The sequence below is a fragment of the Streptomyces sp. NPDC046876 genome, from assembly GCF_040645035.1.
In the GTDB taxonomy this organism is placed as follows: Bacteria; Actinomycetota; Actinomycetes; order Streptomycetales; family Streptomycetaceae; genus Streptomyces.
Window position 1 is genome coordinate 1 of record NZ_JBEYXK010000006.1, and the last position, 115343, is coordinate 115343.

Genomic DNA, 115343 nt, shown 5'->3' on the forward strand with positions numbered 1-115343 from the left:
GTCGCAAGACCCTGGAACACACGCGCCACGATCAGCATCTCAGGACTGCTCGCCAGACCACCCGCCAACGACGACAGACCCAGCACCGCCAGACCGACCAGGAACAGCCGCCGCCGACCGAACAGATCCGCAACCCGCCCGAACAGCAACGTGAAACCCGCCGCGCACAACGCGAACGACGTCGCGATCCACTGCAGGTTCGACAACGAGAACCCCAGCCCGTCACCGATCACCGGCAACGCCACGTTCAGGATCGAGAAGTCCACCGCCAGCATGAACTGCGCCACCAGCAGCACCACCAGCACCAACTTCAAACGCCCGTCCAAACGAACCGGGCCCTCCCCCACACCCTCCGCAACCCGAGCACCCTCGACAACCGACATCGCCAGACTTCCTTTCACACACACTTGAACGGAGGCCCTCCCGCAGGGAAGGCCGGTACTTGGGGGTGGAGGCGCGCTCAGGCGCGGGCCTCCTCCGAGGCGCGGCGGCCCAGTTCCTCGGACAGTTCCTGCCAGTCCCGGGCGCACTGGGCGGCCGCGGCGGCCGCGGTCTCGGCCCGGTACGGGGGGACCGAGGCGACGATCCGCTCCCAGTGGCGGAGCCCGCTCACGTGGAGGTCGAGCATCCGCAACAGGAGCCGGCCCGCTTCGCTCAGCCTGAGCAGGGGGTCCTTGCACAGGCCGGCGACCAGGGCGGGCAGCGGTGTGCCGCGTCCGGGGGCCGGGCCCCGGCTCGGGGCCCGGCCCGGTCCCGGGGTCGCGGGCCCGACGGGGGGCGGGCCCGCGGTGGTCCCGGGACGGCGCTGGGCGGCGGGCACGGGGTCCGCCCCTTCGCCGATCCGGCGTCGGACGTCCCGTACGGTCGACGGCGCTATGCCCGCCTCCCGGGCGATCTCCCGCAGCGAGGCGGTGGGCCGCCCCGCGAGCAGCCGGGCGGCTGCCTCTCGGCCGCGCGCCGGGTCGGACGGCCGTATCCGGCCGTCCTGGCCGACGCGTCCCGGCGGCTCGGCCTCCGGAGCCTCTCGGCGGCGGAGGGCCGCGACGGTCTTGGCCGCCAGTCCGGTCCGGCGCGCGATGCCGCGGTCGGACCAGTCGGGGTGGGAGCGCAGGATCCGTATCGCCGCGGCGGTCCGCTCGGCGTGGCTGAGCGGCAGCCCGTGGCTGATGTTGGCCTCCACCGAGAGGACGAACGCGTCTTCGGCGCTGCCGTCGAAGTACGTCACGGCCACCGTGGGCTGCCCGCGCAGTACGGCGGCCCGCAGCCGGTGCGTCCCGTCGATGACCCTCATGGACGGACGGTGCACGAGCAGTGGCGGAAGGGCCCGGCCGGACTGGGCGAGGGCTTGTGCGTGGCTCTCGTCCATCTGGACGGTGCGCGGGGAGTCGGCGCTGTGCAGTGCGCCGACGGGGACTTCGGTCACGGCGGCGGGGGTGTCCGCCGTGGACACCGCGTGGACCGTGTGGGGGGCGGTCCGCTTGCTCGGGCGGTGTGTGGGGTGCATGTGGTTCACCTCCTTCCGTGCGCTCGGTGGCCGGGACGTCGCGGCGTTCGTTCGACGACTCCGGGGAAGAAATTACGTAACTACTGTTCGGTAACCAGCGATGGCGGCGAAGCCCGGCGCAATTTCGGCAACTCGCCGCAGTGGCCCGGGGCCGGGGTGGGCGACCGGGGAAGTTCAGCGGTCGCCCACCGCGGGGCGGCTCAGACCCCCACGAGCTGCTGCGTTCCGACGAACTCACGCAGCCAGGAGAGGAATTCAGGCCCGAGGTCGTCGCGTTCGCAGGCGAGCCGGACGGTCGCACGCAGGTACTCGGCCCGGTCCCCGGTGTCGTAGCGCCGGCCCTCGAAGACGACGCCGTGTACGGGCCGGCCCGCCTCGACGAGGGCGCGCAGGGCGTCCGTCAGCTGGATCTCGCCGCCGCGCCCGGGCTCGGTGGCCCGCAGGACGTCGAAGACCTCGGGGTCGAGGAGGTAGCGGCCGATGATGGCGAGGCTGCTCGGCGCGGTGCCGGGCGCCGGCTTCTCCACGAGGTCGGTGATGCGCAGGCCGGCTCCGGCGCCGGCCCCCGAGCGGTCCACCGCAGCGCATCCGTACTGGTGGATCACCTCCGGCTCCACCTCCATGAGGGCGACGACGCTGCCGCCGTGCCGCTCCCGGACCTCGGCCATACGGGACAGCAGCGGGTCGCGGGGGTCGATTAGGTCATCGGCCAGGAGTACGGCGAACGGCTCCTGGCCGACGTGCGGCGCGGCGCACAGGACCGCGTGCCCGAGCCCCTTGGGGTCGCGCTGGCGCACGTAGTGGATGTCGGCGAGCTCGGTGGAGGCGCAGACGCTGTCGAGCTTGTCCTGGTCGCCGCGGCGCTGGAGGGCCTCCTCCAGCTCGTAGTTGCGGTCGAAGTGGTCCTCCAGGGCCCGCTTGTTGCGGCCGGTGACCATGAGGATGTCGGACAGGCCGGCCGCGACCGCCTCCTCCACCACGTACTGGATGGCCGGCTTGTCGACGACCGGCAGCATTTCCTTCGGGGTCGCTTTGGTCAGCGGCAGAAAACGCGTACCGAGACCGGCGGCGGGGACGACTGCCTTCGTGATCCGGTGAGATGAGGAATTCATGCCACCGAGGCTATGCGTGACGTTCCTCCTTCGACCTGAATCGCCCTCACCTCAGGCCGAATTAGGCATTTTCATTTCCGGCCGGGGCGTCCCCGCACGGGCCGCAGCCTGCCGCCGGGGACGCAATGCCGCGGCAGATCACCCGCCACAGTTCCCGCAGTTCGCCCACGGCCGCACCAGGCCGGCGGATCCGGCCGTGGCGCACGCGCGCGACCGTGCCGCCCACCAGGTGCGACAGCAGCAGCACGACCGGGCGCGGGTCGGCGTCGGTCCGCAGCCGGCCCTCGCCCCTCGCCCGGTCGAGCAGGGCCGCCGCCTCCGGCAGCCAGCAGCCGTACCACTCGGGGCCGGCCCCGGACCCGGCCCGCTCCTGGGTCAGCCGTGCCGTGGCCCGTACGACCGCGTCCGTCTCGATGAGGGAACCCAGGGCGGCGACGAGCGCGGCGAGGGTGTCCAGCGCCGGGCCGCCGCGCGCCATGACGCGCTCGACCACTGCGCGGGTGGCGGCCCGGCCCGACTCCTCGACGACCGAGGCCAGTTCCGCCTTGGACGAGAAATGAAAAGTGAGTGCACCCACCGATGCTCCGGCGGAGCGGCTCAGCCGCGTGAACGACGTTCCTTCGTATCCATTGCGGTCGAATTCGACCCCGGCCACCGCGATCAGGTGTTTCCGGGTGAGCATTCCGCGCTCTTGCTTTACCAATGCACTCTCACTGACGTCCAGGTCGTTCCCGACTCGCCGGGCATAAGGGCCCGCGAGGCGGCCCCAGCCTTATCCGGGCACCGCGGCCGCACAACGCGGACTTGGCGAAGAAGGGGCCCCCGCCCCTGCGCCGCCCGGGGCGCCGGCCGCCCCGGCTTCCAACGTGCCCAAGTCGCGGGACGGGCGCCACCCCTGCGCTAGAAAAAAAACGAACGTTCTGTATTCTGGCTGGAGTTCGCCGCCGTACACCGGCGCCCGCGTTGAAGGGGGAGAGATGACGGCAGACACACGGCCCAGAGCCCTGGTCTCCATGAACACCGCGCTGGACGGGTACACGGAACGCCTCTTCGGCCACTTACCGCGGGCCGACCAGCGACGCTGGGCGCAGGCCTACCTCCAAGGGCTGCTGACCACGCCGGGCAAGAAGTCCGTGCGCCGGCTCGCCGCCTCCGTCACCGCTTCGCCCACGGCCTCCCAGTCCCTGCAGCAGTTCATCAACGCCAGCCCCTGGGAATGGGACCCGGCCCGCCTGGAACTGCTGCACTGGGTCGAGGAACGCCACCCGGTCCACGCCTGGACCATCGGCCAGGCGGTCCTGCCGAAGCGCGGTGAGCACTCGGTCGGCGTGCACCGCCGCTTCGACCCCGCCGCCGGACGGACCGTCAACGGCCAGCTCGGCCTCGGCCTGTTCCTGTCCCTGGGCGGGACGAGCGTTCCCGTCGACTGGCGGCTCATGCTGCCCGAAGCGTGGACGGACGACCCCGACCAGCGCCGTCGGGCACGGATCGCCCCCGGGATCGCACACCGGCCGCCGGAGGCCCTCATCCTCGAACTCGTCGAGTCGGTCGCCGCGCACACCACGACGGCCCACGCCCCCGTGGTCGCCGACCTGAGCCGGCTGACCGGCGCCGCCGCGCTGCTGGGCGCGCTCGCCCGACGCGGCCACGACTTCCTGGTCTCCGTCCCGCCCACCCTCACCGTCAGGGCGGCGGGGCTCGCCCCCGGGCGCGGTGACGCGGGCCGGGCGGCGGGGCACGAGAGCACCGCGGGCGACCTCGCCCGCCTCGGCAACACCCGCCACCCGTACACGGCGGTACTCACCGGCCCCGCCGCACGGGCGCAGCCGATGCGGATCCAATCGGGCCTGGTCCGGGTACCGGGCGCCGAGACGGGCACCCCGGCGACGGGGTGCGGGGCCTACCGCCTGTTCGGCGAGCGCCGCCCGGGGCCCGGCCGCCGGGGCGGCCCGGTGTGGATCACCAACATGACGGAGCACCGGATGGACGACCTGCTGTACCTGGCCAGGCAGTCCACCGAGGCCGGGCGGGTACTGGGGACCCTGGCGGAGGACTTCGGCCTCCTCGACTTCGCGGGCCGCTCCTTCCCCGGCTGGCACCACCACATGACCCTGGTGTCCGCCGCGTACGCCTACAAGAGCGTCCCCTCCCTGCGGGACCGCCAGACCCGCCCGGGCCTGCCCGCGGCCTATCCGGCGGCGCTCGGATCCCGCCGGTCGGCCTGAGAGCCGCTGCCGGTCGTCCGCTGTCCGCTGCCGGCTGTCCGCCGCCCGCGCCCGGGGGTGCTGACTCGAAGCCCCTCCGGGCGCGGGCCCGGTCGAAGCCGGTCCGGCCGGGCCGGGCCGGACGGGCGTCAGGCGCGGATGAGGGAGAGGACCTCGTCGCGGACCCCGGCCAGCGTCGCCTCGTCACGGGCCTCCACGTTCAGGCGCAGCAGCGGCTCCGTGTTCGAGGCGCGGACGTTGAACCACCAGTCCTTGCCCGTCGCGGTCAGGCCGTCCAGCTCGTCCAGGGTGACGTCCTCTCGGGCCGCGAACTCCTCCTTCACCGCCGCCAGACGGGCCGCCTGGTCTGCCACCGTCGAGTTGATCTCACCCGAACCCGCGTAGCGGTCGTACGAGGCGACCAGGGCGGACAGCGGGCCGTCCTGGCCGCCGAGGGCCGCCAGGACGTGGAGCGCGGCGAGCATGCCGGTGTCCGCGTTCCAGAAGTCCTTGAAGTAGTAGTGCGCCGAGTGCTCACCGCCGAAGATCGCGCCCGTCCTCGCCATCTCCTCCTTGATGAAGGAGTGGCCCACGCGGGTGCGGACCGGGGTGCCGCCGTTCTCCCGGACGACCTCCGGCACCGACCACGAGGTGATCAGGTTGTGGATCACCGTCCCCGACCCGCCGTTGCGGGCCAGCTCCCGGGCCGCGACCAGCGCCGTGATCGCCGACGGCGATATGCCCACCCCGCGCTCGTCCACGATGAAACAGCGGTCCGCGTCGCCGTCGAACGCGATCCCCAGGTCCGCGCCCTCCGCCGGCACGCGCGCCTGCAGGTCCACGATGTTCTTCGGGTCCAGCGGGTTCGCCTCGTGGTTCGGGAACGTGCCGTCCAGCTCGAAGTACATCGGCACCAGATCCAGCGGCAGGCCCTCGAAGACCGTGGGCACGGTGTGACCGCCCATCCCGTTGCCCGCGTCGACGACCACCTTCAGCGGGCGGATCGGCGCCAGGTCCACCAGGCCCCGCAGGTGGGCCGCGTAACCGGCCAGCGTGTCCTGCTCCGAGACCGTCCCCGCCACCGTGCCCGCAGGAGCCGCCGGGGCGCCCTCCTCCAGCCACCTCTCCACCAGCTCGCGGATCTGCGACAGACCCGTGTCCTGCCCCACCGGTGCCGCACCCGCCCGGCACAGCTTGATCCCGTTGTAGCGCGCCGGGTTGTGCGACGCCGTGAACATCGCACCCGGCAGGCCCAGGGAACCGGAGGCGTAGTACAGCTGGTCCGTCGAGCACAGCCCGATCAGGGTCACGTCCACGCCCCGAGCCGCCGCGCCCCGCGCGAACGCCGCCGACAGACCCGGCGAAGACGGCCGCATGTCATGGCCCACCACGATCGCCGGACCGCCCACGACCTCGACGAAAGCCGCACCGAACAGCTCGGCCAGGGACTCGTCCCACTCGTCCGGCACGACACCGCGTATGTCGTACGCCTTGACGATGTTCGAAAGGTCGGGCATTTTCAGCTCCTTCAGGGATGACGGGACGGATCGGGACGCTACCCGGCCCGCCTCCCCGCGGCGCCCGCCCGGCCCGATCGCGCCGCGGCTTTGGCACATCCCCGCGGCTTCGGCATGTCGCCGCGGCCCGCCGGTACGCCGGCCTGCCGGTCCGCCGACCCGCCTGTCCGCCGGTCGGCGCCGCTCGCGGCCGGCCCCGTCAGCCGGGAGCCTGGGCACCCCTCCCCCGGTACCACCGTGCGGCCGCGCCGAGCCGGGCCAGCGGTCCGGGCCCCGGGTCGGTGCCGGTGAGCCGCCACGCCGTGTCGGCGCGGTACCAGTGGTCCCGCGCCAGCAGGGTGAACTGCCGCTCGCTGACCCAGCCCGCGCTCGCCGCCAGGGCCTCCAGGCACCGCTCCCACGGCCAGTGCTCGGCGGGTCGCCCCGGCAGTACGCGGTGCTCGGCGAGTGCGGCCATCAGCTCCGCGTTGCGCACCGGTACGGGGTGGTGCGCGTGCAGGATGCCCGCCGCTGCGGCCGAGTCGCCCGCGCCGAGGGCGCAGGCCGTGATGAGCCGGGCCAGGTCGCCGACGTCGACGAAGGAGGCCGTGCCCGCTCCGCCGTCCCAGTGCGCCGGTACGCGGCGGAAGGCGTCGGCGAGCGCCGGCACGACCCATCGGTCGCCCGGCCCGAGCACCAGCCCCGCGCGCAGGACGAGCCCGCCCGCGGCGAGCACCGGTTCCTCGCCCGCCAGTCGGCTGCGGCTGGCCGGGGACACCGGTGCGGGGACCAACTCCCCGGCGTCCTGGCCGCGGTGGGGGCCGGGTCCGTAGACCGCACAGGTCGACAAGTGGACGATCCGCGCCACTCCCGCACGCTGTGCCTCGGCCACCACGGCCGCGGTACCGGCGGTGTTGACCGCCGTGCACAGCTCGGGCTCCGGGCCGATGTGGGAGGCCAGGGAGAGCACGACGTCCGCGCCGTCGCACACGCCGCGCAGGGTTTGCGGGGCGGTCAGGTCGGCGTCCACCCAGCGCACGCCGGGTAAGCCGGATACGCCGGCTTCGGCTGCTTCGGCTGCTTCGGCTGCTTCGGCGGCCGGCGCGGGCCTGCGGGAGACCGCCCGCACCGCGATGTGCGGGTCCGCCGCCAGGCGGCGCAGCACGGCCGAGCCCACGAAGCCGGTGGCTCCGGTGACGACGACGCGGTGCGCGCTCACGCCGACTTGTCCTGCACCGGGTCCGCGCCCGCCGCGGCGGCCGGCTCCGCCGGGGGCAGCGTCAGGCGGAGGGTGCCGCGGACGTCGTCGGCGGCGACGGCGGGCAGCAGGTAGCGCCACAGGGTGGCGATCCGCTGCGGCAGGTCCGCGCGCCCGGTCGACGCCTGGGAGAAGAGCTGGGCACCGGTGAAGGAGCTGACCAGCACCCACGCCAGCTCGTGGTCGTCGACATCCGGCTGGAGCTCTCCCTTGGCGCGGGCGAAGCGCAGCTGCTGGCGGAACTCGAGCAGCCAGGCCTGGTAGGCGACGTCGTCGCGCAGGCCGAACTCGCCCTGCTCCACGGCCAGTCGGACGCCCGCCCGCAGGACCGGATTGTGCTGGAGCTGCTCGGCCAGGTAGAGCGTGATGTCGACCAGGTGCTGCAGGCCGTCCTCGCCGGGCGGGAACACCAGTCCCTCGCCCTGGCCGACCATCACGGCGTACGCGAGCTCCTCCTTGGAGCCGAAGTGGAAGTACATGCCGCCCTGGGTGACTTCGGCCCGATGCATGATCTTGCTGATGCTGGCGCCGCTGAAGCCGAACTCGTCGAACACCTCCGCGGCCGCGCGCAGGATCGCCGCCCTCGTCTGGACCGCCCGCTGCTGGGGTGCGCGTTGCCGCTTGCGCTCTGACACGGTGTCTCAACTCCCTCGACAAAAAAAACGAACATCCTCTATTTTAAGTCCGACGCCACTCAAGCACCAGTTCGCAACGCCGTTTCTAGGGGGCCTTGATCGTGACCGTGTTAGCCAGACATGGAGCTTCGTCGATTTCCGCGCTCACGAGCGCCTTGCCTCGGGAGTACGTGCACAAGAGCGCGCACTCGGAAGTGCTGCTCACCGGGTGTCGCGCCGTCGGGGCCGACGAGTACGCCATCACCGCCCAGTGGCCGCGCACGCACAGCTTCTACACCCCGACGGCGGGCCTCCACGACCCGCTGCTCCTGGCCGAATCCGTGCGCCAGGCGATCCCGCTTTTGAGCCACGTCGCGTACGAGGTCCCCTTCGGGCACCGGCAGATTTGGGACACGTTCAGCTACACCGTCCATCCCGAGGCACTGGTGGTGGGGCCGACTCCGGCCGACATCACGCTGCACGTCCGGTGCTCGGACATCACGCGCCGGGGCCGCAGGCTGGCCGGGCTCAGGATGCACGTCACGGCGACGCGCGACGGCGAGTTCCTCGGCACGGCCGAGGCCGCCTTCACCAACCAGCCGCCCGCCATCTACCAGCGCCTGCGCGGGGGTTATGCAGATCTCGAGCACGTTGCCGCCCACGTCCTGCCGCTCGCCCCGCCGCTCGCGCCGCGCCGCGTGGGCCGCGACCGCTTCCACGACGTGGTGCTCGCGCCGAGCGGTTCCACCCACCGCACGCTGCTGCGGACCGACTTGAACCACCCGATCCTCTTCGACCACCCCGTGGACCACGCCCCCGGGATGCTCCTCCTGGAGGCCGTCCGTCAGGGCGCGTACGGCTTCGCCTTCCCGCGGCAGGGCGTCCTGACCGACATGGAGATTCGTTTCTTCCGCTACGCCGAGCTGAACTCCCCCTGCTGGATCGAAACGGGCCCGGTCGCCGACGACACCGCGGCAACGGACCGCCTCCCGATCCGCGTGGCGGCCCACCAGGACGGCGCGGTCGTCTTCACCGCCACGGCGACCGTCACGACGACCCCGGCCGACGCCCCGGCCCACACCTGCGTCGCAGCCTGACCCCCGACACCGGGGGCTTCCCAGGGCTGACACGGCGCCGCCGGCCACACGCGGAAACGGGTGTGGCCGGCGGCGTATATGAAACGTAGATGGACGGCTGCGAGTCTCCTCGGCAGAACAGCCCGCAAGCCAGCCAGGGGCCGCGCACGGCGCCTGGACCGAGAGACAGGATCCACCGTGCCGCACACCCGCACGTCCGTCACGCGCCGTCTGGCCCTCCTCGTCCCCGCCGCGCTCGTCGCGCTGCTCGCCGTCGGCGCCACCGCCGGCGCCCCCGTCCTCACCGCGGACCACGGCACGAGCGTCTCGGCCGACGGCAACACCAACAGCAACACCAACACCGTGCCCCGCCCTCGCCTGGACCACAACGAGTTCAACAGCCGGGCCTGACCGCCACGCCCGCCTCCAGCAGGGCGCGGGCCTCCCCGGCCTCCGGGAGGCCCGCCCGCTCGAACACCTCCAGCGCCTCGGCCGCGTGGCCGATCCCCTCCTCGCGCCGCCCCGCCGCCAGGCAGACCCCGGCGTGGATCAGCAGGGCGTAGCCGCGGTCCCGGCCCCGGCCCGGCACCGTGCGCAGATGGGCCACGGCCCGGGCGGAGGCCTCCAGCGCCTCCCGGGTCCGGCCGAGGTCGCTCAGGGTCCGGGCGTAGCGGTAGTCGGCCTGCGCGCGCTGGCCCGGTATCCGGACCGCGTCGCACAGGTCGAGGCACTCCTCGTACGCGGCCAGCGCCTCCTGCAGCCGGCCGAGCTCGTGCAGGGCCTGCCCGCGCACGCACAGCGCGTGGGCGACCCCGTGGTGGTCGCCCATCTCCCGCAGCGCCTGCAGGGCCTCCTCGCACGCGGGCAGCGCCTCGGCCGCCCGGCCGCCACGGACGCGGGCCAAGGCGGCGTTGAGGGTGACCGTCAGGGCGCCCGAGCGGTGGCCCTGCTCCCGCGCCAGGACGAGCGCCTCGTCGAAGCACTCGGCCGCCTCGTCGAAGCGGTGCTCGAACTGGGCGATCACCCCGAGGTCGTTGTACGCCTGCTGCAGGATCGCCGGGTCGCCCGCCCGGCGGCAGGCCCGCACGGCCAGCTCGGAGGCGGCGCGGGCCCGGCCCAGATCGGTGGCCTGGAGCGCCGCGTTCCCGGTGAGGAAGTGGGCGCGCCCGGCCGCGCGGTCGTTGCCGCGCAGCGTCGCGGCCCGGGCCAGTTCGGCGGCGGTCGCGGTGATCCGCGCGTACGGGATGTCCTGCCCGAACGAGCTGAGCGCGACCAGCAGGTCGGCGGCCATCGTCAGCTGCTCCGTGTCGGCGGCGTCCGGCCGCCGCACCACGAGCTGGACGGCGTGCAGCGCGCAGTCGAACTCCGCGACGACCCAGGCGCGGGCCTCGGCCAGGTCCGCCAGCCGCCCCTCCCCCGGTTCGGCGGCCGCCGCGACGATCGAGCGGTGCACCGGGTCCCCGGGGATCATCCACTGGAAGGCCTCGGCCGCCATGCCCAGCAGGTGGTGCAGGAGCCGGTGCTGCACCGGCGGGCCGGACCCACCGGCCGGGGCGGGCAGGTTGAGTGCGAAGTCCCGGCCCAGTTCGTGGTGGCGGTAGCGGCCCGGCTCCGGTGATTCGAGCAGGGCGGCGTCCACCAGGGCTTCGAGCAGCTCCTCGGCCTCCGGCTCGGCCAGGTCCAGGGCGGCGGCCGCCGCGGCGAGCCCGATGCCGGGCCGGGAGACGGGAGCGAGCCGGCGGAACACGCTCGCCTGGGGCCCGGTCAGCTGGCGGTGGCCCAGCTCGAAGACGGCGGCGACGGCCAGGTCGTCGGCCCGCAGCTCGGTCAGCCGGCGCCGCTCGTCGGCGAGGCGGGCCACCAGGTGCGCGACGGTCCATCCGGGCCGGGCGGCGAGGCGGGCGGCGACGATGCGGACCGCCAGCGGCAGCCGGGCACAGGCCGCGACCAGCGCGGCCGCGGCCTCCTCCTCCCGGTCCACCCGGTCGGCGCCGACGATCTGGCGCAGCAGCCCGAGCGCCTCCGCCTCGGTGAACTCCGCGAGCTGGACGTGGCGTCCCGACAGCAGGCCGCCCAGTCGGGCCCGGCTGGTGACGACCACGGCGCAGCCCGCGGCGCCCGGGAGCAGCGGTTTGACCTGGGCGGTGTCCCGGGCGTCGTCGAGCAGCAGGAGCAGCCGGCGGCCGTCCAGGACGGTACGGAAGAGCCGGGCGCGGTCCTCCGTCGAGGGGGGCACCTCGCGGCGGGGCACGCCGAGGGCGCCGAGCAGGCTGGCCAGGACGGTGCCGGGGTCGGCGGGGTCGCTGCCGGTGCCGCGGAGGTCGGCGTAGAGCTGGCCGTCGGGATAGGCGTCCTTGACGTGGTGCGCGACCCGCAGGGCCAGGGCGCTCTTGCCGATGCCGCCCATCCCGCTCACGGCGGCGACGGCCAGGGCGGTGCGGGCCGGGTCGCTCAGGGCGCCGGCGAGGGCGGCGAGTTCGGCGGCGCGGCCGCTGAAGTCGGCGATGTCGGCGGGGAGCTGGGCGGGCCGGACGTACGCGGCCGCGGCCGCGCCCTGGCCCTGCTCGAGGTCGGTCGCCGGAGCAGCCCCGGCCCGGTCCCCGTCCTGCACCGGGTCCTCTGCGGCCCCGGCGACCACGCCGACGGGCCCGCGCCCGTGCGCCTCCGGGACCCCGGCCGGTGCCCCGGCGGGGGACACCGTTGCCGGACCGGCAACCGCCCCCGGGAACCCGGCGGGTCCCGCAGGCGCGCCCCCGGAGCCCTGCACGCCGCCCGCGGCGACAGCGTGCGCCCCCGCCGCAGCACTCGCCGCCGCCCCGGCCGCGCCCGCGGCGTACCCACCCGCCGCACCGGCGGCGGGTACCCCCGCGAACCCGGCCGGTGCCCCGGCAGCCCCGGCGGACGCCGCCGGGAACCCCCCGGGTCCCGCAGGCGAGCCGCCGGAAGCCGGTTCGCCGCCCGGGGCGACACCGTGCGCTCCCGCGGCCGCCGCCGGCGCGGCGCCGGAGGGCGCGGCCGGGAGCCGTGCGGGCGGCTGGCCTCCGGGCCCGGGGGCCGGGGAGGCGGGGGCGGGGAGGAGGGCGGGGTCGCCCGACAGGATGCGGGCGTGCAGGGAGCGGAGGTCCGGACCGGGGTCCAGGCCGAGTTCGTCGGCCAGCACCTCGCGGGCCCGGCCGAAGACGGCGAGGGCGTCGCCCTGCCGCCCCGCGGCGTACAGGGCGCGCATCAGGAGCCCGTACGGGCGCTCCCGCAGCGGCTCCTCGCGGATGAGGGCGGTGAGTTCGGGGACGGCCCGCTCGTGCCGCCCGAGCAGCAGGTCCACCCCGAGGCGCTCCTCCAGCAGGTGCAGCCGCAGCTCCGCCAGGCGCGAGCGCTGGCTCTCGGCGAACGGCCCCGGCACCCCGGCCAGCGGCTCGCCCCGCCACAGGGACCCGGCCTCGGCCAGCGCTTCGGCGCAGACCTCCAGCTCCCCGGCCGCGTGGGCGCGCGCGGCCTTCGCGGCCAGCTCCTCGGCCCGTACGGCGTCGACCGAGCCCGGCGGCACCGCGAGCCGGTAGCCGTCGTTCGCGGACTCGAGGACCTGGGCCCCGGTCCTCCCGTGCTCCCCGCCCTCCAGCAGCTTCCGCAGCCGCCAGACGTAGGTCCGCAGGATCATCACGGCGGAGCCCGGGGCGGACTCCCCCCAGACCGCGGCGGTCAGTTCGTGCAGCGGCACGACATGGCCCGCGCGGAGCACCAGGACGGCGAGGGTCGCCTGCTGCTGCGGCGGTCCACCGGTCAGCACCGGTCCCCCGTGGGCCACGCCCACGGATCCGAGCACGAAGAATTCCACGAGTTTCCCCCTGTGCGTGCGCACAGCTCCACACGGCGGTTGGTCCCCAGTTTTCCTGGCCCGCCGATGTACGGAGCGTCATCCTAAGCGGTTCGTATGACCATGCGATCGGAATCGGTCGCGGCGGCGCGGCGGCGGCCCGGCCGGGCCCGCGCGGCGGAGCGGAGGGACCGCGTCCGGGTCACACCCATCCGAGGCGGGCCGCGCGCAGCCCGGCCTCGAAGCGGCTGCGGGCGCCCAGCCGTTCGATCAGCGAGGCCATGATCCGCCGGGCGGTGCGGGCCGAGATGTGCAGCTGTCCGGCGGCGGATTCGTCGGTGTGGCCCTCGGCCAGCAGGCCCAGCAGGGACCGTTCCTGCTCAGTGGGTACGTACACCGCCTCCGACGGATCCGCGCCCAGCGGTACGGCCGCGCCCCACTCCCGCTCGAAGAGCGCGACCAGCGGGGCGATCATGCCGGGCGCGGAGAGGAACAGCGCGCCCTGCCGGCTGTCCGCCGGGTCGATGGGCACGAGGGCGTGGGTCCGGTCGACCAGCACCATCCGGGTCGGCAGCGCGGCGACCGTACGGAAGGCTCCGCCGCCCGCGAGCAGCGCCCGGCTGTAACGCAGGGTGCCCGGATCCTCCCGGACCAGGTCCAGCCCGATGGTGCGGATGGCGACGCCGCGGCCGAGCACGAGGGCGTCGTTGCGTTCGGCGGCCTCCAGCGCGGCCGCGGACTGGGGACCGCCCGGCATGAAGGTCAGCACCTCGGTCCTGGCCTCCAGCGCCAGGCGCTCCAGCCGCCGCTGCACGGCGTCGAGTCCGGCCAGCCGCTCGACGCCCTCGGCCGGGCGGCCGCCGGAGCCGGCGCCCGCGAGGATCCGGACCAGGGCCTGCTGGTGCACCGCGGCCTGGCGGTGCCGGCGCACCAACTCCTCGTGCTGCTGGTCCAGGAGCCGCTGCATTCCGAGGACCGGGTCGACGACGGTGAAGCGGCCGGGCGTCTCGAAGGACGCCTGGACCAGGCGCAGCGAGAACAGCCGGTCGAGGCAGTCGCGGACCCGGTCGGGCTCCGCCCCGAGCCGGGCGGCGAGTTCGGCCAGGCCCAGTTCGGGCCGGGCCAGCATCTCCTCGTACACCGTCTGGTCGAACTCCTCCAGGCCGGGCGTCACGGACATCGGTCCCCCTCTTCGCATGCGGTCGCCCCCGTCGATCTGCGAGCAGCCTGCATGCCGGAGATCTACGTGCCATAAACGCGGCCTCTACGCGCGTCAACGCGGCTGCGAGCGGGCGTCGACGCGGCCTCGGCCGGCGGTGCCTGTCACAAAGCGTCCTGGCCGTTTCCGCCACCCCCGAACCCGTTCCCCCAGGTCAACACCGTGGCCAGGATGGAGGTGTGCCGCTCGGCACCCCTTCCCCACTCCCGATGAGGGCACCTCCATGACTTCTCGCGTCCACACCGCCGTCCGTCCGGTCCGCACCGCTGCCACGGCCGTCGCCGCGGCCGTCGCCTGCGCCGCGCTCGCGCTCACCGCCGGCGGGCCGTCCGGTGCGGACACGGCCGGGGCACACGCCGTCCGGGCGGCCTCGGCGCCCCTCCCCGCCGCCCCGGGCGCGGTCACGTACGGCCTCATCTGGGACTGACCCGGCGCGTGGAGCTGACCCTCGTCTCCCTCGTCCCGCCCGGGCCCGGCCCCGGTCCCGCGGACGACGGCCACCTGCTCCGCCTGCTCCGGGGCGCGGCCCGCCCGGGGGAGCGACTGGAGCACATCAGCGTGCGGAGCGGCCCGCACGGCGTGGACCTCGGACTCTTCACCGTGGCCACGCCCGGGACGACCGCCGCGGAGGCCGCCCTGGCCATCTGCCGCCGCGCACTCGCACTTCCCTCCCCCTTCCACGGCTGGCACCTGGTGCTGTGACCGGACCCACCAGCCTCGCGCGACCCGGCGCGATACCCACCACCACGACGTGACAGGAGCACCCGTGACCAACCCCTTCGAGGACGACGAAGCCACCTACCTCGTCCTCGTCAACCAGGAGAACCAGCACTCCCTGTGGCCCGCCTCGATCGAGGTGCCCGCCGGCTGGACGGCCGCCCACGGCCCGGCCGGTCGCCAGGACTGCCTGGACCACATCGAGAAGACCTGGACCGATCTGCGTCCGGCCTCCCTGGTCGCCGCGCTCGGGGAGGTCTGAGCCGATGACCGTCCAGCGCACCGCACGTCCCCGGCACTACCTGATGTGCCGCCCGTCCCACTTCACCGTCGACTACCGCATCAACCCCTGGATGGACCCGGCCAAGCCGACCGACACCGACTTGGCCGTCCTGCAGTGGGAGCGGCTGTACGCCCTCTACCGGGAGCTCGGTCACACGGTCGACCTGATCGACCCGGTTCCGGGGCTGCCCGACATGGTCTACTCGGCCAACGGCGCCACCGTGCTCGGCGACCGCGTCCTGATGGCCCGTTTCCGCCACCCCGAGCGCGCCGCCGAAGCCCCTGCCTACCAGGCCTGGTTCGAGGCCAACGGCTACACCGAGGTGGTCGCCCCGGAGCACGTCAACGAGGGCGAGGGCGACTACCTGGTCGCCGGGTCCCGGATCCTGGCGGGCACCGGCTTCCGCACCGACCCGGCCTCGCACGCCGAGGCCGAACGGGTGCTCGGCGCCCCGGTGGTGGGCCTGACCCTGGTCGACCCGCGCTTCTACCACCTGGACACCGCCCTCGCCGTGCTCGACGACGACGAGATCATGTACTTCCCCGGCGCCTTCTCGGCCGAGTCGCAGGCGGTGCTGCGCGAGCTGTACCCGGACGCGCTGCTGGCCACGGAGGAGGACGCCGAGGTCTTCGGGCTGAACGCGCTCTCCGACGGGCGCAACGTCCTGCTCGCCGAGGCCGCCCGCGGGCTCGCGGACCGGCTGGCCGAGCGCGGTTTCACGCCGATCGGCGTCGACCTGTCCGAACTGTTCAAGGGCGGCGGCAGCGTCAAGTGCTGCACCCTGGAGCTCCGTCACGCCGCGCAGGCGCCGGCCGCGGGCGGTGCCGCATGAGCCCGCACCCGACCACCCCCGCCGAGGCCACCGCCCCCGAGGCCGCCGCCGAGGCCGTCCCCTTCGCGGGCGTCCTCGACTGGCTCACCGAGCCCGGCGCCCCGGCCACCGTCCGCGCCCCCGAGCTGGCCGACGCGGCCGCCGCGCGGGACTGGCTCGCCGAGCACCGCGCCGAACTGCGCGCCGGGCTGGACCGGTTCGGCGCCGTGTACGTGAGCGGGCTGCCGGTCCGCAGCGTCGACGACTTCGCCGTCGTCCGCGACGAGCTGGTCCGCCGGGCCACCCCGTACCGCGAGAAGGCCACCCCCCGCAGCGACTTCGGCTCCGGCGTCTTCTCCTCCACCGACCTGCCCGCCGCGCAGGCGATCCGCCCGCACAACGAGAACAGCTACACGCTGACCTTCCCCGGCCTGCTGCTCTTCGGCTGCCTGACCGCCCCCGAGGAGGGCGGCGCGACCCCCGTCACCGACTGCCGCGAGGTGCTGCGCTCGCTCCCCGCCGCTCTGGTCGAGCGGATGCGCGCCTCCGGCTGGGTCCTGACCCGCACCTACTCGGAGACCCTCTCGGTCGCCTGGCAGTCCGCCTTCGGGGCCACCACCCGCGAGGAGGTCGAGGCGTACTGCGCCGAGAACGCCATCGCCTGCGCCTGGGACGAAGAGGGCACGCTGCGCACCAGCCAGGTGCGGCCCGGCATCGTCCGCCACCCGCAGACCGGCGACGAGGTCTGGTTCAACCACATGGCGTTCTGGAACCGCTTCTCGCTGGACGAGGAGCTGCGCGAGGTCCTGCTGGACGAACTCGGCCCCGAGGGACTGCCCTTCGACACGGGTCTCGGTGACGGCGTCCCGCTGACGGAAGGCGACCTGGCGGCCGTGAACGCCGCCTACGAGCGGGCCACCGTGCGCCGCACCTGGCAGCCGGGAGACCTGCTGATCGTCGACAACGTCCTGACCGCACACGGCCGCGACCCCTTCCGCGGCGACCGGCGGATCGTCGTCGCCATGGGCGACCCGGTCGCGGTCGCGGACTGCTCCCCGACCGTCGCCCCGCGCGCCGGAACCGTCGCGGCGGTGTCCCGTGGCTGAGCCGACGAACCTGGTGGAGCGGTTCCTTCAGACCGCCCGGACCTTCCCCGGCCGGGCCGCGGTGCACGCCGCGGACGGTTCCCTGACCTTCGAGGAGCTGGACGGGCGCACGGCCCGGCTGGCGGCGGCGCTGCGCGCGCTCGGCGTCCGCCCGGGCGACCGGGTCGGCGTGAGCCTGCCCCGCGGCACGGGCTGGGCCGTGGCCCCGCTGGCGGTGTGGCGGGCCGGTGCGGCCTACGTCCCGCTGGACCCGGCGTACCCCGGGGAGCGGCTCGCGCACATCGCGTCGGACGCCGGGCTGCGCGCGGTGGTCGCGCGGGCGGGGGCCGCGGCCGAGTGGGCCGAGGGCCTGCCGGTCCTGGACCCGGACACGGCCGCCCCCGACACGGCCGCCCCGGACACGGCGGCGCCCGCCGCGCAGGCCGACGCGGAGCCGTCGGGCCGCGCCGGGCACCCGGCCGGCGCGGCCTACGTCATCCACACCTCGGGCTCCAGCGGCACGCCCAAGGGCGTGGAGGTCACGCACGGCAGCGTCACCGCCCTCGTCGCGGGCCTGGAGGAGCGGGGCGTCTACCCGTCCGGCCACCGCGTGGTCGCCTGGAACGCCAGCCTGTCCTTCGACGCGTCCGTGCAGCAGTGGGTCCGCGTGTGCCGCGGCGACACCCTGGTCGTCCTGGACGACGAGGACCGCACGGACCCGGCCCGGCTGGACGCGCTGCTCGACGCGCACGGCGTGACCGACCTCGACTGCACCCCCTCGCACTGGCAGCTGACCGGTCCGCGGCTGCGGCCCGGGCGTCCGCTGCGGCTGCTGCTCGGCGGCGAGCCGGTGCCGGCGGCGATGTGGCGGGCGCTCGCCGAGGACCCGGCCGTGGAGGCCTGGAACCTGTACGGCCCGACCGAGTGCACCGTCGACGCCACCGCGACCCGGATCACCGGGGCCGCCCCGCGCCTGGGCGAGCCGCTGGCCGGGGTCCGCGCCCTCGTCCTCGACGAGGGGCTGCGGCCGGCCGCCACGGGCGAGCTCTACCTGGCCGGTCCGGGCGTGGCCGTCGGCTACGTCGGCCGGCCCGGGCTGACCGCCTCGCGGTTCGTCGCGGACCCCTTCGCCGCCGACGGCAGCCGGATGTACCGCACGGGCGACCTGGTGCGCTGGCGGGCCGACTCCGGTCTGGAGTTCCTGCGCCGCACCGACCGGCAGCTCAAGGTCCGCGGCTTCCGGGTGGAGCCGGGCGAGCTGGAGGACCGGCTGCGCGGCCACGCGGCGGTGGAGGCGGCCGTCGCCGTGGCCCGGACCGGGCCGGACGGCGACACCCTCCTCGCGGCGTACTGCGTCCTGGCTCCCGGGGCACGGGTGACCGACGCGGAGCTGCGCCGGCACTGCGGTGCCGCGCTGCCCGCGTACTTCGTCCCGTCCGTCTTCGTCACGCTCGACGCGCTCCCGCTGACGCCGAACGGCAAGGTGGACACCGAGGCACTGCCGCCGCTGCCGACGGCCCCCGCAGCCGGTCCGGAGTCCTCCGGGCGCGCCCCCGAGGGCCCGCTGGAAGAGCTGATCGCGACCGTGTGGGCCGAGGTCCTCGGCCGGGACGGCGTCGACGCGGAGGCGAACTTCTTCGCGCTCGGCGGCCATTCGCTGCTGGCGCTGCGCGTGGTGTCCCGGCTGAAGAAGAACGCCGGGATCGCGCTGCGGACCAGGGACGTCTACCGCTTCCCCGTCCTCGCGGACCTGGCCCGGCACGCGCAGTCGGTGCACGCCCCGGCCGCCGGGGAGGCCTCGTGAGCGTCCTCGACACCACCGCGGTGCGCCTGAAGGAGAGCGCGGAGGGCGCGCCCACCCTGGTCTGCCTGGGCTTCTGCGGCGGAGGCACCGCCACCTTCCACGACTGGATCCCGGCCCTGCCGGACGGCGCCGGCCTGGTGGCCGTCTGCTACCCGGGGCGCGAGGGGCGGTTCGCCGAGGAGTTCGCCCGGACCTGGGACGAGCTCGCGGCGGACGCCGCCGCCGGGGTCGCGGCGGTGGCCGGGCAGGGCCCGTACGTCCTGTTCGGGCACAGCATGGGCGGCTGGATGGCCTTCGACGTCACCGTACGGCTCGCAGCGGCGGGCGCGCCCGCACCGCGCGCCCTGGTCGTCTCCGCCTGCAACGCCCCGGACCGGGGGGTCACCGACCGGGACCGGTTCCTGGCGCAGGGACAGCGCGACGAGGAGCTGCTCGACTGGATGAGCACCCACGGCCTGCTGCCCGAGCACGTCCTCGAAGAGCCCGAACTGACCGAGATGGCCGTGGAACTGATGCGGGCCGACCTCGCCGCCCGGGACACCTTCACCCACACCCCCGGTGCCCGCACCGGCGTCCCGCTCCAGGTGTTCTCCGGGGACGCGGACCCGGTCATCGGCGAGGACGCGGGCCCGCGCTGGGCGGCGCTGACCGACGGCCCGTTCCGCCACGACGTCCTGCCCGGCGGCCACTTCTACACCCCCGATGTGTGGCGGGGCCTGCCCGCCCGGATCACCTCCCTGACGACCGGGGCCGCCGCGGCCCCCGCCCCCGTCCTCTCCGTGTCCGCCGCCCCGCGAGGGACGGCGGCCCCATGACGAACGGCAGCTCCATGACCTTCTCCCCCGCCTTCGGCATCAGCCACGTCGAGTCCTACGTCGCCGACCTCGCGTCGGCGGCGGCCGAGATGACCGGCCGCTTCGGTTTCCGTGCGGTCGCCCGCGCCGCGTCCGCCGACGCGGAGTCCCTGCTCCTGCGCCAGGGCCGGATATCCCTCGTCCTCACCCAGGCCGTCTCCCCACACCACCCGGGCGCCGCCTACGTCCTGGCCCACGGCGACGGCGTCGCCGACATCGCGCTGAGCGTGCCCGACGTGACCGCCGTCTTCGACGAGGCGGTCTCCCGCGGCGCGGTCCCCCTGGCCGTGCCGCACCGGCACGCCGACGGCCGCACCCGGGCCGTGGTCGCCGGGTTCGGCGACGTCGTGCACACCCTCGTCGAGCCGGACCCGGCCGGGCTGCCCCCGGGCTTCACCCCGCTGCCGGACGCCGCCGCACCGGACGCGGACGGCGAACTGCTGGAGGAGCTGGACCACTTCGCTGTCTGCCTGCCCGCCGGGGAACTCGCCCGGACCGTGGAGTTCTACACCCGCGTCCTCGGCTTCCGCATGATCTTCCAGGAGCTCATCCGGGTCGGCGCGCAGGCCATGGACTCCAAGGTGGTGCAGAGCGCCTCCGGCGAGGTCACCCTGACCCTGATCGAGCCCGACACCTCCCGCGAGCCGGGGCAGATCGACCGGTTCCTCGCCGAGCACGGCGGCGCGGGCGTCCAGCACATCGCCTTCGCCTCCCGGGACGTCGTCCGGGCGGTCGGGGCGCTGCGCGAGCGCGGCGTGGAGTTCCTGAGCGTCCCCGACGCCTACTACACGATGCTCGCGGACCGGCTCGACCTGGCCCGGCACTCCACGCAGGAGCTCCAGCGCATCAGCGTCCTGGTCGACGAGGACCACGACGGGCAGCTCTTCCAGATCTTCACCCGCTCCACCCACCCCCGCCGCACCCTCTTCCACGAGGTGATCGAGCGGTTCGGTGCCCGCACCTTCGGCAACGGCAACATCAAGGCCCTGTACGAGGCCGTCGAGGCCGAGCGGCTGGGCGCCGGCGAGGTCCTGCGGTGAGCGCCGGGCACGACACCGCGCCGGTCCCGGTCCGGCTGGAGGACTTCGCCGAGCCCGCCCGCCGGGCGCTGCCCCCGGAGGTCTGGGACTTCATCGCGGGCGGCAGCGGCGAGGAGCTGACCCTGGCCGCCAACCGGACCGCCCTGGACCGGATCCGCCTCGTCCCCCGTGTCCTGGCGGGCTCCGGGTCCTGCGACACCTCGGCCGAACTCCCGGGCGGCCGGGCGGCCCTGCCCGTGGCGGTCGCGCCGATGGCCTACCAGCGGCTGCTCCACCCCGAGGGCGAGCTGGCCACGGCCCGCGCGGCGGCGGCCGCCGGGGTGCCGTTCACCCTGTCCACGCTGAGCAGCGTGCCGGTGGAGGAGGTCACGGCGCTGGGCGGGGTCACCTGGTTCCAGCTGTACTGCCAGCGGGACCCGGGGCTCACCGCCGAGCTGGTGCGGCGCGCCGAGGAGGCGGGCTGCGCCGCGGTGATGGTCACGGTCGACGTCCCCTCGATGGGCCGGCGCCTGCGCGACCTGCGCAACGGCTTCGCCCTGCCGGCGGGCGTGGCGGCCGCGCACCTCGACCCGGCCACGACCCGTCGGGCCGCCGAGCGCCGGGCCGGAAGTTGCGCGGTGGCCGAGCACACCGCCGAGTCCTTCGCCCGCGCCCTGGGCTGGGACGACCTGGCCCGGCTGCGGGAGCAGACGGGGCTGCCCCTGATCGTCAAGGGGATCCTCGATCCGGGTGACGCCGCGACCGCGGCCGCGGCCGGTGCGGACGCCGTCGTCGTCTCCAACCACGGCGGCCGCCAGCTCGACGGCGCGGTTGCCAGCGCGGACATGCTGCCCGCGGCCCGGGAGGCGGTCCCGCCGTCCTGCCGGCTGCTGCTGGACAGCGGGATCCGCGGCGGGACCGACGTCCTGAAGGCCCTGGCGCTGGGCGCGGACGGGGTGCTGCTGGGCCGCCCCGTCCTGTGGGGCCTTGCCGCGGACGGCGCGGAGGGCGTGTCCAGGGTGCTGGATCTGCTGGCGGCCGAACTGCGCTCCGCCCTGGAGCTGTCGGGCTGCGGCACCCCGGCCGGCGCACCGTGGCTGACGACGCTGGGGGCGGGCCGGTGACCCGCACGGCCGTGGCCCTGGACCGGGCCGATCTGCACGCGTCCCTCGCGGACCCCGCGCTGCTGTCCATGACCTTCCTCAACGAGATCGCGGGGCGGTTCCCCGAGGCGGTCTCCTTCGCCCCCGGGCGGCCGACGGAGGACTTCTTCGACCCCTCCGACCTGCACCGCCACCTCGACACGTACATCCGCCACCTCACCGCGGACAAGGGCTACGACGGGGCCGGGGTGCGGCGGGAGCTGTTCCAGTACGGCCGCACCAAGGGCGTCGTGCACGAGCTGATCGCCCGTCACCTCGAACGGGACGAGGGCATCGTCTGCGACCCGGAGGCCGTCCTGGTCACGGTGGGCGCGCAGGAGGCGCTGTGGCTGGTGCTGCGCGCCCTGAAGGCCGGCCCGCAGGACGTGGTGCTGGCCCTGGACCCGACGTACGTCGGGCTGACGGGCGCGGCCCGGCTGCTGGACCTCCCGGTGCGGTCGGTGCCCGAGGGCCCCCACGGGGTGCGTCCGCAGCAGGTGCGCGAGCGGATCCGCGAGGTCCGCGCGGCCGGGGAGCGGCCCCGGGCGCTGTACCTGGTGCCGGACTTCTCCAACCCGAGCGGCCACTCCCTGGAGGTGGAGACGCGCCGGGAGCTGCTGGAGGTCGCGGAGCAGGAGGACGTGCTGCTGCTGGAGGACAACCCGTACGGGTACTTCCGGATGGCGGACGGCTCCCGGCCGCCGACGCTGAAGGCCCTCGACAGCAGGCAGCGGGTCGTCTACCTGGGCTCGCTGTCCAAGACCTGCTTCCCCGGCGCCCGGGTGGGATTCGCCGTCGCGGACCAGCGGGTCACGGGGGCGGGCGGCCCGGCGCTGCTGGCCGACGAACTGGCCAGGGCCAAGAGCATGCTGACCGTCAACACCCCGCCGGTGACGCAGGCGCTGGTCGGCGGCATGCTGCTGGAGCACGGCGGCAGCCTGCTGGAGGCCAACCGCCGCCAGATCGAGGTCTACCGGCGCAACCTGCGCTGTCTGCTGCAGGGGCTGCACCGGCGGTTCGCCCGGACGCCCGGGGTCCGGTGGATCACCCCCGCGGGCGGCTTCTTCGTCGTCGTCGACGTGCCGTTCCCGGTGACCGACGCCCTGGTCGAGGAGGCCGCCGTCCGACACGGGGTGCTCTTCACGCCGATGCGCCACTTCAGCGGCCACGAGCGGGCCGGGAGCCAACTGCGGCTCTCGTGCAGCTCCCTGGACCCCGACCGGATCGAGGACGGGCTCGACCGGCTGGCGGCGCTGATCGACGAGCAGGGCGGCGGCACCGCGTGACCGAGCCCGTCGCCCCACCCGCACCCCTCACCCCTCTGCCCCCTCTCCCCGCACCATCCCCAGAAGGGACGCCCATGCACACCGACGACGCGCGCGGACCGCGGCTTTCGCTCGTCCGGCCCCTGATCCGTGCCGTCCGGCGCGACCCCGCGGCGGTGGCCGTCGTCGACGGCGGCGTCGCCCGCACGTACGGCGAACTCGACCGGCTGTCCGCCGAGATCGCGGGCGGGCTCGCCGCCCGCGGCCTGGGACCGGACGACGTGGTCGCCGTCCACGGCGAACGGTCCTGGGAGCGCTGCGCCGCGGTGCTCGGCGCCTGGCGGGCCGGCCTGGGCGTGGTCTGCACCGACCCGGGCATGCCCGCGCCGCGGGCCGCGCGGATCGCCCGGCTCTGCGCCCTGCTGGTCCGCCCCGACCACACCGCGCCGACCGGGCTCGGCCCCGCCGAGGTCGCCTTCGGCGAGCTGCGCGGCGCCCCGCTGGAGGAGCTGCGCGAGGGGACCGTCGGGTACGTCATCCCCACGTCCGGGTCGACCGGTGAGCCCAAGTCGGTGGCCGTTCCCCCGTCGGTGCTGGCCGCGCTCGGCGACTGGCACGTGCGGCACTGGGCCCACGACCGCCCGCCGCACACCCTCCAGGCGGCCTCGATCGGCTTCGACGTGGGCTACGAGGAGATCGTCGCCACCTGGCTGGCCGGGGCCGCGCTGGTCGTGGTCTGCGACGAGGAACGCCAGGACCCCTTCGCGCTGATGGAGCTGATCCGCGAACAGCGCGTCGCCCGGCTGTTCCTGCCGGTGGTGGGGCTGCACGCGCTGGCCACGGCCGCCGTGTTCGAACCGGACGCGATGCCCGACCTGCGGGAGATCGCGGTCGCGGGCGAACGCCTCGTCGTCAACTCCGAGGTGCGGGAGTTCTGCGGGGCCGCCGGGGTCGCCCTGGTCAACGAGTACGGGCCCAGCGAGACCCACGTGGTCACGCAGCACCGGCTGGACCCGCGGGCGGCAGCGTCCTGGCCCGAGCACCCGCCGATCGGCGGTGCCGTCGCCGCGGCGGAGCTGCTGCGCGAGGCGGACGGCGTGCTGCGGCCGTTCGCGGCGGGCGAGGAGGCGGAGCTGGTCGTCGGCGGGGGCAGTGTCGGCCTCGGCTACCTGGGCGACCCGGAGCTGACCGCGACCCGCTTCCGGACCCTGCCCCACCGCGACGGGACCCCGCGCCGCACGTACGCCACGGGGGACGTCGTCCGGTTCGACGGGGCGGACTTCCACTTCGTGGCCCGGGCCGACGACCAGCTCAAGGTGAGCGGGTACCGGGTCGAACCCGGCGAGGTCGAGGCGGTCCTGGGCGCCGTCCCGGGGGTGCGCCGGGCCGTGGTGGTGGCGGTGGAGGTCGCGGGCTCGCGCCGGCTCGCAGCCGTGTGGACCCGGACGGGGACGGACGGCCCGGGGTCCGAGGAGCTGGCCGCGGCGTGCGCCGCCCACCTGCCGGCGTACATGGTGCCCCGGCACTTCCGGCCCGTGGAGGACCTCCCGGTGACCGCCAACGGAAAGGTCGACCGGGCCGCGCTGCGGGCGCTGTTCGCCCCGGCCGGCACCGCCGTCTGAACACCGCCGTCCGACAAGCACGCGAAAGCCCGCGCAGGCCCGCGAAAGGCCCGCGAAAGGCCCGCGGAGAACGAGAACGAGGAAGACCATGAGGGGAATCGACGTGACCGAGGCGGAGCGGATCCTGTGCGGTGTCCTGGCGGACCTGTTCGGGATCCCGGAGGTCGGCCCGCAGGACGGCTTCGTCCCGCTCGGCGGTGACAGCATCATCGCCGTTCAGGTGGTCGGCGCGGCCCGCCGGGCTGGCCTGCGCATCACCGTCCGTGACGTGCTGACCCTGCCGGACGTGGCGGCCCTGGCCGCCGCCGCCCGGCCGCTGGCCCCGTCCGCCCGGGCGGCTGCCGACGACGGGGTGGGGCCGGTCCGGCCGACGCCGGTGATGCACTGGCTCGACGAGCGCGGCGGGCCCGCCGACCGCTACTACCAGTACCTGGTGGTGCGGACCCCGGCCGGGCTGACCGGGCAGGGCGCGGCCGAGGTGCTCCAGGCGGTCCTGGACCGGCACGACATGCTGCGCGTGGTCCGGGACGGCTCCGGCTGGCGGACCCGCCCGGCCGGGTCGGTGCGCGCCGCGCAGTGCCTGCGCCGGGTGGCGACGGAGGGCCGAGAGGCCACCGTCGAGGAGGTCGGGCGGGAGGTGCACGCGGCCCGCGACCGGCTCTCGGCGGTCGGTGGGGTGATCGTGCAGGCCGTCTGGTTCGACGCCGGGGCCGACCTGCCCGGGGCGCTGGCCCTGGTCGTCAACCACGTGGTCGTGGACGGGATCTCCTGGCGTGTGCTGACCGGCGACCTCGCCCGGGCCTGGGAGGCGGTCGCCGCCGGACGGGCCCCCGCCGGCGCCCTCGACCCGGTGGCCACCTCGTTCCGCCGCTGGTCCGAGCTGCTCGCCGCGGAGGCGGCCGGGGAGCGGACCGCGGCCGAGGCCCCGTACTGGAGCGGTGTGGTGCGGCCGGGCGGGGGCATCGCGGGCCGCCGCCCGCTGGACCCGGCCCGCGACCACGAGGACCGCGCCGGGCACCTCGCCCTGAGCCTGCCCGCGGCGACGGCCGGGCCGCTGCTGACGTCGGTGGCCGACCGGCTGGGCGCCGACGCCAACGAGGTGCTGCTGACCGGGCTCTCCCTGGCCCTGGCCCGGTGGCGGCCCTGCGGCCCGGAGGTCCTGGTGGAGCTGGAGGGCCACGGCCGGGAGGACATCGGCGCCGAGGCCGACCTCTCCCGTACGGTCGGCTGGTTCACCACCCTCTTCCCCACCCGCTTCGTCCTGGAGGGCCTGGAAGCGGCGGACGCCGAGGACGGCGGCCCCACCGCCGGTGAGGCACTGCGGCGGGTCCGGGAGCAGCTGCGGGCGATCCCGCGCAAGGGCATCGGGTACGGCCTGCTCCGCCATCTCGACCCGGTCGTCGGCAAGGAGCTCGCCGCGGCGGAGCCCGCGGGCCTCGGTTTCAACTACCTGGGCCGGCTGGGCGGTCCGGTCGGCGCCGACTGGCAGCTGCTGCCCGCCCACGGGGCCCGGCTCGACGCCCCCGGCCCGGGCATGCCGATGGCGCACGCCGTCGAGGTGAACGCCTTCGTCCTGGAGTCGGCGGACGGGCCCGTCCTGCACGCCGACTGGGCCTGGGCCGACGGCGTCCACGACGAGGCGGAGGTCCGGGCGCTGGCCGAGGGCTGGTTCCGGATGCTCGGCGCCCTCGTCGTCCACGCCGACCGCACCGGCCCCGCCGCCCCTTCCCCTGTCCCGCCCGCCTCCGGCCTGCTGCTCGACGCGATCGACCAGGACGAGCTGGACGACCTCGCGGCCTCCCTCGACCTCCTCTGACCCCGACCGGACCGCACCCCCGACCGGACCGCACCCCCGCCCCGCCGCCGCCCTCCCGCGGTCTCCCAGAAAGCGATCACCACATGAACACCAGCCGGCCGGCCATCGAGGACGTCCTGCCCCTCTCCCCGCTGCAGGAGGGCATGCTCTTCCACTCCGGGTACGACGAGGACTCCAAACACCTCTACATCGCCCAGTTCACCGTCGACCTGGACGGGACGCTCGACGCGGGGCGGCTGCACCGGGCCGCCGGGGAGCTGCTGCGCCGCCACGCCAACCTGCGGGTGGTCCTCACCCACCGCAAGAACGGCGACCCCGTCCAGGTGGTGCGCCGGGACATGGAGCCGGCCTGGCAGGAGCACGACCTCGGCGCCCTGCCCGCCGGGGCGGCCGACGAGCGGGCCGCGGAGCTGACGAAGGAGGACTGGGCCCAGGGCGTCGACAGCCGCCGCCCGCCGCTGCTGCGGTTCACGCTGCTGCGGCTGGCGGACGACCGGCACCGACTGCTGGTGACGGCCCACCACATCCTGCTGGACGGCTGGTCGTTCGGGCTGCTCTTCCGCGAGCTGTTCACCCTGTACGCGGGCGGCGAGCCGGAGCCGGTGCGGCCCTACCGGGAGTACCTGGCGCACCTCGCGCGCTGCGACCGGCCCGCCGCCGAGGCGGCCTGGCGCACCGCCCTGGCCGGTCTCGGTGCGCCCGGCCGGATCGCGGACGGCGCCGGCCGGGTCCTGCCCGGCGCCACCCCCGAGGACGTGGCGGTGCGGCTGGACGAGGAGCGGACGGCGGCGCTGACCGCGCGGGCCCGGGAGTGCGGGCTGCTGCTGACCAGCGTGGTCCAGGGCGCCTGGGCGGCGCTCATGGCCCGCGCCACCGGTCAGGACGACGTGGTCTTCGGTCTCACGGTCAGCGGCCGCCCCGCCGAACTGCCGGGTTCGGAGCGGATGATCGGCATGCTGATCAACACCGTGCCCGTGCGGGCCCGGATCGACGCGGCCGCCCCGCTGCGCCGGGTCTGCGCGGAGCTCCAGCGCGAGCGGGCGGGGCTGGTGGACCACGACCACCTGGGGCTGACGGAGATCCAGAAGCTGGCCGGCTCCCCGTCCGCCCTCTTCGACACGAACCTGGTCTTCGAGAACTTCCCGATGAGCGACTACGCGCTCGACCTGCCCGGCTTCGACCTGGAGGCGCGGATCCGGTTCCGGGACACCACGCACTTCCCGCTGACCCTGGTGGTCGAGCCGGGCGCGGCGCTCGGGCTGCGGCTGAGCCACCACCCCGGGCTCGTCGCCACCGAGCGGGTGCGGGAGCTGGGCGAGCGGCTGGTGCGGCTGCTGGAGCGGTGGACGGCCGACCCGGACGCGCCGGTGGAGGTCCTGGACGCGCTGACCGCGGACGAGCGCCACCGGGTCCTGGCCGAGTGGAACGACACCGCCGCCGCCCTCCCGGACACGACGCTGACCGCGCTGCTCGCGGAGCAGGCGGCCCGGACCCCGGACGCCACCGCCGTCGTCTTCGAGGGGGAGTCCCTGACCTACCGGGCGCTGGACGAGCGGGCGGGCCGCCTCGCGGACGTGCTCGCGGCCCGCGGCATCGGCCCGGAGAGCCTGGTCGCCGTCGCCGTACCGCGCTCCCTGGAGCTGATGGTCGCCCTGTGCGGGGTGCTGAAGGCGGGCGCCGCCTACCTGCCCGTCGACCCCGGCCAGCCCGCGGAGCGCAACCTCGGGATCATGGCCGACGCCGCGCCGGCGCTGGTGCTGAGCACCGGCTGGGAGGCGCCGGGGACGCCGGTGCTGCGCCTCGACGCCCCGCTCCCCGCGGCGGATCCCGCACCGCGGCCGGTGGTCCTGCCCGACCACCCGGCGTACGCGATCTTCACCTCCGGTTCCACCGGCCGCCCCAAGGGCGCGCTGGTCCCGCACCGGGCCATTGTCAACCGGTTGGAGTGGATGCAGCGGGAGTACGGGCTGGGGGCCGGGGACCGGGTGCTGCAGAAGACGCCGAGCGGCTTCGACGTCTCGGTGTGGGAGTTCTTCTGGCCGCTGCTGACCGGGGCGACCCTGGTGGTCGCAAAGCCCGGCGGCCACCAGGACCCCGCCTACCTGGCCGACCTGATCGCCCGGGAGTCCGTCACCACCGCGCACTTCGTGCCGTCCATGCTCGACGTGTTCCTGCGCGAGCCCGCCGCGGCGGGCGCCCGCTCGCTGCGCCGGGTGATCGCCAGTGGGGAGGCGCTGCCCCCGCACACCCAGGACGCCTTCTTCCGGGTCCTGCCCGGCGCGGAACTGCACAACCTGTACGGGCCGACCGAGGCCGCGGTCGACGTCACGCTCTGGCCCTGCCGGGCCGGGGACGCCGCCGTCCCGATCGGCCGGCCCGCCGCCAACACCCGTACGTACGTCCTGGACGGCCGGCTCGCCCCGGTGGCGCCCGGTACCGCGGGCGAGCTGTACCTGGCCGGCGTGCAGCTGGCCCGCGGCTACCTCGGCCGGCCCGCTCTGACCGCGGACCGGTTCGTGGCCTGCCCCTTCGAGCCGGGAGCCCGCATGTACCGCACGGGCGACCTGGTGCGCTGGCGGGCCGACGGCGTCCTCGAGTACCTCGGCCGCACCGACGACCAGGTCAAGATCCGCGGCTTCCGCATCGAACTCGGCGAGGTGCAGGGTGCCGCCGCGGGCTGCGCGGGCGTCTCCCACGCGGCAGTCGTCGTCCGCGAGGACCGCCCGGGCGACCCCCGGCTCGTGGCGTACGTGGTGCCCGGCCCGGGCGCCGCGCCGACCCCCGACGGGGTGCGCGGCGAGCTGGCCGCCGTACTGCCCGAGCACATGGTCCCGGCCGTGGTCGTGCTGGACGAGCTGCCGGTGACCCCGAACGGCAAGCTCGACCGGCGGGCCCTGCCCGCCCCCGCCCTGCGCACCGGCGGCCGCGGCGGCCGCACCGAGCGGGAGCGGATCCTGACGGGCCTGTTCGCGTCGGTGCTGGGCCTGCCCGAGGTGGGCGCCGACGACGACTTCTTCGAGCTGGGCGGCCATTCCCTGCTCGCGATGCGGCTGGTGGCGCAGGTACGCGGGGCGTTCGGCGCGGAGCTGGGCATCCGCGAGGTGTTCACCGCCCGCACCCCGGCCGCGCTCGCCGCGCTGATCGACGGCGCGGGCCGGGCCCGTCCCGCGCTGCGGCCGCAGGCGCGCCCGGAGCAGCTGCCGCTCTCCCCGGCGCAGCGCCGGCTGTGGTTCCTGGACCGGCTCGAGGGGCCGAACCCGGCCTACCACAGCGCGGTCGCGGTCCGGCTCGGCGGCCCGCTCGACGTGGAGGCGCTGCGCGGGGCGCTGGCCGACCTGGCCGAGCGGCACGAGATCCTGCGCACCGTCCACCCGGAGACCGACGGAGAGCCCCGTCAGGTCGTCCTGCCCCCGGCCCCGCCGGCCCTGGAGCTCCTCGACGCGGCCGGCGCCGACGCGGTGCCCGGGCTCGTCGCCGAGGTCGCGGGCCGCCCCTTCGACCTGGCGGCGCAGGTGCCGCTGCGGGCCGCGCTGCTCGCCTCCGGGCCGCAGGAGCACACGCTGGTGCTGGCCCTGCACCACATCGCCACCGACGGCGAGTCCTGGGGGCCGCTGCTGGAGGACCTGGCGCACGCCTACGCGGCCCGTACGGGCGGGGCCCCGGGCCCGCGCGCCCCGCTCGCCGTGCAGTACGCGGACTACACCCTGTGGCAGCGCGCCCTGCTGGCCGACGTCGCCGGGGAACAGCTGGCCCAATGGCGCACCGCGCTGGCGGGGCTGCCGGAGGAGCCCGCGCTGCCCACCGACCGGCCCCGGCCGGCCGTGGCCGACCCGGCGGGCGCCGCCCTCGCGTTCGGCCTGGACGCGGCGCTGACCGCGGAGCTGGAGGCACTGGCCCGGGCGCACGGGTGCACCGTCTTCATGGTGCTCCAGGCGGCTCTGGCGGTGGTGCTGTCCCGGCTCGGCGCGGGCACCGACGTGCCGGTCGGGACGGTCGTCGCGGGCCGCAGCGACGAAGCCCTGGACGAGCTGGTCGGCTTCTTCGTCAACACCCTGGTGCTGCGCACCGACCTCTCCGGCGATCCGACCTTCGCCGAACTCCTGGAGCGGGTCCGGGACACCGACCTGGCCGCCTTCGCCCACCAGGACGTCCCCTTCGAGCAGGTCGTCGAGGCGGTCAACCCGCGCCGCTCCCTCTCCCACCACCCGCTGTTCCAGGTGGCGCTGACGATGCGCCGGGCCACCGCCGCGGCCGCGCTGGAACTGCCCGGGCTGACCGCGGTGACCGAGGAGGTCGACGTACCGCAGGCCGAGTTCGAGCTGGCGCTGCAGTTCACCGAGGGGGCTTCCGCCGGCGAGGGACTGCGTGCGGTCGCCAAGTACCGTACGGGCCTGTTCGACGAGGCCACCGTGCGCGCCCTCGTGGAGCGGCTGCGGGGAGTCCTGCGGGCCGCGGTGCGCACGCCGCGCGGCCGGGTCTCGGCGCTGGAGGTGCTGCTGGAGCAGGAGCGCGAGCAGCTGCTCGGCGCCTGGCTGCCGCAGGGGCCGCGGGAGACCGCGGCGGGCGCCGTGCACCTGGAGTTCGCCCGCCGGGCCGCCCTGCACCCGGACGCCGTGGCCCTCGTCTCGGGCCCGGACGAGATCACGTACGGGGAGCTGGACCGGCGCGCGGACCGGCTGGCCGGGCGCCTGGCCGGGTACGGGGTCGGCGCCGAGACCCCGGTCGGCGTGCTGATGGCCCGCTCCCCCGAGGTCGTCGTCGCGATGCTGGCGGTGCTGAAGGCGGGCGGGGCGTACGTGCCGCTGCACACCGGGCACCCGGCCGCGCGCATGCAGAAGATCCTGGCCGACGCGGGCTGCCCCGTCCTGCTGGTCGACGAGGCCTTCGCCCCGCTCGGCCTGGAGTGCGCCCGTACGGTCCTGGTCACCCCCGCCGACACCGTCGGGCCGGACGAAGGGGGGTTCGCGGCCGCGCCGTGCCCGCCCGGGCAGCTCGCGTACCTGATGCACACCTCGGGCTCGACCGGCGAGCCCAAGGGCGTCTCCGTCACCCACCGGGACGTCCTGGACCTCGTGGCCGACCGGGGCTGGCACACCCGGGGCGCCGAGCGCGTCCTGTTCCACGCGCCGCACGCCTTCGACATCGCCGACTACGAGCTGTGGGTGGCGCTGCTGTCGGGCTGGCAGGTCGTCGTCGCCCCCGAGGGCGAGCCGACGGTCGCCGGGCTGGGCGCCCTGATCCGCGGGGCGGGCATCACCGCCGTGCACCTGACGGCCGGCCTGTTCCGCGTGGTCGCCGAGGAGGACCCCGGCCTGCTGGCCGGCGTCCGCGAGGTGCTGACCGGTGGCGACGTCGTCAGCCCCGCCGCGGTCCGCGCCGTGCTGGCCGCCTGCCCGGACACCGTGGTCCGCCACCTGTACGGGCCCACCGAGGCGACCCTGTGCGCGACCTCCCACCTGATCACCGGCGCCGCGGACGCCCACGGCCCGGTGCCGATCGGCCGCCCCCTGGACGGCACCCGTGCGTACGTGCTGGACGAGCGGATGCGGCTGGTGCCGCCGGGCACCCCGGGCGAGCTGTACCTCGCCGGTGCCGGAGTGGCGCGCGGCTACCACCGGCGGCCCGCGGCCACCGCGGAGCGGTTCGTCGCCGACCCGTTCGGCGCGCCCGGGACGCGCATGTACCGCACCGGCGACCTCGCCCGGTGGCGGGCCGACGGGCTGCTGGAGTTCGTCGGCCGGGCCGACGAGCAGGTGAAGGTCCGCGGCTTCCGCGTGGAGCCCGGCGAGGTCGAGGCCGCGCTGGCCGCCTGCCCGGGCGTCCGCCAGGCCGTGGTCGCCGTACGGGCCGCCGCGGACGGCGAGAGGCGGCTGGCCGGGTACGTGGTCGGGGAGGTCTCCGGGCCCTCGGTGCGGCGACGGCTGGAGCGGCTGCTGCCGGACTACATGCTGCCCTCGTACGTCCTGGTCCTGGACGCGCTGCCGCTGACCCCCAACGGCAAGGTGGACTACCGGGCCCTGCCCGAGCCCGCGCTGCCCGCCTCCGGCGGACGCGCCCCCCGGACGCCCCGGGAGGAGATCCTGGCGGGGCTCTTCGCCGAGGTGCTCGGCCTCGACGCGGTCGCCGCCGACGCGGGCTTCTTCGACCTGGGCGGCCACTCGCTGCTGGCCACCCGGCTGGTCAGCCGGATCCGCACCGCCCTCGGGGTCGAGCTGTCGCTGCGCGACGTCTTCCGCGCGCAGACCGTGGCCGCCCTCGCGGAGCTGGCCGGGAGCGCCGACCGGGCGCGGCCGCCGCTGCGCCGTGCGGAGCCCGGGCAGGGCGCGCCGCTGTCCTCGGCGCAGCACCGACTGTGGTTCGCGCACCAGGCGGAGGGCCCGTCCGGCCACCACAACGTGCCCTTCGCCTACCGGCTGAGGGGTCCGCTGGACGCTGCGGCGCTGCGTGCGGGGCTCGGTGACGTGGTGGCCCGGCACGAGGTGCTGCGGACCGTCTTCGACGAGTGCGGGGGCGAGCCGGTGATCCGGCTGCTGGAGGGTGCGGCGGCCGAGGTGCCGCTTGAGGTCCTCGCCGTCCCCGGGGCCGACGCCGCCGCCGTCGCGGACGCGGTGCGGGAGGTGACCGGCCACTGCTTCGACATCTCGGCCGAACTGCCGCTGCGGGCACGGCTGCTGGAGCTGGGGCACCAGGAGTGGGTGCTGGTGCTGGTGATCCACCACATCGCCACCGACGGCTGGTCCTGGGGGCCGCTCCTGGCCGACCTGGCCACCGCGTACGCCGCCCGCCTCGCGGGCGGGGAGCCCGTCTTCGAGCCGCTGCCCGTGCAGTACCGGGACCACACCGTCTGGCAGCGGTCCGTGCTCGGCGCGGAGGGCGACCCGGAATCGTTGATCAGCCGTCAGCTCGCGTTCTGGGCCAAGGAGCTGGCCGGCGCCCCGGCCGAGCTGGCCCTGCCCTACGACAGGCCCCGCCCGGAGGTGGCGGACTTCGCGGGCGGCTCCGTCCCCCTGGAGCTGGACGCGGAGCTGCACGCACGGCTGCTGGAGCTGGCCCGGCAGCACGACTGCACCCTCTTCATGGTCCTCCAGGCCGGCCTGTCCGTGCTCCTGTCCCGCCTCGGAGCCGGCACCGACATCCCGATCGGCACCGTCGTCGCCGGCCGCACGGACGAGGCACTGGACGACCTCGTCGGCTTCTTCGTCAACACCCTCGTCCTGCGCACCGACCTCTCCGGCGACCCGGCCTTCACGGACCTGCTCGCCCGGGTACGGGAGGGCGACCTCGCCGCCTACGCCCACCAGGACGTGCCCTTCGAGCGGGTCGTGCTGGGGGTGAACCCGGAGCGGTCCCTCGCCCGGCACCCGCTCTTCCAGGTGCTGCTCCAGGTGCAGAACGAGCCGCCCGCCCTGCCCCGCCTGACGGGCCTCACGGCGCAGCCGCACCCCGTCGAATGGGCGGTGTCCAAGTTCGACCTCGGCGTGGACCTCGGGGAGCAGCGCGCCGCCGACGGCACCCCGCTGGGCCTGGCCGGGGAACTCACCTACGCCACCGACCTGTTCGACCGTACGAGCGTCGAGCAGCTGGCGGCGGACTTGGCCCTGGTGCTGCGCTCTCTCGCGGCCGCCCCGGAGCGGCCGGTCGGCTCGGTCGACGGCCCGGCCCCGCGCACGGCCGCGGCCGCCCCCACGGCGCCGGAGCCGGCCGCGGACCCGGGCGGCAGCACCGAGGACCGCGTCCGCGCCCTGTACGCCGAAGTCCTGGACCGGGACGAGGTGGGCCCGGACGACAACTTCTTCGCCCTGGGCGGCCACTCCCTGCTGGTCACCCGACTGATCAGCCGGATCCGGGCCGAACTCGGCCGGGAGCTGAAGATCCGCCAGCTCTTCCAGCACCCCACCCCGGCCCGCACCGCCGCCCTGCTCACCGACGCGCCGAAGGCCCGTCCCACGCTCCGCCGCGCCGCCGATGCCTGAGCCGACCCCCGCCCCCGCCCCCGCCACCCGCACCACCCCGCACGCCCCTGGAGGTCCTGTGTTCCCCGTTTCGTTCGCCCAGCGGCGGCTGTGGTTCCTCAACCAGCTCGGCGAGACCGGCGCCGCGTACAACTGCCCCCTCACCACCCGGCTGCGCGGTCCGCTGGACCCGCGGGCGCTGGCCGCGGCCCTCGGCGATCTGACCGGGCGGCACGAGGTGCTGCGGACGGTCTTCCCCGAGGTGGACGGCGAGCCCGTGCAGCAGATCACCGACCGGGCGCCGGAGCTGCCCGTCGTCCGCCTCGGCGAGGCGGAGCTCGCCGGCGCGCTGGCCGCCGAGGCCGGGCACGTCTTCGACCTCACCGCCGAACTCCCGGTGCGGGCCCGCCTCTTCGCCCTGGGCGACGAGGAGTGGGTGCTGGCGCTGGTGATCCACCACATCGCCACCGACGGCTGGTCCTGGGGGCCGCTCCTGGGCGACCTGGCCGCCGCCTACGCCGCCCGGTGCGCGGGCGGGGAGCCCGCCTTCGAGCCGCTGCCGGTGCAGTACCGGGACTACACGCTGTGGCAGCGCGAGCTGCTCGGCTCGGAGGACGACCCGGAGAGCGTGCTCGGCGAACAGCTCGCCTTCTGGACGCGGGAGCTGGCCGGGATCCCGGCCGAGCTGGCCCTGCCCGCCGACCGGCCGCGCCCCGCGGTGGCGAGCTTCGCGGGCGGCTCCGTCCCCGTCGAGCTGGACGCGGAGCTGCACGGACGGCTGCTGGAGCTGGCCCGGCAGCACGGCTGCACCCTCTTCATGGTCCTCCAGGCCGGCCTGTCCGTGCTCCTGTCCCGCCTCGGAGCCGGCGCCGACATCCCGATCGGGACCGTCGTCGCCGGCCGCACGGACGAGGCACTGGACGACCTCGTCGGCTTCTTCGTCAACACCCTCGTCCTGCGTACCGACCTCTCCGGCGACCCGGCCTTCACCGAGCTCCTGGAGCGGGTCCGGGAGAGCGACCTCGCCGCCTTCGAGCACCAGGACGTGCCCTTCGAGCAGGTCGTCGAGGCCGTCAACCCCGAGCGGTCCCTCGCCCGCCACCCCCTCTTCCAGGTGATGATGACCCTCGACAGCGGCGAGGGCCCCGCCTTCGCCCTGCCCGGCCTGGAGTGCGCGGAGCAGTCCGCCGCCTGGGACGTCGCCAAGTTCGACCTCACCGTCGACTTCCAGGAACGGTGGGACCCGTCCGGCGTCCCCGCCGGGATCGGCGGAGCCCTGGAGTACGCCACGGACCTGTTCGACCGGGCCACCGCCGAGGACCTCGCGGCCGCCCTCGCCCGGGTGCTGGAGCGCCTCGCCGCCGACCCCGCCGCCCCGGTCGGGCAGACCGACCCGCTCTCCGCCGAGCAGCGCGCGCTGGTCCTGTCCGGCTGGAACGACACGGCCGCGCCGGTGCCCGCGGGGACCCTGCCCGAGCTGTTCGAGGAGCGGGCCGCCCGCACCCCCGGCGCGACCGCCCTGGTCTTCCGGGACACCGCGCTGACCTTCGCCGAACTCGACGCCCGCGCCGACGCGCTGGCCCACCGCCTCGCCGGGCACGGGGTCGGCCCGGAGCACCTGGTGGCCCTGGCCCTGCCCCGGTCCGCCGACTCCGTCGTGGCGCTGCTCGCGGTGCTCAAGGCGGGCGCCGCCTTCGTCCCCGTCGACACGGACTACCCGGCCGAGCGGATCGCCCGCCTGCTGTCCACCACGACCACCGTCGTCACCGACGCCGCGACCGCCCCGGGGCTCCCGGACACCGGCGCCGTCCGCGTCCTCGTCGACGCGCCGGGCCCGGTGCCGGCGGGCTCCGGTCCCGTCCCGGGCCGCCGGATCCTGCCCGGCAGCGCCGCGTACGTGATCCACACCTCGGGGTCGACCGGCGAGCCCAAGGGTGTCGTCATCGACCACGCGGGGCTGCGCAACCTGTACGCCTTCCACCGGGCCGGGGTCATCGCCCGCGCGGAGGAGCTGCACGGCGGGCGCCGGATGCGCATGGCGCTGACGGCCGCGCTGTCCTTCGACACCTCGTGGGAGGGGCTGCTGTGGATGGTGGCCGGCCACGAGCTCCACCTCGTCGACGACGACACCCGCCGCGACGCGGCCGCGCTGGTCCGGCACATCGCCCGCGCCGGCACCGACGCCCTCGACGTCACCCCGACCTACGCCGAACAGCTCGTCGAGGAGGGCCTGCTCGACGATCCCGCGCACCGGCCCAAGGTGCTGCTGCTCGGCGGTGAGGCGGCGGGCGCCGCCCTGTGGACGCGGGTCCGGGCCGCCGAGGGGATGCTCTGCCACAACCTGTACGGACCCACCGAGTGCAGCGTCGACACCCTGTGGTGGGACGCCGCCCTCAGCGAGGCCCCGCTCGTGGGCCGCCCGCTCGCCAACACCCGGGCGTACGTGCTGGACTCCGGGCTGCGGCCCGTCGCCCCCGGCGTCCCGGGCGAGCTGTACCTGGCCGGACCGAGCCTGGCCCGCGGCTACCTGAACCGGCCCTCGCTCACCGCGGGCCGCTTCGTGGCCTGCCCGTTCGAGGACGGCGCCCGCATGTACCGCACGGGCGACCTCGTCCGCTGGGACCGCGAGGGCCGCATCGAGTACCTCGGCCGCGCCGACGACCAGGTCAAGATCCGCGGCTTCCGCATCGAACCCGGCGAGATCGAGGCGGCCTTGCGGGCCTGCCCGGAGGTGGCGCAGGCCGCCGTGCTCGCCCGGGACGGCGGGCCCGCCGGGAAGCGCCTCATGGCGTACGTGGTGGCGGCCGCCGGCCGCAGCGCCGAGCCGGGCGCGCTGCGCGGGCGGCTCGCCGCACAGCTGCCGGACCACATGGTGCCCTCGGCCTTCGTGGTCCTGGAGGCCTTCCCGATGAACCGGAACGGCAAACTGGACCGGGCGGCGCTGCCCGCGCCGGACTTCGGCGCGCTGCTGAACTCCCGCGCACCGCGCGGGCCGCGCGAGGAGCTCCTGGCGGAGCTGTTCGCGCAGGTGCTGGAGCTGCCGTCGGTGGGCGCCGAGGACAGCTTCTTCGAGCTGGGCGGCCATTCGCTGCTCGCGACCCGGCTGCTCTCGCGGATCCGGACCGTCCTGGGCGGTGACCTGGGCATCCGGCAGCTGTTCCAGCACCCGACGGTGGCCGGGCTGGCCGCCTGCCTGGCCCAGGGCTCCGCCCCCGGGGCGGCCCCCCGTCCCGCCCTGACCGCGGCGGCGGAGCGGCCCGAGACCCCGCCGCTGTCGGCCGCCCAGCGCCGGCTGTGGTTCCTGAGCCGGGCGGGCCAGTCCGCGGGCTACCACTGCCCGTTCGCGCTGCGGCTGCGCGGCCCGCTGGACACCGCGGCGCTGGCCGCGGCCCTGGGGGACGTCACCGACCGGCACGAGGCCCTGCGCACGGTGTTCCCCGAGGCGGCGGGCGAGCCGTACCAGCGGGTGCTGCCCGCAGGGGGCGGCGTACCGCTGGAGCGGGTGGACTGCGGTCCGGAGGGGACCGCCGGGGCCCTCGACGCCCTGCTGGCCCGCCCGTTCGACCTGGCCGCGCGGCCCCCCGTACGGGCGGCGCTGCTCGCGGCCGGGCCGCAGGAGTGGGTGCTGGGTCTGGTGGTGCACCACATCGCGCTCGACGGATGGTCCTGGGGGCCGCTGTTCCGGGACCTGTCCGAGGCGTACGCCGCCCGGTGCGCGGGCGCCGCGCCCCGTTTCGAACCGCTGCCGGTGCAGTACGCCGACTACACGCTCTGGCAGCGGGAGCTGCTCGGCGCGGAGGACGACCCCGCGAGCCCGCTCTCCCGCCAACTCGCCTTCTGGAAGGGCGCGCTGGCCGGTGCGCCCGCCGAGCTGGCCCTGCCCTACGACCGGCCGCGCCCTGCGGCACCGGACTTCGCGGGCGGCTCCGTCCCCGTCGACCTGGACGCCGAACTGCACGGCCGACTCTTGGAACTGGCCCGCGCGCACGGCTGCACCCTCTTCATGGTGGTGCAGGCGGCGCTGGCCGTGACCCTGTCCCGGCTCGGCGCGGGGACCGACGTACCGATCGGGACGCCCGTCGCGGGCCGCAGCGACGAGGCCCTGGACGACCTCGTCGGCTTCTTCGTCAACACCCTCGTCCTGCGCACCGACGTCTCGGGCGATCCGACCTTCGTCGAACTCCTGGGCCGGGTCCGGGAGACCGACCTCGCCGCGTACGAGCACCAGGACGTGCCCTTCGAGCGGGTCGTGGAGGCGGTCAACCCCGAGCGGTCCCTCGCCCGCCACCCCCTCTTCCAGGTGCTGCTCCAGGTGCAGGACGGCGACGACGGCACGCTCGCGCTGCCCGGCCTCGACGTCCGCCCCGAGCCGTTCCGCTTCGACGTCGCCCAGTTCGACCTGACGCTGGACGTCCAGGAGCACCGGGACGCCGAGGGCCGCCCCGCCGGGATCTCCGGCTTCCTGGAGTACGCGGCCGAGCTGTTCGACCACGCCACCGCCAAGGACCTCGCCGCGGCCCTGGAACGGATGGTCCGGCTGCTCGCGGCGGCGCCGGAGCTGCCGGTCGGCGCCGCCGACCCGCTGACCCCCGAAGCCCGCCGGCGGGTGCTGACCGACTGGAACGACACCGCGCTGCCGGTGCCGGACGCCACCGTGCCCGAGCTGTTCGCGGCGCGGGCCGCCCGTACCCCCGACGCGACCGCGCTGGTGCACGGGGCCGAGCGGATCGGCTTCGCCGCCCTCGATGCCTGGTCCGACCGGCTCGCCCGGCGCCTCGTCCGGGACGGGGCGGGGCCGGAGCGGGTGGTGGCCATCGCCCTGCCGCGCTCCCCGGCGGCGGTGGCCGCGATCCTGGCCGTCCTCAAGGCCGGTGCGGCGTTCGTCCTGGTGGACACCGGATACCCGGCCGAGCGGATCGCGCACATGCTGGCCGACTCCGCCCCTGCGCTGCTGGTCACGGACTCCGCGACCCCCCCGCTGCTGCCGCTCGCCGAGTCGGCGCGGGTCCCGCTCGTCCTCACCGACGAGGCGGACGAGGAGGACGCCGTCGACGCCGCGGCGCCGGCTCGGCCCCGGCCGGGCGACGCCGCGTACGTCGTGTACACCTCGGGGTCCACGGGCCGGCCCAAGGGCGTCGTCGTCGACCACGCGGCGCTGCGCAACCTCTACGCCCACCACCGCGCCCACACCATGGCCGAGGGGGAACGGACCGCCGCCGGACGGCAGTTGCGGGTGGCGTTGGTGGCCTCGCTGTCCTTCGACGCCTCCTGGGACGCCCTGATGTGGATGGTGGCCGGGCACGAACTCCACCTGATCGACGACGCCGTGCGCCGCGACTCCGCCGCCTTCGCCCGGTACGTCGCCGACGCCGCCCTCGACGTCGTCGACACCACCCCGACGCACGCCGAGCACCTGATCGAGGCGGGCCTGCTCGACGCCCCGCCGCGGCTGCTGCTGATCGGCGGGGAGGCCGCGGGCGAGGGGCTGTGGAGCCGGCTGCGCGCCACCGAGGGGATGCTCGCCTACAACCTGTACGGCCCCACCGAGTGCACGGTCGACGCCTTGTGGTGGGACACCGCGCGCAGCGAGCGCCCGCTCATCGGCACTCCCGTCGCCAACACCCGCGCCTACGTGCTCGACGCGGCGCTGCGCCCGGTGGCGCCGGGGGTGCCCGGCGAGCTGTACCTGGCGGGTGCCGGGCTGGCGCGGGGCTATCTGCGGCGCCCGGGGACGACGGCGGAGCGGTTCGTGGCCTGCCCGTTCGAGGACGGGGCCCGCATGTACCGCACCGGCGACCTCGTCCGCCGGGACCGCGAGGGCCGCATCGACTACCTCGGCCGCGCCGACGACCAGGTCAAGATCCGCGGCTTCCGCATCGAACCCGGCGAGATCGAGGCCGCGCTCGCGGCGGCGCCCGGGGTGGACCGGGCCGCGGTGACCGTACGGGAGGACGGACCCGGCGGCGCGAAGCGGCTGGTCGGGTACGTGGTCCCGGCCCCCGGCGGGGCGGGCTCCGCGGTGGACGCGGCGGCTTTGCGCGCCCACCTCGCGGCGACGCTCCCCGCGCACATGGTGCCGTCGGCGTTCGTCGTGCTCGACGCCTTCCCGCGCACCCCGAACGACAAGCTCGACCGGGCCGCGCTGCCCGCACCGGAGCCCGCCGCGGCCGGGGACGGCCGGGCAAGCCGCGCGCCGCGCGGCCGGCGGGAGGAGGTCCTGGCGGGCCTGTTCGCCGAGGTGCTGGGGCTGCCGTCGGTGGGCGCCGAGGACAGCTTCTTCGACCTCGGCGGCCACTCCCTGCTCGCGGCCCGGCTGATGGCCCGGGTGCGCGAGGCGCTGGGCGAGGAGCTCGGCGTCCAGGACCTGTTCGCCGCGCCCACGGTCGCCGGGCTCGCCGCCCGCTCCGGCGGCACGGTCCCCGGCGGGGACGCGGACCCGCTGGCGCCGCTGGTCACCCTGCGCACGGGGGCGCCCGGCGCGACGCCCGCCCTGTTCTGCATCCACCCGGGCGCGGGCACCGGCTGGGTGTACCGGGGCCTGCTGGAGCACCTGGAGGCCCAACGCTCCGTACACGCCCTGCAGTCGCGGGCGCTGAGCGAGCCGGGGGCGCGGCCCGGGAGCGTCGTGGAGATGGCCGCGGAGTACGCGGCGCGGATCCGCGCGGTGCAGCCGCACGGCCCGTACCACCTGCTGGGCTGGTCCTTCGGGGCGGTGGTCGCGCACGCGGTGGCCGTGGCGCTCCAGCAGGACGGCGAGGAAGTGGCCGGCCTGACCCTGCTCGACGGCTATCCGGCGGCCCCCGGCGAGGCGGCGGCCCCGGCCGCGGACCCACTGAGCGACCTGCTGGAATCGCTCGGCTACCCGCCGCGCGAGGAGCACGACGCGGCCGCGAGGGGCCCTCTGACCCTGGCCGACCTGCTGGCGGCGGCCGCCGCCGAAGACGGCCCGCTGTCGGTCTTCGACGCGGCGACCGTCGCCGCCCTGGGCGAGGCCTACGTCCACCACGACCGGCTGGCCGCCGCCCACCGTCCGGGGGTGTTCCGGGGCGGAGTGACGCTGGCCGTCGCCGCCCACGAGCCGGACGCGCCCGGCCCGCAGGCATGGGCACCGTACGTAACGGGCCCGGTCACCCACCACCACATCCCCTGCACGCACGGCGAGATGATGGCACCCAAGCCCGCCGCCGAGATCGCCGCGCTGCTGGGCGAGGGCACGGTGGGCCGGTGAGCGCCGAGCGCGGCGCGCTGCGCCGCCGGGACTTCCGGCTGCTGTGGGCGGGAGAGTCCGTGAGCCAGTTCGGGAGCGCGGCCACCCGGGTGCTGCTGCCGCTGATCGCGGTGGACACCCTGGACGCGGGGCCCCTCACCATGGGGGTGCTGGGCGCCGCGGCCTGGGTGCCGTGGCTGCTGTTCGGGCTGCCCGTGGGCGCCTGGACCGACCGCATGCGCCGCCGACCGGTGATGATCGTGTGCAACGCGGTATCAGCGCTGCTGATGCTGTCACTGACCGCAACGGTGGCGTTGGACCTCCTGACAACAACGCAACTCATACTGGTAGCAGTCCTCTCAGGCACAGCCGACGTGTTCTTCCGGGCCGCCTACAGCGCGTACCTGCCGACCGTTCTGCCGCACGAGGAGCTCGCCGACGGCAACGCCCGGCTGCAGACCAGCGAATCGGTCGCGGAGGTCGTCGCACCGGGGGTGGGCGGGGCACTGGCCCAGGCCGGAAGCGCGGCGGCCGGCTTCCTCACCGACGGCCTGAGCTTCCTGATCTCGGCGGCCCTGCTCCTGCGCATCCGAACCCCGGAGGCCCCACCGGGCGGCGAAGAACGGAGCGCGACGAAACGTTCGCTGACGGCAGAAATCCGCGAGGGCGTGGCCTTCCTCACCCAGGACCCGTTCCTGCGCACGATCCTCCTCTGCGACGCGGCGATGAACCTCTTCCTCGCCGGCGCCCAGTCCCTGTCGATCCTGTTCCTGAGCCGGACGGTGGGCGCCCCGGGCGGGCTGATCGGCATCCTGATCGCGCTGGCCGCGCTGGGCGGCGTCCTGGGCGCGGTCCTCTCCCCTCACCTGGCCCGCCGCTTCGGCACGGCCCGGGCGGTCCTGCTGTGCGCGTTCTGCAGCGGCCCGTTCGGCCTCCTGATCCCCCTCACCACGGACGGCATAGGCCTGCTGGCCTTCCTGGCCGGCGAGTTCACCCTGATGACCGGAGTGGTAGCCGGCAACGTCATCATCGTGAGCTTCCGCCAGGCCTACTGCCCCCCGGACATGCTGGGCCGGGTCAGCTCCACGATCCGCTTCGTGATGTACGGCACGATCCCGGTGGGCAGCCTCCTGGGCGGCGCCCTGGGCACCCTCCTCACCGAACGCAACGCCCTATGGCTCCTCTACACCGCCAACGCCCTGTCTGCCCTACTCCTCCTAACGGGCCCCCTCCACACCACCCAAAACCTCCCCACACCCCCAAACCCGACCAGGGAGGCCGACGGCGTCACCCGATGAGCGCCCGGCCCCCGGGCGAGGCTGACACGGGGCCGCCTCCGGAGGCGGCCTTCGTCAGAACCGAGGATCAGCGGCCCTTGTCGACGGGCTCCAGGATCGCGACGTACCCCACGTGGTGGGTCATCGGAAAGGTGTCGCAGATCAGAGGTCCCACGTACCGGATCCCAGAGGCAGTTCTTGGCTCGGTGAAGGGCTTTCGGGCGCTCGGAGCGTCAAACGGGCGTCAACCGCCCACGTCGGCCGCACCTTCGCGGCACCGTTGCAGCAAGGTCTGTCAACAGCAGGTCAGCCACGCGTACCTCGACCACTGCGGTTCCGTATTCGGTCATGGTGCGCGTCAGTGCAAGGTCCTAGGGCCCCCGGTTTTTCTTGGCGCGGACGACGGGCACTGGAGCGACGGCTGGAGTGAATTCGCCTGCTAGCTACCCAAAGAGTAGACATCCGGCCAAGTCGGTAGATAGGCGAGCCATACACACATTCGTTCGATAGATTCACGCGGCCACGTCATTGATCAACGAGATCGGAGACATGTGTTCCGCGTGAAGAGAAGGCTCGCCACATCCTTATCCGCAGCGGCATCGGCCGCAGTGCTGTCCCTGGCAGCAGCCACGCCGGCGAGCGCGAGTCCGCCAACCGCCAGTTGCAGTGAAACTCATCAGGCCAGGATCATCTTCTGGGCGGTGGCCTGCTCCCAACCCGGCCAGCCGGTGATCGGCGCCTTCGCCACCTGGCGAAACATACCCATCACGTTCGACAGCGCGGCGCCCCAGGGGACGACAGTGCAGGCGTCGAACTACCTGACCATGGTGCCCAACACCGAGGGCGGCATGTTCGCCAACCACATCGAGGTCGGGCTGTACGCGGAGCAGACCGGCCCTTCGAGCAGTACGTACGGTCCACGGTGGACCGAAGTCGGCAACAGCGGTGGCAAGACCCACGCCATCACCCAGGGCATAGACCCGGACAAACCGAACAACGTCAACCACACCTACATGACGATCCGGCAGGCGAGCGGTGACCAGTGGGACGTGCTGTACGACTTCAACTGGGTCGGCAGCACCACCGACCAGCTGAAAGTCCCGCGGGGCAACCCCAACCGCATTGACATCGGCCTGGAGGTCATGGGCAGCAGTACGTAACGGTCCCCGAGATCGCCAACCGGGTGCAGTACATGGCCGAGAACAAGGTCTGGTCCCGCTCCGCCTCCGCTGACACTGCGCAGGCCGTCACTTTGGGCGTGTGCGGTCAAAGGAGTCCATGGGACCCGAACTTCATCTACACTCCGCCGAACTGCTTCAAGGCGAAGCTGACCGACGGCGCCAAGTTCACGCAGTGGGCCGTGAGCAAGCCTGGCGCAGCCGGCTCCTCCCCCGTCGCGCCGCGAACCGCTCCGATCGTGCCGCAATCGGCACCCGGCCGTGCCCCAGTCGGCACGTTCAACGGGACCGACCAGGACGCGCTCGCCCGGTGTATGGCCGAGGACCCCGGCGCATGCCTTGTGACGGTGCCGGGGCTGGCGGAGTGCGTACGCACCGCGAAGCAGTGCAACGCCGCCGCCCTGACACCCACCGCATCACACCCCACGCGTGCGCCGTCGGCGCGGTCCTCAACGCCTCCCGTTCCGTCGCCGCTGGATATCGGTGGGCGCGCTGCGGCGGCGTTCGGCGTCCCGGTGCAGGACGTTCACGTCAGCATCGGCAGCAGCAACAACACCTCCGGCAAGACGGTGCCTTCGGCTGGGCCGCAACCGGAAGATGGTGCCGTCTGGACGGTGAAGTCCGAGGCGATGACCAAGGGCCTTTCCGTCCCCGGCACCGTCGTCCGGGGGTTCCGTGCCACCTACTCGGCTGCAAGCGGCCGGCTTCTTGACGCCTGCTGGGGGCAGATGTGCGCCCGATGACCCGCACTGTCCCCGCTTCAGGAGCCTCCCTGCGTCTGCCCCGTGACCCCATGGCCGGCCAGCGTCGCTCTCGTCTGACCCGCCGGACGGGCGCGGTGTTCGCGGCCCTGTTCGCCTTCCTCCTCACCACCGTGACGGCTGCGACCGCCGCGCCGGAGGAAACGATTCGCCACGCCGTCTCGGTCGACGGCCCAGCCGCCGACGAGGGGAACCTGCGCACCGAGTGCGCTGCGCACCCGGAGGCCAAGACCAAGAAGGGCTGGATCAAGAACCGCTTCGAGACATGCGTGCACCAGCCCGTCTACCTCAAGCTCCTCGACGACAGGCGGCGGCTGCGCGGCGAGCTGTGGTTCGACCTGTGGATGCTCGGCTTTTCCTACGACGGATCCCGCCGCGTGGACTACGTCACCAGTATCGAGAACATCCGCGCCAAGGCCGTTGCCGGCGAGAACCCGGCCACATGGAAGCTCGGACAGTCCTTTTCCCACTCGATCAACGCCTCCGCCAGTGACCCCAACCCGGACATGACGAAGCCGGCGGTGACCAGCCGCGAGGACAGCATCGAGCAGTGGAAGACCAAGCCTCAATGGGTCCTGACCTACACCTCCCCCGACACGGGCCGCGTGGACCCCGCCAACGCCCAGCGCGTCGCCGGGCAGGTCACCCTCGCCATGAACATCACCTCACCTACAGCCGTGCCCTGGGTCGACTCGAACATGGCGTACTCCAACGTTCGCTTCGACTACACCGGCCGGGCTGCCGGAAAGCACAAGGGCACCGTGTTCGTCGAGGCCCGCGTGGAGTTGACCATGAGCCTGAAGGACCCGGAGGTCGACCAGAGCGCCCGGCACATCCTCGACGCCCAGCAGCTGCCCGAACGCACCTTCCCCTCGTGGCCCGGCAAGTCGGTCCCAGGATCGAGCGAGCCGCTGCACCGCCTTATCGACCGCGGCAAGCAGGACGCGAACCGGGACGTGGCGATCGCCACCTGCAACGATGTGTGGGGCAACTATGAAGGCAGCGGCCTGGAGTGCGACGAGTACCCGTTCTCCAGCACCTACGAAGGCGCCGCGAAGAACGACAACCGCTACAGTGCCCGGCTCATAGACGGCCGCGACAACCGCAAGGGAGGCGAACGCATCCAGAAGGTATACGAGGAGAACCGCATCCTCGACAACGACCCCTTCTACGTCAAGATCGTTCCCTGAGACCAGCCGAGGCCTTTCGTGACCATCCTTGCCGAACACCGGCTGCTGGCCGTCCCCGACCGCCGGGTCATCGAACTGTACGACGCCGATGCTTACGTCGGGACGGCAGCCGTCCTGGACCAGCTCGACGAACACGTGGTGGCCGGCGACGGATACCACCTCTACATCGGCAGCCTGCAAAGCGGCGTGGGCGTCGAAGTCGCCATCCGGGTCCACGACGCTCCACCGGCCATGTGGCCGCCCGCCGACGGCAGCACAGAACTGACCTTGGAGTGCGCAACCGGCACCCTGATCGTCGGCGAGTTCACCGCGGGAGTCGCAGGCGAAGTCGAACTCCCCCGCCCCGGCGTCTACCGGGTCCGCGCCTCATGGCAGGGACGCGAGTCCACAGCCCACCAGGCCTCCGCCATCCGCCTGCGCGCCGTCGAGGAACAGTGGAACCGGACAGCCACACGACAGGCACTCGACACCCTCGCGGGCTCCGAAACGTACGGCTTCGACATGTGGTACCTCCACGAACCCGAAGACGAGGACCCGGAATGACAGCAGCCTGAGCAAGACCGGTGAGGCCGGCGCACCCCGCGCGCCGGCCTCACCGCCGCTCACAGTGACGGCCAAGCCCGCTCTGCCCGACTGCAATTGAAGACGGCACAAGGCGAGTTGGCACACCACCACAGGGGCGGCGCGAAAGTTGAGGCGGCCCGGCGGTACTGCTCCCAGAGCGCCTGGGCGCCGGGCGTGGCCGCGCACGCCATATCGGCCCGACCTGAAGCTGACCCTATCGGCGACTGATCCCCACCGGCTCCCGCGAGCCCGTCACCCGCCCGCGACGCCGGCCTTTCCGTGGTCACCTCGGCTGCGGTCCTCGTCGAGGCATCCACCCCAGGATCAACGACGCCGCCCTCACGTGGACGCTGTCCCGGTCGCGGGTCGAGCCGGTCACTCAGGCACTCGCCCAGTCCGCCGCCACCCTGCTGCGCGCGGCCGGACTGCACAGCCACACGTACGCCATCGACGCCGTGCTCTGCGCCGCAGCCCTCGCCCAGCCGGGTCGCGTCACCGTCCTGACGTCTGACGTCGAGGGCATCACCATGCTCACCACGGACCACCCCCCGTGACCGCTGAGAAGGTCTGACTCCCGCCGCGCGGCATCAGGGACCGGACCGTGATCGACTCAGCGGCGTTGCCACTCTTCTGCCAGGAGTCGGTAGGAGCGCACCCGGTCGGCGTGGTCGTGGGTGATGGTGGTGATGATCAGTTCATCGGCGCCGGTGGCCTCCTGGAGTTGTTCGAGCTGGTCCGCGACCCGCCCGGGTGAGCCGACGAACTGGGTGTCGACGCGGTCGGCGACCAGGGCCCGGTCCTCTTCGGTCCAGGTGTGGGCGCGGGCCTCGTCCGGGGTCGGGAAGGGGATGGCGCCCTCAGCAGTGCGGATGCTGCGGACCCACAGGCCGTAGCCGGTGGCGAGTTCGCGGGCGGTGTCGTCGTCCTCGGCGACGACGACGTCGGCGGAGACGCTGAGGTAGGGCTTGTCGAGGTGGTCGGACGGCAGGAACGCGGCGCGGTAGCCGTCGGCCGCCTCCAGTACGGTGGCCGGGCTGACGTGGTAGTTGGCGGTGAAGCGCAGGCCGTTGCGGCCGGCGACGTCGGCGCTCTGTCCGCCGCTGCTGCCGAGGATCCAGACCTGCAGGTCCGCGCCCTCGCCGGGCGAGGCGTGCGCCTCGGTCCCGTCCGTCGAGCGGTAGTCGCCGCGCAGGAGCGCGAGGATGTCGTCGACCTGTTCGGCGTAGTCCTGGGGGCGGGCGCCGGGCTGGTGGAGCAGTTGCTGCTGGAGCCGGAAGCGGGGGGAGCCGATCAGGTGCTCGAAGGAGAACCGGGGCGGGATCTTCAGGCCGTTGGGGGCGTGCCCGTCGACGACGGGGGTCGTGGTCGGCCGGGGGTCCGCCGGCTGCCCGGCGGGTCGGCCGCCGGAGCGGCCGAGCCCCAGATCGAGCCGCCCGGGATGCAGGGCGTCGATCAGTCCGAACTCCTCGACGGTGGACAGGGCGGTGCGGTGACCGAGCTGTACGGCGCCGGAGCCGATCCTGATGGTGGAGGTGGCGGAGGCGGTCAGGGCCAGTACGACGGCGGGTGACGCTCCGGCCACGCCCGGGTTGAGGTGGTGCTCGGCGAACCAGTAGCGGGCGTAGCCGAACCGCTCGGCCTGCCGGGCCAGATCGATGGTGTTGCGCAGCGCCTGGGCGGCGGTGGCGCCGGACGGGATCGGGACGAGGTCGAGGACTCCGAGAGGGATGCCGGACATGGTCGGGTGGTGCTCCTCAGCGGTCGGTGGGCGCGGGCGCCGGTAAGGCGGGGAGATCGGGCTCGGGTGCCGCGGTGACCGGAGTCCAGGGGAACGGCGGATCGGGGATCTCGCGGCGCAGCACCGGTGCGATCTCGGACTGGAAGAGTTCGAGCGAGGCCCGGTGCTGGGCGGGGGTGAGACCGCCGGCGTCGGCCTGGAGGTGGAGCACGCTGTGTCCGAACCGCTCGTGGTAGCGGTGCACCTTGTCGACGATCTGCTCCGGGCTTCCGATCAGCGCCGAGCTGCGTGCGACGAAGTCCTCCAGGGTGGCGAACACCGGCTCCAGGCCCAGGCTCTTCTGGAAGGCGAGTTGGCCCTCGAAGACCGGCCGGTACGCGGCGACGGCTTCCTGTGAGGTGCGGGCCGCGTAGTAGCCGGCGGTTCCCGCGCCGACGACGGCCCGAGCCGGGTCGTGGCCGTAGTGCTCCCAGCGCTCCCGGTAGTGGCGGATGAGTTCGGCGTACGGCTCGATGGGGTGGGTGACGTTGGCCGAGAAGAGCGGATCTCCGTAGCGGGCGGCGAGGTCGACCGACTCCCGGCTGGTCGCGCTGCCGTGCCAGACCCGTAGGGGCTGCTGAAGGGGTCTGGGCCACACTTCGGCGTCGGTCAGCTCGGGGCGGTAGCGCGGGGAGGCGCTCACCTTGTCCTGCCTCCAGATGCGGCTGAACAGCTCATAGCTCTCGGCGTTGCGGTCCCACTGGTCCTCGGGCGTGACGTGGAACAGCTCGCGCTGGGCGGTGCCGTTGCCCTTGCCGATGATCAGCTCGAGGCGGCCCGCGGACAGGTGGTCCAGCGTCGCGTAGTCCTCGTACGCACGCACCGGGTCGAGCAGGCTGAGGGTGGTGACGGCGGTGAAGAGGCGGATCCGGGAGGTGAGCGCGGCGATATGGCTGAGCACGACCGGTGGTGAGGAGGAGATGAACGGCCGTTCGTGGCGTTCGCCGACGCCGAAGCCGTCGAAGCCGAGTTCCTCGGCCAGCAGCGCGTTGTCGATCACCTCGCGGAAGCGCTCGTTGGTGGACTTCTGGATTCCGGTCACCGGGTCCGGGGCGTGCACGATGAGGGTGATGGCCAGGAACTTCACGAGGCCACCCGGCGGGTCTGCGCGTCCGCCTCCTGGCGGAACACACCACTGCGTTCGGCCTCGGCCACGAGGCCGGCCGAGTATCCGGCGGTGAACAGGTCCTGGGGCCGGGCGTCCGGCTCGCGCCAGGCGGCCGGGTGCCAGCCGCTGCCGGCCGGCGCCACGGCGAGATGGAACGGGGGACGTGCGGACATGAGAAGGGGGCCTTCCTGGTCGACCGTATGGGGTCATCGGCCCTCGTGCGGAGGGCCCGATGGCGGGGAACGGGTCAGGAACGACAGAGGGCGCCGGCCACCCGTTGCAGATCGATGTGGGGGCGGGAGTACAGGCGGACGCCGCCGCGCGCGACGAGAACAGCGGCAGCCGGGACGAGCGCGCGGGAAGCGGGGAAGACGGGGGACAACACCGTCACCTCCGCTCTTCCGGTTGCTCGTCCTGCTCGGGCCGGGGCCTGCCGCACCGGGCACGGCGGCCCCCCGTGTCCTCGGTCCTCGCAGCCTAGGCGGAGCCGGCCGGACGAAGATGGAGAGCGTGTTCCGGCTCCATGAATCCATCCGGGCGCCCTGGGCAGGGCGGGGCGGCCGCCCCACCCGTACGCGGCGTACGCGGCCCCGTTTGCCTGACGGCTACTTGTCGGTCTTCGGCAGACCGGGCGGGTTGATCGCGGACGTGGTCACGGCCTCGTCGGACAGGCCCCAGCGCTGAAGCACCTTGGCATACGTGCCGTTCTCGATGACGTGGTTGAGCGCGTCGGCGAGGGGCTTGGCCAGGCCGCTGTCCTTCTTGGTGGTGGCCGCGATGAGGCCCTGGAGGCCGGCCCCGGCACCGGAGTAGGTGCCGACGACCTCGGTCTTGCCGGTGGTGGCGGCGTGGTAGGCGGCGGTCGGGTTGGGGCCGAGGTAGAGGTCGATGCGGCCGGACTGGAGGGCGAGGTAGGTGTCGCTGTCGTTCTGGTAGTACTTGATGTCCACCGGCTTGCGTCCGGCCTTCTCGTTCTCCTTGCTCCACTCGACGAGCAGCTTCTCCTGGTTGGTGCCGCTGTTCACGGCGACCGTCCTGCCCGCCACGTCCGCGGGCCCGGTGATCTTCAGACCGCTGCCCTTCTTCGCCTCGAAGCCGAGGTTGTCCTCGCGGTAGGTGGCGAAGTCGTACTTCTCCTTGCGCTCCTCGGTGACGGTGATGTTGCTGAAGCCGACGTCGTACTTGGCACTGTCGAGGCCGACGAAGATGTTCTCCCAGGAGACCGTGTTGATGTGCGGCTTGAGGCCGAGCACGTCGGCGACCAGATGGGCGATGTCGGGCTCGACGCCGATGACGGTCTTGTTGTCCGTGGCGAAGAAGGTCAGCGGCGCGGCCGAGCCGGAGGAGTCGACGATCTCCAGGGTGCCTCGCTTGCGGATCTCCTCCGGGACCTCGGCGGCTATCGCGTCGACCTTGCCGGTGGTGACGCGGTTCTGGTCGGGGCTCAGGTTGATCTTCACCGTGTCGCCCGACGCGGCCGCGACCTCGGTCGTACCGCCGTCGGAAGGGTTGCCGCACGCGGCGAGGACGAGGGCGGCGGTCAGCCCCAGCGCGGCGGCGGTGGTACGGCGGGTGATCGAGGTGGACATGGTCGTGCTCCTTGCCTGGAGGGGGTGGGGATGGTCAGAGGACCTTGGAGAGGAAGGCGCGGGTGCGCTCGTGCCGCGGGTCGTCGAGCACGGCCGCCGGCGGGCCCTGCTCCACGACGACACCGCCGTCCATGAACACCACGGTGTCGGCGACCTCGCGGGCGAAGCCGATCTCGTGGGTGACGACGATCATGGTGGTGCCGGTGCCGGCCAGGTCCTTGATGACGTCGAGGACCTCGCCGACGAGTTCCGGGTCGAGCGCCGAGGTGGGCTCGTCGAAGAGCAGCACCTTGGGCTGGAGGGCGAGTGCGCGGGCGATGGCCACGCGCTGCTGCTGGCCGCCGGAGAGCTGCCGCGGATAGGCGGCGGCCTTGTCGGCGAGGCCGACGCGGTCGAGGAGCCGGCGAGCGGTCTCCTCCGCCTGCTTGCGCGGGCGGCGCAGCGCGGAGACGGGGGCCTCGATCAGGTTGTCCAGCACGGTCAGGTGCGGGAAGAGGTTGAAGTTCTGGAAGACGAACCCGATGTTGGTTCGCTGCTTCAGAACGTCCTTCTCCTTCAGCTCGTGCAGCTTGCCGCCGGAGCGGCGGTAGCCGATGAGCTCGCCGTCGACGCCGATCCAGCCACGGTCGACCTTCTCCAGGTGGTTGATGGTGCGCAGCAGGGTGGACTTGCCCGACCCCGAGGGGCCGAGGATCACGGTGACCTCGCCGGCGCGGACCTTCAGGTCGACGCCGCGCAGCACTTCCAGCGGGCCGAAGCTCTTGTGGACGCCGTGGACGTCCACCATCACGCCGTCGGCGGCTGTCGGCTTCGCGTCCTTGACGGGCTTCGCGTCCTTGACGGCCGCGGTCACGTCGCTCATCGGCTCTCTCCCAGGGGCTTCAGGGGTACGACGGGCTGGTCGCGCCGTACGGCGGCCGCGCGCAGGTCGCGTACGCATCGCCGGGCGCGCTGGAGCGGGGTGGGCGGCGGGGTACGGTCGGCGCCTCGGGCGAAGTGGCGCTCCACGTAGTACTGCGCGACCGACAGCAGGGTGGTGAGGAGCACGTACCAGGCGGTGGCGACAAGGAGCAGGGGGATCACCCGGCCGTTGCGGCCGTAGATCACCTGCACCTGGTAGAAGAGCTCGCCGATGGACATCACGTACACCACCGAGGTGCCCTTGAGCAGGCCGATGATCTCGTTGCCGGCCGTGGGCAGGATGGCGCGCATGGCCTGCGGCAGTACGATCCGGCGGATCTGTCGCAGCCGGGGGATGCCGAGCGCCGCCGCTGCCTCCAGTTGCCCGTGGTCGACGGCGATGACGCCGCCGCGTACGATCTCGGCGGCGTAGGCGGCCTGATGCAGTGTGAGCCCGATGACGGCGGCGCCGATGGTGCCGATGAGGCTGTTGCTGTCCACGGACCAGAGCACCGGTCCGAAGGGGATGCCGATGCCCAACTCCTCGTACAGGGCGCTCAGGTTGAACCAGAACACCAGCTGGACGATCATGGGGATGGACCGGAAGATCCAGATGTAGGACCAGGCGACGGTCTGCAGCACGGGGCTGTGCGACAGCCTCATGAAGGCCAGGACGGTGCCGAGGAGAAAGCCGAGCACGGTGGCGTACGCGGTGAGCTGGAGGGTCACCCACACCGCCTGGACGATCGTCTCGGACAGGAAGTAGGCGCGGAAGACGCCCCACTCCCAGACCGGGTTGGTGGCCAGCCCGTGCACGAACTGGGCGACCAGCACGATCACGGCGACGGCCGCCGTCCAGCGGGCGTAGTGGCGGGCGGGGACGACCTCGAGCGAGGCCGGGTCGTCGGGCGCGGGCCTTGTTTCGGGGTCGGTGCCCGGGCCGGCCGCGCCGGGTGGCGGGGCGGCGGGATCGGCGGTGAGAGCCATCGTGGTGTTCCTGCTCAACTCTTATGCGTGCTCGGGCGGATTGATCTGGGACGTGTCGATCGCGGAGGCGGTGGTGCCCCACTTCGTGAGGATCCGGGCGTACGCGCCGTTCTTGATCAGCTCGTTGACGGCGGCCTGGAACGCCTTGGTGAGCGGGGAGTCCTTCTTGAAGGCGAAGCCGACGTCGAGGCGGTGGTACTCGCCGAGGAAGGCGGTCTGCGCGGCGGGCTGCGCGGCCTGGTAGCGCAGGCCGTTGATGGTCGACATGACGACGTCGATCCGGCCCTGCTGGAGCGCGGTGAGGGTCGCACCGTTCTCCGAGTAGACCTTGACGTCGTACGGCTTCTTGCCGGCCTTCGCGCACACGTCCTTCTTCGCGGTGAGGGTCGCCTCGAAAGTGGTGCCGGCTCCGGTGCCGATGGTCAGCCCGCACAGCTGGGTGAGGTCGGTGACCTCGGTCGTGAGTGCGGTGGTGCCCTTCTTCACCGCGAAGCCCTGGCCGTCGTTGATGTAGGTGACGAAGTCGACGGTCTTCAGACGTTCGGTGGTGACGCCGAAGTTGCCGGTGCCGACGTCGTACTTGCCACTGCCGAGGGCGGGCAGGATCGTCTCGAAGGAGGCGTCCTGCCGCTCCAGCTTCACGCCGAGGACCTTGGCCACCGCGTCGGCGATGTCGATGTCCTGGCCGGCGGGCGGTTTGTCCTGCCCGTTCGGGTAGTACGCGCCGGGCGGGAACCCGATCGAGCTGCCGATCCGCAGCGTGCCGGCCTGGCGTACGTCGGCGGGCAGCAGGGCGGCGACGGAGTCCACCTTCCTGACGGCGGCGATCGGGTCGTCGGTCGGCGCCGGGGATGCCTGAGCACCCGCCGGGGTGGTGCTGGAGGGGTCGCCGGAGCCGCAGGCGGTCAGCGTGAGGAGGGGCAGCAGCGCGGCGGTGGTGGTGGCGGCGATGCGCAGACGGCGCGGGCGTCTTCCGATGTCACGGGCGCTCACAGATGTGCTGCCTTTCCTTGGTGTGTCGCGGTTGCCGGCAGGTGTTTCTCGAAGGGCAGCGGGCCGATGGTCTCCGGGTCGGCCTCCGTGTCGAACAGCGGGGCGTAGCCGGTGGCCAGGTACAGGGAACGGGCCTCGGGCTGTCGCGGACCGGTGGTGAGATAGATCCGCCGGTAACCACGGACGCTCGCCTCGCGCTCCAGTTCGGCGACGACACGTCGGGCGAGGCCCCTGCGCCGGTGGGCGGAGTGCGTCCAGATCCTCTTCAGCTCTGCCGTGGTCGCGTCGTACCGGCGGAAGGCGCCGCCCGCGACCGGCTCGCCGTGTTCGAGGAGCAGGAGCAGGATGCCGCCGTGCGGGGCGGTGAACTCCTCGTCGGGGTAGCGGGAGATCTCGCCGTGCGCGTCCTTGCCGTAGCGCCGGGTGTACTCGTCGCCGAGTTCCCGCAGCAGGGGCCGCACTCGGGGGTCGGAGACGGGGACATGGATCACCGCCGGTTCCTGGGTGTGCGTCATCACCTCACCCCCGCGAGGGTGCCGCGCGTCGCCCGCTCCGGGCTCGCTCGGCGTCCCGCTTGGCGACCTCCTCGCGGACGATCGGGATCACGTGCCGGCCGAAGTCGACGGCGTCGCCCAGGAGGTCGTAGCCGCGGGCGGAGAGGATGTCGACGCCGAGGTCGTAGTAGTCGAGGAGCGCCTGGGCGATCGTCTCGGGGGTGCCGACCAGGGCGTTGGAGTTGCCGGCCCCTCCGGTCGCGGCGGCGGTCGGGGTCCACAGGGCGCGGTCGTAGCGCTCCCCCGCCTCGGCGATGGCGATCAGCCGCTGCGAGCCGGTGTTTTCCGGTGCGCCACTGCGGTGGTGCCGTACGAGACCGGCCTCGCGCCTCTTGCGAATGGCACCGAGGGTGCGGTGGGCCTTCTCCCAGGCCAGTTCCTCGGTCGGGGCGATGATCGGGCGGAACGCCACCTGGATACGGGGAACGTCCGTGCGGCCCGCGGCCTTCGCGGCGGCCTTCACGGCCTCGATCTGCTCGGCGGTCTCGGCAAGGGGCTCGCCCCACAGGCAGAAGATGTCGGCCTCGGCGCCCCCGGCCTCGTACGCGGCGGGCGACGAGCCGCCGAACGACACGTTGGGGCGGGGCTGTTGGGCGGGGAAGACGTCGCTGACGAAGTCGTGGAAGCGGTAGTGCTCGCCCTCGTGGTCGAAGGGCTCGTGGGTGGTCCAGATCTTCTTGACGATCCGGATGTACTCGCGGGTGCGGGCGTAGCGCTCGTCCTTGGTGAGGGTGTCGCCCTCGCGCCCCTGTTCGTGATCGTTGCCGCCGGTGATGAAGTGCACGGTCAGCCTGCCCTCGCTGATCTGGTCGAGCGTGGCGAAGGTCTTGGCGGCGAAGGTGGGGTACGAGACGTTGGGCCGGTGGGCGAGGAGGATCTGAAGACGGTCCAGCCGGCTCGCGACGTACGCGGCGGCCGGCGCGGGATCGGCCGAGCCGGAACCGTAGGCGAACAGGACCCGGTCCCAGCCGTGGTCCTCGTGCGCCCGGGCGAGCCGGAGCGTGTACTCCTTGTCGAAGGCGGCGCCGGAGCGCGGGGTGGTTTCGGAGCCGTCGTGGGTGGCGGCGATGCCAAGGAACTCCACAGGCATGGGAGATGGCCTTTCTCAGGTCCTTCGGTCCGTGCCGCGGACAGGGCGCGGACCGGGCACGGCGAAGCAGGGCAGCCTGCGGCGCGGCCGGTGTGACAGCGCTTCAGGGTGCCGGGAAACAGGTCGTGAGCAGATGTGACGACGCCGGGGGCGGGGCCCTTGGACAAGGGGGCGGCGGCAGCGCGTGTCAGGTTCCCGCAGGGCCGCCCGTACGCGGACCTCGGCGCGTGCCGAGCACCTGCGTACGACGGTGCCACGAGGGAGGGAACTCGGCCCGCGACGGGGTTACCGAGGGAGGGAAGGGCCGGTCAGACGGCCCGCTGCCGCGTCAGGCGCAACACGCCGCGGACCACACCCGACCGAAGTCGATGTGGTCACGGGTGACCAGGCGCTGCTCGGCATTCATGCGACCCATTGAGCAGTACATCGTGCTTCTCGTCAACCACGGCCCGGATGCCGGACCTGCGTGGGGCGGTTCCCGGGGGGGGTGGTGTGGTTGACACCTGCGAGCGGTGCGCCCGTACGATCGAGACCGGACCGGCTCCGCCGCGCGCGGTGGCCGTACCGGCCGCGTTGAGGGACGCGGCGAATGTGACGACGCCGGAAGCCGGCCACCACCCAGTGCCCCGCGCTGTGTCTGCCCGGAGTCCACGCATGTGCGCCGCCGGGTGGTCACCTCCGCCCGCACCTCCCTCACCTGGAGAGCCTCTGATGGCTTCGCCGTCCGACGTCTACCGCAGCACCTCCCCCGTCTCCGTATCCGTCCCGCCCGCACCGCACCCGAGCGCCTCCGGCAACCACGACGCCGAGGCCGATCTCCCGCGGATCGTGCCGCGCCGCCACGTCGGCCGCCGGCTGACGGCCGCCGCCGCTCTGCTGCTCTTCGCGATGGTGGTCAACTCCGTCGTCCGCAACCGCGCCTTCCAGTGGGATGTGGTCGGCCGCTACTTCACCACCGCCGCCGTGCTGGACGGGCTGCTCCTCACCCTGTGGCTGACCGGTGTGGTGATGGTGCTCGGCTTCCTGCTCGGCACCCCGCTGGCCGTGATGCGGCTGTCCGCCAACCCCGTACTGCGCACGCTGAGCTGGGGCTATGTGTGGATCTTCCGATCCACCCCGCTGCTGGTGCAGCTGCTGTTCTGGTTCAACATCGGCGCGCTCTACCCCACGCTCGGCCTCGGCATCCCCTTCGGGCCCGAGTTCGTCACCGTCAAGACGGTCAACCTGCTCGGCCCCACCTTCACCGCCGTCATCGGCCTGACCCTGCACGAAGCCGCCTACGCCGCAGAGGTGGTGCGCGGCGGCATCCTCTCGGTCGACGCCGGCCAGACGGAGGCCGCCCAGGCCCTCGGCATCGGCAGGCCGCGCACCCTGCTCCGGATCGTCATCCCGCAGGCGATGCGCTCCATCGTCCCGACCGCGGGGAACATGCTGATCGGCACCCTGAAGGGCACCAGCATCGTCAGCGTCCTCGCCGTGCACGACCTGCTGTACTCGGTACAGCTGGTCTACAACCAGACGTACCAGGTCATCCCGCTGCTGATGGTGGCCACCCTCTGGTACATCGCCGTCACCACCGTGCTCAGCGCCGGGCAGTTCTACGTCGAGCGCCACTACGCACGCGGCTCCGCCCGCGCGCTGCCGCCCAGCCCCCAGCAGCGGATCAGGGTCCGTCTGGCCGATCTGCGCGCCCGGCTGGAGAGGGCGACCGTGCGACGCGGATGATGAACAGCACGCTTCAGGCGCGTGTCGAGAAATTCCGAATATGAGACGGCGCCGTTTCCCGCATTGCAGTGGCTGATTCCCGCTGCCAGCCTTGTCGGCGTGAGCCAGTTGGGCGCCCCTCCGACGGTCTCGTTCCGCCCCGTGGTCCATGCCTCCTGCCTTCCGCGGCCCCACCTCGGCGCTTTCGGCTTCGCGGCCACGGCCGCAGGAACGTGCGCACCACGCCATCCATCCACTGCACCAGGAGGAGACGCATGAGCGTCCATGACATCCCCGACGCCCGCGAAGCCGTCGACCACGACCGCGACGGCCTCGACGGCCGCACCAGCACCGCCGACGTACCGGATCCGGAGGTCTTCGCCGCGGAATGGCAGGAATGGCACCGGGACAAGGACACCCGACTCGCCTCGGAGCACGGCTTCCTCGCGGTGACCGGTCTGCACTGGCTCTCCCCCGAGCCCCAGAGCTTCCCCGGCGTGCCGGGGACCTGGTCCACGGGACCCGAAGGCGTCGCCGTGGAGCTCGACGAGGGAACAGAACTCGTCGTCGAGGGCAAGGCGGTGCGCAAGCGGCGCCTTTTCGGCGTCATTCCGGAGCGCGGCGGTGTCGAGGCCGTCTGGGGCGACACCGTGATCGAGGTCGCCAAGCGCGGCGGCCACGACGTGGTCCGGCCGCGGCACCCCGACCACCCGCTCAGGGTCGCCTTCACCGGCACACCCGCGTACGCGCCCGATCCGCGCTGGGTGATCACAGGCCGCTACGAAGCCTTCGCCGAGCCGCGATCGACCACGGTGGGCGCCTCCGTCGAGGGCCTTCGGCACGTGTACGACGCTCCCGGCCGGGTCGTCTTCCGGCTGGGCGGGCAGGAGTTGGCCCTGACCGCGTTCAACGGGCACGCGCCCGGGAGCCTCACGGTGCTGTTCACCGACGAGACCTCGGGCGTCACCACGTACGCGGCCAACCGCCAGCTCGGCGTGGCCGCGCCCGGGCCCGACGGCACGGTGGTGCTCGACTTCAACCGCGCCACCAACCTGCCCTGTGCCTACACCGACTTCGCGACCTGCCCGCTGCCGCCGGCCGAGAACCGGCTCCCCGTCGCGGTCGAGGCTGGCGAGAAGATCCCCCGCGAGCGCGGCCCGGTCTCCTAGCCGGGGTCTGTGGAAGGCGCCGGATCGGATGGTTGCCGCGGCATAACAACGTCATGGCCGCCTCGTGGCGATGCCGTCCGCCTGCGGGTGGAGCCGCCCGGCAGCGCCTGACATCCCGGGGCGGCCCTGCCGCTGGTTGTACAGGGCCGCCCCCCGTCTCTGCCAAGGGCAGGTTCGTCATGGGTATTTCCAGCATCCTCAGCGTCGACGAGGCCGAGCCTCGGCTGCCCGAGCTGAACGTGGTCGACGTCCGCACTCCCGGCGAGTTCGCCTCCGGCCACGTGCCGAGCGCCGTCAATGTTCCCCTGGAGCGCGTCGAGGGCAGCCTGGCCGAGCTGCGGAGCGCCGCCGAGAGCGGACCGCTTCTCCTGGTGTGCGCCTCCGGCGCCCGCTCCGAGAAGGGCGCGGCGCTCCTCGCCTCCCACGGGATCGCGGCGGCGAGCCTCACCGGCGGTACCCGGGCCTGGGCCGCCGCCGGTCACCGGCTCGAGCACCCGCCCGGTCCCGGTCCCGTACGCGCCGTCTGGGGGATGGAGCGTCAAGTCCGCTTCACCGCCGGCGCCCTCGTGCTGCTCGGCCTGGCTCTCGGACTGCTCGTGCATCCGGCGTTCCAGCTGTTGTCGGCGGGGATCGCCGGAGGGCTGGTGTTCTCGGCGCTCACCGACACCTGTGGCATGGCGGTGGCCCTCGGCCGACTTCCCTTCAACCGGCGCGGCGCGGCCCCTCACGGGTGACCCGCGCCACCGCTTCCGCACCGTCGGGGAAACAGCAGGTCAGCGTCCCTTTTCGGTGGGCTCCAGGATCGCGACGCACTCCACGTGGTGCGTCATCGGAACCACGTCAACAGAAAACACGTCGAAGAAAACCGCAGGTCAGATACTTGCATGACCGAAATCGGTCGAAATCAACGTGCATTGCGTGCGTTACGGGCGCTATGGGCGGCTCTTGACGCACGTCGCAGCATCCCCAGGGGCCTCCCAGACTGGCACCCGTTGGATACCGCACCGCATGAGATCACAACGTGACCGCGGCCGTGACCTGCCAGATCGAGCGCGACAACCTCAACGCACTCATCACCGTCACTGAGGCTGAGCACGGACCTGTCACGGACGATGAGATCCAGGCCCTGCGCGGCCAGGCACGACGCAATCAGACAGGGCACGGACGGGCCCGCGCCGACGACCTTCGCGTGGTCACTTCAGCGGCCACCTCATCGAAGTGGTCCGCTTCCGCATCAACCGCCCCGCCCTGGAGTCGACACTTCTCCCGCCTCGTCGCAAGGCCGATCACCGGACCGATCGCCCGCCACGCCGCCACCCTGCTTGCCAACGCCGGCCCGCACGGCCACAAATGCGCCATCGCCGCCACTGCATGGGCCACCCCCTCGGCCGGTCACGATCCTCACCTCCGGCCCCGAGGACATCCCGGCGCGGTGCGGTACTCGCGTCGTCGTCATCAAGCTCTGAACATCGCCTCCCTCGGTGCGACTTAGCCTTCCTCTCAGCGCCCCACCACAGAGCTGCCAACCACCGAGAACCATTCCGACCTGAACTATGATCGAGGCAATCGGGATAGAGTCCGCACGTGGCCTTCATCGTGACTCTGAGTTCGGAAGAACTCGACTCCAATCAGGACAAGTTCAGAATTGAGCAACGCCTGACCAAGTCCCGTCCAAAGAGCTTGAATATCGACGCGGCTCTCGACGGACCACCCATCGTCCTCTTGATCAGCGAGACCCCACCCCAATCCGACCGCGAACGATCACGGCGGCTCGCATGGTTAGGCATCGTGGCTCGGCACGGCACTGTGGGAGCTGTCGAGAAGAGCATCACTGTAGATCCGCTTCGAGAATGCTTGGATACCATTCCGCTCGACGGTCCTGAAGGAATACTCCGTGATCTGCCGGCTCATCTGCGCCAGGAGTTCGACCGAGCTTCGCTGCTGGGCGCCGTCGGCGCATGCAGCAACGCCGTATGGCAGTCACTGGAAAGCGCACTACGTGCGAGGTGGCCCAGACTCGTCTCCCTACTCGACTGGCTGATTGCCCAAGCCGACCCTCCTGTCTTTGGAGACAGCCCTGCCGACCTGTCATGGCAGGAGCAACGCGACGCGACAGGCAGCCTGCTGCGCATCGCCGACTTCCCGCTCTCCGCACTCGCCGCATGGCGACGTCCGCGATCAGTGGATGCTCCCTACACCGCCGGACTGATTCCGCAACCCGTAGAGCACAGCCTCATCGACTACGATGTCCGCGTCGCAGGCCAGGCGTTCGGGATGTTCAGCGAGTGGCAGCAAGGTGACACTGTCCGCTGCGACATTCACGTGCTCCACGACGCATCAGGACGGCGGCTCGAAGTCGTCAACGTCAATGCCACGCCGGTGGAATCGCGCCTCGGCACTGACATGCTCTACTACCACGAGCCGACCAAGAGCTTTGTCTTCGTGCAGTACAAGCGGCTCGGCAAGGACGCTCGCTCGATCTACGTGGACGCACGCCTAAGAAGCCAACTCGACCGGCTAGAAGACGTGGCCAGACTGAGTAGACCTCCGGCACAGCCAAGCGAATGGCGTCTCGGTAACGACCCCTGCTTCGTGAAACTCGCTCATTGGCCCCAGAGCACCAGTAGGCAGCCGGTTCAAGGGCTCGCTCCGGGCATGTACCTGCCCGTCTCGTACATCCGGCTACTACTCGATGACGACTGCACACGCGGCAAGCGGGCGGGCAGCACCACGCGGATCCTCGGATACGATCAAGTCGAACGGCACCTCACGGGAACCCAGTTCGTCGATCTGGTCAAGCACGGGCTCGCCGGTACTGTCGGCACCACCCGGGAGCAGCTGTACGCCTTGGTCAAGCAGCGTGTTGATGACGGCCACAGCGTTGTCGTGGCTACGGAATCAAGCGACGAGTCAGTGCGTGCCCGCCAGACACGTACTCGTGACCGGGGCGCCAAACGTCGAACCTATCTCCACCGCACCTACAAGCAGGGCCCGCCGGCCAGCTGAGAGCCCGTCGTAGCACTCTCCGCCGGACGCCGAAGGCAGCAACCCCGTCGTCAGTTTGGATATGCCGAGGACGGGGTCTTGCCGTTTGCTGCAAGTATCAGTTCCGGGTCACACTCCGGTCGTCGAGAGGAAAGGACTGGGCTCCCCCGCCCAGGACACGTACAGGCCGTCGCGGGCCCGAGTGCAGGCGACGAACAAAAGGCAGCGTTCCGCCAGCAGATCAGCCTCGTGCTGGAGGCGGTCGACGTCCACGGGCGTCACCGCCTTGGGAAACGGCACAGCGCCGTCATGAACACCGACCACTGCGACGCACCGGTACTCCAGGCCCTTGAAGGAGTGCATGGTGCCGACGTTCACCGCGTCGGCCGCCGTCGGCCGGTCCGCCCGCAGTCGCTGAGCGGGGATGCCGGCCGCCGACAGGTGCTCCGTCACCTGGTCGCAGGTCCGGTTGAAGCGGGCACTCACGCCGATGTCACCGGGGGCAACGCCGTCCTCCAGCCAACCGCGGACACGTGCGACGAGCGCCGCCAGCTCCTCCTCCGGGGAACCGGCTGCGTGGGTTTCGGGGCCGCTCCCGTGCAGGGCCGAACGGTAGCCGAGCAGGGTTTCGTGGCCGGTGTCGTCCTCAAGCTCCGCGAAGGGGCGTCCGACGAGGAGCGCGGTGGACCAGCTCAGGATCTCGTGGGTGGAGCGGTAGTTCTTGCGCATCTTCGCCGACCGCCCCGCGACTTTGATCCCGACCGCCTTGAGGGAGACCTTGCTGTCGTAGATCCGCTGGTGCGGGTCACCCGCGATGAACAGGTCGTCCGGGCGCACCGGGGCGGCGGCGCGCAGGAGGCGCCATTGGACGGGGTGGAGGTCCTGGGCCTCGTCGACGACGACGTGCCGGTAGCGCGGTCCGCTCCGCTCCAGCAGGTCCGCGGCCTCCGTGCAGGTGCCGAGGTAGGTCCGCAGCCCGTCGGAGGCCAGCCGGGCGGTGAACTCCTCGATGGCGCCCCATACCGGCGGCCGGGCCGCCACGGGCAGCGCGCTGCCGCGCCCTTTTCGCTCGGCGGCTACGTACTGCTCGTACGTGCGCAGGTCCTGGGCAAGGACGACGTGCTTGTACTCCTGGGCGAGGAACTGCGGGCTCCCGGTGAAGCCCGCGGCCCGGGCGGCCTGCTGCCAGCGGGCCGGTTCCTCGTCGGCGCGCAGGGGCCGACGCGGCGTGGACAGCACCCGCCCGGCGAACGCGTCGACGGTCATGACGTCCACCCGGTCCCGGAGCGTGACGTCTTCGACGAGTTCGGCGAGGCCCGCGCGTAGGGCGGCCACCAGTGCGTTGGTGTAGGTGGTGAGCAGGATGCGGTCTCCGTCGCGCAGGTGGCCGAGCAGGTGGCGTACGCGGTGCAGGGCGACGACCGTCTTGCCCGTGCCGGGGCCACCGGTGACCTGTGCCGGGCCGGAGTAGGAGGGCCGGTAGGCCACCTTGTGCTGGGACGGGTGCAAGAAGACCCGCCAGGCGGCGAAGGGCTTGTCGAGGATCTCCCGGAGCTCGTCCGATCCGGTGACCAGGGCGATACGGGTGCGGGTGTGCCGGATCGCGGTCTCGTAGTCGCCGGGGTTCACCGGCTCTGAGCTGTCGGCGGCGGCCAGGTTGACGGCGACCACCTCGCGCCACACGTCCTCCACGGTGAAGCCGGCGGCGAGGTACTCCAGTACCTCCCGCTGGTCCTGGGGGAAGAACGGCGCGAAGGCCTCCAGCTGCTCCGGGCTGGTCAGGACCCGGGCCTGGCGCAGGGTCGTCCCGTCGATGCCGAGGGCCGAGAGGTCCCCGTCCGAGATCCCGGCGAAGAGCCGCTGCTTGGGGGCGGGCGCGATCCGCTCGTACGCGGGTGTGAGCTCTTCCAGGACGGCGATGTCGCGGATCTCGACGGCCCGGGTGACCGGGTTGATGCTCGCCTTCTGCTTGACGGCCCAGGCGTTGGCCTCGTCGTGCGGCAGCACCCGCAGCAGGACGTACGTGTCCCCGCTGTCGGGCGCCAGCACGACCCCTCGGGTGCCGCGGTCGATCCGGATCGTCCGGATGTGCGGGTCCCGGGCACCCTTCAGCGATTCCAGCTTCAGACCGGGGTCCTTGAACAGTTGTTCCAGGGTGAGCCGTTCGAACTTCTCCCAGGCGTCGAAGACCCCCTTGCGGACCATGCCCTGAAGCTTGGGGAGCTGGGAGCAGAAGGCGATGTCGAAGGCGAGGCGGGGCATGGCGGGCTTCTCTCCCGTGGTTCTACCGGTTGGTCTCGTCCGCGTCCTGGCGGCTCGGTTCGTCGGCCTCGTCCGGCTCCTCAAGGTCTCCCAGGGTGCGCCACGCGAGGTCGGCGAGGGTGTCCCCCGATGAGGTGACCCAGCGGGCGGTGCCCTGGTTGGCCGTGGGCCGTTCCGCCCACTCGGCGCGTTCCCACATGTGGGTGATCAGTCCGGAGGGCGAGTACTGCAGGCCGTCTGCCGCCCAGACGACCGGCTTCGTCCGGTGGTTCGTCCAGGTGGCCCGGGAGCGCCGCGGATCCTCCGCCAGCCACTCCTTGAGCGCCTCGGCCTCCATCGGGTAGGCCGTGCTGAGCGTGAGCGGCTCGCCCTCGGGCAGGACCCGCTTGTCGACGAGGACCTGGACGGCGTTGGGGCGGCGGCGCTTGCGTGCCGGCCGGACGCGGCGGTACGTGTCCGGGGCGGAGCCGTCCTGGCCCTTCCCCATGGCCTCCACGACGCGTTCGGTGACCTCCCGGCACCGGTCGACGTCCGCGCAGACAGCTCGAATCTGCGGGCGTCGCTCGGAGAGCCCGTCGATGACCTGGATGGTGAGGGGCAGCAGCCGCTCGACGATCTCCCTCGTCTTTCCCCTGGCTTCTTCGGCCCAGGTCAGCTTGGTGTCGGGCTCGTCGATCCCCTCGGTGTCGAGGAGCCGGAACACCAGATGGGCGAGCAGGTACGTGCCGTGCTCGGTCAGCGCGGCGGCCCTGCCCTCATAGCGCTTGCGGAGCTTCAGCAGACAGCGCCGCACCTCCCGGACCACCTGAACGGCGTTCCACAGCAGGTAGACGCCCGGCCTCGGGCGGAACAGCACGTCGTAGACCCCCTGCGGGCCCCGCTCCCACAGCGGATCGAGGGCGAGCGCGAGCCGGGCCGCGTACTGGCTGTCGGCATGAGCGCAGGCCAGGGCGACGGCCGCCTCGACCACGGTGCAGCCGGACTCCTCGGGAATGTCGACCTCACTGCGCTGAACCCCGTACTCCAGGCCGAGCTCCGCCCGCATCTCGTCCAGGATGTCCCCCTGGACGGGATCGAGGGCGACGAAGTCACGGTCGCCCACGCTGTTCTGGCGGTTGGTGGCGCGCGTGGTGTCCCTGGCGAACTCATGGGCCGCGTGCGTGACGATGATCCGCACGCCGATCTTGGCCTCGGCCGCCGCGTCCTCCTTCTCCAGCGCCTCGGCCACGGCGCGCACGGTCTGGGCGCCGTTCACGACGCTGGCGTTGTGCAGGGTGAGCATCAGGGGCTTCTGGTGGGGTGCCCGTGCCGACCGTTCGACCTTCTCCACGCGGTCGCAGAGCACGGTGATGCCGTTGTTGTAGTACCAGAAGTTGGCCGGCTCCTCGCTGAGGGTGGCGATCAGCGAGTTGTTGATGGGCGTCCGGCCCAGAGGCTTGCGGATGTTCAGGTTGAACAGGTTCGTCCCGTGCTGCTCCGCCCAGTCGGCCACCTGTTCGGCGTCGACGACTCCCTGGTAGGACTCGTACAGAGCGTCGGAGCCCATGCCGAACCAGGGGAACAGCTCGGCGGTCAGGACCACCGGCTCGGGTGCCTGGTCGGCCCGTACGGAAGCCCAGATCTCCGGCGCCAGGATGATCCGGTGGCCCAGGACGTCGCCGTACCGGTTGAACTCGTCCTCCCCGTTCCTGATCGCCTGCATGAAGCCGTCACCCGGCATGTCGGGGCGCATCAGCACCACGACCTGAGTGACCGGGACGGTCCCCTGATCCATGACGGACTTGGCGTACTCGGCCAGCCTGCGGCCCCGCGGGTTGAACGGGGCGAAGTTCTCCTCGTCGATGAGCCTGAACCCGGCCAGGAGTTCGAGTACGGCCTCGCGCTCGCCCTTGGCGTATCCCTTCACGCTCCACTTGCTCTGGACGAGGTACACATGCGGCTTGGCGCCCTCGACCACCGCGATCGCGTCGATGCCCTGGTCGAGGTCCCCGTCAATGACGGTGGCGGCGGCTTCCTCCGGGCTGAACCCGGTGACGATGCGCACGGCATGTGCGGCCAGCGCCCTGGAAATGCGGCGCGTCTCAAACGCGTCCCCCGTGTATTTGGCCGCCAGGTCGCTGGTGTCCAGAAAATCGCCGTACACCTTCTGGAGGGCGTTGCCCACCTGCCTCACTTGGGTGTTCAGGTCAGGGCTTCCGCTCTTGGGCTCCTGCGCGTTCATCATCTTGCTCCCCCCTTGGCGGCACCCACCGGCTCCGCCACCTTGCCGACCATGGATCGTTTGCCCGACGGACGTCAGGTCGCCCGGCCGTCGAGGTCCAGCCGTATGAGCGCCAGCGCCTCGGCGATCTCCGCTGTCAGCTCGTCCGCGGGCCCGTAGACGACGTTCAGGTCGCCGTGCAGCGGTTCGAGGACGATCAGGGCGTCGCCTGCGCGGCCCTGGGCGAGCAGCAGCATGCCGATGTCACGGCGCAGTTCGAGGGCTTCCTCACTGGCATCGCTGTCCACGGACCGGACGACGGCCAGCACTGATTCCAGTGCGGTGAGCGCCTCCGTCACCTGACCGAGTTCGGCGCGGCAGCGGGCCGCCTGGGCACGGCAGGCGCGGGCCCGTTCGCTCGTGGGTCCCGCGATGCGCCCATAGGCGTCGGCGAGCGCATTGAACTCGGGCAGGGCGGCCCGGTAGTCCCCGCCAAGCAGCCGGATCGCCGCCCGCTGGGTACGCAGATCGAGCACCTGCCGGTTGTCGGTGCCGAGGGCGCGGGCGGCCGGTCCGATGACCTCGCTCAGCACCTCCGCGGCCTGCGCGAACCGTTCCTCTTCCAGGAGGGCGTCGGAGTGCGCGTACGCCTCCTTGATATCCGCCCTGAGTCCGTCCGGTACCGGGACGGGCGCGGGTGCCGGCCCCCCGGAAGGCGCCTGGGCAGCAACCGGCCGGGGGCGGGAGCGGGGCGCGTACGGGTGGCGGAACAGCCCGGTCGGGTCCGGCGCTCCAGCCGGGCCGCTCTCGTCGGGCGCCGGTTCCTGGCCCGCCTGTGGGAGGAAGGGCCGCAGCCGCTCGTACACCTCCTGCACGTCGGCGGGCCTCGCCTCCGGGGCCTTGCGGAGCAGGTGCAGGACGAGGTCTTCCAGGGCGGACGGGACCTCGGGGCGCAGCTGCCGGAGCGGGGTGGGGGCAGCGCTGACGTGCTGGTACATAAGGGCGAACTCACTGTCCGCCTGGAACAGTGCACGTCCGCAGAGCAGTTCGTGCAGGACGCATCCGAGCGCGTAGAGGTCCGTGCGCGGGGTGACGCGTCCGCCGCGGACCTGCTCGGGTGCCATGTACTGGGACGTCCCGATCGGGCTTCCGGTCGCGGTCAGTTTGGTCGCGTCGGTGCGCAGGATGGCCGCGATGCCGAAGTCCAGGACCTTCACGGTCCCGTCTCGGGCGACGAGGACGTTGCCCGGCTTGAGGTCCCGGTGGATCACCGGGACCTCGTGGGCGTGCGAGAGCACAGTGGCCACCTGCGCGGACACGGCCACGGCCCAGCTCACCGGCAGCGGCCGGGCCGGGTCCACGTAGGCGGACAGCGGAACGCCCTCGACCAGCTCCATGACAAGGAACAGGTGCTCGTGGGTGTCGTCGAGGACGGCGTCGTAGACCTGCGGGACGCCGGGGTGCTGGATGCGGGCCGTGATCCGGGCCTCGCGCCGGAACCGCTTGGCCAGCTCGTCCGCCATCTGCGGCGAGGTGACGGCCTGGGGCCGGATGAGCTTCACGGCGACCGGACGGTCCAGCACGGCGTCGTAGCCGCGCCAGACATCACCCATGCCGCCGTGGCTGAGCTCCTCCAGGAGTTCGTAACGTCCGGCGATCACCTGCTGCGGCACCGTGCCCCCGCCCCGTCGTGTTCCTGTCGCCGACGTGCGTACCGAGGTGGTGTCGGCCGGCCCGACATGTCAGGACCAGTGTGGTGGGGGGCGGCGATCTTCGTCCAGGGAGACGGGAAGGCTGTGTCAGATCTGGCCGAGAACCGACTGTGCGCCGGGATTTCGCCTGTCGTACTCGGCCCACACGACCTTGCCGGGCGACCCGCACGGGCGCGGGCCCCAGCCCCAGCGGTCGGCGAGGGCGGCGACGAGGAGCAGGCCGCGCCCCTCGGTGCGGTCCGCCCCGGGGAGGCGCTGCGCGGGCTCGGGCTTCCTCTCGCCACGGGTGTCGGTCACCTCGATCCGTACGGCGCCGATGGGTTGTGCGGGAACGACCAGCCTCATGTGGAAGTCCCGGCCCGGCACCCGGCCGTGGCGGACGGCGTTCGCGCTGAGCTCGGCCACGAGAAGGACGATCGCGTCGTGCGCCTCGGTGCCGTACGGGATTCCCCAGGCATGCAGCCGCTCCGCGGACAGTGCGCGGGCGAGGCGGGCGCCGCGGGGCGTGGAGGTGTGCCGCATCTCGAGGTGGTGTGCGGGCACGGCGGGTTGGGTGGGGGTGGCGGTGCTGGCGGGGTTGCTCGTCATGGCTCCACGGTGGGCCGCGGTGGCGTAGCGTGACCATGGGTGACGCGCCGTCGCGTTCCGTTTGTACGCGGGCGTCCGGTGCGGTGTACGTGCGCGGAAGGGTGGCAGCGGTGCGGGACGATGACGCGGGGGCCGGACCGGGGTCGGCGGAGCCGCTCGGGGTGGCGGAGCCGGTGGGGCAGCGGCCGGAGGACGAGACGGGGCAGGGCCTGGTCACGGCGTTCGGGCATCAGCTGAAGCTGTTCCGCACCCGGGCCGGGCTCGAACGGGCGGAGTTCGGGAAGCTGGTGGGGTACGCGGCGCAGTCCATCGCCTCGTTCGAGCAGGGGCGACGCATCCCGCCGCCGAGGCTCATCGACCAGGCGGACGACGTACTGGACGCGGGTGGCGTGCTGAAGGCACTGAAGGAGGAGATGGCGCGGGCGCAGTACCCGGCGTTCTTCCGGGTCGCGGCGCGGTTGGAGGCGTCGGCTCTGGCCTTGTGCGTGTACGCCGCGCACGCGGTCCCTGGCCTGCTTCAAACGGAGGACTACGCGCGGGCGGTCTTCCAGATGCAACGGCCCCTGCTCGACGACGCCATCATTGAGCAACGCCTTGAATCGCGCCTCGCACGCCAGCAGATCTTCGGTCGGCGCCCTGCTCCGCTGCTGAGCTTCATCATCGAAGAAGTCGTGCTTCGTAAGCCGATCGGCGGCCGGGAGGTGCTGCGCGGCCAGCTGGAGCAGATCCTTCTCGCGGGCCAGGAGCGGAACGTCGAAATCCAGGTCATGCCCACCGATCGCGAGGACCACGCCGGGCTGGGTGGGCCGTTCAATCTGATCGATGCCGCGAACGGCCAGCGCATCGCCTACACCGAGGTCCAGGACGACAGTCGCCTTTACACCGGAACGAGCAAGGTCCGTGAGTTGGAAGCCCGCTATGGCATCCTGCGCTCACAGGCCCTGACGCCGAGCGAGTCGATGGCCTTCGTCGAGAAACTGCTGGGAGAGAGATGAGCGTGCATCGCACCGCACCCACGGTGCCGGAATCGGCATGGTTCAAGAGCAGCCACAGCGGCGGCGGCGGCGGGGAGTGCGTCGAAGTGGCCACCACCCCAGGCAACATCTACATCCGGGACTCCAAGCGACTCACCGGCCCCGTGCTGGTCCTCGGCCCCGCCGCATGGACCGGGTTCGTGGAACTCGCGGCTGGCCCACAGGCGTAGCCGATCGCGGCACGAGGCCCGCGTACACCGCCACGGTGTACGCGGGCCCGGGCGGGTGCGTCACGCGGCGTCGTCCACGCCCTCTTCGCGGCGGATCATCCGCCACGCGGCGCGGCGGGCGCTGCGGTCGAGGCTGGACTTGAAGTTCCGGTCTGCGCCGAAGTACTGGCGTCCAAGACCGGCCATGGACTCGATGTGGTCGGCCATCTTGTCCGCGAAGACCTTGTCGAAAACCTTGCCGAAGTTGTCCTCGTCGTTGGCGACGGCTGCAGCCCGGACCTTGGCGTCGGCGCTCGCCTCCTCGAAGGGCCGGATGATGTCCTTGTCGGTGAAGTCCGTGCCGAACTTGGCGTTGAACTTCTCGATCAGCTCCGACAGAAGCGACTTCTCGGCCTCCTTGGCGCCGCCCGGCCCTTCACCGAAGCCCGGCATCGTCGCGGGCCCTTCCGGGGTGAGCGACACGTCGTGCTCGCCGGTCTTCTGCACGCGCAGGTGGCTGAGGTCCACATCGCCGATGTCCACGCCGCCGTCCGTGCGCCCGCGCAGCCGCGTGAGGAGGTAGCGCCCGTAGAGGTGGAGGCGCTCCAGGTCGGGGTCGTGGTAGGGCACGATCTGGGCGAGGAAGCCGTACTTGCGTACGTAGTCGATGAGGTCGGCGCGGAAGTCCTCGGCCGTCTTGACCTCGTCCTCGTCCTCGTCGTTGTCGCGCAGGGCCTCGTAGCGCGTGACGGCCGGGGAGAGGCGGCGGTAGAGCTCGGCGTGCAGCTTCTCCCACTTGGCCTGTGAGCCGGCGGCCTTCTCCTTCGCCTCGAAGTAGGCGGCGGCGAACTTGTCCATCTCCGCTTCGGAGATGATCGGCGCGGACATGACCCGGCTCTGGGCGGTGTAGAGCAGGTTGGGGTCCGAGGGGAGGGTGTTCGCCTCCTCGAAGTACGGGCGGAACGCGTCCTTGATGTCCTCGGCCTCGTTGGTGAAGTCCAGGACGGCGAGGTCGGCCTGCGCCTTGCGTTCGGCAGTGCGGTTCAGACGGGAGAGGGTCTGGACGGCCGCGATGCCGGTCAGTGTCTTGTTGACGTACATGGTCGTCAACAGGGGCTGGTCGAAGCCGGTCTGGTACTTCTCGGCGACGACCAGGATCCGGTACTCCTGCTGCCCCTTCGCTCCTGCCTTGACCGCCTTGTCGTCGGCGCGCGTGTAGGCGAAGGCCTTGGGCAGGGCGGTCTCGGAAAGGCCGCCGTTCTCCTTCGGCTCGGTGGTCTCCTCGCCGTCGATGGTGAGGGAGCCGGAGAAGGCGACCAGGACACCCAGGTCCGGGTACCTGGTGTGGTAGTCGCGGTCCTTGATGTAGCTCTTGATGGCGCGGGCCATCTGCACGGCGGAATGCCGGGAGGCGGTCACGACCATGGACTTGGCGCGCCCGCCGAGCCGGCTCCGGGTGTGGGCGACGAAGTGCTCGACGATCACCTGGGCGTGCTGGGAGACGGTCGAGTCGTGGGTGAGTACGTACCGGGCGAGGAGCGAGTTCGCCTTGGCGGGGTCGACCTCGCGCTCGTCGTGGTTCTGGTTCACCAGCTTCCAGTACGTGTTGTACGTGACGTAGTTGCGCAGCGGGTCGAGGATGAACCCTTCCTCGATGGCCTGGCGCATGGAGTAGGTGTGGAAGGGACGGTAGGCGGCTTTGCCGTTCACCTGGTCCGGGGTGCCGAAGAGTTCCAGGGTCTTGGACTTGGGGGTGGCGGTGAAGGCGAAGTAGGAGAGATTGGCGGCGCGGGACCGTTCGAGCGCCTTCTTCTTGAGCTTGTCGGTGACGGTGACGCTGGTCGCGCCGGCATCCCCGGAGTCGGAGTCGAGGCCGAGTTCGCGGAGGGCGGCCCGGACGGAGGTCGCCGCGTCGCCGGACTGGGAGGAGTGGGCCTCGTCGATGACGATCGCGAAGGTGGTGCCCTTGATCTCGGTCGGGTTGCGCTGGAGGTAGTCCAGGAGCGCGGGGAACGAGTGCAGGGTGACGGTGACGATCTTGCCGGTGTCGCGGGAGAGGGCGCGGGCGAGCTGCTCGCTCTTGGCGCCGTGCTTCTCGTCGATCTTGACGACCAGGCCGTCGGTCTGGGAGAAGCTGCCGACCGTCTCGCGGAGCTGGGCGTCCAGGTTCCGGCGATCGGTGATGACGATGACCTTGTCGAAGACGGGCGCCCCGGGCTTGATGAAGCCTGCGGACAGGGCCTCGGTATTCAGCGTGCGGGGGTCGTTGTCCGCGTGCAGGTCGGAGAGGCGGTGGACGAGCCAACCGATGGTGTTGGACTTGCCGGAGCCGGCCGAGGCCATGATCAGGTAGTTCTGGCCGGCACCGTGCGTGGCGGCGTGGGCGGTCAGCTTCTTGACCACGTCCCATTGGTGGTAGCGCGGGAAGATCGTGGTGCGGGTGGTGGTGCCGCCGGGAGTCTTAGACTTCTGCTGGTGGACGAACCGCTGGAGGAGGTCCAGCCAGTTGTCCCGCTCCCAGACCTGCTCCCAGAGGTAGGAGGTCGCGTACTGGCCGAAGGCCGTGGGGGCGGGGTTGCCGGCGCCGCCCGGGCGGCCCGGGCCCTCGGAGCCGGTGTTGAAGGGCAGGAAGCGGGTGTTCTTGCCCTTGAGTGCGGTCGCGACGAAGACCAGGTCAGGGTCCACGGCAAAGTTCGCGATGACCCGGCGGGTGAAAACCAGCTCGGTGGGGTCGCGGTCGGTCCGGTACTGCTCCTTGGCGTGCTCGACGCCCTGGCCGGTGAGCGGGTTCTTGAGCTCGGCGGTGGCGACGGGGATGCCGTTGAGGAACAGGGTCAGGTCGAGCTTGTGGCCCCAGTCGAGCTGCTTGGTGGCGTACACCAGCTCGCGCACGACGGTGAGACGGTTGGCGCGGTAGCCGTCCAGGACGGAGTCGTCGGCGACCAGGTTTGGCTTGAAGTAGGCGACGCGGAGCCGGACGCCACGGTCCTTCACGCCGTTGCGCAGGACGTGGAGCAGACCGTCATTGGCGATAGCCTGATCAAGGCGGCGCGCGAAGCCACGCTCGGCTTCGGCGGCGTCGCCATAGACGGTGCGCAGCTCGTGCCACTCCTCGGCCTGGGTCCTGCGGAGGAACTCGAAGAGTTCCTCCGTGTCCAGCCCGAGGTCCGCCTGATAGCCGGCGGGGCTGACCTCGCGCCAACCGCGCTTGGTCATGGCGGCAACTATGGCTTCGCCGAACGCGGACTCGTGGTGAACGTGGCCGGGGCTCATACGGTGATTCCCTTCGTGACGTTGCGTCCGCTGGCGGTGGAGACGTCGAACTGGCCGGTTACGGCAGCGATGATGAGGGCTTGGCGGCGTTCGGCGAGGAGAACAGTCTGACGGCGCAGCAGTTGAGTAAGCGCATTCCTTTGCTGCTCGATCCGACTCACCGCCTGCCCTAGGGCCTCCAGCCCTCGTTTATCGGTCGGCCAGCTCAGCTGAAAGTTACCCAAGTCTTCCATTCCCAAGGTGGGCTGCGCCGTATCTGAACCGGTTACGTCGTTGGCCTGACGCAGGAAAGCCGGCGTAGTCAGCCAGGTCGCGATAAGCCATGAAGGCACGTCACTCCTAGGGCGCAACGATGCGACGGCCCTGGCGACATTGGCTCCCGCAAGTTCCTCCGGCACCACGGCAGAGCGCCCCATGGTCCCAACCACGCTGAGCAAGACGTCACCGGCCTTCGTCACGGTGCGGGCATATTGCGCGGAGAGTTCTGCGGGGATCTTCACCAGCGAGGCCGCACGGCCGGGCAGGTCTAGCAAATCATTGACCCGAACGAACCGCACCCCTTCATCGACAAATTGCGGTACCAGCACTCCGTATCGGGACTTTACAGCGAGCAAATACTTGAGCCGAGTGGGCACATGTGAACTGCCGTTGAAGGCTGCATCAAGTGCCGACCCGCTACGCTCCTCAGTCAGTACAATCTGACGCTTCCGAAGTCGTAGCAGCTGGTCGATGCGGGCGGTCTCGGCGTCGAGCAAGTCGGCGATGCGACGCTGTTCCTCCAGGGGAGGCAGTGGCACAGGCGCGTCACCCAAGCGATCCCGGTTGAGCTCGATTTGGTTGGTTGCCCCAACCACGAGCGCCGCATACACAAACTCCTGGAAGGGACGCGAGCCCAGCCAGTAGTACATAAAGCGGGAATCCAATTCGCCCGACTTCGCTCGCGCAACAGTGACGTGCCCGTCAGCCATGCAAGGGAGTCCGTCGGGCGCCTGCGTAAAGTAGCCGACTCGACCGAGCGTGCCGGTCCCCGTCGAGTTGACAAGAACGTCGTCAGCCCGCAGAAATCCTTTGAGTTTCTTCGGGTCACCGCTGAACTCATGAAAGCGGGTTCGCGTCCAGTCGAGGCCGGTGGCCTGGTTCGCAGCTTGGCTGATGACCCGCACCGCCCCGTCATCCACATACGTCGGGGCCGAACCGCGGTTCAGATAAGTGGTGATGTGTTTGAGCGGGGCGGTGGACCATTCATCTGGCAACGAGATGCCAAGCACTGAGCTCATTCCGTCACCTCACCCAAGAGCTCCTGAATCTCCGCCTCCAGCGCCTTCAACTCCGCGTCGATCTCCGCCAGCGGCCTCGGCGGTTCGTACACGTAGAAGTGCCGCGTGAACGGAATCTCGTAGCCGATCTTCGTCTTCGTGTGGTCGATCCACGCGTCCGGGACGTGCGGGTGGACCTCGCGCTTCAGGTACTCCTCAACGTCCTCGCCCAGCGGGACGTTCTCGTAGTCGCGCAGCTCCGTGTCCGGTTCCGGCTCACCCTTGATCTTCTGGACCTCGCCTTCGGGGTCGCGGACCCCCACGGCTTCTCGCATCGACTTCGCGAAGGGCGCGCCCCCGGGCCACAGCAGCCCAGCGGCCACCACCGCGTCCTTCAGCGTCAGGAACGCGTCCGACTTCGTCGTCCACGAGGAGCCGAGCAGCGGCCGGAACGCCTCCACGAACCGCTCCGGCTGCGGGAGCCGGTGGACCGGCTTGGCGGTCGCCAAGGCCGCAAGCGTCTCCTCCGTGACCTCGAAGCGGAGCTTCAGCGGGCGTTCGACCGTGATGCGCTGGTAGCCGAAGGCCTCGTTGTCGAAGACCTTGACCTTGGCATGGAGCTCGTGGTTCGGGTCTGCCGCAGCCTGGATGGCCTCCGCGTACAAACGCGTCACGTCCGCGATGTGCTGCTTGCCCAGTTCCTTGCGCTTGTCGCCCAGCGACTTGCGCATCTTCTGGAACTGGTCGCGCGCGTCGAGCAGGACGACCTTGCCCTTGTGGTCAGGGGCCTTCCGGTTGGTGAGGATCCAGAAGTACGTGGAGATGCCGGTGTTGTAGAAGAGCTGGTCCGGGAGAGCGACGATCGCCTCCAGCCAGTCGTTCTCCAGGATCCAGCGGCGGATCTCGGACTCGCCCGAGCCGGCCGCGCCGGTGAAGAGCGGCGAGCCGTTGAATACGATGGCGATGCGAGAGCCGCCACCGCCCTTGACGTCCACCGGCTTCATCATCGAGATCATGTGCTGGAGGAAGAGCAGCGAACCGTCGTTGATGCGCGGCAGGCCCGCGGCAAAGCGGCCGGCCTCACCCATGTGCTTGTGCTCGTACTCGACCTCGTCCTTGACCTTCTTCCACTCCACGCCGAACGGCGGATTGGCCAGGAGGTAGTCGAACCTCTCCCTCCGGTGGGCAGGGTCGCTGAAGGAGTTGCCGAACGCGATGTGCTCCGGGTCCTGGCCCTTGATCATCAGGTCGGACCGGCAGATGGCCCAGGATTCGGGGTTGAGCTCCTGGCCGTAGACCTCGACCGTCGCGTCCGGATTCAGGGCCTTGATGTGGTCCTCGGCGGCCGACAGCATGCCGCCGGTGCCGCAGGCCGGGTCCATGACCGTGCGGACCGCGCCCGGCACCGTCAGGGCGTCCCCGTCGGGCGCGATCAGGAGGTTGACCATCAGCTTGATGACCTCGCGGGGGGTGAAGTGCTCACCCGCCGTCTCGTTGGACTGCTCCGCGAAGCGGCGGATCAGCTCCTCGAAGATGTAGCCCATGTTGTGGTTGGACACGACCTCGGGGTGCAGATCCAGGTCGGTGAACTTGCCGATGACCTGGTAGAGCAGGTCGGCATCGTCGAGCCGCTTGATCTGCTGGGTGAACTCGTACTTGTCGAGGACCTCCCGGGCGTTGTCCGAGAAGGCACCCACGTACTTCTGCAGGTTCTTCGCCGCGCTCTTCGGGTCGCCGGCGATTTTCTTCAGGGTCAGGCCGCTCCTGTTGTAGAAAGAGTGGCCCGAGGCCTTGCGCAGCCAGTGGTCCGGATCGATCTCCTGGCCCTCGTACTGGGCTGCGGTCTCCGCGACCTTCTCCCGGGTCGGCTCCAGGACGCACTCCAGCCGGCGCAGCACCGTGAACGGCAGGATGACCTTGCCGTAGTCGGACTGCTTGTAGTCGCCGCGCAGGAGGTCGGCGACGGACCAGGCGTGGTTCGCCAGTTCCGTGTGCTTACTGCTGTTCAAGGGGTTCCCCGGTTTCCTTCCGGACCGTCCCGCCCAAGGGAAGCGGGTGCGGACAAGTGTGGTGGATGGTCGAGAAGTTCACATGTGGTTCAGGCCGGTTCGGTATCGGCCGAGGCCCCAGCCAGGGCCGGGGCCGGGAGGAGCGCGCCGCCCGTGAGGCCGTCCGTCAGCAGGGCCGCCGTCTCCTCCGCGAGGCGCGCGGCCTGCCGTGCCCGCGCGCGCAGTCCGTGGACGTGCCGGAATGCCTCGCCGTAGCGGCGCTGCTCGTCGAGCGGCAGCAGCGGGACCCGTAGCCGGCCCGGAGCCACGTGCAGGACGGTACTGCCGGTGGAGGCCCCCGCGATGTTCTCCTCCGAGCTGATGAAGCCGGCCAGGAACCAGGAGTCCAGGCGGGTCGGGTCCGGGCGCAGAATATGGACCTGGGGGCCAAGGAGCGCGCCCGCGTCCGTCTCGTCCGCGACTCGGGCCATCGGCCCGGTGCCGCCCGCGATCGCCCGTACGAGGACGTCGCCGGCGGCGATCACAGGTGCGGGAGCCGCGGAGCGGAGCTCCGCCGGGTCGCCGGTCGGGCCCGTCCCGCGCGCGATGTCGGCTCCAGTGAGGACCGGCGCCGCCGACGGCGGGGCCGCCCCTTCCGGCTCCGGACCTTTGGTGTCGGGCACGGTACGGAGCAGGGCCAGCGCCCCGCCCCGGGCGAGGTCGGAGGCGGTGGCCGTACGCCATTCCCGGGCCGCACCGCCGGGTGCGGTCCAGCCGGTGATGTCCGCAGCGTCGAGGAGGGAGCGGGCGGCTGCGGTCAGTTCGCGGCGGCCGGTTTCCGTACGCGTGGACAGTTCGGCGGGGTCGACATCGGTGCGGGAGATGCGGACCTGGCGGGCCGGGGTCAGATCGACGAGGTCGTCGAGGAGATCGACGACCGGCACCGCACGTGCGGTGCCAGGCTCGGCCGCGAAGCCGTCCGGGTCGGCGGTGAAGGCATCCCAGTGGGCGAGCGCCTGCGCCGTCAGGCCCGCCCAGTCGATCGGGGCACGGGAAGAACCCGTACGCGGCGAGCCCGCCGCCTGTTCCCCGGCGCCCGACCCGGGCGACCCTGCCACGTCGACGAACAGCACCGACTTCCGCTCCGGGCCTCCCGGTTCAGGCCGTTGCAGTACCCACAGCTGCAAGCCCACGTGCAGGGGCGGTGCGGCCCCGGCCGGGAGAGCCACTACGGCCCGCACGGCGCCGCCGCGCACCAGCTCCGCCCGCACCCTGCGTCCGGAGGGGCGGGAGGCGGTGGCGGGCGGCAGGATCAGCACGGCCCGGCCGCCCGGCGCGAGGTGGGCCAGGCAGTGCTGCACCCAGGCGAGCTCGGATTCGGACCGGCCGGGCACGCCGTACGCCCAGCGCGGGTCGTAGGCGAGCTCGTCGTGGCCCCAGTCGCGATCTCCGTACGGCGGATTGCACACCACCGCGTCCGCCGTCAGCCCGTCGAAGGCGTCCGCGCGCAGGCTGTCCCCGATGCGCACGGTGACCTCCGCCCGCGGCGCGGCGAGGCTCAGCCCGACCGCGGTGCGCTGGGCCTGTACGGGTACGGAGTCCTGACCGAGGAGGGTGGTGGCGCCGCGTTCGGCGGCGGCCGCCAGCAGCGCACCGCTGCCGCAGGCAGGGTCCAGCACCCGCGCGACCCTGGCCGGGAGCAGCTCCGTGACCAGCCGCGTCAAAGGTTCGGGGGTTCCGTAGACGCCGGTCGCGGCGCTGTCCTCCAGTTCCCTTTCCGCGAGCACCGCGAGCGCGGCCGAGCCGCCCTCCTCACGGACGCAGCGAAGGATGGCACGGAGTGTGGGGCCGTCGGATGCGGAGAATGTGGGACTCGCGGGCACCGGCCCGGGGAGCGATGCCAGGAGCCCGGCCACCTCTTCGGCGGCGCGGGCGACGAGCTCGGCGTCCGTGAGGTCGGCGAGCGCCGCCGTCTCGTCCGGGGAGCGGCGGGCGAGGGTGAGGACGAAGCCGATGCGGCCGGTCGTCCTGTCCGGGTCGGAGGCCTGGAAGCGGACCGCGGTGCGCAGCTCCTCCCGGGGGTCGGCGACCTGCGTGTGACCGCGCGATCCGAGCCACGCCTGGACCGCTCCGAGGTCGTACAGCGGACTCGTGTCGGTGCCGCCGGACGGATGGGGGAAGTCGGCGTGCCGTCGGCGCCAGTTGCTGACGGTGGCCCGGGTGACGCCGGCGATGCGGGAGATCTCCGCGGCTGTCACGTGGGCTGTTGTCTCGGGCATGACCGGGCGGGACCTCTCTTCTGGGCGGGCAGTTCACACCCTACATCACCCTCCGAGCGCAAATTCATGTTTGACAGCGCTTTCAGTTGATCGTCTACTGAGAATAGTTAAAACCAGCGCGTCGACACACCGACTCGGGAGTCCTCATGCCGCTCCGCCCGACCGTCGCCCTCAGCCCTGCCACAGCACACAAGACCCGGCGCAGCACTCTCTACCAGCTCCGGGACACGGGCCCGTCTCCCGCCGACCTGCGCGCAGCACTCAACGCCAGGTATGAGCGCGATCACTCCTTCGTCGTCGAGGACGTGACCGTCGGGGACGCCCCCGCGCTCCTCTGCCACGGAGTGATCGGGCAGCACCGACCGCCCGACTGGACCTCCGCCGTGCATGCCCTCACCGGACGGAAGCCACCTGTGGAGAACCGCACGTCGGCGGGCGTCCTGCTCCTCCCCGTCGCCGGCGACGTCTTCGCCCTCACTTTCGGCATGGGGCACCTGCTGCTCGACCAGAGCAGGATCTCCCCCGGCTTCGGCATCGACTTCGTCCTGCGCGCCGCGCAGCCCGACGCCATCCGCCAGGTCACGCACAGCCTGATGGACGCCAGGGGCCGTACGGACCGGAGCTCTGCGGCCCAAGGTCAGCACATCCGCTCGTTCTCGATCGAGGAGTACGGAGAGGTGGTGAGCCGGCTGGTCGGCGCCCTGAACTCGACCGAGCTCACGATCGGGAAGCACAGCCGCCGCACGGCGCAGGTGGCCGGCACGGACGCCCTGAAGATCCATCTCGGTGCGCAGCCGGAGGACCTGGCCCACGACCTTACGCAGGTCCGGGCGATCCTCGCCCGCCGATCTCCTGCACCGGAGTTCGAGGCCATCGCCCGCGTCCGGCCGCTCAAGAGCGGAGATCCGCGACGCAACACCCTGGAGAGACGTCTCGACGATCTGCTGGGCGCCTCGGCGGATACCGGATCGCTGGCTCTGGCCATCCCCGCGTCCTGCCTGGACCAGGAGGACGCCGCGCTCTCCTACCGGGTGAAGGTCGGCGGCGTCCGCCGCCTCATGCCTTCTCCGGTGATCGACGACGTTCTGGAGCTGCTCGGCGGTATCCCGCCCGGCAGGCGCCTGGATGCCCTGTCCGCGGGCTACATACAGATGTTCCGGGACGAGGAGGGCGCCGATCCGGTAAGTGCCCAGGTGAAGGCCCAGAGGTGGATCACGGCCGAGATCCCGCTCGACGCCAGCCGCTACTTCCACCACGAGGGGCGCTGGTTCGAGATCGGGGACCGGTACCTGGAGGGCATCCGCAGCGAGGTCGACGCCCTGCTCACCGCACCGGCCGGCTGTCCCCTGCCGGCCTGGACGACCGGCCTCGCGACGGAGGAGGAGTACAACCTGGAGGCGGCGAAGCACGGTTACGTCTGTATGGATCGTCGGCTGATCAGGACCGTCCTCCATCCGCACGGTTTCGAGGCCGCAGACCTGCTCGCCGAGGACGGAACCCTGATCCACGTAAAAAGGGCCGACTCCTCGGCGCCGCTGAGCCACCTCTTCGCCCAGGGCAGGGTTTCCGCCGACGCCCTGCGCTTCGACGCGGAGGCGCGCGCCGAGTTCGTCCGGCGCGTGCGGGAACGCCATCCGGGGCACACTCTCGGCGAGGAGTTCACCCCGAAGAAGGTCGTCTACGCCATCTCGCTCAAGAGCGGCAAGGCCCTGACCACGAAGAACCTGTTCACGTTCGCTCAGGTCTCGCTACTGCAGGCGACCCGTGCCCTGCGCGCGCAGGGCATCGACGTGGCTGTGGTCGGCATACCGTCGAACGCGAGCGTCCCGGCGAGCTGATCCATGTCGATGTGAAGAAACTCGGCCGGATCCCCGACGGCGGCGGCCACAAAGTGCTGGGCCGCCAGGCCGGCCGGGCCACCCGCTGCGGCGTGGGCTTCGACTACGTCCACTCCGCCGTCGACGACCACTCCCGCCTGGCCTACAGCGAGATCCACCCCGACGAGAAGGTCGCGATCTGCGCGGCCTTCCTGGCCCGCGCGGCCGCGTTCTTCCACGCCCAAGGCATCACCCGCATCGAACGGGTCCTGACCGACAACGCTTGGGCCTACCACAAGGGGCCGGCCTGGAAAGCCGCCCTGGCCGACCTCGGCGCCGCCGGCAAGCTGACCCGCGCCTACCGGCCACAGACCAACGGCAAGGTCGAACGTTTCAACCGCCCGCTCCTGGACGAGTGGGCCTACCTCCGGCCCTACACCTCCAACGACGAACGGACCGCGGCCCTGACAGACTGCCTCCACACCTACAACCACCACTGCTGCCACACCGCACTGGGCGGACACTCACCCATCAGCCGCGTGAACAACCCTGCGGGTCAATACACCAAGGCGCTTCCTCGGGCACTGGAGCCCCTACGGACCGACCTCTTGAGCGCCGGCTCCGCCAACGTCCGGCCTCGCCGAAGTACGGCAGGCAGGAAAGCGGCTGATTTTCCTTCAATCTTTAGCAAAGCCAGCCCTCGCGAGTCGCGCCTCTCACCCAGCACGACCTGCACCATCAGCCAAGTGGCACCCCATCAGAACGAGCGTCAAATGGGCGTCACGAGCGTCATTTCAGCGTCAAGATATCGCCTGTAACGCCCACAGTGACCATAATGCACACTGGTAAACCTGCAGGTCAGGCGGCCTTCGCGAGGGGCTCCAGGATCGCGACGCACTCCACGTGGTGGGTCATCGGGAAGAGGTCGAAGACGCGGAGGGTGCGGGGCTTGTAGCCGGCTTCGGCGAAGTAGGCCAGGTCTCGGGCCAGGGCTGCCGGGTCGCACGCGACGTAGGCGATGCGGCGGGCCGAGAGGCCGGCGACGTGGCGGACCGTCTGCTTGCCGGCGCCGGCGCGCGGGGGGTCCAGGACGACCAGGTCGCACTCGGTGATGCCGGTGCGGGGGAGGACGGACTCGACCTTGCCCTGTTCGATGCGGACGCGGGGGAAGTCGGCGAGGTTGTGGCGGGCGTCCTCCACCGCGCGCTTGGTCGACTCGATGCCGAGGACGGCTCCCGTTTCGCCCAGGCGCTCGGCCAGGGCTCCCGCGAAGATGCCGACGCCGCAGTAGAGGTCGAGGGCCATCTCGCCCTTGCGCGGCATCAGGCCCTGCATGACGGCCTTGATCAGGGTGTCGGCGGCCTGGGGGTGGACCTGCCAGAAGCCGCCCATGCCGACGCGGTACGTACGGCCGTCGGCGCGCTCGCGGACGAAGGGGCGGCCGTGGACGCGGTGTACGCCTCCGTCCTTCTCCTCGACGCGCAGGACCGAGACCGGCTTGTCGAGCTCGACGAGCGGGAGGCGGCCGCCGGGGCGGGGGGTGAGGACGACCTGGCGGTCCTGGGAGCCGGTCGCGGCGATGGCCTCGACCGTCGCCATCTGCGGCCACTCGCGCTTCTCGATGCCGAGTTCCGAAACGCCCGGCGCGGCGATCATGCAGTGGTCGATCCGCTCGATGTCGTGCGAGCGGTGCTTGCGCAGGCCCGGGTGGCCCTCGGCGTCGACCGCGTACTGGACGCGGGTGCGCCACTGCGGGACCTGGCCGGCGGGCAGCTTGTCGCCCTCGGCGGGGGCGACGGTGCCGTCCCAGCCGGCCTCCTCCGGGGTGAGGCCGGCGAGCCGCTTCAGCTGCTCGGCGACGACCTCGCCCTTGAGCCGGCGCTGGGCGCCCGGCTTGGCGTGCTGCCAGTCGCAGCCGCCGCACTTGCCGGGGCCGGAGTACGGGCAGGGGGCCTCGACGCGGTCCTTGGAGGCCGTCAGGACGGTGATCGCGTCGGCGCGCAGGAAGCGGGAGTCCGTCTCGCCCTCGGTGACCTTGGCGACGACCTTCTCGCCGGGCAGGGCGTGGCGGACGAACAGGACCCGGCCGTCGGCGGTCCGGGCGATGCAGTGGCCGCCGTGCGCGACGGGGCCGACCTCGACCTCGTACTCCTCCCCGACCAAGGACTGCTTCTCGTTCTGCTCGGGGAGGGTCATGGTGGGGAGTGCTCCAAGGTCAGGGTTCAGGGTCCAAGGCAAAGGCCGGACGGTCGACCCATCAGTCTACGTGGGTTCCGTCCGGCCGTTCACCATCGCTGCTGCGGCTACTTCGCCGCGCGGTCCTTCGGGCGGGGCGTGTCCACCGGTCCGCGGCGGACGGCGCCCGGGGCGTTCCACTCCTGCCGCTTCTTCGCCCGCCGCTTGGCGAGCTCCGAGGACTCCAGCTGGTAGGGGACGGACGTGACCATCACACCGGGGGTGAACAGCAGGCGGCCCTTGAGGCGCAGGGCGCTCTGGTTGTGCAGCAGGTGCTCGTACCAGCGGCCGACGACGTACTCCGGGATGTACACGCTGACGGCGTCGCGCGGGTTCTCGGTGCGCAGGCCCTTGACGTACTCGACCACCGGGCGGGTGATCTCGCGGTACGGGGAGTCCAGGATCTTGAGCGGCACGTTGATCCGGCGCCGCTCCCACTCGTCCCGCAGGGCCTTGGTCTCGGCCGGGTCGACGCTGATGCTGAGCGCCTCGAGGGTGTCGGAGCGGGTCAGCTTGGCGAAGGCCAGGGCGCGCAGGGTGGGCTTGTGCACCTTGGAGACGAGGACGATGGAGTGGACGCGGGAGGGGCGGACGCTGTCGTCGCTGGGGCCCTCGGCGGCGGCGATCTCCTCGGCGACGCGGTCGTAGTGCTTCCGGATCGCGGTCATGGTGCCGTAGAAGATCAGCATGCCGAGCAGGGCGACCCACGCGCCGTGCGTGAACTTCGTGGCCAGGACGACGACCAGGACGAGCCCGGTGAAGATCGCGCCGAAGGTGTTGATCGCCCGGGAGCGGAACATCCGGCGGCGGGCGGACTGGTCGGTCTCGGTCTTCAGGTGGCGGTTCCAGTGCCGGACCATGCCGATCTGGCTCAGCGTGAAGGAGACGAAGACGCCGACGATGTAGAGCTGGATCAGCCTGGTCGAGTCGGCGTCGTAGATCCACACGAGCAGCATGGCGGCGCCGGCGAGCAGCACGATGCCGTTGGAGAAGGCGAGCCGGTCACCGCGGGTGTGCAGCTGGCGCGGCAGGTACCGGTCCTGCGCCAGGATCGAGCCGAGCAGCGGGAAGCCGTTGTACGCGGTGTTCGCGGCCAGGAACAGCACGAGCGCGGTGGCGGTCGCGAGCACGATGAACAGGAAGCTGCCGGAGCCGAACACGGCCTCGGCGACCTGGGAGATCACCGGGTTCTGGACGAATTCGGGGCCGACCGGGACCCCGTTGGCGAGCAGGTTCTCGGCCGGGTTCTCGGCCATCCGCACGTCGGTGGCCAGGGCCAGGCCGATGATGCCGCAGAACATGGTGACCGCCAGGCCGCCCATCAGCAGCAGCGTGGTGGCGGCGTTCTTGCTCTTGGGCTTGCGGAAGGCGGGCACGCCGTTGCTGATGGCCTCGACGCCGGTGAGGGCGGCACAGCCGGAGGAGAAGGCCCGCAGCAGCAGGAAGACCAGCGCGAAGCCGGCCAGCCCCTGGTGCTCGGCCTTGATCTCCAGGTGGGCGGTCGGGGCCTGCATGGTGTCGCCCGCGACGAGACCGCGCCAGGCACCCCAGGCGATCATCACGAAGACCGCGCCGACGAACACGTAGGTCGGGATCGCGAAGAGTTTCCCGGATTCCTTCACGCCGCGCAGATTCATCAGCGTGAGCAGCAGAATCATGATCATCGCCGAGAGCACCTTGTGCTCGATGACGAAATCAACGGCGGAGCCGAGATTCTCCACTCCGGAGGAGATCGACACGGCGACGGTCAGGACGTAGTCGACGAGCAGGGCGCTCGCGACCGTCAGGCCGGCCTTGGGTCCGAGGTTGGTGTTGGCGACCTCGTAGTCGCCGCCGCCGCTGGGGTACGCGTGCACGTTCTGGCGGTAGGAGGCGACCACGGTGAACATCAGCACGACGACCGCGACGGCGATCCAGGGGCTGAAGCGGTACGCCGACACACCCGCGATCGACAGGACCAGCAGGACTTCGCCGGGGGCATATGCCACGGAGGAGAGCGGGTCGGATGCGAAGACGGGAAGGGCGATCCGCTTGGGGAGGAGGGTTTCCCCGAGGCGGTCGCTGCGCAGCGCCCGGCCGATCAGGATCCGTTTGGGCACGTCGGTCAGTTTGGACACGGGAAGGATCGTAAGCGTTCGAAATCCGGCTGACGAACCCCCCGCCCGTATTCCGCGGCATTGGGTCGCCCACTGCGCCGCAAGAGGTCACATCGGTGACCACCCGTGTGTAGCTTGGGCCATGGTCTGAGACCCTGTTAAGCCAGAGATGCAATGAGGCTGGGAACCAGCGAGCGCTGACAGCCGGAAGGACGGCCGTGCACATCGTCATTATGGGCTGCGGAAGGGTGGGCTCCGCCCTCGCGCAGACCTTGGAACAGCAGGGGCATACGGTCGCGGTCATCGACCAGGACCCCACAGCATTCCGCCGGCTGGGAGCCGGATTCGGCGGCCGCCGCGTCACGGGCGTCGGCTTCGACCAGGACACGCTGCGCGAGGCCGGAATCGAGGACGCGGGCGCCTTCGCGGCGGTCAGCAGTGGTGACAATTCCAACATCATCGCCGCCCGCGTGGCGCGCGAGATGTTCGGCATCGAGAACGTCGCCGCCCGCATCTACGACCCCAAGCGCGCCGAGGTCTACCAGCGCCTCGGCATCCCCACCGTGGCGACCGTGCGCTGGACCGCCGACCAGATGCTGCGCCGGCTGCTGCCCTCGGGCGCCGAGCCGCTGTGGCGCGACCCGAGCGGCGGCGTGCAGCTCGCCGAGGTGCACACCTCCGCGGCGTGGATCGGCCACAAGGTCAGCAGGCTCCAGGAGGAGACGGGCGTCCGCGTGGCGTTCCTCACCCGCCTGGGCGAGGCCATGCTGCCGACGTCGCAGACGGTCCTGCAGGAGGGCGACCTCGTCCACGTGATGATGCGCACGGACGAGATCGACAAGGTCGAGGCGGCGTTCGCCGAGGGCCCCGAGGAGGCACACGCATGAGGGTCGCGATCGCCGGAGCCGGCGCGGTGGGCCGCTCCATCGCGGGCGAGCTCCTGGAGAACGGGCACGAGGTGCTCCTCGTGGACAAGGCGCCGACCGCCATCTCGGTGGAGCGGGTGCCGCAGGCCGAGTGGCTGCTGGCCGACGCCTGCGAGATCACCTCGCTGGACGAGGCGGCGCTGCAGCGCTGCAACGTGGTCATCGCCGCGACGGGCGACGACAAGGTCAACCTGGTCGTGTCCCTGCTGGCCAAGACCGAGTACGGGGTCCCGCGCGTCGTGGCGCGCGTGAACAACCCGAAGAACGAGTGGCTCTTCAACGAGTCCTGGGGCGTCGACGTCGCGGTCTCCACGCCGCGCCTGATGTCCGCCCTCGTCGAGGAGGCCGTCAGCGTCGGCGACCTGGTGCGCCTGCTGCGCTTCAGCCACGGCGACGCGAACCTCGTCGAGCTGACCCTGCCGGCCGACTCCTCCGTCGCCGGGACCCAGATCAGCGAGATCACCTGGCCCGAGGACACCTCGCTGGTCACGATCATCCGGGGCAACCGGGTCCTCACCCCGCACGCGGAGGAGACCCTGGAGCCGGGCGACGAGCTGCTGTTCGTGGCCGCGCAGGCCCGGGAGGAGCAGCTGGAGGACCTCCTCCAGGCCCGCCACTGACGGCTGCGGGAGCAGAAGCACGGCACAGCAGAAGCAGGGCGAACGGGAGGGGCGGGGCAGCCGGTGCTGCCCCGCCCCTCCCGTCGTGGTTCAGACCCCCCGCTCCCGGGCGGCCGCGGCCTTGGCCGCCTTCTGTGCGGCCTCCTCGGCCTCGTACTCGGCCATCACGTCGATCGGCGGCGGCGCCTTCGCCAGGAACACCCAGGTAAAGTACACGGCCAGCACCATCGGCGGCAGCTTCAGCGCGATGAGCACCCAGCCCAGCTGCGTCGCGTCGCCCCACCAGTACAGCGGGAAGAGGATCGCGTACTTGGCGAGGAAGATCAGGCCCCACGCCAGGCTGGCCTTGGTGTACGCCTTCTTGCGCCCGGGGTTGCGGGTCCGCCAGGACAGGTTCTCCTTGAAGACCGGCCCCAGCACCACGCCCAGCAGCGGGAAGCCGACCAGCGCGGACAGCGTGAACGCGACGCCGAGCCCGGCGCCGTAGATCATGCCGGGCAGGTAGAACCCCTTGGCGGTGCCGGTGAACAGGGCGAAGGCCACGCCCACGCCGACGCCGAAGACCCCGCTGAAGGCGTGCTTGACGGTGTCCTTGCGCAGCAGCCGCACGATCACCAGCAGCACCGCGACGGCGCCCGCCGCGATCGCGGACATCTTCACGTCCTTGTTGACCGTGTAGATCATCACGAAGAGCAGCCCGGGGAGCATCGTCTCCACGGTGCCGCGGATGCCGCCGAAGGCGTCGAAGAGCGCCGCCCGGGTCACCGCCTGCTGGTCGTCGCCGGCCGGGTCCGCGCCCGGCGCGGACCCGGGGGTGGACGGTTTGTCGAGTGACGTCACCGGTCAGTGCTCCTGTCCGAGCGGTCGGAGTTCGTACTTCGGGTTGAAGAGGACCCGGCGGCCGTGGCTCATGGCGATGCGCCCGGAGGCGATCATGCGCCGGCCGGGCTCGATTCCCACGATCGAGCGACGTCCGAGCCAGACCACGTCCAGCGCGGCGGACCCGTCGAAGAGCTCCGCCTCCAGGGCCGGCACGCCGGCCCGCGGCCGGAGCGTGACGGTACGCAGGGTTCCGGTGACCTTGACTATCTCCCGGTCGTGGGAGTCGCAGATCCGCGTGCACCCCGCGGCTTCTGCGTCCTCCTGCAGCTCCGCCGAATGCAGCTCCTCCTGGGAGGTGGACAGCCGCTCTATCATCCGGCGGAACCGGCCCGCCGGCCTGACCCGGGTGGCGGACTTCTCGGGACGCGGTTCAGCACTCATACAGGAAGCGTACCGGCGCCCACACCCCCTCTCGAAGTCCCCACTACTTCTCGAAGCGGTAGCCCATGCCCGGTTCGGTGATGAAGTGCCGCGGGTGCGAGGGGTCGGCCTCCAGCTTGCGGCGCAGCTGGGCCATGTACACGCGCAGGTAGTTCGTCTCGGTGCCGTACGAGGGTCCCCAGACCTCCTGGAGCAGCTGCTTCTGGCTGACGAGCTTGCCGCCGCCCCGTACGAGCACCTCCAGCAGGTGCCATTCGGTGGGCGTGAGCCGTACGTCGCGCCCTTCGCGCACCGCCTTCTTCGCGGCCAGGTCGACGGTGAAGCCGTCGGTCTCGACGACGACGTCCTCGACGGAGCCGGCGGTGGGCTCGGCCCGGCGCACGGCGGCCCGCAGCCGGGCCAGCAGCTCGTCCATGCCGAAGGGCTTGGTGACGTAGTCGTCGGCGCCGGCGTCGAGGGCCTCGACCTTCTCGTCGGAGCTGTGCCGGGCGGACAGCACCAGGATCGGCACCCTGGTCCAGCCGCGCAGCCCCTTGATCACCTCGACGCCGTCCATGTCGGGCAGGCCCAGGTCGAGGACGACCACGTCGGGGTGGCGGGCGGCCGCGAGCTCCAGGGCCCCGGCCCCGTCGGCGGCGGCGTCGACCTCGTACCTGCGCGCCTTGAGGTTGATCACGAGGGCTCGGACGATCTGCGGCTCGTCGTCCACCACGAGCACCCGGGTCATGAGGGTCCTGCTTTCTGTCGTGTCGGGTCGATGGCTTCGGCGGGGCGGTCGGTGTCGGCCGGACGGTCGGCGGCGGCCGGACGGTCGGCGGCGGTCGGACCTGCCGGGGCCTTCGGGCCGGGGTCCGCGGCGCGCAGGGTGAGCACCATGGTCAGGCCGCCGCCGGGGGTGTCCTCGGCGGCCAGGGTGCCGCCGACGGCCTCGGTGAAGCCGCGGGCCACGGCGAGCCCTAGCCCCACGCCGGCGCCGCGCGGGGCGTCGCCGTGCCGCTGGAACGGCTCGAAGATGCGGTCCTTGGCCTCGTCGGGGACGCCCGGCCCGCGGTCGACGACGCGCAGCTCGACGCGGTCGCCGAGGTGGCTGGCCGCGACCAGCACCGGTGCGTGCGCCGGGCTGTACTTCACCGCGTTCTCGACGATGTTGGCCACGGTCCGCTCCAGCAGCCCCGGGTCCACCGCCACCATCGGCAGGGTCTCGGGGATGTCGAGGTCCACGCTGTCCTCCGGTACGCCGCCCAGCGCCACCGGGACCACCTCGTCGAGGTCGATCTCCCTGATCAGCGGGGTGACGGTGCCGGTCTGGAGCCGGGACATGTCCAGCAGGTTGCCCACCAGGTGGTCGAGCCGGTCCGCCCCGTCCTCGATGCCCTCCAGCAGCTCGGCCCGGTCCTCCTCGGACCAGTCCACGTCGTCGGAGCGCAGGGAGGACACCGAGACCTTGATCGAGGCCAAGGGCGTACGCAGGTCATGGCTGACGGCGGCGAGGAGCGCGGTGCGGATGCGGTTGCCCTCGGCGAGCCGCCGGGCCTCCTCGGCCTCGTCGACGAGCCGCCGGCGGTCCAGGACGACGGCGGCCTGCGCGGCGAACGCGCCGAGCACCCGGCGGTCCTCGGCGGGCAGCACCCGCCCGGACAGCGCCAGCGCCATGTGGTCGCCGATCGGCAAGTCCACATCGGCTTCCTCGGGCCGGTCGGCCGGGTGCGGGCCGATGCTGCCGGCCGGACGCCAGGGTTCCACCTCGCTGCCGCGTTCGAGGAGGGCCACGGACTCCATGGCGAAGGTCTCGCGGACCCGCTCCAGCAGGGCTTCGAGGCTGGTCTCGCCGCGCAGCACGCTCCCGGCGAGGAAGGAGAGTATCTCGGACTCGGCGCGCAGCCGGGCGGCCTGGTGGGTGCGCCGCGCGGCGACGTCGACCACCGAGGCCACGGAGACCGCCACGCCGAAGAAGACCGCGATGGCCACGATGTTCTTGGGGTCGGAGATCGTGAAGCGGTGCACGGGCGGTGCGAAGTAGTAGTTCAGCAGCAGCGAGCCGAAGGCCGCCGAGGCCAGCGCCGGCCAGAGTCCGCCCAGCAGGGCCGCGCCCACGGTCAGCGCCAGGAACAGCAGCATCTCGTTGGCGAGGCCGGGGTCGGCGTCGACGTGCGTGAGCAGCAGGGCCAGCAGGGCGGGGCAGACCACGCCGACGATCCAGCCGGCGAGGGTCCGTGTCCGGCCCAGCTGGGCGGCCGAGCGGGCCGCCGGCAGGCCGCGGCCCTTGGCGGCCTCCTCGTGCGTGACGATGTGGACGTCGAGGTCGGGCCCCGATTCGCGGGCGACGGTGACCCCGACACCGGGGCCGAAGACGTACTGCCAGGCTTTGCGGCGGCTGGAGCCCAGGACGACCTGGGTGGCGTTGACCCCGCGGGCGAAGGCGAGGAGGGCGTCGGGGATGTTGTCGCCGATGACGTGGTGAAACGTTCCACCCAGGTCCTCGACCAGCGTCCGCTGGACCGCGAGCTCCTTCGGGGAGGCCGCGGTCAGCCCGTCGCTGCGCGCGATGTACACGGCCAGGATCTCGCTGCCCGAGCCCTTGGCCGCCATGCGCGCTGCGCGCCGGATGAGCGTGCGCCCCTCGGGCCCGCCGGTCAGCCCGACGACGATGCGCTCGCGGGCCTGCCAGGTGGCCCGTATGCCGTGCTCGCCGCGGTACTCCTGGAGGTACTCGTCGACCCGGTCGGCCACCCACAGCAGCGCGAGCTCGCGCAGCGCGGTCAGGTTCCCGGGCCGGAACCAGTTCGACAGGGCCGCGTCGACCTTGTCCGGCCGGTAGATGTTGCCGTGGGCCATGCGCCGGCGCAGCGCCTGCGGCGACATGTCCACCAGCTCGATCTGGTCGGCCCGCCGGACCACCTCGTCCGGCACGGTCTCGCGCTGCCGGACCCCGGTAATGCCCTCCACCACGTCACCGAGCGACTCCAGGTGCTGGATGTTGACGGTGGAGACCACGTCGATGCCGGCCCGGAGCAGCTCCTCCACGTCCTGCCAGCGCTTGGCGTTGCGCGAGCCGGGCACGTTGGTGTGCGCGAGCTCGTCGACGAGGGCGATGGCGGGCCGGCGTGCGAGCACGGCGTCCACGTCCATCTCGGTGAAGGCGGCGCCCCGGTGCTCCAGCTCCTTGCGCGGCAGCTGCTCCAGGCCGTGCAGCATCACCTCGGTGCGCGGCCGCCCGTGGTGCTCGACGAAGCCCACGACGCAGTCCGCGCCGCGCTCCACGCGGCGGTGGCCCTCGGAGAGCATCGCGTACGTCTTGCCCACGCCCGGGGCCGCGCCGAGGTAGATCCGTAGCTTGCCGCGTGCCATGCGCTCATTCTCCGGGACGTTTGCACCGTTCTCGCACGTTTGGCCGCCGGCGGGCCCATCTCTGACGCGTTCCTGACGCGCCCGTGCCGCCACCACACGACTGCGGGAACACGACTGCGGGCCGTACCCCGAAGGAGTACGGCCCGCGGCCGAAAACGGTCGCCGCCCGCAGCGGCGCAGTCAGCCCGGTCAGCGGGGTCGGCCGGTTCAGCGGACCTCGGTGATCTCCGGGCCGCGCTCCAGCTGGCCCATGCCGCCGGAGAAGCGGGAGCCCTCCTGGTCCTCGGTCTGCACGCCATCCGGCACCATCTGGGCGTCGTTCGGCAGCTTCAGCACGATCGGGTCGCGCGGAGCCATCGGGCCGTCGCCGCGGACGATGACGGTCTCCCGGAAGATCTGCTCCAGCACGCCCGCCGACTCGGGGCGCACGGCGCCCTGGCCGGAGATGACGCCGCGCAGGAACCAGCGCGGCCCGTCGACGCCGACGAAGCGGACCAGCTGGGCGCCGGTCTGGCCGTCGGGCATCGGCACGGGCACCTGGGCGCGCAGCTCCCAGCCCAGCGGACCCTCGACCTCGTCGATCAGTCCGCCCTGCTGGGTGATGCCCGCGGCGATCTCCTCGCGGACCTCGCCCCAGATGCCTTCCTTCTTGGGTGCGGCGAACGCCTGGAGCTGTACGGCGCTGTCGCCCAGCACGACCGTCGCGGCGACGATCGCGTCACCGGCGACCTCGACGCGCAGCTCCATGCCCTCGACACCCGGTACGAGGATGCCGCCGAGGTCCACCCGGCCCTCGGCCGGGGAACCGGGCACCTCGGTGACGTCCCACGGCCCGTCGGGGCGCGGGGCCGGCGGCAGGTTCACCCTGCGGGGAGCGGTGTCGACCTCGGCGCCGCTGTCCTGCTCATCGCCGGCCACGCCGTCCACGACCTGCTCGGCCGCGCCGCCGTCCTTGGCGGAGTCGTTCTTCTTGCGACGTCCGAACACGTCACTGTCCTTCCCGGTCGGATACGACCGAAGCGTAGCCATTCCCACCCTGCTGACCAGCGCCGGATCCGGCCACGGCCGCATGACCGCCGGTGGAGCCGAAACCCCCCTCGGCCCGGGCCGAGCCGGGAAGTTCCGCCACCTCGTGGAAGCGCACCTTCTCGACCCGCTGGACAACCAGCTGGGCAATGCGGTCGAAGCGCTCGAACCGGACGCTCTCGCGCGGGTCGAGATTGACCACGATCACCTTGATCTCCCCACGGTACCCGGCATCCACCGTCCCCGGGGCATTCACGAGCGCGAGCCCGCAACGGGCCGCCAGGCCCGAGCGCGGGTGCACGAACGCCGCGTACCCGTCGGGCAGCGCGATCGAGACGCCCGTGGGCAGTACGGCGCGCTCGCCGGGGGCGAGCTCGGCCGCCTCGGTGGTCACCAGGTCGCAGCCGGCGTCGCCGGGGTGACCGTACGCCGGAATGGGCACTTCCGGGTCGATCCGGCGGATCAGTACGTCCACGGGGGCTTGGTTCAGGGACATCAGGGGTTCACCTCGAAGGCGCGTGCGCGCCTGACCTGGTCCGGGTCGGCCATCGCCGCCCGGATCTCCTCGGGCCGACCGTTGTCGATGAAGTGGTCGACCTTCACCTCGATGAAAAGCGCCTCCGCGCGCACGGCGACGGGGCCCTCGGGCCCGCCTATCCGGCCGACCGCGGTGGAGTAGATCTTGCGGCCGGCGACGGCGGTCACCTCGGCCTCCAGGTACAGCACGGTGTCCACGGGCACCGGCCGTACGAAGTCGGTCTCCAGCCGGCCCGTGACCGCGATGACGCGCAGCAGCCAGTTCAGGGAGCCCAGCGTCTCGTCGAGCGCGGTGGCGAGCACGCCGCCGTGCGCGAGGCCGGGGGCGCCCTGGTGGGCGGGCTTGACGGTGAACTCGGCGGTGACGCTCACGCCCTCGCCCGCCCGCGCCTCGAGGTGGAGGCCGTGCGGCTGGCCGCCGCCGCAGCCGAAGCAGTGCTCGTAGTGCGCACCGAGCAGCTCTCCGGGGGCGGGGGCATCGGGGTGCCGGACCGGTGCGGCGGCATCGGCCGGGGGCGTCAACGCTGTGTCTCGTCCACTCACAGCCGCTGACCTTACCCGCGCCGCTACCCACCGGTCGCCCCGTGGCAGGCTTGAGGGCATGCAGCTCTCCCCCGCGCACCACGACGAACGCCTGACCGCCCCCGGCTCCTGGTGGGCCATCGCCGCCCTGATCGGCCTCGCGTGCGCGCTGATGCTGCTGCCGCTGGGCCCGTTGCCGCTGCTGGCCGGGCTGGTGGGGGGCGCGGGGCTGGCGGGGCTGCTGGTGAGCTCGTACGGCTCCGCACGCGTGCGCGTGGTGGGCGGGGCGCTGGCGGCCGGCGACGCGCGGATCCCCGTGTCGGCGCTGGGCGAGCCGGAGGTGCTGGACGCGGAGGAGGCACGCGCCTGGCGCACGTACAAGGCGGACACCCGCGCCTTCATGCTGATGCGCAGCTACGTGCCGACGGCGCTGCGGGTGCCGGTGACGGACCCGGCCGACCCGACCCCGTACGTGTACGTCTCCACCCGCGCGCCCGAGGCGCTGGCCTCGGCGATCCGGGCGGCGCGGGAGGCGGGCGCGGCCGCCGGCTGAGCCGCCCGGCGCCCGCGGCGTCCGTCACGGTCCGCCGGGGTCTGTCAGGTCGCAGCCGAGGCCGCGGTCAGTCGCAGCTGCGGCCGCGGTCAGCCCCGTGGCGCGGAGCCCGGCCCGTTCTCGGGGCCGGCGGCGGCTCCGCCTACCCCGGGAAGGGGCTGGGCGGGCTGTTCCAGGGGCGGGAGCTGCGCGAGGGCCTCCCAGGGCACGGCGCGGGCGCGCAGGTCGCGACGGACCTTCTCGGCGAGTTTGCGGGTGTCGCGGCGGTTCATGACCGCGCCGACGGCCGCTCCGATCATGAACGGCATCAGGTTCGGCAGGTTGCGGAACGTCCGCTTCATGATCTGCTGGCGCAGCTCGCGCTTCATCTGGCCGCCGAGGGCGGCATTGAGCGTCGTGGGCTTCGTCAGGTCGATGCCGCGCTCCTCGGTCCACGCGGTCAGGTACGCGACGCTGCGGCCCTTGAGGGAACCGGGCGGCCGCAGGCCGTAGACCTCGTGGAGCTCGGCGACGAGCTTGAGCTCGATCGCGGCGACGCTGGTGATCTCCGTGGCCAGCTCCACGGGCATGGCGGGCGGCACGGGCAGCATGGCCGCGGCTCCGATGCCCGCGCCCACGGTGGAGGTGGCGTTCGCGGCGCCGGCGATCAGCTTGTCGGCCAGCTGGTCGGGACCGAGGCCCGGGAACTGCGCCCGGAGGGTCGCGAGGTCCCGGACGGGAACGCGCGGGGCGTTCTCGATGACGAGGTCGGTGATGTACAGGGCGGCGGACCTGGCGTTTACGCCGCCCTTGCGCACACCGTTCCTGACGGCAGCTTGCAGCCGGCGGGCTGCGGCCCGCTCGCGGGCACTCTCGTCGGCCCCTGCGGCCGGTGGCACCGCCGCGGCGGTGCCGGACGACTCGGCGGGCGCGCCCGGAGCTGCTGGGCCCGTCTCCGGGCCCGTGGCCCCGGCCTGCTCCGCCGGTTCACCAGACTTCCGGAAGCGAATCTTCCGGAACGGTGTCGAGCCGGTCACGGCCGACGCCTCTCAGTCGCAGTCGCGGCAGATCGGCTGGCCGTTCTTCTCGCGCGCCAGCTGGCTGCGGTGGTGGACCAGGAAGCAGCTCATGCAGGTGAACTCGTCGGCCTGCTTGGGCAGCACCCGGACGGCCAGCTCCTCGTTGGAGAGGTCCGCGCCGGGCAGCTCCATACCCTCCACGGCGTCGAAGTCGTCGATGTCGACGCTCGAGGACGACTTCTCGTTACGCCGGGCCTTCAGCTCTTCGATGCTGTCGTTGTCGACGTCGTCGTCGGTCTTGCGTGGGGTGTCGTAGTCCGTTGCCATGTTTCGCTCTCCCCCTCTGGGATTTAGCGGTGTCTCAGCGCACGTAACGCGCGAGAGGCCGGACTTGTGCCCGACCTGAGGCGGAGATTTTGCCTCACATCAAGGTCTGTTACTCAATCGACACCCAGCCGCGCTCCCGAAGGAGCAACTGGCTGGGATGACGACCGGGACCGTACACGGTCCCGGGACCGTCTTGCACAAACGCCACCCGGTGTATTTTCCGCCGTCCGGGGGGCCGGAAACCCGGACTTCCCGGCCATTCCGGGCTTCCTGGCCCTTCTTCGGGTGACCCGGCACACAGGGGCGACCACTCGACCATGTGATCGATCACACAGTCTTCAACTTGTTCACAGGCCAATCATTCAGCCGAGGGCGAACAAGAATACGGGGACTCACAGGGGCAAAGTGACACGCATCACGAGCCCTCCGCCCTCCCGCGGGGTCGCCGTGATCCGGCCGCCGTGAGCGCGCGCCACGGAGCGCGCGATGGACAGGCCGAGCCCCACACCCTTGTCGCTGCCCGTTCGCTCCGTACGCAGCCGCCTGAAGGGCTCGAAGAGGTTGTCCACCTCGTACGCGGGAACCACCGGACCGGTGTTCGACACCACGAGGACCGCCTGGCCGTGCTGGACCTCGGTCACCACCTCGACCCAGCCGCCCTCCGGCACGTTGTACCGGACGCCGTTCTGCACGAGGTTGAGCGCGATCCGCTCCAGCAGGACGCCGTTGCCCTGGACCACGGCCGGCGCGCGCTCGCCGCGGATCTCCACGCCCTTCGCCGCCGCCTCCGCCCGCGCCTGGTCGATGGCGCGCGAGGCGACCTCCGCCAGGTCCACGGGCCCCCGCTCGACGATCTGGTTCTCGCTGCGGGCGAGCAGCAGCAGCCCCTCGACCAGCTGCTCGCTGCGCTCGTTGGTGGCCAGCAGCGTCTTGCCGAGCTGCTGCAGCTCCACCGGCGCGCCCGGATCGGACAGGTGCACCTCCAGCAGCGTCCGGTTGATCGCCAGCGGCGTGCGCAGCTCGTGCGAGGCGTTGGCGACGAACCGCTGCTGGGCGGTGAAGGCCCGCTCCAGGCGGTCGAGCATCTCGTCGAAGGTGTCGGCGAGCTCCTTCAGCTCGTCGTCCGGACCGTCGAGCTCGATGCGCCGGGTCAGGTCCGAGCCGACGACGCGGCGGGCGGTCCGGGTGATCCGGCCGAGCGGCGAGAGCACGCGGCCGGCCATCGCGTAGCCGAAGGCAAAGGCGATGATGCTGAGGCCGAGCAGAGCCATCAGCGACCGGCTGAGCAGGTCGTCCAGCGCGTGCCGGCGCTGCTCGAGGATGCAGGACTGGATCGCCGCGTTGAACTGGTCGACCTGGTCGGTGGTGACACCGGGGCAGTTGGGGCTGGAGACCACGATCTTCTGCCCGCTGACGCTGACGATCTTGAACGGCAGGGCGTTGCCCTCCCGCAGCGCCTGCGCCGCCAGCAGGTAGATGATCGACAGCAGCAGGATGCCGGCGATCAGGAACATGCCGCCGTACAGCAGCGTGAGGCGTATGCGGATGGTCGGCCGCAGCCAAGGGAAGGGACCCTCGGGCTGGCCGGGGTCCCAGGTCGGTTTCGGGGGCGCGGGCGGTGGCGCCGGGGTCGCTGCCACCCGCGTCAGATCCGGTACCCGGAACCGGGCACGGTCACGATGACCGGCGGCTCCCCGAGCTTGCGCCGCAGGGTCATGACCGTCACCCGCACCACGTTGGTGAAGGGGTCGGTGTTCTCGTCCCATGCCTTCTCCAGCAGCTGCTCGGCGGAGACGACGGTCCCCTCGCTCCGCATGAGAACCTCCAGCACCGCGAACTCCTTGGGCGCCAGCTGCACCTCGCGGCCCTCGCGGAACACCTCACGCCGGTTCGGGTCGAGCCTGATCCCGGCCCGCTCCAGCACCGGGGGCAGGGCGACGGTCGTACGCCGCCCCAGGGCGCGCACGCGGGCGATGAGCTCGCTGAACGCGAAGGGCTTGGGCAGGTAGTCGTCGGCGCCGAGCTCCAGGCCCTCCACCCGGTCGCTCACGTCCCCGGAGGCGGTGAGCATCAGCACGCGCGTGGGCATGCCGAGCTCGACGATCTTCCGGCAGACGTCGTCGCCGTGGACGAGCGGCAGGTCCCGGTCGAGCACGACCACGTCGTAGTCGTTCACCCCGACGCGCTCGAGGGCCGCGGCGCCGTCGTACACGACGTCCACGGCCATGGCCTCCCGGCGCAGTCCGGTGGCCACCGCATCGGCGAGCAGCTGCTCGTCCTCGACGACGAGTACGCGCACGTCGTTTCCTTCCTCCGAGCCCTCCAGGGCACACGTGTATTGCGCCGTCCATCCTGCCCGTTTCAGCCGTAAACCGGCTGTAAGGCGCCACTCGGGGGGTGCTCCCGGGGCGGACGTGAGGATTCCTTGGGCTCGCGAGGTTTCTGCGACCGGGGTGCCGGGGAGGACGTCAGCACACCCCGACCACTCCCTGACGGCGGACAGCCCTGTGCCGCCGCCGACCCACGAAGAGGGGGCGAACCCACCATGGACGCATTCACCGCGGGTCTCCTGCAGCGCATCAGGACCACGCAGTCCGACCTCAAGCACGCCCGTGAGACGGGCGACGACTTCCTCGCGGACGTGGAACAGGCAGAACTGGAGGACCTCAAGCGGCTCGCCGCCGAGTACGGGGTCCCCGTCTCCGCCTTCTGACCGTACCCGTAGCCACCGGAACCCCGGCCGCCCACCAGGCGGCCGGGGTTCCCCCATGTCAGGGCGGGCACAGGGCCCTGCGGGCAGCGGCCTACCGGCCGTCGTGCCAGGCCCCGGCCTCCTCCAGCAGCGGCTGGAGCGCCGCGAACACCGACGGCGTCGCCGCCAGCGCCAGCTCGCCCGAGGCCGGCCGGCCCGGACGCCCGCCCGTCAGCGCGCCCGCCTCCCGGGCGATCAGCTCGCCCGCGGCCAGGTCCCAGGGGTTGAGCCCGCGCTCGTAGTACGCGTCCAGCCGCCCGGCGGCCACGTCGCTGAGGTCCAGCGCCGCCGACCCGCCCCGCCGGATGTCCCGCACCCGCGGGATCACCCGCTGCGCCACGTCCGCCTGCTGCGCCTTGCGGGCCTGGAGGTAGGCGAACCCGGTGGCCACCAGCGCCTGGTCCAGCGGCGCCGCCGCCCTGCAGGACAGCCGGACCCCGCCGAGCCAGGCCCCGCCGCCGAGCACCGCGCGGAAGGTCTCCCCGCGCATCGGCGCCGCCACGACGCCGACCACGGTGCGCCCGCGGTACTCGGCCGCGACCGACACGCTCCAGCTGGGCAGCCCGTACAGGTAGTTGACGGTGCCGTCCAGCGGATCCACGATCCAGCGCACCCCGCTGGTGCCGGGCCGGTCCGCGCCCTCCTCGCCGAGCAGCCCGTCCTGCGGACGCCGCCGCTCCAGGACGGAGGCGATCAGCTTCTCCGCCGCGATGTCCATCTCGGTCACCACGTCGATCGGGCTGCTCTTGGTCGCCGCGACCGCGAGATCGGCCGGGCGGCCGTCCCGCAGCAGCTCGCCGGCCAGCCGGGCGGCCTCCAGGGCCACGTCCAGCAGCTCGGCCTTCAGGGACTCGGAGACCTCGGGGGTCTCGAGGGTCTCGGGGGTCTCGGAGGCGTCGGAGGCCTCGGGGGTCCCAGGGGTCTCGGAAGTCACGGTCCGCCCTCCCTTACGCGTACGGGCTGTCGGCGCCCGCGGCCGCCGGCCGGGCCCCGCGCGCCGGGCAGCAGCCCACCGGGCACAGGTCGTGGCTCGGCCCGAGCAGCCCCAGCGCGCAACGCTCGACGGGCTCGCCGCGCTCCGCCGCGGCCCGCTCCAGCACCAGCTCGCGGACGGCCGCCGCGAACCGCGGATCGGCCCCGACCGTCGCCGAGCGCGCCACCGGCAGCCCCAGCTCCGCGGCCTTGGCCAGGGCCTCGGTGTCGAGGTCGTACATGACCTCCATGTGGTCCGAGACGAAGCCGATCGGCACCATCACCACCGCCGGCGCCCCGGCGCCGTGCAGCGCCTCCAGGTGGTCGCAGATGTCCGGCTCCAGCCACGGGATGTGCGGGGCGCCGCTGCGGGACTGGTAGACCAGCTCCCAGGGCAGCTCGGCGCCCGTCTCGGCGCGCACGGCGTCCGCGATGACCCGGGCGACGTCCAGGTGTTGCTTGACGTATGCGCCGCCCTCGCCGTCGGCGGTGTGGTCCTCCACCGGCCCCGAGGTGTCCGCGGCGGCGGTCGGGATGGAGTGGGTGGTGAAGGCCAGGTGCGCGCCGGCGCGCACCTCCTGCGGCAGCGACTCCAGGGCGGCCAGCACCCCGTCGACCATCGGCCGCACGAAGCCGGGGTGGTTGAAGTAGTGCCGCAGCTTGTCCACGCGCGGCAGCTCGGCCACCCCGTCCTGCTCCAGCGCCGCCAGGGCGTCCGCGAGGTTCTCGCGGTACTGGCGGCAGCCCGAGTACGAGGCGTACGCGCTGGTGGCGAGGACGGCGATGCGGCGGCGTCCGTCGGCGGCCATCTCCCGCATCACGTCGGTCAGGTACGGCGCCCAGTTGCGGTTGCCCCAGTACACGGGCAGGTCGAGCCCGTGCTCGGCGAAGTCCTTGCGCAGCGCGTCCAGCAGCGCGCGGTTCTGCGCGTTGATCGGGCTGACGCCGCCGAAGCCGAAGTAGTGCTGCCCGACCTCCTTGAGCCGCTCGCGGGGGATGCCGCGCCCGCGGGTGACGTTCTCCAGGAACGGAACGACGTCGTCGGGTCCCTCGGGGCCGCCGAACGAGAGCAGCAGGAGGGCGTCGTAGGGGGCGGCGGGGCCTTGGGCCGCGGGGGCGGACGCAGTGGCGGGGAGCTGGTCAGACATGCGTCGCATCCTGCCACCCGGCGCCCGGGCCCGGGAACGGGGCCCGCCGGGGCGGCCCGGCCCACACAGGCAAGTAAGGCGACCCTTACTTCTGGTCTGTATTGTTCTGCGTTGTTCTCCATTGCTCTGCGCTGCACTGCGCTGCACTGCGCTGGTCTGCGCTGCACTGCGCTGCACCGACATTTTCCCCGTGCGGGTGCCGTACCGGCGGTCATAACCTGTACGGGCCGCCCACGTCCCCACCGGAGGCACCGTGCCAAGTCCCTACCGCGCCATATTCGCCGCCCCCGGCACCCGGGGGTTCAGCGCGGCCGGCTTCATCGGCCGGATCCCGATCTCCATGGTGGGCGTCGGCATCCTCACGATGATCTCCGAGATCACCGGCCGCTACGCGATGGCGAGCGCCCTCACCGGCACCCTCGCCCTGGCGGCCGCGGCCATCGGCCCCCAGGTGTCCCGCCTGGTGGACCAGTACGGGCAGCGGCGGGTGCTGCGGCCCGCCACCCTGGTCTCCGTCGCCGCCGTGGCGGTCCTGCTCGTGGCCGCCGCGGGCGGCTGGCCCGACTGGACGCTGTTCGTGTGCGCCGCGGTCGCCGGCTGCGTGCCCAGCGTGGGTTCCATGGTCCGGGCCCGCTGGACCGCGATCTACCGGGACTCCCCGCGCGAGTTGCACACCGCGTACTCCTTCGAGTCCGTGGTCGACGAGGTCTGTTTCATCTTCGGGCCGATCCTCGCGATCGGGCTGTCCACCACCTGGTTCCCCGAGGCGGGCCCGCTGATCGCCGCCGCCTGCCTGCTGGTCGGCGTCTGGCTGCTCACCGCGCAGCGCTCCACCGAGCCCGAGGCGCACCCGCGCAGCGCGCAGGCCGACGGCGCCTCGGCTCTGAACTCCCCCGGCCTGCAGGTCCTCACGGCCACCTTCGTCGCCACCGGCGCCATCTTCGGCTCGATCGACGTGGCCACCCTCGCCTTCGCCGAGGAGCAGGGCGCCAAGCCCGCCGCCAGCTTCATCCTGGCGATCTGGGCCCTGGGGTCCTGTATCGCCGGAATCGTCTTCGGACTGCTCCACCTCGAGGGCCGGACCGAACGCCGTTGGGTACTGGGCGTATGTGCGATGGCCGTGAGTATGATCCCCCTCCTACTGGCCGGGAACCTTCCGATTCTGGCCGTGGCGCTCTTCGTCTCGGGCCTCGCCATCGCTCCCACGATGATCACCACGATGGCCCTGATCGAGGCGCACGTACCACGCGCGAAGCTGACCGAGGGCATGACCTGGATCAGCACCGGCCTCGCGGTCGGTGTCGCCCTCGGCTCGGCCGTCGCCGGCTGGGTCATCGACGCGGCCGGTGCGCGCAGCGGGTACGTCGTCTCCATCTCGGCGGGGGCGGCCGCGGCGGCGGTGGCGTTCGCGGGTTACCGCCGGCTGACGAGGCCGGCGCAAGGGGAGGAGCCCTCTAGCGATGGCGATGGCGGGGACAGCGGGGACAGCAGGGAAGAACAGCCGGACCGCGTGGCGTAACTGGGCGGGCAACGTCACCGCCGCACCGGCGCGTGTGGTGGCGCCCACCTCGGTCGGGGAGCTCCAGGAGGCGGTGCGCCGGGCCGCCGAGGACGGGCTGCGGGTGAAGGCGGTCGGTACCGGCCACTCCTTCACCGCGGCCGCCGCGACCGACGGGGTGCTGCTGCGTCCGCAGGCGCTCAGCGGGATCCTCGGGATCGACCGGGCCGCCGGCACCGTGACCGTGGCGGCGGGTACCGCCCTGAAGGACCTGAACCGGGCCCTCGCCGCGGAGGGCCTCTCGCTCACGAACATGGGCGACATCATGGAACAGACGGTCTCGGGCGCCACCGCCACCGGCACCCACGGCACCGGCCGCGACTCGGCCTCCATCGCCGCGCAGATCCGCGGCCTGGAGCTGGTCACCGCCGACGGCCGGCTGCTCGACTGCTCCGAGAAGGGAGACGATGAGGAGCGCGCCGTCTTCGCGGCCGCCCGGATCGGCATCGGGGCGCTCGGCATCGTCACCGCGATCACCTTCGCGGTGGAGCCGCTCTTCCTGCTGACCGCCCGTGAGGAGCCCATGCGCTTCGACCGGGTGACCGCCGAGTTCGAGCAGCACGTCGCGGAGAACGAACACTTCGAGTTCTACTGGTTCCCGCACACCGGCAACTGCAACACCAAGCGCAACAACCGCAGCCAGGGCCCCGCCGCCCCGCCCGGGCCGGTCAGCGCCTGGATCGAGGACGAGCTGCTGTCCAACGGCGTCTTCCAGGCCGTCAACTCCGTGGGCCGCGCGTTCCCGGCGACCATCCCGTCGATCGCCCGCGTCGCGAGCCGCGCCCTGTCCGCGCGGACCTACACGGACATCCCGTACAGGGTGTTCACCAGCCCGCGCCGGGTGCGGTTCGTGGAGATGGAGTACGCCCTTCCGCGCGAGCACGCGGTCGAGGCGCTGCGGGAGCTCAAGGCGATGGTCGACCGCTCCCGGCTGCGGATCAGCTTCCCGGTGGAGGTGCGGACCGCTCCGGCGGACGACATCACGCTGTCCACCGCGTCCGGGCGGGAGACCGCCTACATCGCCGTGCACATGTACAAGGGCACCCCGTACCAGGCCTACTTCACCGCCGCCGAGCAGATCTTCACCGCGCACGGCGGGCGGCCGCACTGGGGCAAGGTGCACACCCGGGACGCGGAGTACCTCGCCCGGGCCTACCCCCGCTTCGGCGAGTTCACCGAGCTGCGCGACCGGCTGGACCCCGACCGGCTCTTCGGCAACGACTACCTGCGGCGCGTGCTGGGCGACTGAGCCCCGGTCAGGAGCCGCGCCCGCGCGGAGGTCCGGGCGGGCGCGGCCGACGCAAGGGCGAAGGGGAAAGTTCCGTTTCTGCGGATTCTGTGAAACAAGACACCCGAAAACGGGCGCGCACGCAGGTCCGACCCGATCCGGGGCAGCCCAACTCCCGCCACCGAGGACAAGTTCGGCGGCGCGGCGGTCCACCCAGGTGGCCCGAATGGAGTACTGTGGCGAGCCCTGGGGCCGTCCTTCCTTTCGGCTGTCCGGACCCGGGAGAGGGGGCCGGTTGATGGAGAAGCGGCACTCGGACCGGTGATGCCGCGGCATTGCACGGCCACCTGCTGCGCACAGTAACCAATCGGTCACTGTGCGTGCCCAACAGGTAACCGTGCCATAACGGCGATCAAGGGCGCATGCCCGACACGCCGGTTTAACTCGGCAAGGTTGTGGCAGGCTGCACCCGGGCAGGCCACACTCGACTAGCGGAAGCAGCGACGCACGTGACGTCGGCAGGCACCACCCGGGAGGTCCCCATGCCCGAACTGCGTGTCGTGGCCGTCTCGAATGACGGCACACGACTGGTGCTCAAGGCTGCGGACAGCACGGAGTACACGCTTCCGATCGACGAACGGCTGCGCGCTGCCGTGCGCAACGACCGCGCGCGCCTGAACCAGATCGAGATCGAGGTCGAGAGCCACCTCCGCCCCCGCGACATCCAGGCCCGCATACGGGCCGGTGCCTCCGCTGAGGAGGTCGCCCAACTCGCCGGCATCCCCGTCGACCGCGTACGCCGCTTCGAGGGCCCGGTGCTGGCCGAGCGCGCGTTCATGGCCGAGCGGGCGCGCAAGACGCCGGTGCGCCGGCCCGGCGAGAACACCGGACCGCAGCTCGGCGAGGCCGTGCAGGAGCGGCTGCTGCTGCGCGGGGCCGAGAAGGACTCCGTCCAGTGGGACTCGTGGCGCCGCGACGACGGCACCTGGGAGGTCCTGCTGGTCTACCGGGTCGCGGGCGAGCCGCACTCGGGGAGCTGGACGTACGACCCGCCGCGCCGGCTGGTCGTCGCGGTGGACGACGAGGCCCGCTCGCTGATCGGCGAGACGGACGACCTGCCGACCGCGCCGGAGCCGAGCTTTCCGTTCGTGCCGAGGATCGCGCGGCTGCCGCGGGACCGGCCGCTCGACCGCACCCTCGACCGCCAGCCGGAGCGGCCCGTTCCCGTCGCACCGGCGCCGGAGCCGGAGGAGGAGCGGGACACGCTGACGAGCCTGCTGGAGGCGGTGCCGAGCTTCCGCGGCGACCTGGTCGTGCCCGAGCGCGGCGATGCCCCGGCGGAGGAGGCGGAGGCGGAGGAGCCGCCGGCGGCCTCGGCCGGTGCGGGGTCCGCTTACGCGGACGTCCTCATGCCGCGGACGGTGGCGGGGCACCGCGAGCGGCTGACCGGCACCACCGACCGGCAGGCGGAGGCCGACGGCGTCCGCCCGGGCCGCCGGGCGGCGGTCCCGAGCTGGGACGAAATCGTCTTCGGCACCCGCCGCAAGAAACAGGAGTAGCCACCCCCCGCCCCGGCTCCCCGCCACCGCGTCACGTTGGGCCCGTGGTGGGCGCGGCCCGGGGCCCGGGCTGCCGCTGCGCGCAGCGTGTCCCCTCCCCGCCCCTTCTCCCCCAGCTACCGCTGGGAGGTGCCCCCAGAAACCGGGGCTCCGCCCCGGACCCTCCCCCAGCTACCGCTGGGGGGACCCCCAGGGCGCTCCGCGCCCGGTGCGCTCAAACGCCGCGCGGGCTGGATTGTGCCGCTGCGCGGCAATCCCAGCCCCGCCCGGCGGAAATCCAGCCTCGCCGGCGTTTGAGGCGCGGGGTCCGGGGCGGAGCCCCGAATCGTTGAGCCGCGCCGGGCGACTGAGGCGAGCGGGGCCCGGGGCCGCAGGACCCGCCACGCGGCGGAGCCGCATATCCGGTACAGCGGGACGGGGCGGGGAGGGGGACTGCTCCGCGCAGCGGGAGCGGGAGCGTAAGGGCGGCTACTGCGGGTCCGGGCCTGTGGCCACCGGGCGGGCGGGGTCCGCGGACCATTCCGACCAGCTGCCCGCGTACAGGGCGGCGTCGATGCCCGCGACCTGCAGGGCCAGCACCTCGTGGGCCCCCGAGACGCCCGAGCCGCAGTACACGCCCACCGCCGCATCCCCCGCGGCCCCCAGGGCGGCGAAGCGGGCCCGCAGCGCATCGACCGGCAGGAACCGCCCGTCCGCCCCCACGTTCTCCGCGGTCGGCGCCGACACCGCGCCGGGGATGTGCCCCCCGACCGGGTCGATCGGCTCGACCTCGCCCCGGTACCGCTCCCCCGCCCGCGCGTCCAGCAGGACCCCGCTGCGCGCGAGCGCCGCCGCCGCGTCCGCGTCGAGCAGCCCGACCGCCCCCGGACTTGGCTTGAAATCGCCCTGCGCAGGAGCCGCCGGCTCCGCCGTCACCGCGCCCCCGGCGGCCGTCCACGCGGCGAGGCCGCCGTCCAGCACCCGCACCTGCGCGTGCCCCGTCCAGCGCAACAGCCACCACGCACGTGCGGCCGCCCACCCCAGACCCCCGTCGTACACGACGACCGGCACGTCCGCGCTCACCCCGGCCCGGCGCATCACGGCGCCGAACTCCTCCGCGTCCGGCAGCGGGTGGCGCCCGCCCGCCCCCGGCGGACCGGCCAGTTCGCGGTCGAGGTCGACGTACACCGCACCCGGCAGGTGCCCGGCCTCGTACGCGGAGCGCAGATCGGGACCGCCCAGCTGCCAGCGGACGTCCAGCAGCACCGGCGGCCGGGGACCGGCCAGCTCGGCCGCCAGTTCGGCGGTGGAGACAATCGCAGAGTTCGCAGTCATGCGGCCCATCTTCCTCCCCCATTTCCACCCGGTGTAACAGGCCCGACATCGACAGGCCGCACCGATTCGGTCATCTCCCCCCGCTCCGGCGAATCCCGGCCGGTCGGGGCGCGCCGGACCCGCCGGAGTGGAACCATCTGGTCCGACACGCGCGTGAGCGCGGCGACGACGGAGGAGACGGCTGACATGAGCGAGGCAGCGGAAGCAACGCGACGCCCGCCCGGCACACCCTGCTGGTCGAGTCTGATGGTGCACGGCCTCGGCAGCACCGAGGCCTTCTACACCGACCTGTTCGGCTGGGAGTACGAGCCCGGCCCGGAGCCCTTCGGCCCGTACGTCCGCGCCCTGCTGGACGGCCAAGAGGTGGCCGGCATCGGCGAGCTGCCGCCGGACCGGCACCTGCAGGTGGCCTGGACCACGTACTTCGCCACCGACGACGCCGACGCCACGGCCGAAACCATCCGCTCCTGCGGCGGCACCGTCGCCGTCGGGCCGCTGGACGCGGGCGGCGCGGGGCGGATGGCGATCTGCTCCGACCCGCTCGGCGCGGTCTTCGGCATCTGGCAGGCCGAGGAGCACATCGGCACCCGGCTCTCCGGGGTCCACGGCACCCCGGTGTGGGCCGAGCTCCTCACGCAGGACACCTCGGCCGTGGCCAAGTTCTACGAGCACGTCTTCGGCCACGAGGCCGAGCACCGCACCGCCCCGGCACCCGCTCCCATCCCGCCCGCCGCCGACTTCGACTACGTGACCCTGCTCCTCGGCGGCCGGCCGGTGGCCGCCGTCCACGGCGTCGGGCGCTCCCTGCCGCACGACCGGGGCCCGCACTGGATGACGTACTTCGAGGTCGACGACGCCGATGCGGCCACGGCCAGGGTCCACCGCCTGGGCGGGCGCATCGTCCAGCCGCCGCGCGAGGCCCTGACGGGCCGCGTGGCGACGGTCACGGACCCGGAGGGCGCCCTGCTCGCCCTGGTCGAGCTGCGCCCCGGGAACCACCACTGACGGGCGGCCGCCCGCCCCTGCCGTCAGGGGGAGTTGACCGGCAGGACGTCCGGGGAGAGGGCGGCGGCGTGTGCGGCGGCCGAGGTCATCCGGCGCCGGTGGTGGCGCCGGCACAGCACCTCGTAGCCGACTTCGGCGGCCGCGTGGTTGACGTCGCCGACGACGACCTGCTCGCCCTCGACGACCATCTCGCCGCCGACCGTGCGCGCGTTGTGCGTGGCCCGGGCGCCGCACCAGCACAGGGCCTCGACCTGGAGCTGTTCCAGGCGGTCCGCGAGTTCGATCAGGCGCTGCGAGCCGGGGAAGAGCTTGGTGCGGAAGTCCGTGGTGATGCCGAAGGCGAAGACGTCCATGTCGAGCTCGTCGACGATGCGGGCCAGCTGGTCGATCTGGTCGGGGGCCAGGAACTGCGCCTCGTCCACGATCACGTAGTCCGCCTTGCCGCCACTGGAGAGCTGGTCGACCAGGTACGCGTACAGGTCCATGCCCTCCGTCGCCTCGACCGCTTCGGTCACCAGGCCGAGACGCGAGGACAGCTTGCCCTCGCCCGCGCGGTCGTCACGCGTGAAGATCACGCCCTGCAGGCCTCGGGCCGAGCGGTTGTGGGTGATCTGGAGCGCCAGCGTACTCTTCCCGCAGTCCATCGTGCCGGAGAAAAACACCAATTCGGGCATGGAGGGAACGCGGCCTTTCGGGTCGGTCGGGGTCAGCTGACTGTGGCGGTGGTGGCGACGGTCAGGTGCGGACTTCGAGCAGCGGGACGAGCTGCTCGGCCGCGGTCATGGAGCCGTGCATGCCGGCGAGCCCCGACTCGTTGGGCTCGTTCACGGACGCGGTGATCGCGACGTCGGCGTGGGCGGCCGCGACCACGTCGCCGATCCGCCCGAGGACGCGCTCGTCGCACTCCCCCGGCGGCCCGAACCAGCCGAGTTCCAGGGCCTCTTCGCGGCTCGCGACCCAGAACCGGTCGCCGAGCACCTCGCGCCACACGGTCAGCACGTCGGCCTCGGCGCCCGGGACGGCGTACACGTGCCGGGCGCGGCCCTCGCCGCCGAGCAGGGCGACGCCCGCGCCCAGCTCCCAGTCCTCGTCGAAGTCGATCCGCGAGTCCTCGTCGAAGGGGACGTCCACCATGCCGTGGTCGGCGGTCACGTACAGGGCGGTGCGCGGCGGGAGCTGCTCGGCGAGCCGCTGCACCAGCCGGTCGACGTACATCAACTGGCCGCGCCAGGCGTCGGAGTCGACGCCGTGCCGGTGGCCGGCCCCGTCGAGCTCGCTGTAGTACGTGTACACCAGCGAGCGGTCGCCCGCCGCGAGCCGCTCGGCGGCGAGGTCCATCCGCTCCTCGCCGCTGAGGCGGCCGAGGAAGGTGCCGCCGCTCAGCGCGACCTTGGTCAGCGGGGTGGTCTGGAAGGCGGGCGAGGACACCTGGGCGGTGGCCACGCCGGCCGCGTCGGCCTCGTGGAAGACCGTCGGGTACGGCTGCCAGGGCTTGGGCTCGGTCCACGGGTTCCAGCGCAGCTGGTTCATCAGCGCACCGGTGGCGGGGTTGCGCACCGCGTAGCCGGGCAGGCCGTGGCGGGCGGGCGGGAGCCCGGTGCCGACGGAGGCCAGCGAGGTGGCGGTGGTGGCCGGGAAGCCCGCGGTGAGGGGGCGCCCGGCGCCGCCGCGCGAGGTGGCGAGCAGGGAGGTCAGGTACGGGGCCTCGTCGGGGTGGGCCTTGATCTGCTCCCAGCCCATGCCGTCGACCAGGAAGACGCAGTTGCGGTCGGCCGGGGTCAGCTCGGCTATGGAGGCGGTGTAGCCCGGGACGCCCTGGCCGGCGACCAGCGTCGGCAGCAGGTCGGCGAGCGAGCCGGAGCCGTACTCGGGCACGGGGGCGCCGGCGAGGTCCAGCAGCTCCGGCTCGTCCCAGTTCGGCGGTGCGGAGTAGGACATCAGCGGGCGGAGGAGGTCGCCGCGGTCGCCTCCGAGAGCGCCTGGGCGAACAGCAGGGTCTGGCGGACCGCCTCCGGGCCGTCGCCGGCCTCGCTGACGCGCAGGCTGAGGTCGTCGGCGGTGGAGTTCCCGGTGTAGCCGTGGTCGGAGTCGCAGTTCGGGTCGCCGCAGGCGGCGGGCTCCAGGTCGATGCGGGAGACCGCGCCCCAGCCGATGGTCAGGACGACCTCGCGGGGCAGGGTGCCCGGGGTGTACGACTCGGGGTTGGCGACGACGCGGCTGAGCACCACCGAGGAGATGCTGGCCAGCTTCACCGACTCGGTGGAGGTGGTCGCGTACGGGGAGGGGGACCCGGCGTCGGCGGCCTGCTCGTCGGTGTGGCTGACGATGAAGCGGTTGTCGGTCAGGACCAGGACGGTGACGTGCCGGCGGACCTCGTTGGAGTCGAAGGTGGTCTCCTGGTGGACCAGGTACGACGAGATCGGCTCGCCGCCCACCGCGGCCTCCACGGCCTCGGCCACGAGGGCCGGGTAGTAGCCGCTGCGCTCGATCGCCGTGCGCAGCCCCTGGGTCGTCGTACCGGATTTCGCCATGGGGTCCATCCTAAGGCCCGCACGGGGCGCCCCGGCCGCCCCTGACCCGCTCAGTAGCTGGGGAGGGTGCGGGGGCCGAGGTCGGTGCGGGCGGGCGGACGGGCGATACGGACGGCGGCGCTCAGCACGGAGAGGCCCTCGGTCGCCACGACGACGGGTTCGAGCGTGACGCCCACCACCTCGGGGTGGGCGTCCACCAGCCGCGACAGCCGCAGCAGCAGCTCCTCGAGGGCGGGGGTGTCGACGGGATCGCTGCCGCGCCAGCCGAACAGCAGGGGCGCGGTCCGGATGGAGCGGATCAGTCCGGCGACGTCCCGGTCGGTGGCGGGCGGCGCAGCTCGGCCTCGGTGGTCAGGTCGAGGCGTACGCCGCCGAGGTCGGCGCGGTGGCGCAGGTGCGGGGCGGTGGTCTTGAGGGCGACGGGGTAGCCCAGGGCCTCGGCGGCCCGGACCGCTGCGTCGGGGGTGGGCGCGGGCAGGGTGGGCAGGACCCGGATCCCGTAGCGGGCGAGCAGCTCGGCGGCGTCGGCGTCGGTGAGGGTGAGGACGCGGTCGCCGAGGGGGAGGTCGGCACCGTGGCCGCCGGCGCGGGCGGTGAGACCGGCGGGGGCGCCGAGGGCTGCCGGGGCGCCGAGGGCGGCCTCGGCGCCGGTCCCGGTGCCCGGGGCGGCTCCGGGCCCGGCTGCGGGACCGGCTGCAGCCAGGAGGCGGGCGAGCTGGGCTGCGGCTCCGGCCTCGTCGATGTCCTCGTACTCGGGCACCTGGCCGGCGTCGGCGTTGGCCCGCCGCCACTGCCCGTAGCGGACGGCTTCGGCCACGGCGCGCACGGCCCGCTCGGCGGCGGGGTAGGCGGGGATGTGCACGTCTGCGCGGGAGAGGGCGTCGACGAGCTCGGCCAGCTCGACGTTGACGACCGCCACGGGCTTGCCGGGGTGCCCGGCCACCGCGTCGCGCAGGGCGTCGGCCAGGTCGTCGGCGCCGATGTGCTCGCTGACCCAGGGGATCGCGGTGACGACCACGGCGTCGTGTGCCTCGGAGGCCAGGGCCGTGGCCAGCGCCTGCCCGAAGTCCTTGGGGGAGGCGGCCGTGGTCAGGTCCAGCGGGGCGCCGGGCCGCAGCCCCTGGGCGAGGCAGGCGTCGTACGTGAGGAAGCCGAGCGACTCGGAGTTGCCCAGGATCGCCACGCGCGGTCCGGCGGGCAGCGGCTGGGAGGCCAGCAGCAGCCCGACGTCGACCAGTTCGGTGACGGTGTCGACCCGGATCACGCCCGCCTGGCGCAGGAGCGCGGAGACGGTGGTCTCCGGGAGCCGGGTCCCGGGCACGACGTGGCCGGCGGGGGTGTGGCGGCCGCCCTTGGCGACGACGACGGGCTTGACCGCGGCGGTGCGCCGGGCGAGGCGGGTGAACTTCCGCGGGTTGCCGAGGGTTTCGAGGTACATGAGGGCCACGTCGGTGGCCTCGTCCTCGTACCAGTACTGCAGGATGTCGTTGCCGGAGACGTCGGCGCGGTTGCCGGCGGAGACGAAGGAGGACAGCCCTTCGCCGCGGCCCAGCAGGGCGGACAGCAGCGAGATGCCGATCGCCCCGGACTGCGTGAACAGCCCGATCCGGCCGCGCACGGGAGCCGGGACGGGCGCGAGGGAGGCGTTGAGGCCCACCTCCGGCGCGGTGTTGATGACGCCGAAGGCATTGGGCCCGATCAGCCTCATTCCGTACGAGCGCACCTGGCGGACCAGTTCGCGCTGCCGGTCCAGGCCCGCCGGACCGCTCTCGCCGTACCCGGCGGACAGCACGACGAGCCCCTGCACCCCGTGCTCGCCGCAGGCGGCGACGGCCTGCGGGACCCGCTCGGCCGGGACCGCGATCACGGCGAGGTCGACCGGGGCGTCGATGTCGGCGAGGGAGCGGTAGGCGCGGACCCCGTCCAGCAGGTCGGACGAGACGGCCTCGTTCACGGCGTAGAGGTGGCCGCGGAAGCCGCTGTCGCGGAGGTTGCGCAGGACTGCCGCACCGACGCCGCCGCCGGAGCGGCTGACGCCGATGACGGCGACGGAGCCGGGGGCCAGCAGGCGCTGGACGGAGCGGGCCTCGGCGCGCTGTTCGCGGGCGCGCTGGACGGCGAGGGACTTCGCGGTCGGCTCGAGGTCCAGGGTGAGGTGGACGGACCCGTCCTCGAAGCTGCGCGTCTGCTGGTAGCCGGCGTCCGTGAACACCTTGATCATCTTCGTGTTGGCGGGCAGCACCTCGGCCGCGAAGCGGCGGATGCCGCGCTCCCTGGCCACCGCGCCGATGTGCTCCAGCAGCGCGGAGGCCACGCCGCGGCCCTGGTGGGCGTCCTGGACGAGGAAGGCGACCTCGGCCTCGTCGGCGGGGCCGGAGGCGGGCCGGCCGTCGGAGCCGATCCGGTCGTAGCGGACGGTGCCGATGAACTCCTCGCCGACGGTCGCGGCGAGGCCGACGCGGTCGACGTAGTCGTGGTGCGTGAAGCGGTGGACGTCGCGGTCGGAGAGCCGGGGGTGGGGGGCGAAGAAGCGGTAGTACTTCGACTCGTCGGAGACCTGCTCGTAGAAGCTGACCAGCCGGCCGGCGTCCTCGGTGGTGATGGGCCTGATGCGGGCGGTGCCGCCGTCGCGCAGGACGACGTCGGCCTCCCAGTGGGCCGGGTACGCGGGGTCCGACGCGGTGGTCATGCGGCGATCTTAAGGCCAGAGGGGGCCCGGGAGCTCCTGCGCGGCGGACGCGGCAAGCCGGGGTGAACCGGTGCAAGCTGGGGTGGTTCGCACCTCGGGGATCCGGTCGGGAGGCCGGCCGGAGCACTCGGGACCTTGTGGGATAGTGGTCTAGACAACCATAAGAACCTGAAGGGCATCACCATGGCAGAGCGCCGCGTCAACGTCGGCTGGGCCGAGGGCCTGCACGCTCGTCCCGCCTCGATCTTCGTCCGCGCGACGACCGCTTCCGGGGTCCCGGTGACCATCGCGAAGGCTGACGGCACCCCCGTCAACGCCGCGTCCATGCTCGCGGTGCTGGGCCTGGGCGCCCAGGGCGGCGAGGAGATCATCCTGTCGTCCGACGCCGAGGGCGCCGAGGTGGCGCTGGACCGCCTGGCGAAGCTGGTCGCCGAGGGCCTCGAGGAGCTTCCCGAGACCGTCTGACCCTTCGGGTTCGCCCGTCGCGCGGGCGGCGCGAGAACGGCAGGAGCCGCGACCACCGGAATTCCCGGCGGCCGCGGCTCCTGCTGTTTCCCCTCACATCAGGGCACGGAAAAGGCGTCCGGAGAAAGACTCACGGAAGAAGACTCACAGAAGAAGGCGCACCGAAGAAGGCGCACAGAAAAGGGCGCACGGAAATACGGCGGCCTTTTACCCTCTCCCCATTCATACGCGGGCCTTGTTAATGGGAGCCGCTCGCCATGTTTACGGCACGTTGCGAAGACCTCACGCGCAGCCGGTACGCGCCGGACGTCCCGTCCGCGTGCACCGCCGTCAGGGCCCGCGCCCGCTCGGCGTCGCCGCGCGCCACCGCGTCCACGATCGCCCCGTGCTCCGCCCAGCACTCCACGGGCCGCTGCGGCGCCTGCACGACGTACATCCACGCGACCTTGTGCCGCATCTGGGTGAGGAGCGCGATCAGCCCGGGGCTGCCGGAGGCCTGCGCCAGCGTCTCGTGGAACCAGCTCCCCAGGGCCCGCAGATCCTCGCTTTGGCCCTGGCGAGCCCGCTCCTGGCCCAGCCTGACCAGCCCGCGCAGCACCTTCAGGTGGGCCTCGGTGCGGCGCCGGGCGGCCCGGGCCGCGGCCAGCGGCTCCAACAGCATCCGCAGCTCCAGCAGGTCGGCGGCCTCCTGCTCGGTCGGCTCCGCGACGCAGGCGCCCGCATGCCGGCGGGTGGTCACGAACCCCTCGGACTCCAGGGTGCGCAGCGCCTCGCGCACGGGGACGCGGGAGACGCCGTAGCGTCGGGCCAGCACCTCCTCGGTCAGCCGGCCGCCCGGTTCGAATGCCCCGGAGACGATGTCGTCGCGGATTGCAGTGCATACCGCGTGCGCGGGAATACGCAAGACCGGACCTCCGCCCATTTCTCCGCCTTTTCCGGCTGCCGGGCGCCTTTGCCGCCGCCGTACCGGGATCGTACCGAGACTCTATTGCAATGCGCCGAATTTTCCGAGCGCAGGCGGAAATCGGCCGGCCTTTGCAGGCACAACGCGAGGACCCCGGCTCGGTGAGCCGGGGTCCTGTGCGAAGCGGTGCGGCGGCGCCGCCCGACGGCGCGTCGGTCAGAGGTCGACGCCGTGGCTGCGCAGGTACGAGACGGGGTCGATGTCCGAGCCGTACGTGGCGCCCGTGCGGGCCTCGAAGTGCAGGTGCGGGCCGCTGGAGTTGCCGGTGGAGCCCGACAGGCCGATCTGCTGGCCCGGGGTGACCGTCTCGCCGACGGAGACGCTCAGCGAGGACATGTGGCCGTACTGGGTGTACGTGCCGTCGTTGTGGCGGATGACGACGTTGTTGCCGTACGCGCCGCCCCAGCCGGCCTCGACCACGGTGCCGGCGCCGACCGCGTGGACCGAGGTGCCGGAGGCCGCGTGGAAGTCGATGCCGGTGTGGCTGCCGGAGGACCACATGCCGCCGCCGGCGTGGTACTGGGTGCTGATGTAGCTGTCGTCGAGCGGCGAGACGAAGGTGTTGAGGCGCTTGCGCTCCTCCTCGCGGGCGGCACGCTCGGCGGCCTCGCGCTCGGCCTTCGCCTTCTCCTCGGCCTTCTGCTTGGCCTCGGCGGCCCGGGCGGCGGCGTCGGCCTCGGCCTTGGCCTTGAGGGCGGCAGCCTCCGCGGCGTTGCGCTGGGCTTCGGCCTGGGCCTCGATCTGGCCCTGGAGGTCCTCGGCGGTGACGACCGCGTTCAGGCCGGTGTCCTCCATGGAGGGGCCCTTGTGGTCCGTCGCGGCGAACGCCGGGGCGGCGAGGGTGCCCACGACACCGGTCGTTGCGAGGGCGGCGACGCCGGCGTAACCGGCGGTCTTGCGGCTCAGACGGCTGGAACCACGGTGCTTGCCGGCGGCACGACTGCCAAAGGCCATGGAGGGGCTGATCCTTTCCTTCCTTCTCGCCTACCGGGTTAGCTGACGGGTTCGGAGCAGGAAGGTCTCCTACGGGCCCCTCTGGCGAGGCGGCCCGATTCACCCCAGGGACGTGTGGGTCCCCGGCTCCCCAGGCTCGCGCCTGACGGGGACTCGGCGATCGCTGCCCGGTGCCGCGGGTGCGGCGCGTACAAACTGACGGACAGCACGCCCGACGCTAGGCGGATCATCAGTCAATCGCCAAACAGACGCGCGCTTTTGTTGCGTACGCCACACCCCATACGGGCAACCTTGGCGCCAATTGGACATAAAGGGCCCCGATGGCCAAGCCATCGGGGCCCTTCGACCGCCTGCGGTCCGCCGGTGCGCCGGCAGCACCTCGCCGGCCCATCCGCCGTATACCGACGGTCAGTTGGTGACGACGGTCACCTCTCCGATCCCCAGCGCGCGCACCGGCTCCTCGATCTGCGAGGCGTCACCCACGAGCACGGTGACCAGGCGGTCCACCGGGAAGGCCTTGACGACCGCCGTGGTCGCCTCCACGGTGCCGGTGGCCGCCAACTGCGCGTACAGCCGGGCCTGGTAGTCGTCCGGCAGCTCCTGCTCGACCTGGTCGGCGAGCGTGCCCGCGACGGCAGCGGCCGTCTCGAACTTCAGCGGGGCCACCCCGACCAGGTTCTGCACCGCCACGTCCCGCTCGGCGTCCGTCAGACCGCCCTCGGCGAGGGTGCGCAGCACCTTCCACAGGTCGTCCAGGGCCGGACCGGTGTTGGGGGTGTCCACCGAGCCGCTGATGGCGAGCATCGAGGCCCCGCGGCCGTCGGCGGTGGAGCGCAGCACCTGGCCGAACGCGCGCACGCCGTAGGTGTAGCCCTTCTCCTCGCGCAGCACCTTGTCCAGGCGCGAGGTGAGGGTGCCGCCCAGGCAGTACGTGCCGAGCACCTGGGCCGCCCAGACGCTGTCGTGCCGGTCCGGCCCGATCCGGCCGATGAGCAGCTGCGTCTGGACCGCGCCGGGCCGGTCCACGATGACGACCCGGCCGGTGTCGTCGGCGGTCACCGGCGGCACCGGGCGCGCCTCGGCGGTGTCGCCGGTCCAGGCGCCCAGGGTGTCCGCCAGGACGGCGTCCAGGTCGATTCCGGTCAGGTCGCCGACGATCACGGCGGTGGCCGTGGCGGGGCGCACGTGGGCCTCGTAGAAGGCGCGGACGGCCGCGGAGTCGATCCGGGCGACGGTCTCCTCGGTGCCCTGGCGCGGGCGGGACATGCGCAGGGACGCCGGGAAGAGCTGGCGGGAGAGCTCCTTGGCGGCGCGGCGCTGCGGGTTGGCCAGCTCGTGCGGGATCTCGTCGAGGCGGTTGCGCACCAGGCGGTCGACCTCGCTGTCGGCGAAGGCCGGCGCCCGCAGCGCCTCGGCGACCAGGCCCAGGGCCTTGTGCAGCCGGGAGGCCGGGACCTCCAGGGAGACCCGCAGGCCGGGGTGGTCGGCATGGGCGTCG

General features: G+C 72.7%; 86 protein-coding genes, 6 pseudogenes and 1 riboswitch (1 of these 93 running past the window's edge). Of the genes and pseudogenes, 42 read left to right on the forward strand and 50 right to left on the reverse strand.

Features of this window, described 5'->3' with window-relative positions:
* The 4 genes from ABZ924_RS05645 to ABZ924_RS05660 all read right to left on the reverse strand — a co-directional run.
* A partial coding sequence (locus ABZ924_RS05645; RefSeq protein ID WP_361904570.1) for an MFS transporter occupies positions 1–383 on the reverse strand: 383 nt, incomplete at its 3' end.
* Positions 384–460: 77 nt separating this feature from the next.
* Positions 461–1504, reverse strand: a complete 1044-nt coding sequence (locus ABZ924_RS05650) for a ParB N-terminal domain-containing protein (RefSeq protein WP_361904573.1) — start codon at positions 1502–1504, stop codon at positions 461–463.
* A gap of 200 nt (positions 1505–1704) precedes the next feature.
* Complete coding sequence (galU, locus tag ABZ924_RS05655; protein ID WP_361904576.1) at positions 1705–2616, reverse strand: UTP--glucose-1-phosphate uridylyltransferase GalU; 912 nt, start codon at positions 2614–2616, stop codon at positions 1705–1707.
* A gap of 61 nt (positions 2617–2677) precedes the next feature.
* A complete protein-coding gene (locus ABZ924_RS05660; protein WP_361904578.1) occupies positions 2678–3298 on the reverse strand; it encodes a TetR/AcrR family transcriptional regulator in 621 nt (206 codons plus the stop codon).
* 295 nt (positions 3299–3593) lie between these two features.
* Here ABZ924_RS05660 and ABZ924_RS05665 point away from each other — a divergent pair, with 295 nt between their 5' ends.
* Positions 3594–4841, forward strand: coding sequence for a transposase (locus ABZ924_RS05665; protein WP_361904581.1), 1248 nt, complete (start codon positions 3594–3596; stop codon positions 4839–4841).
* A 128-nt stretch (positions 4842–4969) separates the two neighbouring features.
* Here the strand turns inward: ABZ924_RS05665 and ABZ924_RS05670 are convergent, their stop codons facing one another.
* The 3 genes from ABZ924_RS05670 to ABZ924_RS05680 form a co-directional block, all read right to left on the reverse strand.
* On the reverse strand, positions 4970–6337 hold the full coding sequence (locus tag ABZ924_RS05670) for a phosphomannomutase/phosphoglucomutase (RefSeq protein ID WP_361904584.1): 1368 nt from the start codon (positions 6335–6337) through the stop codon (positions 4970–4972).
* A gap of 199 nt (positions 6338–6536) precedes the next feature.
* On the reverse strand, positions 6537–7535 hold the full coding sequence (locus tag ABZ924_RS05675) for an NAD(P)-dependent oxidoreductase (protein ID WP_361904587.1): 999 nt from the start codon (positions 7533–7535) through the stop codon (positions 6537–6539).
* Complete coding sequence (locus tag ABZ924_RS05680) at positions 7532–8209, reverse strand: ScbR family autoregulator-binding transcription factor (protein ID WP_361904589.1); 678 nt, start codon at positions 8207–8209, stop codon at positions 7532–7534. The genes ABZ924_RS05675 and ABZ924_RS05680 overlap by 4 nt, the downstream gene beginning before the upstream one ends.
* Before the next feature lie 107 nt (positions 8210–8316).
* Here ABZ924_RS05680 and ABZ924_RS05685 point away from each other — a divergent pair, with 107 nt between their 5' ends.
* A complete protein-coding gene (locus tag ABZ924_RS05685) occupies positions 8317–9285 on the forward strand; it encodes a ScbA/BarX family gamma-butyrolactone biosynthesis protein (RefSeq protein ID WP_361904592.1) in 969 nt (322 codons plus the stop codon).
* Between the two features lie 177 nt (positions 9286–9462).
* Entirely contained in the window at positions 9463–9675 is a 213-nt protein-coding gene (locus tag ABZ924_RS05690) for a hypothetical protein (RefSeq protein ID WP_361904595.1), read from the forward strand.
* Here ABZ924_RS05690 and ABZ924_RS05695 read toward each other — a convergent pair.
* Together ABZ924_RS05695 and ABZ924_RS05700 are read right to left on the reverse strand one after the other, a co-directional pair.
* Complete coding sequence (locus ABZ924_RS05695) at positions 9659–13096, reverse strand: BTAD domain-containing putative transcriptional regulator (RefSeq protein WP_361904598.1); 3438 nt, start codon at positions 13094–13096, stop codon at positions 9659–9661. The genes ABZ924_RS05690 and ABZ924_RS05695 overlap by 17 nt on opposite strands.
* Before the next feature lie 181 nt (positions 13097–13277).
* Complete coding sequence (locus tag ABZ924_RS05700) at positions 13278–14255, reverse strand: helix-turn-helix transcriptional regulator (protein ID WP_361904600.1); 978 nt, start codon at positions 14253–14255, stop codon at positions 13278–13280.
* Between the two features lie 262 nt (positions 14256–14517).
* On the opposite strand from ABZ924_RS05700, the gene ABZ924_RS05705 reads away from it, so the two are divergent.
* The 20 genes and pseudogenes from ABZ924_RS05705 to ABZ924_RS05800 form a co-directional block, all read left to right on the forward strand.
* On the forward strand, positions 14518–14721 hold the full coding sequence (locus tag ABZ924_RS05705; RefSeq protein WP_361904603.1) for a hypothetical protein: 204 nt from the start codon (positions 14518–14520) through the stop codon (positions 14719–14721).
* Between the two features lie 8 nt (positions 14722–14729).
* On the forward strand, positions 14730–14996 hold the full coding sequence (locus tag ABZ924_RS05710; RefSeq protein ID WP_361904606.1) for a hypothetical protein: 267 nt from the start codon (positions 14730–14732) through the stop codon (positions 14994–14996).
* A 64-nt stretch (positions 14997–15060) separates the two neighbouring features.
* A complete protein-coding gene (locus ABZ924_RS05715; protein ID WP_361904609.1) occupies positions 15061–15273 on the forward strand; it encodes an MbtH family protein in 213 nt (70 codons plus the stop codon).
* A 4-nt stretch (positions 15274–15277) separates the two neighbouring features.
* The gene (ddaH, locus tag ABZ924_RS05720) at positions 15278–16126 is read left to right on the forward strand and encodes a dimethylargininase (protein ID WP_361904612.1); all 849 of its coding nucleotides are present in this window, start codon (positions 15278–15280) and stop codon (positions 16124–16126) included.
* Positions 16123–17211, forward strand: a complete 1089-nt coding sequence (locus ABZ924_RS05725; protein WP_361904615.1) for a TauD/TfdA family dioxygenase — start codon at positions 16123–16125, stop codon at positions 17209–17211. The genes ddaH and ABZ924_RS05725 overlap by 4 nt, the downstream gene beginning before the upstream one ends.
* Positions 17204–18994: a non-ribosomal peptide synthetase gene (locus ABZ924_RS05730; RefSeq protein WP_361904618.1), complete on the forward strand. Its 1791-nt coding sequence runs from the start codon at positions 17204–17206 to the stop codon at positions 18992–18994. Before ABZ924_RS05725 ends, ABZ924_RS05730 begins: the two co-directional genes overlap by 8 nt.
* Positions 18991–19809 (forward strand): alpha/beta fold hydrolase, encoded by an 819-nt coding sequence (locus ABZ924_RS05735; RefSeq protein ID WP_361904621.1) that lies wholly within the window; start codon positions 18991–18993, stop codon positions 19807–19809. Before ABZ924_RS05730 ends, ABZ924_RS05735 begins: the two co-directional genes overlap by 4 nt.
* Positions 19806–20888, forward strand: a complete 1083-nt coding sequence (gene hppD / locus ABZ924_RS05740; RefSeq protein ID WP_361904624.1) for a 4-hydroxyphenylpyruvate dioxygenase — start codon at positions 19806–19808, stop codon at positions 20886–20888. The genes ABZ924_RS05735 and hppD overlap by 4 nt, the downstream gene beginning before the upstream one ends.
* A gap of 35 nt (positions 20889–20923) precedes the next feature.
* A complete protein-coding gene (locus ABZ924_RS05745; RefSeq protein WP_361904917.1) occupies positions 20924–21991 on the forward strand; it encodes an alpha-hydroxy acid oxidase in 1068 nt (355 codons plus the stop codon).
* Complete coding sequence (locus tag ABZ924_RS05750; RefSeq protein WP_361904627.1) at positions 21988–23295, forward strand: PLP-dependent aminotransferase family protein; 1308 nt, start codon at positions 21988–21990, stop codon at positions 23293–23295. The genes ABZ924_RS05745 and ABZ924_RS05750 overlap by 4 nt, the downstream gene beginning before the upstream one ends.
* A gap of 74 nt (positions 23296–23369) precedes the next feature.
* Entirely contained in the window at positions 23370–24896 is a 1527-nt protein-coding gene (locus ABZ924_RS05755; RefSeq protein ID WP_361904630.1) for an AMP-binding protein, read from the forward strand.
* A gap of 88 nt (positions 24897–24984) precedes the next feature.
* Positions 24985–26712 (forward strand): condensation domain-containing protein, encoded by a 1728-nt coding sequence (locus ABZ924_RS05760; protein WP_361904633.1) that lies wholly within the window; start codon positions 24985–24987, stop codon positions 26710–26712.
* 83 nt (positions 26713–26795) lie between these two features.
* Positions 26796–34685, forward strand: a complete 7890-nt coding sequence (locus ABZ924_RS05765) for an amino acid adenylation domain-containing protein (RefSeq protein WP_361904635.1) — start codon at positions 26796–26798, stop codon at positions 34683–34685.
* Positions 34678–41892: an amino acid adenylation domain-containing protein gene (locus ABZ924_RS05770; protein WP_361904638.1), complete on the forward strand. Its 7215-nt coding sequence runs from the start codon at positions 34678–34680 to the stop codon at positions 41890–41892. Before ABZ924_RS05765 ends, ABZ924_RS05770 begins: the two co-directional genes overlap by 8 nt.
* Complete coding sequence (locus ABZ924_RS05775; protein ID WP_361904641.1) at positions 41889–43169, forward strand: MFS transporter; 1281 nt, start codon at positions 41889–41891, stop codon at positions 43167–43169. Before ABZ924_RS05770 ends, ABZ924_RS05775 begins: the two co-directional genes overlap by 4 nt.
* Before the next feature lie 779 nt (positions 43170–43948).
* Positions 43949–44308, forward strand: coding sequence for a hypothetical protein (locus ABZ924_RS05780; RefSeq protein WP_361904645.1), 360 nt, complete (start codon positions 43949–43951; stop codon positions 44306–44308).
* A gap of 32 nt (positions 44309–44340) precedes the next feature.
* Positions 44341–45069, forward strand: a complete 729-nt coding sequence (locus ABZ924_RS05785; protein WP_361904648.1) for a hypothetical protein — start codon at positions 44341–44343, stop codon at positions 45067–45069.
* A gap of 50 nt (positions 45070–45119) precedes the next feature.
* Positions 45120–46277, forward strand: a complete 1158-nt coding sequence (locus ABZ924_RS05790) for a NucA/NucB deoxyribonuclease domain-containing protein (RefSeq protein WP_361904651.1) — start codon at positions 45120–45122, stop codon at positions 46275–46277.
* Positions 46278–46295: 18 nt separating this feature from the next.
* Positions 46296–46820 carry a hypothetical protein gene (locus tag ABZ924_RS05795; protein WP_361904653.1) on the forward strand — a complete coding sequence of 175 codons (525 nt, stop codon included), beginning with the start codon at positions 46296–46298 and terminating at the stop codon, positions 46818–46820.
* Between the two features lie 279 nt (positions 46821–47099).
* Positions 47100–47395, forward strand: a pseudogene (locus tag ABZ924_RS05800) (DNA-binding protein); the annotation flags it as partial.
* A 56-nt stretch (positions 47396–47451) separates the two neighbouring features.
* On the opposite strand, the gene ABZ924_RS05805 reads toward ABZ924_RS05800, so the two are convergent.
* The 10 genes and pseudogenes from ABZ924_RS05805 to ABZ924_RS05850 all read right to left on the reverse strand — a co-directional run bounded on the left by ABZ924_RS05805 (position 47452) and on the right by ABZ924_RS05850 (position 55839).
* Positions 47452–48579, reverse strand: coding sequence for an LLM class flavin-dependent oxidoreductase (locus ABZ924_RS05805; RefSeq protein ID WP_361904655.1), 1128 nt, complete (start codon positions 48577–48579; stop codon positions 47452–47454).
* Positions 48580–48595: 16 nt separating this feature from the next.
* Positions 48596–49705 carry an LLM class flavin-dependent oxidoreductase gene (locus ABZ924_RS05810; protein WP_361904657.1) on the reverse strand — a complete coding sequence of 370 codons (1110 nt, stop codon included), beginning with the start codon at positions 49703–49705 and terminating at the stop codon, positions 48596–48598.
* Positions 49706–49755: 50 nt separating this feature from the next.
* Positions 49756–49899, reverse strand: a pseudogene (locus ABZ924_RS05815) (FMNH2-dependent monooxygenase); the annotation flags it as partial.
* 74 nt (positions 49900–49973) lie between these two features.
* Positions 49974–50165 (reverse strand): putative leader peptide, encoded by a 192-nt coding sequence (locus ABZ924_RS05820; RefSeq protein ID WP_361904660.1) that lies wholly within the window; start codon positions 50163–50165, stop codon positions 49974–49976.
* A 166-nt stretch (positions 50166–50331) separates the two neighbouring features.
* Positions 50332–51315: an ABC transporter substrate-binding protein gene (locus ABZ924_RS05825; RefSeq protein ID WP_361904663.1), complete on the reverse strand. Its 984-nt coding sequence runs from the start codon at positions 51313–51315 to the stop codon at positions 50332–50334.
* Between the two features lie 34 nt (positions 51316–51349).
* Positions 51350–52102 (reverse strand): amino acid ABC transporter ATP-binding protein, encoded by a 753-nt coding sequence (locus ABZ924_RS05830; RefSeq protein WP_361904920.1) that lies wholly within the window; start codon positions 52100–52102, stop codon positions 51350–51352.
* 71 nt (positions 52103–52173) lie between these two features.
* Positions 52174–53202 carry an amino acid ABC transporter permease gene (locus ABZ924_RS05835; RefSeq protein ID WP_361904666.1) on the reverse strand — a complete coding sequence of 343 codons (1029 nt, stop codon included), beginning with the start codon at positions 53200–53202 and terminating at the stop codon, positions 52174–52176.
* A 21-nt stretch (positions 53203–53223) separates the two neighbouring features.
* Positions 53224–54159 carry an ABC transporter substrate-binding protein gene (locus tag ABZ924_RS05840; RefSeq protein WP_361904921.1) on the reverse strand — a complete coding sequence of 312 codons (936 nt, stop codon included), beginning with the start codon at positions 54157–54159 and terminating at the stop codon, positions 53224–53226.
* A gap of 32 nt (positions 54160–54191) precedes the next feature.
* Complete coding sequence (locus tag ABZ924_RS05845; RefSeq protein ID WP_361904668.1) at positions 54192–54710, reverse strand: GNAT family N-acetyltransferase; 519 nt, start codon at positions 54708–54710, stop codon at positions 54192–54194.
* 4 nt (positions 54711–54714) lie between these two features.
* On the reverse strand, positions 54715–55839 hold the full coding sequence (locus ABZ924_RS05850) for an LLM class flavin-dependent oxidoreductase (protein WP_361904671.1): 1125 nt from the start codon (positions 55837–55839) through the stop codon (positions 54715–54717).
* Positions 55840–56550: 711 nt separating this feature from the next.
* Here ABZ924_RS05850 and ABZ924_RS05855 point away from each other — a divergent pair.
* The 6 genes and pseudogenes from ABZ924_RS05855 to ABZ924_RS05880 all read left to right on the forward strand — a co-directional run bounded on the left by ABZ924_RS05855 (position 56551) and on the right by ABZ924_RS05880 (position 61718).
* Positions 56551–57564, forward strand: a complete 1014-nt coding sequence (locus tag ABZ924_RS05855) for an amino acid ABC transporter permease (protein ID WP_361904674.1) — start codon at positions 56551–56553, stop codon at positions 57562–57564.
* A gap of 254 nt (positions 57565–57818) precedes the next feature.
* Entirely contained in the window at positions 57819–58712 is an 894-nt protein-coding gene (locus ABZ924_RS05860) for a DUF1684 domain-containing protein (protein WP_361904677.1), read from the forward strand.
* Between the two features lie 179 nt (positions 58713–58891).
* Entirely contained in the window at positions 58892–59446 is a 555-nt protein-coding gene (locus tag ABZ924_RS05865; RefSeq protein WP_361904680.1) for a rhodanese-like domain-containing protein, read from the forward strand.
* A 287-nt stretch (positions 59447–59733) separates the two neighbouring features.
* Positions 59734–59850: pseudogene (locus ABZ924_RS05870) on the forward strand (CopG family transcriptional regulator); the annotation flags it as partial.
* Positions 59830–60178, forward strand: a pseudogene (locus tag ABZ924_RS05875) (DNA-binding protein). The pseudogenes ABZ924_RS05870 and ABZ924_RS05875, both read left to right, overlap by 21 nt.
* A gap of 118 nt (positions 60179–60296) precedes the next feature.
* Positions 60297–61718, forward strand: a complete 1422-nt coding sequence (locus ABZ924_RS05880) for a hypothetical protein (RefSeq protein ID WP_361904683.1) — start codon at positions 60297–60299, stop codon at positions 61716–61718.
* Between the two features lie 108 nt (positions 61719–61826).
* On the opposite strand, the gene ABZ924_RS05885 is transcribed toward ABZ924_RS05880, so the two are convergent.
* From ABZ924_RS05885 to ABZ924_RS05900, 4 genes are all read right to left on the reverse strand, one after another.
* Positions 61827–63959, reverse strand: a complete 2133-nt coding sequence (locus tag ABZ924_RS05885; protein ID WP_361904686.1) for a UvrD-helicase domain-containing protein — start codon at positions 63957–63959, stop codon at positions 61827–61829.
* 22 nt (positions 63960–63981) lie between these two features.
* Positions 63982–66183, reverse strand: coding sequence for an AIPR family protein (locus ABZ924_RS05890; RefSeq protein ID WP_361904689.1), 2202 nt, complete (start codon positions 66181–66183; stop codon positions 63982–63984).
* A gap of 71 nt (positions 66184–66254) precedes the next feature.
* Complete coding sequence (locus tag ABZ924_RS05895; RefSeq protein ID WP_361904692.1) at positions 66255–67832, reverse strand: serine/threonine-protein kinase; 1578 nt, start codon at positions 67830–67832, stop codon at positions 66255–66257.
* A gap of 126 nt (positions 67833–67958) precedes the next feature.
* Positions 67959–68459: an ATP-binding protein gene (locus ABZ924_RS05900; protein WP_361904695.1), complete on the reverse strand. Its 501-nt coding sequence runs from the start codon at positions 68457–68459 to the stop codon at positions 67959–67961.
* 161 nt (positions 68460–68620) lie between these two features.
* On the opposite strand from ABZ924_RS05900, the gene ABZ924_RS05905 reads away from it, so the two are divergent.
* Positions 68621–69454, forward strand: coding sequence for a helix-turn-helix transcriptional regulator (locus tag ABZ924_RS05905; protein ID WP_361904924.1), 834 nt, complete (start codon positions 68621–68623; stop codon positions 69452–69454).
* Positions 69451–69663 carry a DUF397 domain-containing protein gene (locus ABZ924_RS05910; RefSeq protein WP_361904698.1) on the forward strand — a complete coding sequence of 71 codons (213 nt, stop codon included), beginning with the start codon at positions 69451–69453 and terminating at the stop codon, positions 69661–69663. Before ABZ924_RS05905 ends, ABZ924_RS05910 begins: the two co-directional genes overlap by 4 nt.
* 60 nt (positions 69664–69723) lie before the next feature.
* Here ABZ924_RS05910 and ABZ924_RS05915 read toward each other — a convergent pair whose 3' ends face one another.
* The 4 genes from ABZ924_RS05915 to ABZ924_RS05930 all read right to left on the reverse strand — a co-directional run bounded on the left by ABZ924_RS05915 (position 69724) and on the right by ABZ924_RS05930 (position 78438).
* Entirely contained in the window at positions 69724–72915 is a 3192-nt protein-coding gene (locus ABZ924_RS05915; RefSeq protein ID WP_361904701.1) for a DEAD/DEAH box helicase family protein, read from the reverse strand.
* Entirely contained in the window at positions 72912–74192 is a 1281-nt protein-coding gene (locus tag ABZ924_RS05920; protein ID WP_361904704.1) for a restriction endonuclease subunit S, read from the reverse strand. The genes ABZ924_RS05915 and ABZ924_RS05920 overlap by 4 nt, the downstream gene beginning before the upstream one ends.
* Entirely contained in the window at positions 74189–76180 is a 1992-nt protein-coding gene (locus ABZ924_RS05925; protein WP_361904707.1) for a class I SAM-dependent DNA methyltransferase, read from the reverse strand. The genes ABZ924_RS05920 and ABZ924_RS05925 overlap by 4 nt, the downstream gene beginning before the upstream one ends.
* A gap of 89 nt (positions 76181–76269) precedes the next feature.
* Positions 76270–78438 carry an N-6 DNA methylase gene (locus ABZ924_RS05930; protein WP_361904710.1) on the reverse strand — a complete coding sequence of 723 codons (2169 nt, stop codon included), beginning with the start codon at positions 78436–78438 and terminating at the stop codon, positions 76270–76272.
* A 146-nt stretch (positions 78439–78584) separates the two neighbouring features.
* On the opposite strand from ABZ924_RS05930, the gene ABZ924_RS05935 reads away from it, so the two are divergent.
* A complete protein-coding gene (locus tag ABZ924_RS05935; RefSeq protein WP_361904714.1) occupies positions 78585–80276 on the forward strand; it encodes a DUF6119 family protein in 1692 nt (563 codons plus the stop codon).
* Positions 80252–80803, forward strand: a pseudogene (locus ABZ924_RS05940) (DDE-type integrase/transposase/recombinase); the annotation flags it as partial. The gene ABZ924_RS05935 and the pseudogene ABZ924_RS05940, both read left to right, overlap by 25 nt.
* Before the next feature lie 310 nt (positions 80804–81113).
* Here the strand turns inward: ABZ924_RS05940 and ABZ924_RS05945 are convergent.
* A complete protein-coding gene (locus ABZ924_RS05945; RefSeq protein ID WP_361904717.1) occupies positions 81114–82451 on the reverse strand; it encodes a TRAM domain-containing protein in 1338 nt (445 codons plus the stop codon).
* A 107-nt stretch (positions 82452–82558) separates the two neighbouring features.
* Entirely contained in the window at positions 82559–84607 is a 2049-nt protein-coding gene (locus ABZ924_RS05950; RefSeq protein WP_361904720.1) for an APC family permease, read from the reverse strand.
* 197 nt (positions 84608–84804) lie between these two features.
* On the opposite strand from ABZ924_RS05950, the gene ABZ924_RS05955 reads away from it, so the two are divergent.
* Entirely contained in the window at positions 84805–85473 is a 669-nt protein-coding gene (locus tag ABZ924_RS05955) for a TrkA family potassium uptake protein (protein WP_361904722.1), read from the forward strand.
* Positions 85470–86132 carry a TrkA family potassium uptake protein gene (locus ABZ924_RS05960; protein WP_053691455.1) on the forward strand — a complete coding sequence of 221 codons (663 nt, stop codon included), beginning with the start codon at positions 85470–85472 and terminating at the stop codon, positions 86130–86132. Before ABZ924_RS05955 ends, ABZ924_RS05960 begins: the two co-directional genes overlap by 4 nt.
* 90 nt (positions 86133–86222) lie before the next feature.
* Here ABZ924_RS05960 and ABZ924_RS05965 read toward each other — a convergent pair whose 3' ends face one another.
* The 7 genes from ABZ924_RS05965 to ABZ924_RS05995 form a co-directional block, all read right to left on the reverse strand.
* Positions 86223–86972, reverse strand: coding sequence for a DUF3159 domain-containing protein (locus tag ABZ924_RS05965; protein ID WP_361904725.1), 750 nt, complete (start codon positions 86970–86972; stop codon positions 86223–86225).
* Between the two features lie 3 nt (positions 86973–86975).
* Positions 86976–87395: an OB-fold nucleic acid binding domain-containing protein gene (locus ABZ924_RS05970; protein WP_361904728.1), complete on the reverse strand. Its 420-nt coding sequence runs from the start codon at positions 87393–87395 to the stop codon at positions 86976–86978.
* A gap of 43 nt (positions 87396–87438) precedes the next feature.
* Positions 87439–88122: a response regulator gene (locus tag ABZ924_RS05975; protein ID WP_361904731.1), complete on the reverse strand. Its 684-nt coding sequence runs from the start codon at positions 88120–88122 to the stop codon at positions 87439–87441.
* Entirely contained in the window at positions 88119–90743 is a 2625-nt protein-coding gene (locus tag ABZ924_RS05980; protein ID WP_361904734.1) for a sensor histidine kinase KdpD, read from the reverse strand. The genes ABZ924_RS05975 and ABZ924_RS05980 overlap by 4 nt, the downstream gene beginning before the upstream one ends.
* 207 nt (positions 90744–90950) lie before the next feature.
* On the reverse strand, positions 90951–91730 hold the full coding sequence (locus ABZ924_RS05985) for a DUF3710 domain-containing protein (RefSeq protein WP_361904736.1): 780 nt from the start codon (positions 91728–91730) through the stop codon (positions 90951–90953).
* Between the two features lies 1 nt (position 91731).
* Positions 91732–92265 carry a dUTP diphosphatase gene (gene dut / locus ABZ924_RS05990; RefSeq protein ID WP_361904739.1) on the reverse strand — a complete coding sequence of 178 codons (534 nt, stop codon included), beginning with the start codon at positions 92263–92265 and terminating at the stop codon, positions 91732–91734.
* Positions 92265–92849, reverse strand: coding sequence for a PaaI family thioesterase (locus ABZ924_RS05995; RefSeq protein WP_361904742.1), 585 nt, complete (start codon positions 92847–92849; stop codon positions 92265–92267). Before ABZ924_RS05995 ends, dut begins: the two co-directional genes overlap by 1 nt.
* Positions 92850–92907: 58 nt before the next feature.
* Here ABZ924_RS05995 and ABZ924_RS06000 point away from each other — a divergent pair, with 58 nt between their 5' ends.
* Positions 92908–93381: a DUF3093 domain-containing protein gene (locus ABZ924_RS06000; protein WP_361904745.1), complete on the forward strand. Its 474-nt coding sequence runs from the start codon at positions 92908–92910 to the stop codon at positions 93379–93381.
* Between the two features lie 89 nt (positions 93382–93470).
* Here the strand turns inward: ABZ924_RS06000 and ABZ924_RS06005 are convergent, their stop codons facing one another.
* From ABZ924_RS06005 to ABZ924_RS06020, 4 genes are all read right to left on the reverse strand, one after another.
* Positions 93471–94397 carry a hypothetical protein gene (locus tag ABZ924_RS06005; protein WP_361904748.1) on the reverse strand — a complete coding sequence of 309 codons (927 nt, stop codon included), beginning with the start codon at positions 94395–94397 and terminating at the stop codon, positions 93471–93473.
* Positions 94398–94409: 12 nt separating this feature from the next.
* Positions 94410–94706, reverse strand: a complete 297-nt coding sequence (locus ABZ924_RS06010; protein WP_114054577.1) for a DUF4193 domain-containing protein — start codon at positions 94704–94706, stop codon at positions 94410–94412.
* Between the two features lie 392 nt (positions 94707–95098).
* Positions 95099–96346, reverse strand: coding sequence for a HAMP domain-containing sensor histidine kinase (locus ABZ924_RS06015; RefSeq protein WP_361904751.1), 1248 nt, complete (start codon positions 96344–96346; stop codon positions 95099–95101).
* A 5-nt stretch (positions 96347–96351) separates the two neighbouring features.
* On the reverse strand, positions 96352–97005 hold the full coding sequence (locus tag ABZ924_RS06020) for a response regulator transcription factor (protein ID WP_361904753.1): 654 nt from the start codon (positions 97003–97005) through the stop codon (positions 96352–96354).
* Between the two features lie 246 nt (positions 97006–97251).
* Between ABZ924_RS06020 and ABZ924_RS06025 the strand changes: the two genes are divergently transcribed.
* A complete protein-coding gene (locus ABZ924_RS06025; protein WP_361904756.1) occupies positions 97252–97419 on the forward strand; it encodes a hypothetical protein in 168 nt (55 codons plus the stop codon).
* A gap of 91 nt (positions 97420–97510) precedes the next feature.
* Here ABZ924_RS06025 and ABZ924_RS06030 read toward each other — a convergent pair whose 3' ends face one another.
* Together ABZ924_RS06030 and ABZ924_RS06035 are read right to left on the reverse strand one after the other, a co-directional pair.
* Positions 97511–98305, reverse strand: a complete 795-nt coding sequence (locus tag ABZ924_RS06030) for an inositol monophosphatase family protein (RefSeq protein ID WP_361904927.1) — start codon at positions 98303–98305, stop codon at positions 97511–97513.
* A 100-nt stretch (positions 98306–98405) separates the two neighbouring features.
* Positions 98406–99578, reverse strand: a complete 1173-nt coding sequence (locus ABZ924_RS06035) for a ferrochelatase (protein ID WP_361904758.1) — start codon at positions 99576–99578, stop codon at positions 98406–98408.
* A gap of 253 nt (positions 99579–99831) precedes the next feature.
* Here ABZ924_RS06035 and ABZ924_RS06040 point away from each other — a divergent pair, with 253 nt between their 5' ends.
* From ABZ924_RS06040 to sepH, 3 genes are all read left to right on the forward strand, one after another.
* Positions 99832–101097: an MFS transporter gene (locus ABZ924_RS06040; RefSeq protein ID WP_361904761.1), complete on the forward strand. Its 1266-nt coding sequence runs from the start codon at positions 99832–99834 to the stop codon at positions 101095–101097.
* Positions 101039–102385 carry a D-arabinono-1,4-lactone oxidase gene (locus ABZ924_RS06045; RefSeq protein ID WP_361904764.1) on the forward strand — a complete coding sequence of 449 codons (1347 nt, stop codon included), beginning with the start codon at positions 101039–101041 and terminating at the stop codon, positions 102383–102385. The genes ABZ924_RS06040 and ABZ924_RS06045 overlap by 59 nt, the downstream gene beginning before the upstream one ends.
* Before the next feature lie 521 nt (positions 102386–102906).
* On the forward strand, positions 102907–103923 hold the full coding sequence (gene sepH / locus ABZ924_RS06050; protein ID WP_361904767.1) for a septation protein SepH: 1017 nt from the start codon (positions 102907–102909) through the stop codon (positions 103921–103923).
* Positions 103924–104391: 468 nt separating this feature from the next.
* Here the strand turns inward: sepH and ABZ924_RS06055 are convergent, their stop codons facing one another.
* Positions 104392–105237: a sulfurtransferase gene (locus ABZ924_RS06055; RefSeq protein WP_361904770.1), complete on the reverse strand. Its 846-nt coding sequence runs from the start codon at positions 105235–105237 to the stop codon at positions 104392–104394.
* A 186-nt stretch (positions 105238–105423) separates the two neighbouring features.
* Between ABZ924_RS06055 and ABZ924_RS06060 the strand changes: the two genes are divergently transcribed.
* On the forward strand, positions 105424–106242 hold the full coding sequence (locus ABZ924_RS06060; RefSeq protein WP_361904773.1) for a VOC family protein: 819 nt from the start codon (positions 105424–105426) through the stop codon (positions 106240–106242).
* A gap of 23 nt (positions 106243–106265) precedes the next feature.
* On the opposite strand, the gene ABZ924_RS06065 is transcribed toward ABZ924_RS06060, so the two are convergent.
* From ABZ924_RS06065 to ABZ924_RS06080, 4 genes and pseudogenes are all read right to left on the reverse strand, one after another.
* The gene (locus ABZ924_RS06065; protein ID WP_361904776.1) at positions 106266–106916 is read right to left on the reverse strand and encodes a thymidine kinase; all 651 of its coding nucleotides are present in this window, start codon (positions 106914–106916) and stop codon (positions 106266–106268) included.
* A 61-nt stretch (positions 106917–106977) separates the two neighbouring features.
* The gene (locus ABZ924_RS06070) at positions 106978–108180 is read right to left on the reverse strand and encodes a nucleotide pyrophosphatase/phosphodiesterase family protein (protein ID WP_361904779.1); all 1203 of its coding nucleotides are present in this window, start codon (positions 108178–108180) and stop codon (positions 106978–106980) included.
* The gene (locus tag ABZ924_RS06075; RefSeq protein WP_361904782.1) at positions 108180–108773 is read right to left on the reverse strand and encodes a DUF5998 family protein; all 594 of its coding nucleotides are present in this window, start codon (positions 108771–108773) and stop codon (positions 108180–108182) included. The genes ABZ924_RS06070 and ABZ924_RS06075 overlap by 1 nt, the downstream gene beginning before the upstream one ends.
* A gap of 50 nt (positions 108774–108823) precedes the next feature.
* Positions 108824–111462, reverse strand: a pseudogene (locus ABZ924_RS06080) (GNAT family N-acetyltransferase).
* Between the two features lie 183 nt (positions 111463–111645).
* Between ABZ924_RS06080 and ABZ924_RS06085 the strand changes: the two are divergent.
* Positions 111646–111927 carry an HPr family phosphocarrier protein gene (locus ABZ924_RS06085; protein ID WP_361904785.1) on the forward strand — a complete coding sequence of 94 codons (282 nt, stop codon included), beginning with the start codon at positions 111646–111648 and terminating at the stop codon, positions 111925–111927.
* Between the two features lie 238 nt (positions 111928–112165).
* On the opposite strand, the gene ABZ924_RS06090 is transcribed toward ABZ924_RS06085, so the two are convergent.
* The 3 genes from ABZ924_RS06090 to ABZ924_RS06100 form a co-directional block, all read right to left on the reverse strand.
* Entirely contained in the window at positions 112166–112831 is a 666-nt protein-coding gene (locus ABZ924_RS06090) for a GntR family transcriptional regulator (protein ID WP_361904788.1), read from the reverse strand.
* Between the two features lie 216 nt (positions 112832–113047).
* The gene (locus ABZ924_RS06095) at positions 113048–113845 is read right to left on the reverse strand and encodes a M23 family metallopeptidase (protein WP_361904791.1); all 798 of its coding nucleotides are present in this window, start codon (positions 113843–113845) and stop codon (positions 113048–113050) included.
* A gap of 13 nt (positions 113846–113858) precedes the next feature.
* Positions 113859–114014, reverse strand: a riboswitch (cyclic di-AMP (ydaO/yuaA leader).
* 239 nt (positions 114015–114253) lie between these two features.
* Positions 114254–115343: the 3' portion of a pitrilysin family protein gene (locus ABZ924_RS06100; RefSeq protein ID WP_361904929.1), read on the reverse strand. It continues 278 nt past the right edge of the window; the window shows 1090 of its 1368 coding nt (coding positions 279–1368); the start codon falls outside the window, past its right edge; it ends in the stop codon at positions 114254–114256.

Coding starts and splice junctions, on each gene's coding strand:
- ABZ924_RS05650 (WP_361904573.1), bottom strand. CDS start 1,504: ATGCACCCCACACACCGCCCGAGCAAGCGGACCGCCCCCCACACGGTC.
- galU (WP_361904576.1), bottom strand. CDS start 2,616: ATGAATTCCTCATCTCACCGGATCACGAAGGCAGTCGTCCCCGCCGCC.
- ABZ924_RS05660 (WP_361904578.1), bottom strand. CDS start 3,298: ATGCTCACCCGGAAACACCTGATCGCGGTGGCCGGGGTCGAATTCGAC.
- ABZ924_RS05665 (WP_361904581.1), top strand. CDS start 3,594: ATGACGGCAGACACACGGCCCAGAGCCCTGGTCTCCATGAACACCGCG.
- ABZ924_RS05670 (WP_361904584.1), bottom strand. CDS start 6,337: ATGCCCGACCTTTCGAACATCGTCAAGGCGTACGACATACGCGGTGTC.
- ABZ924_RS05700 (WP_361904600.1), bottom strand. CDS start 14,255: ATGTCCGTGACGCCCGGCCTGGAGGAGTTCGACCAGACGGTGTACGAG.
- ABZ924_RS05705 (WP_361904603.1), top strand. CDS start 14,518: ATGACTTCTCGCGTCCACACCGCCGTCCGTCCGGTCCGCACCGCTGCC.
- ddaH (WP_361904612.1), top strand. CDS start 15,278: ATGACCGTCCAGCGCACCGCACGTCCCCGGCACTACCTGATGTGCCGC.
- ABZ924_RS05725 (WP_361904615.1), top strand. CDS start 16,123: ATGAGCCCGCACCCGACCACCCCCGCCGAGGCCACCGCCCCCGAGGCC.
- hppD (WP_361904624.1), top strand. CDS start 19,806: ATGACGAACGGCAGCTCCATGACCTTCTCCCCCGCCTTCGGCATCAGC.
- ABZ924_RS05755 (WP_361904630.1), top strand. CDS start 23,370: ATGCACACCGACGACGCGCGCGGACCGCGGCTTTCGCTCGTCCGGCCC.
- ABZ924_RS05760 (WP_361904633.1), top strand. CDS start 24,985: ATGAGGGGAATCGACGTGACCGAGGCGGAGCGGATCCTGTGCGGTGTC.
- ABZ924_RS05765 (WP_361904635.1), top strand. CDS start 26,796: ATGAACACCAGCCGGCCGGCCATCGAGGACGTCCTGCCCCTCTCCCCG.
- ABZ924_RS05770 (WP_361904638.1), top strand. CDS start 34,678: ATGCCTGAGCCGACCCCCGCCCCCGCCCCCGCCACCCGCACCACCCCG.
- ABZ924_RS05785 (WP_361904648.1), top strand. CDS start 44,341: ATGGCCGAGAACAAGGTCTGGTCCCGCTCCGCCTCCGCTGACACTGCG.
- ABZ924_RS05790 (WP_361904651.1), top strand. CDS start 45,120: ATGGCCGGCCAGCGTCGCTCTCGTCTGACCCGCCGGACGGGCGCGGTG.
- ABZ924_RS05805 (WP_361904655.1), bottom strand. CDS start 48,579: ATGTCCGGCATCCCTCTCGGAGTCCTCGACCTCGTCCCGATCCCGTCC.
- ABZ924_RS05825 (WP_361904663.1), bottom strand. CDS start 51,315: ATGTCCACCTCGATCACCCGCCGTACCACCGCCGCCGCGCTGGGGCTG.
- ABZ924_RS05830 (WP_361904920.1), bottom strand. CDS start 52,102: ATGGTGGACGTCCACGGCGTCCACAAGAGCTTCGGCCCGCTGGAAGTG.
- ABZ924_RS05835 (WP_361904666.1), bottom strand. CDS start 53,202: ATGGCTCTCACCGCCGATCCCGCCGCCCCGCCACCCGGCGCGGCCGGC.
- ABZ924_RS05845 (WP_361904668.1), bottom strand. CDS start 54,710: ATGACGCACACCCAGGAACCGGCGGTGATCCATGTCCCCGTCTCCGAC.
- ABZ924_RS05850 (WP_361904671.1), bottom strand. CDS start 55,839: ATGCCTGTGGAGTTCCTTGGCATCGCCGCCACCCACGACGGCTCCGAA.
- ABZ924_RS05855 (WP_361904674.1), top strand. CDS start 56,551: ATGGCTTCGCCGTCCGACGTCTACCGCAGCACCTCCCCCGTCTCCGTA.
- ABZ924_RS05860 (WP_361904677.1), top strand. CDS start 57,819: ATGAGCGTCCATGACATCCCCGACGCCCGCGAAGCCGTCGACCACGAC.
- ABZ924_RS05865 (WP_361904680.1), top strand. CDS start 58,892: ATGGGTATTTCCAGCATCCTCAGCGTCGACGAGGCCGAGCCTCGGCTG.
- ABZ924_RS05885 (WP_361904686.1), bottom strand. CDS start 63,959: ATGCCCCGCCTCGCCTTCGACATCGCCTTCTGCTCCCAGCTCCCCAAG.
- ABZ924_RS05890 (WP_361904689.1), bottom strand. CDS start 66,183: ATGATGAACGCGCAGGAGCCCAAGAGCGGAAGCCCTGACCTGAACACC.
- ABZ924_RS05900 (WP_361904695.1), bottom strand. CDS start 68,459: ATGACGAGCAACCCCGCCAGCACCGCCACCCCCACCCAACCCGCCGTG.
- ABZ924_RS05910 (WP_361904698.1), top strand. CDS start 69,451: ATGAGCGTGCATCGCACCGCACCCACGGTGCCGGAATCGGCATGGTTC.
- ABZ924_RS05915 (WP_361904701.1), bottom strand. CDS start 72,915: ATGAGCCCCGGCCACGTTCACCACGAGTCCGCGTTCGGCGAAGCCATA.
- ABZ924_RS05920 (WP_361904704.1), bottom strand. CDS start 74,192: ATGAGCTCAGTGCTTGGCATCTCGTTGCCAGATGAATGGTCCACCGCC.
- ABZ924_RS05930 (WP_361904710.1), bottom strand. CDS start 78,438: ATGCCCGAGACAACAGCCCACGTGACAGCCGCGGAGATCTCCCGCATC.
- ABZ924_RS05935 (WP_361904714.1), top strand. CDS start 78,585: ATGCCGCTCCGCCCGACCGTCGCCCTCAGCCCTGCCACAGCACACAAG.
- ABZ924_RS05945 (WP_361904717.1), bottom strand. CDS start 82,451: ATGACCCTCCCCGAGCAGAACGAGAAGCAGTCCTTGGTCGGGGAGGAG.
- ABZ924_RS05960 (WP_053691455.1), top strand. CDS start 85,470: ATGAGGGTCGCGATCGCCGGAGCCGGCGCGGTGGGCCGCTCCATCGCG.
- ABZ924_RS05970 (WP_361904728.1), bottom strand. CDS start 87,395: ATGAGTGCTGAACCGCGTCCCGAGAAGTCCGCCACCCGGGTCAGGCCG.
- ABZ924_RS05975 (WP_361904731.1), bottom strand. CDS start 88,122: ATGACCCGGGTGCTCGTGGTGGACGACGAGCCGCAGATCGTCCGAGCC.
- ABZ924_RS05980 (WP_361904734.1), bottom strand. CDS start 90,743: ATGGCACGCGGCAAGCTACGGATCTACCTCGGCGCGGCCCCGGGCGTG.
- dut (WP_361904739.1), bottom strand. CDS start 92,265: ATGTCCCTGAACCAAGCCCCCGTGGACGTACTGATCCGCCGGATCGAC.
- ABZ924_RS06000 (WP_361904745.1), top strand. CDS start 92,908: ATGCAGCTCTCCCCCGCGCACCACGACGAACGCCTGACCGCCCCCGGC.
- ABZ924_RS06010 (WP_114054577.1), bottom strand. CDS start 94,706: ATGGCAACGGACTACGACACCCCACGCAAGACCGACGACGACGTCGAC.
- ABZ924_RS06025 (WP_361904756.1), top strand. CDS start 97,252: ATGGACGCATTCACCGCGGGTCTCCTGCAGCGCATCAGGACCACGCAG.
- ABZ924_RS06035 (WP_361904758.1), bottom strand. CDS start 99,578: ATGTCTGACCAGCTCCCCGCCACTGCGTCCGCCCCCGCGGCCCAAGGC.
- ABZ924_RS06045 (WP_361904764.1), top strand. CDS start 101,039: ATGGCGATGGCGGGGACAGCGGGGACAGCAGGGAAGAACAGCCGGACC.
- sepH (WP_361904767.1), top strand. CDS start 102,907: ATGCCCGAACTGCGTGTCGTGGCCGTCTCGAATGACGGCACACGACTG.
- ABZ924_RS06055 (WP_361904770.1), bottom strand. CDS start 105,237: ATGACTGCGAACTCTGCGATTGTCTCCACCGCCGAACTGGCGGCCGAG.
- ABZ924_RS06060 (WP_361904773.1), top strand. CDS start 105,424: ATGAGCGAGGCAGCGGAAGCAACGCGACGCCCGCCCGGCACACCCTGC.
- ABZ924_RS06065 (WP_361904776.1), bottom strand. CDS start 106,916: ATGCCCGAATTGGTGTTTTTCTCCGGCACGATGGACTGCGGGAAGAGT.
- ABZ924_RS06070 (WP_361904779.1), bottom strand. CDS start 108,180: ATGTCCTACTCCGCACCGCCGAACTGGGACGAGCCGGAGCTGCTGGAC.
- ABZ924_RS06075 (WP_361904782.1), bottom strand. CDS start 108,773: ATGGCGAAATCCGGTACGACGACCCAGGGGCTGCGCACGGCGATCGAG.
- ABZ924_RS06085 (WP_361904785.1), top strand. CDS start 111,646: ATGGCAGAGCGCCGCGTCAACGTCGGCTGGGCCGAGGGCCTGCACGCT.
- ABZ924_RS06095 (WP_361904791.1), bottom strand. CDS start 113,845: ATGGCCTTTGGCAGTCGTGCCGCCGGCAAGCACCGTGGTTCCAGCCGT.